An 82,379-nucleotide genomic window follows, 5' to 3' on the forward strand; every position below is an offset into this window, starting at 1 on the left:
GCCCAATCCCTTGCCAGAGCGCCGCCCATCCCCGAGTGAGGGGCGATGAGCGAGACCGCTGGCATCCTGCCCTGCCAATCCATCGAGGACCTGATCGCCCAGGGCGCGATCCACGCCGCCGATGGCGTTGGCGGCGATCAGGTGCAGCCGGCCAGCCTCGACCTGCGCCTGGGCGCGCGGGCCTGGCGCGTGCGCGCCTCCTTCCTGCCGGGACGCCACACGGTGCGCGAGCGGATCGCTGCGGTGGCGATGCACGAGGTGGACCTCACCCGCGGCGCGGTGCTGGAGCGCGGCTGTGTCTACATCGCCGAGCTGCAGGAGCGGCTGAAGCTGCCGGCCGGGGTGTCGGCGCGGGCCAATCCGAAGAGCTCGACGGGGCGGGTGGACGTGTTCGTGCGCCTGCTGACCGACCGGGGCAACGCCTTCGACGACGTGGACGCCGGCTACGAGGGGCGGATCTATATGGAGATCGCGCCGCAGACCTTTTCGGTGCTGGTGCGCACGGGGACGCGGCTGAACCAGCTGCGCCTGAAGACCGGCACGCCGGGGCGGCTGCGCACCGAGAGCGTCGGGGTCGACCTGACGGGCGAGATCGCCGGCTTCCGCGGGCGGCGGCACGCGGGCCTGGTCGACCTCGACAAGGAGGACGGGCACGACCCGCGCGACTTCTGGGAGCCCTTGCGGCCGAAGGACGGCCAGCTGCTGCTCGATCCCGGCGAGTTCTACATCTTAGCCTCCAAGGGCGCGGTGGAGATCCCGGTGATGGAGGCCGCCGAGATGACCCCGATCGACCCGTCGGTGGGGGAGTTCCGGGTGCACTACGCCGGCTTCTTCGATCCGGGGTTCGGGACGGACGAGGCGCACGGCAAGGGCTCGCGCGGGGTGCTCGAGGTGCGCAGCCACGAGACGCCGTTCATCCTGGAGGACGGCCAGACGGTGGCGCGGCTGGTCTACGAGCCGCTGACCGAGCGGCCGGACCGGCTCTATGGCGACCTCGGGTCGCATTACCAGCGGCAGGGTCTCAAGCTATCCAAGCATTTCCGGGTCTGGGGCGAGCAGGGGGGCTAAGTCGGCCTCCTCATCGGAGGGTCTGCCTTGATGTCCCTGATGCGTGTCCTGGCCCTGCTCGCGGGCTTCGTCGCCGGAATGCTGGGCATGGCGGCCCCGGTTGCGGCCTGGGCGGCGCCGGCCATGTGGCGCGTCACCGGCGCCGGATCGGAAGTCTATCTCTTCGGCACCCTGCATGCGCTTGCGCCCACGACCCAGTGGCGGACGCCCGCCTATGACGCCGCCTACGCCAAGGCGGCCAAGGTGTGGTTCGAGGCTGATCTCGGGACCGCCGACCCGGCCACCGTCGGCCTGATCGTCAGCCGCTACGGCGTCGATCCGGAGCGGGGCCTGTCGGAAAAGCTCGCCGCCGCCGACCTCTCCGAGCTGAAAGGCCTTTCCGAGCTAAAAGGGGGGGCGGACATGGACCGCATCGAGCACCTGCGCCCCTGGGCCGCGGCGCTGATGCTGTCGATGCAGCCGGTGCTGGCCAAGGGCGCCGCGGTCGAGACCGGCGCCGACATGACCGTGACCCGCGAGGCGCGCAGCGGCGGCAAGCAGATTTCTACATTTGAGACCCTGGAGGACCAGGCGCGGATGTTCGCGAGCCTGCCCGAGCCCGCCGAGCTGCAGTACCTGACCGACGTGATCCACGCGCGGCATCCGGCCCCGGCCAAACACCCGCGGCTCAGCCTCAATCCCGGCGCGTCGTCCCTGGAGCAGGAATGGCTGGCCGGCGACCTGGCGCGGCTGGGCCCCAGCTTGGTCAGGGATCTCGCCCACGACAATCCGGCGCTCTACGACGTGCTCTTGAAGCGCCGCAACCTCGCCTGGGCCGACAAGCTCACGGCCGAAATGGGCCTCAGCCCCGGCGTCGAACTGGTCAATGTCGGCGCCCTGCACATGGTCGGCCAGGACGGACTTCCCGCCCTCCTGGCGGCGCGCGGCTTCAAGGTCGAGCGGGTGCAGTAGGCGCTTCGCGTCGCGCATCGTGAAGGCAAAGGCGATCTGTCACGCGCGCGGCGGCTGTGACGGTATCCGACATATGATTTGCGTTTCACCACATTCGCGCGTCAGGCTGGTGGGTGGAAGACGCCAAACGCCTGCGAGAGAAAGCTGCGCAAGCCAGGCGCCTCGGCGCGGATGTGACGAACGCCGCGTACCGGGCCCAAATCCTGAAACTGGCCGACGAGTGGGAGCGCGAGGCCGTCGCCTTCGAAGCCACGCAGGCCCGCTATAGGAACCTGGGCGACGGCTGATCCCGCGTCGGCCCAGAACACCCGCTCCGGGAAAGGAAGGCATACTTTTTGTCATGGGTGCTTGACACGGTTTCGATGTCGTGTTTCCTTGTCATCAAGACAAGGAGACCAAGCACATGTCTGACGCTGCCCGCCCACGCCCGATCATCTTCAAGCCGTCCTGGCGCCGCTACATGCTGCGCTTCACCGCCGCCATGGCGAGCTATGTCGCCGTCCTGCTGGCCGTGGACTTCGCCGTGCGCGATGGCTTCGCGCCGCCCAAGCCCTGGCTCTATCTCGTGGCGCTGGCGCCCGCCCTGCCGGTCGCCGCCGTGGTCTTCGTCGTCCTGCGCTACCTGCAGGAGGAGGAGGACGAGTACATGCGGATGCTCAACATCCAGGCCTACGTCGCCGCCACCGGCCTGACGCTCACCGTCTGCACCGGCTGGGGCTTCCTGCAGGATTTCGCGGGCCTGCCGCGCATCGCGCTGACCCAGGTGTTCGTCATCTTCTGCGTCTGCCAGGGTCTGACGACCGGCTGGACGCGGCTGCGGCGCCGGTGAGGGCCCATGTGACGGGGGGTTGGCGATGAAGAACCGCCTGAAGGTGCTGCGCGCCGAGCGCGACTGGAGCCAGGCCGACCTGGCCATCCGCCTCGACGTCTCGCGCCAGAGCGTCAACGCCATCGAGACCGGTAAGTACGACCCGAGCTTGCCGCTGGCGTTCCGGATCGCCGCGTTATTCGGTATGCCGATCGAGGCGATCTTCGAGGAAACCGACGCATGACGTTTGCCGCAATCTCCGGATGGTTCGCCGCGCGGCCCTATGGGCTGGGGGGCGTGGCGTTGATCGTGCTCTTCCTGATCCAGTCGGAGGTGCGCTTTGGCGCCAAGGCGCGCTCCAGCCGGGCGGAGGGCACGGATCGGCGCAGTTCGGTCGTGCTCAGCGCGACGTCGCTGGTCCCGATCCTGGGCTTCGCGCTTTCGATGAAGCACGCACCCGAGACGGTCGCAGGGGCCCAGGGCTGGATGGCCTGGTGGCTGGGCGAGAGCCTGCCCGGCCTGCCGGCCAGCGCCTGGGCGGCGGCGGCCATCGGGCTGGCGGGACTGGGGCTCAGGCTCTGGGCCGTGCTGACCCTGCGCGAGCGCTACACCCGCACCCTGCTGACGCACGGCGACCACGCGGTCGAGCGCGACGGGCCCTACCGGGCGGTGCGCCACCCGGGCTACCTGGGCTCGCTCCTGTGCCTGAACGGGATCGCCTTCACGTCCGGCTCGGCGCCGGTGTTCGCCGCCTCGCTGGTGGCGACGATCGTCGGCTACGCCTACCGCATCCGCGTCGAGGATCGCATGCTGGTGGACGCGCTGGGCGAGCCCTATGCGCAGTATCGCCGCGAGGTTCGCGCGCTGCTGCCCATTCCGCGCTAGGCGGTCAGTCCTTCTTGTAGAGCGACTGCTTCGGCGTCTCGACCACGCGGCGCAGCATCGGCTCGAAGGCGTCCAGCGGCATGGTGTCGTAGGCCGGATCGAAGCTCGACTGGTCGTAGAGGTGGCAGAACTGGGCGCAGTATTCGAAGTGCGGATGGCCGCGGAACTGCTCGCGCATGTCGCGGTCCAGGCCGATGTAGTGGAAGAAATAGTAGCCCTGGAAGACGCCGTGCTTGTCCATCATCCAGTGGTTGGCCTCGGAGACGTAGGGCTTGAGGATGGTGGCGCCGAGCTCGGCGTGGTTGGCGGGCATCAGGATGTCGCCGATGTCGTGCATCAGGGCGCAGACCACATATTCCTCGTCGCGCCCGTCGCGGTGCGCCCGCGTGGCGGTCTGCAGCGAATGCTCCAGCCGGTCGACGGCGAAGCCGCCGTGGTCGTTGTCCAGCAGCTTCAGGTGCGCCAGCAGCCGGTCGGCCAGCTCGCCCCGGTGCGGGGCGGCGGCGCGCGTGATCGCCGCCCAGTCTTCCTGAGTCCCTTCGGTCATCGAGTGGAACTTGGCGCGGTCCTGCAGCATCTCGCCGTCGGCCATCGGAGCCTCCTGATCTGATCTGGCCTAGGGTGCGGCGTGCGCACGGCGCGGTCAATGTCGCGCAGATTTCAAACCGCCAAGGACGCCAAGAGCGCCAAGGCGTTTCGGGGACACAAAGACCACGAAGATCACGAAGGACACGAAGGGGCCTGCGCAGACCCTCGGCCTTCATTCATACGTCCTGACTGGAATCGGCGCGCGACGCGCGCCACGAAGTTCATTCACGGCCGTCGAGGCTTCGTGGTCTTCGTGTCCTTCGTGGCCTTCGTGTTCCCTGGAGCCCTTGGCGCTCTTGGCGCGCTTGGTGGTTTTCTCTGGCCTACGCCGGCTCGGTTTCCGGTTCCTCGACGAAGCCCTTCCAGGTCTGCATATATTTGACCATGGCCGGGCCCAGGCCCTCGGCGCGCAGGTGGTCGGCGGTGACCGGGGTCTTGATCGGGGTGAAGGCCGGGTCGGCGGCGAGCAGCTTGGGCCAATCGTGATGCAGGATGGCCGCGCGGCCCAGCAGCACGAAGTCCATGCCGCGCTCCAGGCAGGTCCGGGCGTCGGCCGGCGTCATGATCTTGCCCGCGCAGCCCAGGCGCACCTTTCCGCGCGGCAGGTCGGTGAACCAGGCCATCAGCGTGCGGTCCTGGTGTTCCTCCTCCACCGGCAGCTTGGCGTAGTCCCACAGCGACAGGTCGAGGTAGTCGATCTTTCCGTCGGCCAGCACGCGGCGCGCCAGTTCGCGGATCTCCATCAGCTTCAGCTCGAACCGCTCGGGCGACAGGCGCAGGCCCAGGCTGAAGTCGGGGCGGCAGCGGGCGCGGACGCCGTCGATGATCTCCAGGATCGGCCGGGCGCGGTTCTCGGGGCTGCCGCCATAGCGGTCGGTGCGGCGGTTCAGGCTCTCGCTGAGGAACTGGCAGAGGATGTAGCTGTGCGCCCCGTGGAGCTCGACGCCGTCGAACCCGGCCCGTTCCGAGCGCACGGCGGCGGCGACGAAGTCCTCGATCAGCTGCTCGACCTCGGCGGTGGAGAGCCCGCGCGCGCCCGTGCCCTCATCGTCCGACGGCGCCACCGGCGCCTCGCCGATCAGGTCCTTCGGCGAGCGCATGCCGGCGTGATGCAGCTGCACCACGGGAATCGAGCCATAGGCCCTGATCTGGGCGGCGAGCCGCGTCAGCCCCGGCAGGTGCTCGTCGCCGAACACGCCCAGCTGCCCCGGGAACCCCTGGCCGATCCGCTGCACGTGCGCCGCGCAGGTCATGGTCAGCGCGAACCCGCCCTTGGCCCGGTAGGTCAGCCACTTGAACTCGTCGTCCGAGAGCGTGCCGTCGGCATGGCTCTGCAGATTGGTCAGCGGCGCCAGCACGATGCGGTTCTTCAGCGCCGGGCCGTGGCTAAGGGTCAGGGGCTCGAAAAGGTCGGTCAAGGCGAGGGGTCCTCAAACAGTTGTTCGAGGTCTCTCTTAGCGGACCGGTGCGCTGCGCTGCAATGCAGCGGACCTGACAGCGGCTTGAGAGGCGCTGGCAGACCGGCTAAGGAACCGCACCTCCTAGCGATGCGGCCGTAGTTCAGAGGTAGAACGTCAGCTTCCCAAGCTGAATGTCGGGGGTTCGATTCCCCCCGGCCGCTCCAACCGCCCCGTAGAACTGCTTAGGTAACCGACCCGAATAGCGGCGCCTTAGGGCCTGGCTTAGCTTCCTGGTTAACGAGACCGGGAGACATCAGATGTCCATTGCCTTTACGCCGCCGCAGCCGATGCCCGCCGTGATCTCGCGGCCCGGCGCCCAGGCGTCCTACCTGTTGCTGTCCGACACCGGCGCCGCCGGTTGGACGAACGATCCAAAGCAGGCCACCGCCTTCCCCTCGATGCGCGAGGCGACCCGCATGGCGCTGCGCCTGCCGTCCTACCTGCGGGCCTACGGCCTGCCGCGCGGCGGCGAGCTGACCGCGCACTAGGTCACCTGCTGACAGGATGCTGTCAGCGGCCACGGCCTAGACCCCTCCCAGGAGACATCGAGGGAGCAGGGTCATGAGCACGAATTTGCGCCGCGCCGGGCTGTCAGGTCTGGCCGCCGTCGCGGCGGTTTTCTGGAATCCGGGCCTGTCGGCCGCCCAGCCGCCGGCGCCCGCCGCGGCGGCGCTGCACGACGGCGGCCACGACTTCGACTTCCTGATCGGCGACTGGAAGGCGCATGTGCGGCGCCTGCCCGACCGCCTGGTCGGCTCGAACAAGTGGGTCGAGTACGACGGCATTTCCAACCACCACAAGCTGCTGGACTCCAACGCCAACTTCGAGGAGTTCGAGGTCAGGAACGCCGCCGGCGACCACCTGAAGGGCCAGACGCTTCGGCTCTACAACGCCGAGACCCGCCAATGGTCGATCTGGCTGCTGGACGTGAACGCGGGCACGCTCTCGGGCCCGCCGCAGATCGGCGATTTCACCAGCACGCCCGATCGAAAGCGCGGGGAGTTCTACGCCGCGGACCTCTGGAAGGGCCGCCAGGTCGCGATCCGCTATCAGTGGTTCAACCTGACGCCCAAGTCGGCCCGGATGGAGCAGGCCTTCTCCGCCGACGGCGGCCGGACCTGGGAAGTGAACTGGATCTGCGAGCTGACGCGGTAGGGCGGATCGAAGCGTCGATGACAGCGAAGCGAATCCGAATGGTCCTCCTCCCCTTGTGGGAGGAGGAGCATGTAAGCGCCGCCCGCAATCGCGATGAATATCGATCCGCCTACACGCCGAACTGCGCCTTCCAGCCGGCCAGCTTCTCCAGGCTCGTCACCACCCCGCCGCAGGCCACGACGGCCACGCGGGCGTAGGGCTTGAGCGCCGGGTGGTCGTCGTAGGCGAGGCTGAGCGCGGCGCCGCAGGCGGGTTCCACCACCGTCTGATGGTCGTCGGCGAACCTGAGGCACGCGCGCACCGCGTCGGCGTCGGAGACCACCGCCGGGACCACGGTGCGCGTCTGGGTCCAGGCGAACGCTTGATCGGCCACGCGCCGGGCGGCGAGGCTGGAGGCGACGGTGTCGATGCGGTCCAGGGTGATCGGTTCGCCGGCCTCGATGGAGCGCGCCAGGGAGGCGGCGCCCTTGGTCTCCACCGCGACGATGGCGGTGTGCTTCAGGCCGTTGCGCTCCAGACCCTCGGCGACGCCGCACATCAGCCCGCCGCCGCCGACCGCGACCACGATGGCGTCGGGCGCGGGACCGGCCTGGGCGATCTCGTCCACCAGGCTCGCGTGGCCCTCCCACAGGTAGGGGTGGTTGAAGGGTGAGACATAGGCCGCCTCGCCGCGGCCGGCGATGGCCTGGGCGAGCGCGTCGGCGGCGTCCCAGACGTCGCCCTCGATCAGCACTTCGGCGCCCAGCGCCGCGATCCGCTCGCGCATGAAGTCAGGCGTCGTGGAGGGCAGCACCACGGTCATGGGCGCGCCGATCGCCCGCGCCGCATAGGCCGCCGCCAGGCCCGCGTTGCCGCCGGACGAACAGACGAACCGCTGCGCGCCCTCGACCTGCAGCCGCTGGCAGAGCAGGCCGATGCCGCGGATCTTGAACGAGCCGGTGGGCTGGTGGGCGTCCATCTTCACCCAGGTTTCGCGGCCCGTTGCGGGCAGGCCGCGATGCGGCCAGTAGGGCGTCACCAGGTGCAGCGGATCCACGCGTCCATCCCTTTGAAATCACAGAGCGGCCTTTTCGCCTTCTCCGCGCGTGAAGGCCAGTGTCAGATGGCGCCGCCATGCTCCGCGCGCTCGCCCTGCTGTTCGCCGCGCTCGCCGCCGCGCCGTTTCCGGCCGCGCAGCCGCCGGCGCGCAGCGAGGCGCCGATCCGCCAGCTGACGCTCAGCAACGGCGCCCTGCGCTACGCCGTGCCGGTGACGGTCGGCAGGACGGCGATGCTGGTCAGCCTCGACACCGGCTCCACGGGCCTGCGCATCCTGCCGGGTGCGCTCGTCCCGGGCGATGCGGCGGCGACCAAGGCGGAGGAGGTCTACGGCTACGCCTCCGGCTCCCGCTACGTGGGCGTGGTCGGGCAGGCGAAGGTAACCATCGGCGCCGCCAGCGGGACCGGCCGGGTGCACCTGATCCGCAGCATCGGCTGTTTCGACTACCTGCCGAACTGCCCGGCCTCGCGCACCACGCTCGACAAGTACGGCATCGCCAGCGACGGCCTGCCGGGCGAGGGGTTCCGCGCGATCCTCGGCATCGACATGGCCCAGGGCCAGGTCGGCAACCCGCTGCGGTTCCTGGGCGCGCGCCGCTGGATCGTCGAGCTGCCGAGGCCCGGCGAGGGCGACGGGCGGCTGATCCTCAATCCCACCGACGAGGAGGCCGCGGGCTATGCCTTCGCCCCCCTGTCGGCGCCCTACGCCCACGAACCGGGCGGCGGGCTGCACGACGCGGTGCCCGGCTGCCTGGTCAATTCGCGGACGCGCGCGCGGGTCTGCGGCCCGGTCCTGCTGGACACCGGCGCGCCGTGGCTGTCGGTGGTCAATGCGCGGGGCGCCGGCGAGCCCTGGCCGGACGGCTCGCCCGCGGCCCTGGAACTCTTCGACACCGTCGGCGCGATCACGGCGCGGGAGACCCTGGTGACCGGCGCGCGCGATCTCGGCACGCGGCTGACCTGGCGGCGCGAGACCCGCGTCTACGGCCCGGTGATCTATGCCGGCATCGCGCCCTATTTCGCCTGGTCGGTGCTCTACGATCCGGCTCATCAGCGGATTGGGCTGAAGCCCCGGCCGCCGGGCCCAGACCCCGCCAGCCCCAGGGCCGTCGCGATCGAGGCCGCGCGGTGAGCGGTTCTCCCAGGGGCGGAATCGCGGCTTAAGACCTGGTTAACAATCGAAGATTGGAGAATTTGGTTCTCCATGATTCCTCTGTGGAAGAACTTTCTTATCGCCGCGCGGAAATTCAGACTCCAACGCGACAATGATTTTCTCTCCGGCCGGCCGCATCATGCGGGCAAGCTCAAGCCACGGGGTCGCCAGCATGTTTCGCGCGTTCACAGATCACCCCGCCACGGTCGGCGAGAGCTACTTCGAGCACATGCAGGTGGCGTCGTGGTTCGGCTTCACCATGCTCATGGGCGCCCTGGCCTGCCTGGTGCACGCCGTCCTGCCGTTCGCGTTCGAGACCGCGGGCAGCCAGCGCATCAAACTGCTGCACGAGCGCATGGTCACGCACCGCCGCCGCACGCCAGTGACCCATGCCGACGGCGCCCAGGGCTTCCTGGGCTACGCCGAGGGGATCTAGAGCCGCCCTCATCCCTCCTCTTTAGGGGAGGGACAGATCGCGAAGCGATCAGGGTGGGGGACTCGCGTTCAAGCGTGGACGTCGGAGTCCTGGCCCACAAACCCCCACCCGTCCGCGGCTTCGCCGCGGCCACCCTCCCCTAAAGAGGAGGGAACGCTCGCTTGGCTCACTTCACCCAGATGTGCACCCGGTCGTCGGGCGCAACATAGAGCTTGTCGCCGGCCTTGACGCCGAAGGCGTCGTACCAGCCGGCGATGTTGCGGATGGTGCCGTTCACCCGATAGACCGCCGGCGAGTGCGGGTCGCTGACCAGCCGTTGGCGCAGCGCGTCCTCGCGGATCTTCTCGCGCCAGACCTGGGCCCAGCCGAGGAACACCCGCTGGTCGCCGGTCAGGCCGTCGATCACCGGCGCGGGCCGGCCGTGCAGATAGGTGTGGTAGGCGTCGAGCGCGAGCGACAGCCCGCCCATGTCGCCGATGTTCTCGCCCATGGTCAGGCCGCCCTGGACGTGGGCGCCGGGGAAGGGCTCGAAGGCGGAATACTGAGCGCCCAGCTTGTCGCGCTGCACGTTGAACTTGGCGGTGTCTTCCGGGGTCCACCAATCGGTGAGCACGCCCTTGCCGTCGGACTTGCGGCCCTGGTCGTCGAAGCCGTGGCTGGTCTCGTGGCCGATCACCCCGCCGATGCCGCCGTAGTTGATGGCGGGGTCCGCGTCAGGATCGAAGAACGGCGGGGCGAGGATCGCGGCCGGGAAGACGATCTCGTTGTTGGAGGGGTTGTAGTAGGCGTTGACCGTCTGAGGCGTCATGCCCCACTCGGCCTTGTCCACCGGCTTGTGCAGGCGGGCGACATCGCGGTTCCACTCGAAGGTCTGCGAGCGCTTGATGTTGCCGTAGAGGTCGTCGGGTTTGACGATCAGCTTGGAATAGTCGCGCCACTCGGTGGTGTAGCCGATCTTCACCGTGAACTGCGACAGCTTCTCAAGCGCCTTGGCCTTGGTAGGATCGCTCATCCAATCGAGCTTCTCGATGCGAGCCTTCAGCGCCGTCTGGATGTCCTTCACCAGGGCGTCCATCTTGGCCTTGGACTCCGGCGGGAAGTAGCGGGCCACATAGACCCGGCCCACGGACTCGCCAACGATCCCGTCGGTGAAGGCCACCGCGCGCTTCCAGCGCGGCCGCTGCTCGGGCTGGCCGTTCAGCTCCTTGTTGTGGAAGCCGAAGCTGGCGTCGACGAAGGGCTTCGAGAGATAGGGCGCCGCGCCGTCAGCGACGTGGAACGCCTGCCAGGCCTTGAGCGTGTCGAGCGGGGTGTCGGCGTAGATCTTGGCGACCTTGGGGAAGGCGGTGTTGGTGGTGACGATCACCCGGTCCACGCCCGGCAGGCCCGTGGCGGCGAGATAGCGGTTCCAGTCGAAGCCGGGCGTGAGCGCCGCCAGCTCCGCGGGGTTCATGGGGTTGTAGGTCTTGTCGCGGTCGCGGCGCTGGACGCGCGTCCATTGCACCTCGGCGAGCTTCGTCTCGAAGTCGACGATCGCCTTGGCGTTCTCTGCCGGTTTGGCCCAGCCGGCGAGGGTGAGCATCTGCTGCACATAGGCCAGGTACTTGGCCTTCTTCTCGGCGAAGGAGGGCTGCAGATAGTAGTCGCGGTCGGGGAGGCCCAGGCCCCCGGTCGCCGCCAGCACGGCGTATTTGGTCGGCGCCTTGGCGTCGATGGTGATCCCCACCGGCAGGATGGTGGTGAAGCCGGTGTGGTTGCCCTTGCCCATCAGGGCGGTGAAGTCGGCCTTGGTCTTCACCGCGCGGATCTGCGCCAGCTCCGGCGCGATGGGTTTGGCGCCCAGCTTGTCGGCGAGCGCCTCGTTCATGAACGAGGCATAGGCCGCGCCGATCTTGGCCCCGTCCTTGTCTGTGAGCTTGCCGGCGGCGGCGTCGATGTCGATGGCGTGGACGCGGTTCTCGGAGAGCACCGACAGCTTGTCGAAATTGCCGAACCGCACCCGGTCCGACGGGATCTCGGTGCGCGCCGCCCACTTGCCGTTGGCGTAGCCGAAGAAGTCGTCGCCGGGCTTTATCGTGGTGTCCATCCCGCTGACGTCGAAGCCCCAGGTCCCGTACTTCGGCGAGGCCAGGTCGGCGGCGGGAACCGGCGCCTCCGAGGCGGTGCGCTGCGTCGTGACCCGGTGGTGGGCCGGCGCCTTGGCGTCGGGCGCAGCGAGCGCCGCCCCCGCGCTAAGCGCGGCCACCGCGGCGGCGGTCAGCAGGATGTTTCGGCGTGCGGCGGTCATAGGCGTCTCTCTGATGCGCAAAGTTCGGGAATGGCAGGTTCAATCCTGCGTCGCGCGCCAAGAAACGGGGAAATTTCCGCTAGGGCAAGCCGCATCGGGTTTCGCGCCCGCAACACGTCCGCCGACGGCCGATCTAGCCCTCGGGCAGCAGGCGCTCGTAGGTGTGGCGGATGACGCCGTAGCACTCGCAGGCGAGCTGTTCGAGGACGCTGCGGTCGATGATGTCGACGACGCCGCGGCGATAGCGGATGGCGCCCTTGTCCTGCAGCGAGCGGGCGACCGCGGTCACCGTCGTGCGCTGCACGCCCAGCATGTCGGCCAGGAACTCCTGGGTGAGCGCGACGGTGTCGCTGGAGATCCGGTCGTGGCAGGTGAGCAGCCAGCGGCAGAAGCGCGCCTCCACCGAGTGCAGGGCGTTGCAGGCCACCGACTGGATGGCGTGGCCGTAGAGCGCCTCGGTATGGCGGTCGACCAGGTCGCGGATGCGCGGGCTCTTTTCCCAGGCCTCGTGCAGCACCGCCGCGTTCATCCGCGCCGCCCGCGTGGGAGTCTGGACGATGGCCCGCGACAGCGACTGGCGCGGCGCGACGGCGGCCATAAGGCCCAGCGCGCCCTCGCAACCGATGGTGGCGCTCTCGATCGCTGCGCCGTTCTCCATCAGCGTCATCAGCGAGATGACCCCATCGTGCGGGAAGTAGACGGTGTCGATCCGATCGCCTGGGTCGTAGAGCAGGCGGCCCCGTTCAAGGTCGATCTGAGCAAGATGCGGCGCCAGCAGTCCCTGGTCTTCGCTGGGCAACGAAGCGAGCAGTCTATTGTGCACCTTGGTGAGCAACCTTTGCATCGGGGAATCGAAACGTCGCGGTACGGCTTCGGTTTCAAGCTATCGATGCAATCGCGCAAAAACTGTCGAGTACTCGACACTCCTGGCAAGAGAAGTGACTATCCGCAGAAAAGTCTGTGCTTCCGCTGAGTTTTTCCCGAGCTTTCGGGGGTCCTGAGAATGTCGGATAGTCGACTCAACAATATCTGAGACGCGCTGGTCGCCGCCGGATCGCGCGTTGCCATCATTTGGCGCCGAGACTGACGGCGAATCACTTGCCGGGATCAGGCGAGGGCCGCGCCGAATCCTTCCGACGCCACGTCCTAGTGCAGGGTCGCGTGGCGCGGGACGCCGATGTCCAGACCCTGCGGACGCGCCCCGGGCCAGGCCAGTTCCCAGCTGAACTTGGTCAGGCCCACCCCGGACATCCAGACCTCGGCGTCGACGCAGTCCATGCACAGCATGGTCAGGTTCGGATCGTGCAGGCCTTCCGGCAGCCAGGCGGTGACCGTGGCGTTCCAGTAGCGCCCCATGCGCCGGCGGTCCTCGACCACCCGCAGGGCGCCGGCGACCGACGCCATCAAGTCGCCGTCCTGGAACACGAAGGCGCTGCAGCCGCCCTCGCCGATGCTGCGCACCAGGTCGGTGTCGCGGCGCGCGACGAACCACAGGCGGTTTTTCCGGCGCTCCACGAACGCCAGCATCGGCTGGGCGTGCAGGCCCGAGCGGGTCAACTCGAGCATGCCGACGCGTCGGCCCTCGATCGCGTCCCAGAGTTGCTGTTGCGTGGCGTCCCCGCCGTGCCCGCTGTTCGCCATGGCTTTCCCCCGAATGCCCTTCGCGCGGGTCGCGGCCTTAGAGGGCCACGTGACCGCTCTACGCCTGATTTAGTGCGTCTGTCGCCCGGGGCCTTGGCGTGTCGCGGAGTGGATTTTGCGCATGCCGGCCTCAGTCGTCAGAGTTAATTCGCATCCTCCTTAGACCCCCTAAGGCGCCGCTACAATTGAAGTCGCCCAGCAGGCGAGGAATCGGGATTCCGCTCCCCGGGCCGGCGAGCGGCGGCGGGCCTGGAACGGCCGCGGCCAGGGGCCTCATCCGGTCAACCAGCGCCTGGGATGGCGCCAGCCGAGCTCGCGCACCTCGCCGGGCGCGAGGCCCAGCGTCTTCATCTTGGCGAGCGTCAGCGGCCGGATCGCCTGCACCGGCTCCTGGCCGGCCTTGGGGCTTTCGGCGACGCGGCCCGCGCGGCCTGCCCAATCGACGGCGGTCCACTCCGACTTGCCCTGGTCCTCATGGCCGATGGCGAAGTAGTGGCGCAGCGGCGCGGGCTCGCCCGGAACCTCCAGCAGCACCCCGATCAGCCAGCCGCCCGCCATTATTGCCTGCTCCAAGGCGCCGCCTAAGAACGTGTCGCCGACCGCACGCTTATCGATCCTCGAAGGCCTCGGCCAGAATTCCGCAACGGCGCACGTTGAAAGCGTCGTGAACTGCCCATAGGCTAGCGCCTGGAGTTTAGGAGCACCCCATGGCTGACGAGACCACCGGCCCCCGCGCGAAGCCGAAGCAGAAGGACAAGGGCACGGTGGTGCACACCGCCTTTGGCCAGAAGATGGACGGCCACCTCTCCGACATCGCCGACGGCGACGATGCCCGGAACACCAAGGCCGCCAAGCCCGATGACGGCAAGGCCCACCCCGGCCAGAAGGACAAGGGCAAGGTCGTCACCAGCGCCTTCGGCGAAAAGATGGGCGGCCACCTCTCCGACATCGCCGACGGCGACGACTAGGGCCTAGCGTTTATCGTAGACCACCTGGCCGTCGACGACGGTCAGGACGGCATGGCCCTTGGGGATATCCGCCTCGGGGGCGGTCATCAGATCGACCGAGAAGCCGCTGAGGTCGGCGCGTTTGCCGACGCTGATCGTGCCCAGGTCGTTTTCGGCAAAGCGCGCGTAGGCCGCGGACGCTGTGAACAGCTTCAGCGCCTGCGCCCGCGTCAGCTTCTCCTCCGGATGCCAGTCGGCGTCGGAGAAGCCTTTCAGGTCCTTGCGCGCCACGGCGGCGTAGAACTCGATCAGCGGCGCGCCGCGCTCCACCGGCGCGTCGGAGCCGCCGACCACCACCGCGCCCGACTTCAACAGGCTCTGCCAGGCATAGGCGCCCTTCAGCCGCTCGGCGCCCAGGCGCGCCTTGGCGAAGTGGAAGTCGCCGATGGCGTGGCTGGGCTGCATCGAGGCGATGACGTGGTCGGCGTGGAAGCGCGGGATGTCGGCGGGCCGCAGGATCTGCGCGTGCTCGATCCGCCAGCGCCCGGCCGCGCCCTTCGCCGGATCGGCCTTGAAGGCCTCCTCGTAGAGGTCGAGGGCGGTCGCATTGCCTCGGTCGCCGATCGCGTGGGTCGAGACCTGGATGCCGGCCTTCAACGCCTTGGCGAGCGCCGCGCGCATAACCTCGGGCTGGGTGATCAGCGTGCCCTTGAGCGTCGGCGCATCGGCGTAGGGCGCGAACAGCGCCGCGCCACGGCTGCCCAGCGCGCCGTCCATGTAGAGCTTGACGCCCCGCGTGGTGATCCGTCCGTCCGGCGTGGCGCGCGGACCCGAGGCCAGCAGCGGGGCGGCGCCGGCGTAGTCGACCATGTTGTAGACCCGAAGCGTCGCCTCGCCGGCCTTGTCCATCTGTTCGAGCAGGGGCACGTCGGCCATGTCCACGCTCATGGAATGGACGCCCGTCCAGCCGTAGGCGGTCTCGACGCGGAACGCCGCCTTGAAGGCCGCCGTGCGGTCCACGCCGGTCCCGGGCCGCCGCTCGCTGCTCAGGAGCTGCATGGCGTTGTCGACCAGCATGCCGGTCAGCTTGCCGTCGGGCCCTTTGAGGATCTGGCCGCCGAACGGCGCGGGCGTGGTCTCGTCGATGTGGGCCGCCTTCAGGGCCGCGGTATTGGCCACCACCGCGTGGCCGTCGGCGCGGCGCAGCAGGACGGGCGTGTCCCCCGACACCGCGTCGATGTCGGAGCGGTTCAGGAAGCGGCCCTCCGGCCAGCCGGTCTCGATCCAGCCGCCGCCGACCACGGGGCCCTTGTGGTCGGCGATCCAGGCCTTCAGCCGCTGGGTGACCTCGGCGGCGGACTTGGAGCCCTCCAGATTGAGCGTCAGTTCGCGCTCGCCGATGCCGCGCAGGTGGGCGTGGCTGTCGGTGAAGCCGGGGAAGAGGGCGGCGCCCTTCAGGTCGATGACCTTGGTGGCCGGGCCGACCAGGGCCTGGGCCCCGGCCTTGCCGCCGGCGTAGGCGATGCGCCCGTGGCTCACGGCCACCGCCTCGACCTTCGGGTGCGCGTCCACCGCCGTGTAGATCGGCCCGCCCCAGATCACCAGGTCGGCGGGCGGCTTGAGGCTCGCCATCGAGGCGGCTTGCGACCCCGCGAGCGGGGCGAGGAGGGCGAGGCTGGCGGTCAGGCCAAGGAGCGCGGGGGGTACGGTGCGGGTCATGCGGCTTAGCTAGCCGCGCTCCGGTCCAAACGCCAATCCTCAGTGGGCCGCCGACCGCACGAAGGCCAGGATCGCCGGCATGACGCCGGGCGCCAGCGGGCGGTCGGGATCGGCGTAGGTGGCGATGTTGCCGGCCCGGTCGCGCGGCGCCTCCTTGAGGATGTGGTTCACGCCCGGAAGGATCACCAGCCTGGCGTCGGGCCGCGCGGCGTGCAGGCGCTGAGCGTCCTCGACCTGGACCTGCAGGTCGTTGTCGCCTTGCAGGATCAGCACCGGCGCCTTCACCGCCGCCAGGGCCTGGGTGGGATCGAGGGTCAGCTGCGAGATCAGATAGGGCTGCACGCTCGGCCGGAAGAAGGCTTCCAGGCCGGGGATGTTGGCGACGGGGCGGCCGTGCTCCAGCTCGGTGAGCGCCGCATTGGACTGTTCCCGCAGGCTGGCCGGCATCGGTCCCGCCGCCAGTTGTTCGCGCAGTACGACGCCCAGCGGACGCCCGATGCCGGAGACCTCGATCACCCCGCAGGTCGCGACCTTCTGCGCCGCCAGCGCCGCGATCAGGGCGCCTTCCGAATGGCCCAGGATGACGACGCAGGTGACCTGCGGCTGGGCCTTCAGGAAGCGCGCGAATGCGGCGGCGTCATCCACATAGGTCGTGAAGCGCAGGTCCGCCTCCTGCAGCATCGCCGGCGCGCTCTTGCCGAGCCCGCGCTTGTCGTAGCGCAGGCTGGTGACGCCGGCCGCGGCCAGGCCCTGGGCGATCAGCTTCAGGTTGGCGGGCTTCACGCTAGGCGCCGCCGAGTTGCCGTCGCGGTCGGTGGGGCCCGAGCCCGCGATCAGCAGCACCGCCGGTCCGGGCCGCGCGCCCGGCGGGCTGAGCAGCGCGCCGTAGAGCGGGGCGCGGCCGCCATCTACTGAGACTTCGCGGTCGGCCGCCGGCGTGGTCGCCTGCGCGTGGGCGGCGCTGGCCAGCACCATGGCCATCACCAACATTCCGATCGTCAGGCTCGCGATCCAGACCGTCAGTCTGCGCAGCATGCTCATCGCCCCCAAGACACCTGGTTCCCGCTAGCGCTTGCGCTTGGCGGCGTTGGCCGCGGCGCGGGCCACCGAGCGCCGGGCGGGCTGGTTGACCACCGAGGTCTCGGCGGCCGGCGCGCCGGGCTTGGCCTGGGCGCTCATCGCCGCCTGGGTCAGGCCCAGGAGGCCGCCGGGGTTCATGGAGTCGACCATGGCGGTCGGCATCAGGATGGTCGCGCCGCGCTCCTTGGTGGTCTCGTAGATGATGTTCATGGCGCGCAGCTGCAGGGCCGCGGGGCTGCGGGCGTAGATCTCCGCGGCCTCCACGAACTTCTCGGCCACCGAGAGCTCGGCCTGGCCCAGATGGATGCGGGCGGCGGCCTCGCGCTGCGCCTGGGCCTCGCGGCTCATGGCGTCCTGCAGGGCGTCGGGCACGCCGATGTCGCGGATCTCCACCGAGATGGCGGTGACCCCCCATTCGGCGGTCTTGCGGCCGATCTCCTCGCGCAGCATTTCGTCGCCGTGCTTGCGGTCCGCCAGCAGGGTCGAGAGCAGGGACGAGCCGACCATTTCGCGCAGCGAGGTCTGGGCCACCCGGCTGATCGCGGAGCGGTAGTCGGTGATCTCCAGCGCGGCGCGCTCGGGGTCGTGGATCTGCCAGAAGACCACGGCGTCGACGTCGACCGGCACGGTGTCCTTGGAGAGCGCCTGTTCGGCGTTGAACTCGGTGGTCTGGATTCGCTGGTCGAGCCAATAGACCACCTGGTCGATGACCGGCACGATCACGAACAGGCCGGGGCCGGAGATCGATTGCAGGCGCCCGAGGCGCAGCACCACCGCGCGCTCCCAGTGGTTGGCCATCTTCAGCGACGCCGGGGTCAGTATGCCGATCAGCGCCAGCAGGGCGGCGAGCCCGAACAGGGCGTAGGTCTCGGTGCGTGCGGCCTCTTCCGCCGCGAGGCCGGCCAGCGCCAGCAGGATCACGGCGATCAGGCCCGCGGTCGGATTGCCGCCACGGGCGCGCTGCCCGGGCAGGTTCATCGCAAAACCAGGCATGCTCATTTGATCTTCTCCTTAGCGGCAAGCACCGCGATGCGTTCGGACAGCGCCAGGGGATCGACGCCCAGGGCGGCGGCGGCGGCCAGGGTCTGGTGGGCCAGCCGGTCGGTCTCGGTCTCGTGTTCGTGGCCTTCCATGGCCGGCGGCGGCTCGGCGACGAAGGAGCCCCGCCCACGCACCAGGGTGACCGCGCCCAGCCGCTCCAGCTCGTCGTAGGCGCGGCGCACGGTGTTGAGGTCGACCTTCATCTCCACCGCCACCTGCCGCATGGTCGGCATCTGGTCGCCAGGGCTCATCAGGCCGGCGCCCATCGCCCGCAGGAACTGGTCGCGCAGCTGCACGTAGATCGGGACGCCCGTGTCGCCCAGCCGCAACGCGGCCAATATCTGCGCCTGTGTATGCATACACTCATACAATACACCCAGGCGATGGGGAGTCAAACACGGTGATCACCCCTCCCGGTGCGGGTCGGCGAAGCCGCAAAATTGTCCACGAACCACACGAACCACACGAACGGGTGGGCGCTTCCGAGCCTCCGCGGCAGCGGAGGCTCAGTCTTTGAACACCAAGACCTCAAAGATCACGAAGACCACGAAGACGCCCAGCCTGTCCCAGCGCAGCAGCTTCTGCGGCCCCTTCGTGGTCTTCGTGATCTTTGAGGTCTTCGTGTCGCCTTGGCGATCTTGGTGTTCTTGGTGGTTTGAAAAAGGGACTGCCCGCTTCGCGGTCCTCTCAGAACCAGGCGCGTTCGTGTGGTTCGTGGACAGATTCTTGAGGGCCGCTTACGCGACGGCCGAGAACCTGGGCTAAAGCTCCATCAAATCTCGACCGACGACCAGCCTGCCAGCGAAGTGCGGGCGCACGGCGGCGGCCCAGGTGTCGTCGTCGATGCCGGGACCGCCGGGGACGAAGTGCGACAGGACCAGCGTCTTCACCCCGGCCTGCGTCGCCACCTTGCCTACCTCCTCGGCGGTGGTGTGGGCGCTGAGCAGGTGTTCGCGGAGCGTCCTGGCGTTGGTCTCGCCGGCGGCCATCTGGTCCACCGCCGGCAGGTACATGACCTCGTGCACCAGGACGTCGGCGCCCTTGGCCAGCTTCACCAGGTTCTCCGAGGGCCGGGTGTCGCCGGAGAAGACGATCGACCGGTCGGGGCAGTCGAAACGGTAGGCCAGCGCCGGCTTCACCGCCCCGTGGTCCACCAGCGCGGCGGTCACCTTCACGTTGGCGTCGGCCATCACCGGGCCGCCCGCGGCGACCTCGTGGACGGAAATCAGGTCCTTCAGTGGCGGGCGGCCTTCGTCGGCGATCCTTGTGCGAATGTCGTAGGCGTTCATCCGCAGGAACAGCCGGGTCATCTGCTTGAGCGGCGGCGGACCATACGCATCCACGCGCTTCGCCAGATTGGCCGCCCAGCTCAGCAGCAGCAGGTTGCCGTAGTCGGCGTTGTGGTCGGAATGGTGGTGGGTGATGAAGACGCAGCGCAGCGCGTTCAGCGGCAGGCCGGCCAGCACCAGCTGGCGGGCGACCCCGTTGCCGCAGTCGATCACATAGACCTGGCCGTTCACGACGATGGCGTTGGCCGGCGCCGAGCGGTTGGGCTTGGGCGTCGGCCCGCCGCCGGTGCCGAGCAGGATCAGCCGCGACTTGGCCGGCTCTGCACGGGCCGCGAGCGGCAGGCCCGACAGGGCCGCAGCGGCGCATCCGAGAAAGTCTCTGCGGGTGGCCGGAAGGCTCATGCGCCTAGCCCTGCGGGAAGCTGAGGTTGCGCTGCGAAGTCCAGGGGTCGACCGCGCTGCGGGGCGCGGCGACGATCAGCTTGCCGCCCAGGCTGGAGCGGCCGATGCCCTCGGCCTCGTAGAGCGCCTCGAAGTTGTCGGCGCCGGCCGCGCCCTTGGCCAAGGCCTTCAGTGCGTCGGGGTTGGCCATGGCGTCGGCGGCCTCCTGCAGGCCGGTGTCGCGGGCGCCGGCGATGACCACGATGCGGTTGCCGGCCGGGCCCTTGAAGGCGGCGACATAGCCATAGTCGCGCCGGTTGACGTCGCCCTGGCTCGGGCCGCCGCCCTGGCTGACGAAATGGCGGTGGCTGACGTTGTCCTGCAGTTCGTCATAGGTCTCGCCGACCGAGAAGCGCGAGCCGGCGAACACCGGGTCGCGCAGCACGCCCAGGCCTGACAGGTAGCCGAGATAGATGATGTTGTTGCGCTTCAGCATCTCCGGCGTCAGGTCGGACGCCATCACCACGTGCAGGTTCTGGCCGTGGGCGGAGTCGCGCGCGATCACCGGCACGATGCTGCGCAGCGCGAAGGCCGCGCCGACCGGCAGGTAGTAGAGATCGAGGTCGCGGTAGCGGCCCATGGCCTTGGGATTGTCCATCAGCCAGTCGTCGAGGTCGGCCGCCGAGTTGATCGAATATTGTCGGATCAGCCGGTCGACGCCCGCCGGCTCGTCGATCTCGCCGAAGATGTAATAGTCGCCCAGCACCAGCAGCGTCGGGGGCTCGGACTGCAGGATCTGGCGCCAGGGCGCGGCGCCCTGGGCGCGCGCCACCGTCCGCTCGGTCCCATGCGTGGTCCAGAAGAGCGCCCAGGCCGCCAGGTTCAGGAGCGCCAGGACCGCGAGGGCCGCGATGGCGTAGGTCCGCCAGGGCCGCGCCACGGCGACGGCGGCGATCTCCAGCTCCGGCCTGGGCTCGGCCACCATGCGGTATTCGCCCTTGGGGATGGTCAGCCGCACCGGCTCGTCGCGGCCGGGGCCGGCGTAGAAGTCGTCGAGCTTGCGGCGCAGGCGGTGGACGGCGACCCGCACCGAGGCGTCCTGCGAGCCGTCGAAGGCCGAGGTGCGCCCGAACACCGCGGCGGCCACCTCGAACTCCTTGGGCCGCGCGCCCTCCGCCGCGCGCTCGGCCAGGTAGTCGAACAGGCGGTTCAGGCCCTCGGAACGGCCCAGCGCCTGGCGCGCGCGAAGGCGCTGCGCCAAGTCCCGGATCTGGCTGGTTTCCGCCTGCGCGGATCCCTCGGACAAGCGACCTGTAACCCCCTGTAACCCCTCGGAGACCGTATTTAACCGGACAGGCGCGCGAATGGCAAAGTATGGGTTGTTTCAATAAAATCGCCCGCAGACTCCTTGGGGACCCAGGACCTTGAAACGCCTTCTGACCTTCGCGGCCTGCGCCGCCCTGCCGCTCGCCATCTGGGGCTGCCAGCCGCAGAAGCCGGCCGCGCCCGCGTCGCTCGCCAAGTACAACACCGACGCCTTGGACATGAAGGAGTTCATGGGCCACGTGGTCGACCCGGCCTCGTTCGCCTACTGGAAGGGCTCGGGCACCGAGGAGACCGCCAAGGGGACCAAGGACCTGACGCCGACCTCCGACGAGGGCTGGGAGTCGATGGAAACGGCCGCCGCCGTGCTGATCGAGGCCGGCAATGCGCTGCAGCTCCCGGGCCGGCCGCGGGCGCCGGAGGCCGACTTCGACAAGTTCGCCCAGCAGCTCACCGCCGAGGCGATCCTGGCCAAGGCCGCGGCCGAAAAGCATGACAAGGCCGGCGTCTATGCCGAGGGCGCGAAGGTCTATCTGATCTGCACCGCCTGCCACAAAGAGTACGTGATCGACCCGGGCATCAAGGCCAACGGCCCCGCCCAGGGCAATCCGCTCCCCGACTGGCCGGCCGACATCAAGGCCAAGCAGCAGAAGTTCGACGCCGCCAAGCCGGCGACCTAGCCCGAACCCAGGACGACGGATGATCCAAACGACACGCCGCCCCGCGGCGCGAACCCTGCTGCTTGCCTGCGCGTCGGCCCTGGTGCTGGCGACGCCGCTGGCGGCCCACGCCGCCGACGAGGCGGATGGCGCCGACGCCGCGGCGGCGGCGTCCAAGACCGGCCAGGTCAGCGAGGTGGTGGTCACCGCCTCGCGCCAGGACCTGCTGGGAACGGCGGATACCGCCAGCCAAGGCTCCGTCACGCGCACGGAGGTCGAGCTGCGGCCGATCTTCCGCGTCGGCCAGCTGTACGAGACGGTGCCGGGCCTGGTGGTGACCATCCACTCCGGCGAGGGCAAGGCCAACCAGTACCTGCTGCGCGGCTTCAACCTCGACCACGGCACCGATTTCGCGAGCTTCGTGGATGGCATGCCGGTGAACCGGCCGACCAACGCCCACGGCCAGGGCTATTCCGACCAGAACTTCCTGATGCCGCAGGTGGTGGGCGGCCTCGACTACACCAAGGGGCCCTATTACGCCGAGGTCGGCGATTTCGGCGCTGTGGGCTCGACCCATGTGAAGCTGATCGACGACCTTCCGAACACGCTATCGGCCACCGTGGGCACCGAGCGCGACGAGGAGTTCTACGCCGGCGGCACGGCGCACTTCAGCGACGACATGCGCCTGTGGGTCGCCGGCGCCGCCTCGCACTTCGACGGGCCGTGGTCGCCGCCGGAGAACTTCAACAAGGTGGTCGGCGCCGCGCGGCTGAGCCAGGGCATCGCCGGCGACGGCTTCGCGCTCACCGCCATGTACTACAAGAGCGCCGGCGGCCTGCTCACCGACCAGCCGGCCCGCGCGATCGACGCCGGCGTGATCGGCCGGTTCGGGACCCTGGACCCCACCGACCGGAGCGAATCCGAACGCTTCAGCCTCTCCGGCCATTTCGCCCGCGGCGGCGACAACTGGACGCTGAACGTCGACGGCTACGCGATCCGCTCGCGGATGGTGTTGTGGAACGACTTCACCCACTTCCTGTTCGACCCGGTGAACGGCGACCAGGAGCAGCAGGACGAGGCGCGCACGACGCTGGGCCTGAACGCCGTCTACGCCCGCAGCGCCGACATCTCAGGCGTCGGCGTTGAAGGCAAGATCGGCTTCCAGGACCGATACGACGACGTGTTCATCGACCGGCGCCACACCCTGGCGCGCCAGGTCCTCGACTACTGCAATATCGCGATCCCTGCGTCGCCGACCGCGGGTCAGTTGCCGGCGCCGGCCGACGCCCACACCGACCCCGATCAGGCGGTGGCGTTCCGGGCGCTTGGCGGCGCCTGCACCTCGGACGCCGCGCGGCTGAACGACCTGGGCCTGTTCGGCGAGGTGACGATCCACTGGACCGACTGGCTGCGGATGACGGCCGGCCTACGCGAGGAGGTCTACTACGCCCACGACCACAGCCTGACGACGGCGTTCACCGGTTCGAGGTCTCAGACCTTGCTGCAGCCGAAGGGCAGCATCGCCATCGGCCCCTTCTACCAGACCGAGCTCTACGTCAGCGCCGGACGCGGCTTCCACTCCGAGGACGTGCGCGGCGCGTTCGGCACGGTGCCCGGCGAGGGCCAGCCCGGCCTGCTGGGCCCGACGCCCCTGCTGGGTCCGGCGGACGGTTTCGAGGTCGGGATGCGAACCGACCTGATCCCCAAGACCCAGGTGCAGCTGGCGGTGTTCCGCGAGGACTTCCAGTCCGAGCAGCGCTATGTGGCCGACGAGGGCGAGGACACCGCCAGCGCGCCCAGCCGCCGGCAGGGGATCGAGCTGTCTGCGCAGTACCGGCCGCTGCGGTGGCTGGAGCTCAACACCGACCTCGCCTGGTCGCAGGCCAACTACCGCGCCTCGGCGGCGACCTTGGCGCTGTTCCAGCTCGACGGGACGTCGATCGCCAATGCGCCCAGCTTCATCGGCTCGTTCGGCGTGCTGGTGAACAACGCCGGCCCCTGGTTCGGCGGGCTGCAGTGGCGCAAGCTCGGCGCCTATCCGATCAGCGACGGCGACGCGAACCCGAAGGACAAGGGCTACAGCGAGATCAACCTCAACGTCGGCTACACGATCAACGAACGGCTGAAGGCGGAGCTGCAGGTCTTCAACCTGGCCGACAGCCATGCGAACAGTTCGGCCTATTTCTACCAGACGCGCATCGCGCCGGGCGGCCCGACGCCGGCCTGTGACATCGCCAACGCCTCGACGTGCTATCAAGTCCACCCGGAGGAGCCGCGCTCGGCGCGCTTCACCCTGACCTACGGATTCTGACCCGGACAGCCGCCGTTCAGCTTCGAACGGCTAATCGACAGGACCAAGGAGCTTTCCATGCGCAACGCCATCATCGTCACCGCCGCCGTCGCCGCGCTCGCCATCGCCGGCCAGGCCAGCGCCCACGCCCGCCTGCTCTCCGGCACGCCGAAGAACGGCGCGACCGTCGCCGCGCCCAAGGCGATGACCCTGAAGTACAGCGAGGAGCTGGTTCCGGCGGCCTCCAATGTGAAGGTCGCCACCGCCGCCGGCGCCGCGGTCGCCACCGGCCCGATGGCGCTCGACAAGACCAAGAAGATCGTCACCGTGCCGTTCACCGGACCGCTCGCCGCCGGCGGCTACACCGTGACCTGGCACATGAAGACCGAGGACGGCCACGAGACCGACGGCGCCTTCGCTTTCAAGGTGAAGTAGCGCTCCAGTCGCCGGGGTCGCGATTTGGCCGGAGCCTTACGGCGACAGCGGAGTTACGGTCGGAACTTCAAGCTGGGGAACCCCATGGCCGATTCCGCCGACAGCCCTCCGCCCAACGCGCCCGACGATATCAAGCAGCCGGACCGGCCGAAGCTCCTGCAGGTGCTGGGCCCGGGCCTGATCACCGGCGCCTCGGACGACGACCCCTCGGGCATCGCCACCTACTCCCAGGCCGGCGCCCAGTTCGGCTTCGGGCTTTCCTGGGTGATGCTGTTCTCCTGGCCGCTGATGTGCGCGATCCAGGAGATCAGCGCGCGGATCGGCCGGGTCACCGGGCGCGGCGTCGCCGGCAATCTGAAGCGCCACTACCCGGCGCCGGTCGTCTATTCGATCGTCTTCCTGCTGGTCGTGGCCAACGTCATCAACATCGGCGCGGACCTGGGCGCCATGGGCGCGGGGCTGAAGCTGTTGGTCGGCGGGCCGCAGCTGGTCTACGTCGCCGCCTTCGGCCTGGTGACCGTGCTGCTGGAAGTCTTCTCCCGCTACTCGCGCTACGTCTCGATCCTGAAGTGGCTGACGCTGTCGCTGTTCGCCTATGTGGGCGTCGCCTTCGTGGTCCACATGCCCTGGCTGGCGGTCGCCAAGAGCCTGGTGATTCCGCAGATCAGCTTCACCCCGGCCTACATGACCGTGGTCGTGGCGATCCTGGGCACCACCATCAGCCCCTACCTGTTCTTCTGGCAGGCCGAGGAGGAGGTCGAGGAGGTCAAGGAGCGCGACGACGCCAAGCCCCTGGAACGCGCGCCGGAGCAGGCGGAGCCAGAGTTCCGGCGCATCCGGCTCGACACCTACATCGGCATGGCGTTCTCTAACCTGGTCGCGCTGTTCATCATCCTGACGACCGCGGCGACGCTGCACGCCCACGGCGTCACCGACATCCAGACCTCGTCCCAGGCGGCCGAGGCCCTGCGCCCCATCGCCGGGCCCTTCGCCTTCACCGTCTTCGCCATCGGCATCATCGGCACCGGCCTCCTGGCGCTGCCGGTTCTGGCCGGCTCCTCGGCCTATGCGGTGGGCGAGACCTTCGGCTGGCACGTGGGCCTGTCGCGCAAGCCCTACCGGGCCAAGGCATTCTACGGGACCATCGCGGCGGCGACCCTCCTGGGCGTGCTCCTGAACTACAGCCCGATCGATCCGATCAAGGCGCTGTTCTGGAGCGCGGTGATCAACGGCGTGGTCGCCGTGCCGGTGATGGCCCTGATGATGCACCTGTCCAGCAACAAGGCCGCCATGGGCGAGTTCCAGCTCGGCCGCGGCCTGAAGATCGTCGGCTGGCTCGCCACCGCCGTCATGGCCGCCGCCGCGGTGGGCCTCTTCGCGACCTGGGGGAAGTGAGCGCGCAGCGACTCATCCCGGCGAAGGCCGGGATCCATCGGGGCTACCGCTCCAGGTGCAGCCTTAGCGAGACCACGTCCACCGGCCCGCGGTCGCGGTTGTAGGCGGGGTTTGCGACCAGCTGATTGTCGAAGCTGAGCGTCACGCCCTTGGCCAGGCCCACGGCGTAGTAGGCCTCGAAGATGTGCTCGTCGCCAGGATGGGGCAGCCGCCCGTCGCCCACCAATATGCCCAGGCCGCCGGCGTTCAGGTAGCGCTGGCCGGCCGCCGAGATCTGGTTGACCACCACCGCGGCGCCTACCGTGTCGCCCTTGCGGCCCCAGCGCGCGCCGGAGACCGAGACGCCGGCCTGCGCCGTGCGGTCGACGTCGGTGTATTCGTAGGACTCCTGGCTGCCGTCGTCGAAGCCCAGCCGGCCGAACACGCCGACGCCGTCCGCCACCTCCTGCTCGACATTCAGATAGACGCCCGGGCGGCTGCGGTAGCGGCGCACGAGCGCAGTGTCCGCCGGACGGCCCGTCGCGATCGCCAGCCGCACGGCGTCGTCGTAGCTCCCCATGCCGCCGCGGGTCACGAACCCCGCCAGCCGCACCGCGCCCGGATGGCCCTCCCAGGTGAACCGCCGTTCGGCCTCGCCGACCACCTGGAACTGGCTGAAGTCGGAGGTCAGCACCGCGTTGTTCGGCACGATGGAGAGGTCGAAGACGCCCGCCCGCCAGGCCCAGTCGCCGCGGTACCACTCCGCCGCCGCCCCATAGGTGTAGCCCCAGGCGTCGGCGGCGTAGTCGAGGGTCCCGGCGGTGATCGCGCTCCAGTTCAGGAAGTCGCCGCGCGGGTCGTGGGCGTATTTGTTGGTGTCGAAGATGTCGGTGACGTTGAGCTTGCCGGCGGTCAGCACGACCCGATCCTTTGTCCGGCGCTCTCCGAGCGCATTGAGGTCGGCTTCCTGGTCGTCGGCCTCGCCGCCCAGGTCGAAGGTCTGGCGCACGAACAGCCGCGCGATGCGCGTGTAGGGGTGGGCGCGCCCCACCTTGGCGCCGTCGCCGTTCACATAGCCGGCCGCGCCCAGCGTATTGTTGGGGGCATAGCCCTGGTACATCTCCAGGTTCCCCCAGATCTCGCCGCCGGCCCAGGGTTTCACGCCCGCGTACAGGGTCGCGTCAAACGTGTTGCCGGTGGTCGCCTGCGGCTTGAAGCTGTTCTGGCCCTGGAAGGCTGAGTGGAACGGCGGGTAGTACTGCAGGATGTCGGTGGCCTGGACGTGCCAGGCCCAGGTCTCCGGGGTCACCGGCGTCTTCTCGTCGTCGGCGGCTTGCTGCTGTTGCGGCTGGGCGTCTTGCGCCAGCGCCGGCGCGGTGCCGGCCAGGACCAGGAGGGCGGCGATTCCGGCGGCGCCCAAGCGTTGAACAATGCGCATGATCGGTCTCCCCCACGATTGGGCGATCACTGAATTCAGTGACGCTTGGTTGGTTGCCGAGACGGCGGCTTGTCCGTGACAAGCTGATGAAGGCCGCATCCTCCCGGGGAGGATATGCGGCGCTTGACATATCCCCCCGGGGAGGATAGGTCAAGGCGCATGGTTCACGTCGTCCATGCGACCCACCCGGACATCATCAAGCGGCTCAAGCGGGCGGAGGGGCACCTGCGCAACGTCATCGGCATGATGCAGGCGGACCGCCCCTGCATGGACATCGTCCAGCAGCTGCACGCCGTCGAACGCGCGGTCGCTGCGGCCAAGAAGGCGCTGGTCCACGACCACATCGACCACTGCCTGACCCATGCCGTCGAGGACGACGCCAAGACGCCTCAGTCGGCGATCGAAGAGTTCAAAGAGATCACCAAGTACCTGTGAGGCCGCAAGTGACCCCCGACGCCGCCCGCCACGATCACGTCTTCCTTGGGGAGGCGCACGAGCGCAACGAACGGCGCGTCTGGTTCGTGATCGTCCTGTGCGGCGCGATGATGCTGCTCGAGATCGTCGGCGGCGCGATGTTCGGCTCCATCGCCCTGGTGGCGGACGGGCTGCACATGTCCACCCATGCCGGCGCGCTCCTGCTGGCGGCGCTGGCCTACACCTTCGCCCGCCGCTATGCGAGCGACCCGCGGTTCAGCTTCGGCACCGGCAAGCTCGGAGACCTGGCGGGTTTCTCAAGCGCCATCGTGCTCGCGATGATCGCACTCCTGATCGGCTACGAAGCGGTCTCGAGGATATTCTCGCCGGTTCCAATCCATTTCCGGCAAGCCATTCCGATCGCGGTTCTGGGCCTGGGGGTCAATCTCGTCAGCGCCTGGCTGTTGGGCGCCGGGGGCCACGATCATGGCCATCATCACGGCCACGGCCACGGACACAGCCACGGTCACGGGGACGATCACGCCCACGACGACGGCCACGATCTCCCGTTCGGAGACGGCTTCCTGCGCCTGGAGGTGTTCGAGGACGGCGTCCCGCCGGTCTTCCGCCTGCATCCCCAAGGCGCCGCCCTGCCGGACGAGGCGACGGTCGAGACCGTCCGCCCCGACGGCGCACGCCAGACCTTCGTTCTCGCCCGCCGCGGCGACGTCCTGGAGAGTCCCGACGAGATTCCGGAGCCGCACGCCTTCACGGCCGAGGTGCGCCTCGGGGCGGCCGGCGCGGCGCAGCAGACCCGGTCGGTCCGCTTCGAGGAGCACGAGCACGCCGGACACGGCGCCCATCACCGGGACAACAACATGCGCGCCGCCGTGGTCCACGTCATGGCCGACGCCGCCGTCTCGGTGCTGGTGATCATCGGCCTCATCCTGGCGCGGTCGTTCGGATGGCTTTGGATGGACCCGCTGGCCGGGATCGTCGGCGCGCTGGTCATCGCCAGCTGGTCCTTCGGCCTGATCCGCGACACCGGTGCGATCCTGCTGGACATGAACCCCGACCGGCGCCTCGGCCAGAAAATGCGCGAGGTGATCGAGGCCGGCGGCGACCAGGTCGCCGACCTGCATCTGTGGCGCCTTGGCCCCGGCCACCTGGGCGCGATCGTGACGGTCGCGACGGACCGCGCGCGGTCCTGCGACTATTACCGAAGCCGCCTGGCCGGATTTCCGTCGCTCTCCCACCTGACCGTCGAGGTCACCGCGGCCTAGCCGCTCTCGGCGGCGATCAGGCTTGCGAGGGCAGGCGGGCTGGGGGCTCGATGCAGGCGGCGCAGCCGCCCCCGTGAAACTCTCGTGACGGTCGGACAAACGCCTTGACAGCCCGCGCCGACAGGCTCATTTCGCGGCCTGTTGAATATCCTCCCCCGGAGGATGGTTCAATGGAACGGAACTCAAGCCAGATGCCCAGCGACAGTCCCAGTCGATCTAACGCGCCGCGGAGGGCGTCCGGCAGGGCTTGAGGCTCGACCCGTGACGCCCGCACGCGGCGTTCCACGAGGTGAGCGATGGTATTTCTCTCCGGAGACCGGCCTGGATCGCGTCCGCTCGCGCGGTTCCTGCGCGTGGGCGTCGCGCCGTCCTGGGCGGACCTGATCGCCTTCCTGCTGCTGGCCGCCACGGCCGTGCTGATCGTGCGGGGCGCGGGCGAGATGAGCGAGCCCCTGGCCCAGCTTCGCACCACGCCGGTCACCCTCGACCCGGCCCGCCTGCCGGAATACGCGCTGCTCACGACATTGCGGATGTTCGCCGCGCTCGGCGCCTCGCTCATCTTCACCTTCACGGTCGCCACGCTGGCGGCCAAGAACCGCAAGGCCGAACTGCTCATCGTCCCGGCGCTCGACATCCTGCAGTCGGTGCCGATCCTGGGATTCCTGACCTTCACGGTCACCTTCTTCATGGGGCTGTTCCCGGGCCGCCAGCTGGGCGTCGAGTGCGCCGCGATCTTCGCGATCTTCACCAGCCAGGCCTGGAACATGGCCTTCAGCTTCTACCAGTCGCTGCGCACCATCCCGAACGACCTGGACGAGGTCTCGCGCCAGTTCGGCTTCTCCGCCTGGCGCCGTTTCGTGCGGCTGGAGCTGCCCTTCGCCACGCCGGGCCTGGTCTGGAACGTGATGATGTCCATGTCCGGCGGCTGGTTCTTCGTGGTGGCGTCGGAAGCCATCACCGTCGGCAAGACCACCATCGCCTTGCCGGGCATCGGCTCCTGGCTGGCGCTGGCCATCGAGCGCCAGGACATGAAGGCCGTCGCCATCGGCGTCGGCGCCATGGCCGTGGTGATCCTGCTCTACGACCAGCTGATCTTCCGCCCCATCGTCGCCTGGGCGGACAAGTTCCGCTTCGAACAGACCGCCTCGCAGGACCGTCCGGGCTCCTGGGTCTATGACCTGGTGCGCCGCGTGCGGTGGCTGCGGATGGCGGTGGCGCCGCTCTCCTGGCCCGCCCGCGCGCTCACCGCCATCGACTGGCCGATCCCCAAACTTCGCCTGCAGCCCGTGCGGCTGGGGCCCCAGACGTCCCGCGTTCTCGACGGGCTGTGGCTGGCGATTGTCGCGGTCGCGGCCATCGCGGCCGTCTGGTTCCTCTGGACCTTCCTCGCCCGCAGCCTGAACTGGCGCGACGCCTATGTGGCCTTCGGCTACGGCCTGGCGACCCTCATCCGCGTGGTGGTGCTGATCGCGCTGACCAGCCTCATCTGGGTGCCGATCGGGGTCTGGATCGGGCTTCGCCCCGCCTGGGCCGAGCGGCTGCAACCCATCGCCCAGTTCCTGGCGGCCTTCCCGGCCAATGTGCTCTTTCCCTTTGTCGTGGTGGTCATCGTCGCCCTGCACGCCGACCCCAACATCTGGCTCTCGCCGCTGATGGTGCTGGGGACCCAGTGGTACATCCTGTTCAATGTCATCGCCGGCGCCAGCGCCATTCCGAGCGACCTCAAGGAGGCCGCCGGCATCTTCGGGGTGCGCGGCTGGCAGTGGTGGCGCCAGGTCGCCCTGCCGGGGATATTCCCCTACTACGTGACCGGCGCTATCACCGCCTCAGGCGGGTCGTGGAACGCCAGCATCGTCGCCGAGGCGGTGACCTGGGGCGACAAGCATCTGGAGGCCGCGGGCCTGGGGTCCTACATCGCCAAGGCCACCGCCGCCGGCGACTACGGCCGCGTGGCGCTGGGCGTCGCGGTCATGTCCATCTTCGTCATCGCCTTCAACCGCATGCTCTGGCGGCCGATGTACCGGTTCGCCGAGCGCCGTCTTCGCCTGGACTAGGGGAGGTCCCCATGACCGCCATCGACGATCATCGCCTGCTGGACGTCCGCAACGTCCGCCACCTTTACGGCAAGCCCGGCGGCGGCGGCCAGCTGGTGCTCGACGACGTGGACCTGGCGCTGTTCAACAACGAGATCGTGGGCCTGCTGGGCCGCTCGGGCTCAGGCAAGTCGACGCTTCTGCGCTCGATCGCCGGCCTGATCCAGCCTACCAGCGGGGAGATCACCTTTCCGGAAGGCAGCGCCGCGTCGCCCACCCGCGTCAGCATGGTCTTCCAGAGCTTCGCCCTGTTCCCCTGGCTCACCGTGCAGGAGAACGTCGAGGTGGGTCTGGAGGCCCAGCGGGTCGCGCCCGAGGAGCGCCGCCGCAAGGCGCTCGCCGCCATCGACCTCATCGGCCTCGACGGTTTCGAGAACGCCTACCCCAAGGAGCTCTCCGGCGGCATGCGCCAGCGGGTGGGTCTCGCGCGGGCTCTCGTCGTGGACCCGACCATCCTGCTGATGGATGAGCCCTTTTCGGCGCTGGACGTGCTGACCGCCGAGACCCTGCGCACGGACCTTCTCGACCTCTGGTGCGAAGGCCGCATGGGAATCCAGTCGATCCTGATGGTCACCCACAACATCGAGGAGGCGGTCTTGATGTGCGACCGCATCCTGGTCTTCTCGTCCAACCCGGGCCGCATCGTCGCCGAGATCAAGGTCGACATGCCCCAGCCGCGCAACCGGCAGAACCCTGCCTTTCGCCGGCTGGTGGACAGCATCTATGCGCGCATGACCCAGCGCGGCGCGGGGGACGAGCGGCAGAACGACGGCCTGTTCCCGGGCCTGGGCATCGGCATGGTCCTGCCGCGGGTCTCCACCAACACCATGGCCGGCCTGATCGAGGCGGTCAGCGCCCAGCCGTTCGGCGGCAAGGCCGATCTCCCCGACCTGGCGGAAGCCCTGCACTTTGAGGCTGACGAACTGTTCGCCATCGCCGAGACCCTGCAGCTCCTGCGTTTCGCCGAACTGGAGGGTGGCGACATCCGCCTCACCCCCGACGCGCGCCGCTACGCCGAGGCCGACGTCGACGCCCGCAAGCAACTCTTCGCCCAGCACCTGATCACCTATGTGCCGCTGGCCGGCCACATCCGCCGGGTGCTGGACGAGCGCGCCTCGCACCACGCGCCGGGCCACCGCTTCCGCGACGAGCTGGAGGACCTGATGTCGGAGGAGGACGCCGCCCAGACCCTGAAGGCCGTGACCAACTGGGCCCGCTACGCCGAGGCCTTCGCCTACGATGAGAGCGCCGACCTCTTCACCCTGGACGACCCGGCCTGAAGCGCGGCCCTGTTTCTTTGGGTCGGCCTATTTCTTCGGGTCGGCCTATTTCTTCGGGTCGGTGAGCGCCGCGTAGGTCAGCCTGGGCGTGATCACCCGCACGTTCGGCGTCGGGCCGGTCGGGACCGAGCCGTTGAGGTTCTGGATCATGCCCACGAAGATCACGTCGTTGGTCGGGTCGATCCAGAACCAGGTCCCGAAGGCGCCGCCCCAGTAGAAGGTGTCCTTGCCCTGCGGCGTTGGCACCTTCGAGGGGTCCTCGATCACCGCGAAGTCGAGGCCGAAGCCGACGCCCGGCTGGTCGGGGCCGTAGAGGTCGACCATGACGCCCGGCTGCAGCACCGACTTGCGCATCAGCCTGACGGTGTCGGCCTTGAGGTAGCGCCGCCCGCCGCTGATCCCGCCATTGCCGACCATCTGGGCGAACTTCCAGTAGTCCTCGGTGGTGGAGAGCAGGCCGCCGGAGCCCGACAGGTAGGTGGGTTTCTTCGACGGGTCGCGGCCGCCGCCGCCCTGCGCCGGGACGATCTTGCCGTCCTTGTAGGTGTTGATCCGCGCCACGCGGCCGACCTTTTCCGGCGCGACCCAGAAGCCGGTGTCGGCCATGCCGAGCGGCCCGAACAGGTGCTCGCGCATGAAGACGTCCAGGGGTTGGCCCGACAGCTTCTGGACGATGTAGCCCTGGATATCGACGGCCGGCCCATAGGCCCAGTCCGTGCCGGGCTGGCTGTAGAGCGGCAGCCTGGAAAGCTTGTCGATCATCCCCTGCAGGTCGCCCTCGCCGAAGCGCTGATCGGTGTAGTCGTTGTTCACCCCGAAGCCCGCGGTATGGCTCATGATCTGGGCCATGGTGGCGGGCGTCTTCACCTCCTGCAGCGAGCCGTCCTTGGCCTTGACCTTCAGGCCCTTGAACTCCGGGATGTGCTCATCGAGGCGGTCGGTCAGCTTCCACTTGCCCTGTTCCCACAGCATCATCATGGCCACGCCGATGGTCGGCTTGGTCATCGAGGCGATGCGGAAGATGGTGTCCTTCTGCATCGGCGCGCCGCTCTCGAGGTCGCGTTTCCCATAGGCGTCGAAGTGCACCACCTTGCCGTGCCGCGCGACCAGCGTCGTGACCCCGGCCAGCTTCTGGCCGTCCACCAGGGCGTGCATGGTGCTGTTCAAGGCCGCCAGTCCGGCGCTCGAAAAACCGACGCTCTCCGGCGGCGCCAGCGCGATGTCCGCGAAGGCCGATCGGCCCAGGAGCGTCCCGCCCGCCATGGCGGCGGAGGCGGCGAGCAGGCGCCTGCGATCGAATTCCATCTTTGTCTCCCCCGTTTTTATGCAACCTTGCCCGCAACTATCCGCCAACCGTCGCGGCTTGGCCAGGGCGGCCCGGCGTGCGCCTAGCCGGTCTTGGACTGCGTCCAGCAGTGGTCGCCCGGCTGGCCCACGAAGCCATCCATCTGCTTGCGGTCGGCGTCGCTGGGGAGCGCGCCCACCGTGGCGGCGCGTTCGAGGAATTGCTTGGCGAGCAGCGCGCTCGACCAGTTGCGCCGTTCCGCCCGCCCGACCGCGGCCAGCATCCGGCCCCGCATCCCGTCCGCGAGGCTGAGATCGCGGCCCAGCAGGCCAAGCTCGGCGGCGTCGTCCTGGCCGGCGGCGTCCCGCTCCACGAACCGCGGCAGAAAGGCGTAGGCGCTGGCGAAGGCGTTCATTTCGCCGGGCGGCATGTGCGTCAGCGTCCCGCTCGCGAGCGCGGTGCTCCAGACCGAGCTGTCCCAGGACCAGAACAGGGCGTCGTAGCCCACCGGCCGGCCCTTCCACGCCGGCCCGCTCTTCAGCAGCTGGGCGCGCAGATCTTCCAGCGACCGGGCGTTGCACTTGAAGATCACCCGGTAGGCGTAGGCCGAGCCCGCGCTGTCGGTCAGCTCGTTGCGCATGGCCTGGCGCGCCTCGGACACCTGATGGCGCCAGCTGAGCATCTGAACCCCCTGCTCGGCGGCGAGCGCGATCAGCACGCCCAGCACGATCGTCCCGATCTCGCTGATCAGGTCGCCCCAGCTGTGAACCGGCTTTGGCTTGCGGACTTCCACCATGCGGCGACGCTATTTCGGCGGCTTCACGCCGGCGTCCTTCAGGTCCTTGTCGATGTCGTGCGTGTAGAGGCTGTCCTTGGGCCGGACGATGTAGCGGCCGTGGCAGCCGTAGCAGGCGTCGTACATGGCGCTGCCGGCGTCGTTGGTCTTGTCGTGGTTCTTGGCCTGGGCCGCGGTCATGCCGGCCAGGCCCGCGTTGGTCAGCTGCACCGCGTACTTCATCCAGGGCCCGTTGGGGTCGCGGGCGCGGCCTTCCATCTGCAGCAGGTTGCCGGCCTCGACGAGCTGGGCGGCGCTGTCCAGCGTGATCTTCCAGTTCTCGTCGTCCTTGGAGACGCGGTCGTGGGCGCCGCCCTCGTCGTCCACCTCGCCGCTGCGGGCCCAGAAGGCCTCGGCGGCCGGATTGACGATGTGGCGCATCACATCCTTGGTCCCCAGCAGCACGCGGCCCGGGGCCAGGATCGGCGGGATCGGGTTGGCCATGGGCGGCGCGGGCTTGGGCGCCGGCGGGATCGCCGGGTCGGAGCCGGGCGGGGTCTGGGCGAGCGCGGGGAGCGCGCAGGCGGCGATCACGACGGCGATTGTGAGCAGGCGACGCATGACTTCTCCCCGGGGACTCTTTGCGCGCCACCTTAGCGGCCCGGCGGCCATAGGAAAGGCCTCCCCTCGCTGTGGAGGAGAGGCCTTCCTTGAGGTCCGGCTAGGCGCGGCGCCTAGTACCCGTGGATCACCAGGTCGGCGATCAGGCCGGTGGCGACGGCCATCAGCACGAAGTTGCCGTCGGCGTAGATCCAGCGGTAGCCGGGGGGCGGCGGACGCAGGCCGTAGTAGCCCCAGTCCTGCACGTAGTACCCACGATAACCGACCGGGACGTAGGCCCCGCGCCGCCAGCCGTAGTGGCTGATCGGGCGGTAGCCGTAGCCGGGCGCGAACCAGAAGCCCGGGCGCACGCCGCGGAAGTCGCGCCACTCGGCCCGGTCGCGCCAGCTGTCGGCGCGGGCGCGGTCATAGCGCAGGTCGCGGCGGTCCTGGTTGATCTCGCGGTGGTCGCGGTTCAGCTCGGCGCGCTCGCCGGGGCCGACGCGGCCGTCGCGCTCGGCGGCGCGGCGGTCGTGGTTCAGGTCGCGGCGGTCTTCATTCAGTTCGCGCCGGTCGTCCTGCCGTTCGCTGGGCTGGGCGGACGCCGCCATCGGGGCGGCCACGCAGGCCAGCGCCACGGCGGCGTAGAGCAGTTGTTTCATCGTCGGGTTCCTCCTCGGGGTTTCGAGGAAGCCAGAATGTCGCAGGCGCTCTGAACCCGTCCTGAACTCCGCTGTTCAGGTGGCGTTTAGGCTGGCGGCGGGCCTGAGCCGATCAGCAGGAAGAGCGTGAGCAGCCCGCCCACGCCCACCGCCGCGGCGCCGATCAGGGGCGTCAAGCGGCGGTCTCGGCCCCGGTTCCGGCGACGTTGCCGGCGTGCGGGCGGCTGCGGCCGGCGCGCGGCCTCCCCGACGTCAGGCGCCGCGATCCCCAGGCCCAGCACGGTGCGCGCCCTCGCGAGCCGCAGCGGCGCCTGCGGCATCGCCGGCCAGGCGCGCTCGCGGGCGAACGGGTTCTCCTGGTCGTTGCGGAAGGGGGTCATCTCAGCCGGCGCCCCGCCTCACCACACAAACGGGATCAGCCGCTTGGTGCGGGCCATGTAGGCCCGGTAGGGCTCGCCGATGCCGTCGGCCAGCGCCTTCTCCTCCACCGCGATGCGGATCAGGTAGCTCGCCAGCATGCCGCCGCCGACGATCGCAGGCGCCAGGCCGTAGCCCATGGCCAGGCCGATGCCGACGCCCTCAAGTGTGCCGCCGGTGTAGGACGGATGGCGCAGCCAGCGGTAGGGGCCGGTCTGCACCACCTTCTGGTCGGGGCTCACATGCACGACGTAGGTGAAATATTGCCCCAGCGTATGGACCGCCCAGACGCGCAAGCCTGCGCCCAGAATGGCGACCGCGGGCGCCGCCCAGAGCGCCCAGACGCCGAGTCTTGGCGGCGGCGCATGGCCCGCGCCCCACAGCCAGAAGGCCGTGGCGAACGCCGCGATCTGCAGCACATAGATGACGTAGAGCGTGCCGTTGTCGCGCCGCTCGGCCGCGGTGCGCGTGCGACGCCCGGCATAGGCCTCCACGGCCATCATCAGGCCGACCAGAAAGAGCGGCATATTGTGGGCGAGACCCATCGCCGGTCGCGCCTCGGCTCTAGGGCTTCGGCGGCGTGTAGAGTTCGATCGCGTTCCCTTCCGGGTCGGCGATGAAATAGGCGGCGTTCGGGATCACCGTGCGCGCTTCGACGCCCTGGGTCTTCAGCCAGTCGGCCAGCGCCTTGGCGTTGGGGACGCCCAGGATGATGCGGCCCATGGCGTTGGGCCCGGGCTGGCGCTGGGGCGACTTCAGAAGCGCCACGATCGCCGCGTCGGGCCCGCCGCCATAGCCCATGATGTATTCGCGGGGGCTGCCGTCCGCCGCCTTGATGGTGTTGGTCAGCGTCATGCCGAGCTTGGCCGAGTACCAGGCCTTCTGAGCCTCCAGGTCCATGACGTTCAGGCCGGCCCCATCCACCTTGTGCGGCTTCAGTTCGGGCGGCGGCCCTTCGGCGAAGGCCGCGCCCGCGCTGAGCGCCAGGCTCGCGGCCATCGCCGCCATCATCCAGGACTTCATCTGCGCCTCCCCGTTTCCCGGGCGCCATCCTGGCGGGTTCTGGGGTCCTGGCAAGCCGAACGCTGATTTGCAGTCGTTCTAGCGCCTTTCCAAAGCTTCACTTTGGCCGCGCCGGCACCCGTGCCAGCCTCTGTGGCAGGAGGGACCCGCCATGCTGAAATCCGCGCTCGTCGCGCTCGCCCTGTTCGCCGCCGCCCCGGCCTTGGCCCAGGCGCCTGCTGCGGCCCCGACGGTTCAGGCCGTCAAGATCCTCACCGTCGACAGCACGCTGCGCGAGCTGGTGGTCGACCCGCGCACCCGCCCGGTGATCGAGCGCCATTTGCCGGGGTTCGCCGCCCGCCTGGAAAGCGACCGGGACGCCGAGGGGATGTTCGCCGACGTCAGCCTCGCCGGCCTGGAGCACGATCCGCACATCCAGGGCATGACCCCCGCGGCCCTGGCCAAGATCGGCGCCGAACTCGCCGAGGCGCAGAAGGCGCCGCCGAAGACCTAGCCGCTAGCTGTCCAGCCGCTCGTCGGCGGCGTTCATGATGTGCTTGTAGACCACGGTGGCCATGCCGCGGACGTTGCGCGACGCGGTCATCAGGGCGGCGCCGCCCACCAGGGTCGCGCCCTGGGCCGCCATTTCGTCCAGCTCGTCGGCGATCTCGGTGAGCTTCTGATAGACGGCGATGTCGGTCGTGTGGGCCATCGGGCGTCATCCCTACAGAGCAAACATTGCTGTGGGCAAGCGCGGAATGTTTGCAGGCGGGCGCGAATGAAACCCTGGGTTGGCGCCGCTTCAGCCCTCGCTAACCACATAAATTCACTGTGAATTGAGAGGCCGCGCCGTACTGACGGCGGCGTGAAAGACCGCGAACCTCAGATCCTGGCGATCGCCGCCGCGCCGTTTCGGATGATGCGGCTGGTTTCGGCCCTGGTCGTGCTGACCTGCGCCGTGGTGCTGGTCGCGCCGCTGTCGATGCGCGCCGCCATGATCTCCGACAAGCCGTTCGTCGATGTGCTGGCCTTCTATGGCGCGACCTGCGGCGCCTATGGCGTGCTGCCCTTCGTCCGCCGGGGCGACATCTTCATGGTCGCCATGTGGGTGGTGCTGGGCGTCGGCGTCGCGCCCTGCTTCTCCGGCCAGGAGCTGTCGCCGCCCCACATGTTCGGCGGCATGGCCGGGGTGCTGATGGCGGCCGGACCGATCTACCTCGCCCGCTTCCGCCAGGTCGCCCAGGGCGACATCCGCCTCTACCGCCGCCGCGAGACCGAAGCCGGGGCTTGACGCTCCGCTAGTCCAGTCCCTGCAGCCAGCGGATCACAGCCGCCTCCAGGGCGATGCGCTTGTCCGAATAGCTGTGGTCGGTGGTGAGGTGCAGGTTGGTGACCCGCCCGCCGTCCGCCTTCACCGCCGCGGCCAGCTTGTCGTCCATCGCCGCCAGCCCGTCGTCGGAGGTGACGATCAGCACGGGCTTCTTCGACAGCCCCTTGGCCACGTCGGCGTTGAACGAGAGCCTGGGCGAAAAGCCGATGATCTCGTCGGCCATCTTCTCCGGCGAGGTGTTGGCCAGAGTCTCCATGTCGGTCGCCATGGACTTGGCGATCATCGGCTTGGCGGCCGGTACTGCGCCGCGCCCGCCCATGTCCGCCGCCGAAATCATCACCGCGCCCGCGAGGGCCTCGTCGCCCGCCGCGGTCAGTCCGGTCACCCAGCCCCCCATGGAATGGCCCGCGATCACCAGCTTGCCGGTGTCGACGCCGAGGAATTTCGCGTGCTCGGGCGCGCGCACATAGGCCAGCACCGCCTTGGCGTCGGCGAGGTTGCCCTCGAAGCTGAAGCTCCCCGGGCTGCCCCAGGACCCGCGGTAGTTGAAGGTGATGACGTTCCAGCCGGCGCGGCGGATCGCCTGGGCGAGGTCGAGGTTCTTCTCGTTGCCCGGCAGGCCGTGCAGCAGGACCACGGTCGGATGGACGCCGGCGCCGCCGGCCAGGTAGGCGACGCCGTTGATCTCCACCCCGCCGGACGGGATGTGCAGCACCTCCATCCGCGCAGGATGAGCCTTGTCGGCCGGCGGGTCGGTGAAGATCGCGGCCGGGATCGCCGGATGTCCGCTCGCCTTGGCCTGCGCCGCGAAGGGCAGGGCACCCATCGCCAGGGCCGCCACCAGTCCCGTCACGATCAAGCGCCGCATGCCGTTCTCCGTCTTTATATTTACGATGTATATTAAGCCGTCTCCGGCGAGTTTGGCAATGGCTTGCGGCGCCCCGCAGCCTTCAACAGAGCCCAGCGCCGCGCGGCTGTCGACAACCCTCATGGCTTCCGCCAGGCTTTCGTTGTCCGGCGCCTCAGCCTGCGGGAGGAACCGTCATGCCCACCTTCAGCCGCCCGATGATCAACCTCTACGCCCGCGACCTGCCGCGGGCGCTCGCCTTCTACGCATCGCTCGGGTTCGCCGAGACCTTCCGCACGCCCAAGACCGGCGAGCCGTCGCATGTGGAGCTGACCCTCGACGGCTTCACGCTCGGCGTCGCCACCGTGGACGCCGCCCGGGACCACCATGGCCTCAATCCGCGGGGCGAGGGGCGGTGGATCGAGATCGTGCTTTGGACCGACGACGTCGACGCCGCGATTGAGGCCATGGCCGCGCGCGGCGCGCCGGTGGTCACCCCGCCGCACGACTTCCTGGACGGGGCGCTGCGGGCGGCCTGGACCACCGACCCCGAAGGCAACCCGATCCAACTCGTCCAACGGCGCTGACCTCAGCGATCACCGCCCCGCCGCCGCGCGGACCGCCTCCTCATGCCGGGCGCCGGCCAGGACGTTGGGGAGCGAATAGTTCCCCTCGTGGCAGGCGTGCTCGTACATCGGCTTGCTCGTCCGGTACCACGAGAACTCGGCCATCCAGGGGGCGGTGAACACCTTCGGGTCGATCACCGTGAACTGGTAGAGCAGCTCCCGGTCGGAGACCGGCGTGAACCGCTCGACCACGGTCGCCTCGCCGGAGACGATCAGGAAGGGCGCAAACCGGAACCGGTCGTCGTCGGGTTGGCCCACCGTCTCGACGACCAGTGTGTCGCCCTCCCAGCGGCCGATGCTGTCGCCCATCTTGCCCCAGAGCGCCTTGGGCCCGTGCTGGTCGGTGATCGGCACCACGCGCACCTCGTCGCCGTATTCCGTGTGGATCGCCACCTCATTGCCGCTACGGACGATCTGCAGGGCATTCTCGAAGTTGAAGCTCGAGATCGGCGGCTGGCCGAGCCCCGCCAGGCAGCGCTCGGCGTTGGGACGCTGTTCGGGATTGTCCCGCATCTCCGGCGGCGCCTCGGTGGAGTCGATCTCCTTCCGCGCGGCCGGCGTGTAGGGCAGCTTTCCCCCGGCGGGCCGGATCAGCGCGCGGGTGCGGAACTGGCCGCGCACGACCGGCAGGCCCTCCACCTTGGCCATCAGCTCCGGCACCTCGGGATCGAGGTCCATGGAGAAGAAGTCCGACATGGCCTTCTCCTCGGCGGCCGCGACCAGCTTGGCCTGGCTCGCCGAGACGACCAGGTCCGGGACCTTGTCCGGCGCCTCCATGACCAGCACGAAGTTGGCCGTCCACGTGCCCTCCAGCGTCGCGCGCGGACCCTTGGGCGCGGGGCCGGCGGCGGCCGCCCATGCGGCGAAGGCCGCGCACAGCGCCACGCCGGCTGAAATCCTCGTCCTCATGGCTCGCCCCCAAAGCGCCCGGGCGTCAGTAGCCCGTGGGCGAACAACGTTCGCGCGGCGCCCGCCCCATCCCTAGCGCGTCTCGCGGCGCAGCGAAGCTGAACATTTTTGACTCGCCCGGGCTCGCGAAGGCGCTTCCTACGCCACCTCCCGCCTGGCCCCGGACGCCAAGTGATTCAGCAGCGCCCGCAGGCGCGCCGGGTGCAGGGGCTTGTGGATGATCGGCACCCGGGCGGCGTCGGCGGCGGCCAGGACCTCGGCGGCCATGTCGCCGGTGACCAGGCAGAAGGCGCGGGGCGGGTTGGGCAGGGCGGCGAGCGTGGCGATCACGCTCAGGCCATCGCGGTCGCCAGGCAGGCGGTAGTCGGCGAGGCAGATGTCGAACGGGGGGTTGTCGCGGACCAGGGCTTCCGCCGGCGCCAGGTCCTCGGCCAGCGCCACCTCGACGCCCCACTGGCGCAGCAGGAGGCTCGCGCCTTCGCGCACCATGGCGTCGTCGTCGACCAGCAGGACCCTTAAGCCCCGCATCAGGTCGGGCGCGGCCAGGGTCTTGGCGGGCTTGGCGGGCAGGGCGGCGGGCAGCGCGAAGGAAAACCGCGAGCCGCGCCCCTCGATCGAGGCGATCTCGATCCGGCTCCCCAGGATCGCGGCCAGCCGTTGTGCGATGGCCAGACCCAGGCCCAGGCCCTTGCCGCGGTCGCGCTCGGGATTTCCGATTTGCACGAACTCGTCGAAGATCCGCGCCTGGTCGGCGCGGGCGATGCCGATGCCGGTGTCGGAGACCTCGATGGAGATGCGCTGCCCCCGCTTGCGCGCCGCCACCAGCACCCCGCCGGTCCGCGTATAGCGCAGGGCGTTGGTGACCAGGTTGACGCAGATCTGCTCGGTCAGCGCGGGGTCCGCGTCGACCCACAGCGTCGTGTCGCGGAAGCGCAGGTCCAGGCCCTGCCGCTCGGCCATGGGATCGAAATAGCCGGCCAGCCGGTCGAACAGGTCCCGGCAGCTCATCGGCTCGCGGTGGCTCTGCACCACGCCGGCCTCCAGGCGGGAGATGTCCAGGAGGCCGTTGAACAGCTTCTCCATGGCCGCCACGTTCGACTGGATGCGGCTCGCCACATCCTTGGCCTCCTCGTCCAGCGCCAGCGACTGCAGCGAACCTGAGAACAGGCTGAGCGCATGCAGGGGCTGGCGCAGGTCGTGGCTGGCGGCGGCCAGCAGCTGGGACTTGGCGAGGTTCGCCTTCTCCGCCCGGGCGCGCGCCGCCTCGGCCTCGGCCTTCTCCACCTCCAGCGCGGCGAGCAGGCGGCGGTTCTCAAAGCGGATCGCGAAGCCTTCCTTCAGCTCGCGGTTCTGCACCCGGCAGAAGCCGAACAGGATCGCCGAATAGCCGATCGAGGCAAGGCCCAGCACATCGTAGGCGTACTGGCCGATCAGCAGGAAGCGGATCATCACCAGGCCGAAGATCGCGCCCACGAAGGCGTAGAGGCCGCTGGGGTTATAGGCGTTGCCCGGCACGCTGCCGCCGGAGATGCCGTAGAGGCCGCAAAGGGTGAGCGCCACGGTGATCGGCTGGCGGGTCTCCATGAACAGGAAGGCGGTCGAACCCCAAACCAGGCCCGCGATCAGCATGTAGAGGGTGTTGAGCCGCGCCGCGCGCTCCAGCCGCGTCCCGTCGTCGTCGGCCGGGATCTTCCGGTAGCGGGCGACCAGCCAGAGCCGGAAGACCTGGGTCGCCAGCTGCACCGCGAGCCAGCCGGCGATCTCCCGCCACGGCTGGAAGGGCGCCTGGGTGGCGCACATGTAGATGGTCACGACGCCGGCGGCGGCGAAGCTGTTGCGGATCTGCTGGAAGAGGGTGCGGATGCATTCGGCCCGCACCGGATCGATGGTGAGACCGCCGTCGGGACCGGCGGTCGCGGCGGCCTCCGCCGTCACCCGATCAGGCCCAGCTGGCGCGCCTTCAGGATGGCCTGCACCCGGCCGTCCACCTCCAGCAGGTGGAAGATCTCGGTCAGGTGGGCGCGCACCGTGCGCGGCGCGATGTTCATCCGCCGCTCGATCGCCTTGTTGGAATGGCCGTCGGCCAGCAGGGACAGCACCTCGAGCTGGCGCACCGTGATGCCCTCGACCGCGTGGGCGTCGGCATGCGCCTCGAACGCCACCCCGCCGGCCAGCACCTCGTCCAGCATCTCGACGATCCGCTCCGGCGCCCAGGTCTTGGAGATGAAGCCCGACGCGCCGCAGTCGCGGCTGCGCAGCCGCGCCGCGCCGTCCTCCCGGCCGGAGATCATCACCCGGCTGACCAGCGGCGCCCGTTCGGCGATGGCGCGGGCCGCGTCAAAGCCGTCCACGTCAGGCAGCAGGATGTCTATGATCGCCAGGTCCGGGTGGCTGTGCTCCAGCGCGTCCAGCGCCTCGGCCGCGGAATTGGCGGTGCGCAGCGTCCAGTCCGGCCGATGGCGCCGCAGCATCGAGGCGAAGCCGTCCCGGAACAGCGGGTGGTCGTCGACCAGAAGCGCCGTCACCATGCCCGACCCTCACCTGCCTGAACACGCTCAGCGAGGGTTCCGCGATCGGCCTAAATAGGCAATGGCCTAAATAGGCATGTTCGGCGACCGGGATTCGCTTCAGAAGCGATTTATTGAGCAAAATCAATATCAATATGCCTAAATAGGCAATATCTTTGCGCCCGGACCCAGCCCTAGGTTGCGAGGCTAGCGTATTGCCGCGTCGGCCCGACGTGCTGGAGGATCGCTATGAAGAGGCTGTTACTCGTCGGCCCCGTGTTGGGCGCCCTGATCTGCGTGGCCGGTTCGGCTTCCGCATCGATCATTACAGTCGACTTCAACGTCGCCGGCGGCTGGTTCCAAACCGGCAACACCGACACGCCCTTCGGCCTGTCGAACAATCCCAACCTGAACGGCAGCGTGCAGCTGGATACGACGAAGACCGGCGTCGACACCTTCGTTTCCATCGACTGGGTGACCGGCACGAGAACCTGGACGCTCGCGGACCTTGATCCGTCCTCGGCGGGCGCGGATTTCACAGGCGGCGGATTGCTGGACTTCTCCATGGATTTCACGGCGCCCGGCAACTACGTCGACAGCAACAACACCGCGCAGATTTACGACGGCACAGGCGGCATCGCCTGCAACAACTGCGTAACGGTGACCAACAACCCGGGCGGCGGCCCAGGCGTGCCGGAGCCGGCGGGTTGGGCGCTGATGATCGCGGGCTTCGGCCTGGCCGGCGCGGCGCTGCGGCGCCGTCGGACCGGCCTGGCCTAGATATCCAGCCGGTAGGTCCTCGTCGCTGTCCCGCTGAACAGCGCCGTCTTCTCGTCCGCCGAATAGCCCTTGGCGACGTGCTTGAAGGCGTTCCACAGGGTGGCGTAGTCGCAGGCGCCCATGTCGACCGGGAAGTTCGACTCGAACATGCAGCGCTCCGGCCCGAAGGCCTCGATGCAGGTCTCGATATAGGGGCCCCATTCGGCGGCGAGCTGGGTCGACGGCGCGCGGGGTTCGCTGAGAAACGAGGGGAAGTTGCAGAAGGCCATGGCCAGGCCGCCCAGCTTCACCACCACCTTGGGCGACTTGGCGAGCTCGCGGATGTTGTCGCGCCAGATCGGGAACCGCTCAGGCAGCTTGCCCTCATAGGACCCGCGCCCCAGCGGCGTGCCGACGTGGTCGAGGACGATGGTCTGGTCGGGAAAGGCCCGGGCCAGGTCGATCACGTCGGGCAGCTGCGGCTCCAGCAGCCAGGCGTCGAAGGTCAGCCCCATGGGCGCCAGATGCCTGAAGCCCTCGCGGAACTTGGCCTCGCGGTAGAGCCCGGCCTCGACGCGGTTCAGCGGCCCCAGCACCGCCTTGTCCGCGTCGAAGGAGGCGGAGTTGCGGATGCCGCGGAACCGCCCGCCGCCGGCGCGCACATGCGCCTCCAGCACCGGCTTGACGCCGTCGCCCAGCAGCAGGTCGGCCTTGCTGACGATGCCGGCGCAGGCGCGGAAATCGCCGTAGGTCCCGCTGGCGGTCATGGCGGCGACGCCGTTCACGAACTCGGTCTCGCCGATGGGCCGCATCTCCACCGGCCCGTCGGCCTTGTAGAAGGCGCCGCACTCCACGAAGACCGTGGCGACCACCTTGTGGGCGCCGGTGTCGGCGATCAGCTCATCCAGCAGGTAGCGCCGCGCGTCGGCGATGGCGGTGATGAACGGATGCTCCGGCGGATCACCGGGGCCCGGCGGCGGGGCGTAGGCGCGGCGGTCCCACAGGTGATGGTGCGGGTCCACGATCGGCAGATCGGGGTCCAGAATGGCCTCAGCCATGGGGCGCCTCCTCGCATGGCTCTCAGGCGGCCAGCGTTGGGCGATCCTCGCCTATCTGCGGGCGCGACGGCAAACCAAAACGCCGTCCGCCAAACAAGCCGGATGAGCCTTCGTCAGGACTCGGCGGGCAGGGCGTAGGCCCGCATCGTGCTCGGCAGGCGCATGGCCTCCCGGGTCGCGTCGCGGAACGTCTGGAAGCGGTCGGCGCGGTCGGCGGTCGCCGCCCATTCCGCCCGGCCCTTGTTGTTGTGGACGAGATACTCCATCCCCTGCGGGCTGGTACGCGCGACAACTGCGGCAAAGGCCATTGGTGTCTCCAGCGTTAACGGAGCCGACTGTTCTGTTACGGCTCACCGCGGAGAATTGTTTCAAGAGCTGTGCCGAACGGCGTTCAGCGGGGCGGACCGGCCAGTTTCGCCAGCGCGGCCGAGCCTTCAGCGGTGATGTCCCAGCCCTCGCGGCTGCGTTCCGCCAGGCCCAGTTCGACGAGCGCCCGGGCCGCGGAAATGTTGATGAACGGCGTCTCCGCGCCACCCTTCTTCTTCGCCAGGTTCTGCAGGGCGTTGAGTTGCGCGTCGGTCAGGTCGGCCATGGCGCGACCCTACACGGTTCCGCTTCGAAAGGCTCAGCCTCTCGAGCCGACGATCTTCAGCACCAGGCCCAGAACCGCCATGGCGATAAACACCCACATGGCCAGCGAGAACCCCACGGCCGCCAACAGGCCCAGGATCCGGCTCGACCGCCTGGCCGGCCGGTGTTCCCCGCCTATGGGCTGATCCCGGGTCTCGCCCCGCGATTGGCCAGGAGGTGGTTCCATCGATCCCCCGCTCACGCCACCTGGCCCCGCGCGCGCTCCGAAATGCGCGAAAGGTCCGGTGACTCGCGCCTGACAGCGTCTGCGAATAAGGGGCCACGTCCGCGCGCGCCGCGCAAGGGTTCACCGTTACGCATGGTAACTCAACGATTTCCGGCCGGTACGGCTCAGGGCTGCTTGGGTGGCGCGATCGAGACCAGCTCGACATCGAAGATCAGCGTCGCCTGGGGTGGGATGCCGCGTTTCTGGATCGCCTGGCCCGCCGCGCCGGCGGGCGCGGGGGTGTTGAACGGCCGGCCCGGGCCATAGGCCAGATAGGGCGGCATGGTGATCCGCCAATGGTCGCCCGGCCGCATCAGCTGCAGCGCCGCGCTCATCCCGGGGATCACGCCATTGACCGCGAAGGTCGAGACGCCGGTCCCATCGCCCGGCGAGGTCGAGAAGATCTCGCCGCCCTCCAGGCGCCCGATGTAGCGCATGGTCACGCTGTCGGCCCGGGTCGGGTGCGCGCCCGTGGCCGGGCCCGCGGCCAGCACGGAATAGCGGATGCCCGGCAGCGAGACCGTCTCTCCCGACTGGTCGGGGGCCTGCGCCCCGGCGGCCGACGTCACGCCCCAGGCGGCGGCCAGAGCGAAGGCGAAGGCGGCGAGGCGGCGAGTCATGGCCCGACTATAGTCCGTGCGCGCGGCATCTCCACAGCCGCGCCGCTCTAGATTACCGTGTCCGCGGTGAGTCCGGCGCTGAATCGCAGACCGGACCGCAACAGGGAGGCTTCTGACATGAAACTCAAGACATTCGGCCTGGCGCTGGTGGCCACGGCCTTCATGGCGAGCGCCACGCTCGCCCAGCCGGGCACGATGGCGCCCATTCCGAACCCGCCGGAAAAGGCCAAGGTCCACCACAAGAAAAAGGCCAAGCCGGCCGCCGACGCCGCCAAGGCGGACGCGAAGGACGCCAAGGCCGATGCGAAGGCCGACGCCAAGGCTGACAAGAAGAAATAGCCCCGGCGGAGCGCGCGGTTTCGCTCCAACGGCGGGACCGCGGCGCCGCTGCACGGTGTGTAAAGCCTGATCGTGCCATCCTGCCGCCGTGAGCCGGCAGGATCCCAACGGCTACTATCGCCTCCTAGGCCTGGCGCCGGACTGCGCGCAGGACGAGATCGCGCGCGCCTTCCGCACGCTGGCCAAGGCCTGCCATCCCGACCGCAATCCCGACCCCGCCGCCGCGGCGCGCTTCAAGCTGCTCAGCGAGGCCTACGCGACGCTCTCCACCGCCCAGGGCCGCGCCGCCTACGACCGAGATCCCTTCGCGCGCACGGAAGCCACCGCCTCGCCCCGCGCCCGGATGATGGGCCAGATCGCGCTCGGCGTCGCCGCCCCGGTGATCGCGGTCGGCATCTGGTTCCAGGGCCAGTCGGTCGGCGCGCTGAACGCCGCCCGCCCGCCGCCGCCCGGCGCCTCGCCCGCGGCGTCCGAGGCCCAGGCCCAGCCCGAGGCGCCGGCCGCGCCCACGGCGGTCCGCGCGATCCCCGCCGCGGCGCTCTGCGCCCATCCGCCCGCCGACGGGGCGCTGATCGAGGGCGCGGTGGCGCAAAGCGCCTTCGGCCACCACCTGGAGATCACCAACGGCTCGGAGGGCGCCTCGATCATCAAGCTGCGCGACGCCCATTCCGGCCGCGCGCGCCTGGCCTTCTTCGTCAGCAAGGGCGGCCACGCCAAGGTCGGCCCGCTGCCGGACGGCGACTATCACATCCAGTACGCCATCGGCGCGGACCTGGCGGAGGACTGCCGCTCGTTCGTGGCCATCGACCGCGCCGCCGAATTCCCCGACCCGGACCGGCTGCAGACCCAGTACCGCGACGGCGGCGTGGTCACCCAGACGCTGAGCTATGTCCTCTACAACGCACCCAGCGGCAACGTCCGCGCCCAGACCATCGACCCCCAAAAATTCCTGACGGAGTGAGCGCCTAGTGCGGCGCCTGGCCCATGTCCGGCGCCGCGGCGCAGGCCCCGAAACCATCGCGCGCCGAGGCGAGCTCGGCGGCCTTCTCGGCCGACGACAGCTGAAGGCCCAGCGCCTTGCCTCGCTGGATCAGCAGCCAGCCGCCCAGGTCCATGTCGGTCAGCAGCTCGCGCGCCCGCACCAGGGCGCCATACAGCCGGTCGCGCTCCGCCGGCTGCAGCCGGCCGGCGTTCAGCGTCAGCGTGTTGATCTCGCTCAGCGCCGCCCGCTCCTGCGGCTGCGTCGCGTGCAGGACCTCGGCGAAGAAATAGGCCTGTGACCAGGCGGACAGCCGCGCGGTCGGCATGTGGCCGGTGATCTGCAGGGCGCGCGCGCTGTCCCAGGCGTCGCTCTGCCAGGGCCGCCGGGGGCGTCTGTAGGGCGCGATCGCCGCCACCGGCGTTCCCCGATCGCGCGAGGCGGCCAGCGCGCGCTCGATCCCGTCGAGCTGCGCCACCGCGCAGGGCCGGATCGCCAATCGGTAGTAGGCGTCGCGCTCGCCGTGCCTCAGCTCGACGCGCATGGCGTCCTCGGCGTCGGCCACCCGGTGCGCCCAGTGCAGGGCCTCCACCGCCTGCTCGGCGCCGAGCGCGATCAGCACGCCGACCACGATGATCGCGATCTCCTTGGCCAGTTCCCGCAGGCCGTGGATCGCCTTTGGCCGGTGAATTTCCATGACACGCGCTCCCCCCGTTCGCGCCCGACATAGCATTCAGGCGCTTGGGCGGCCCGCGCTTCCGCGCGGTGCTGGCGCGAACATCATCGCCAGCCGCGCCGCCAGCAGGCGCAGAATGAGCTGCGGCGGAAATCCCGGGTAGGCCGGGATGTCGGCGGGGAGCGTCACGCCGGCCGGCAGGCTCGCGGTCTTGTTGCGGAACGCCACCGGCGGCGGATCGTCGGCCACCCGGGCGCGGTAGACCGAGGTCCACCAGCCGGGGCCGTGCTTCAGGTACATCCCGGAATTGCAGCAGGTGGCCACATAGCGCGTGGTCGGCGCGTCCGGGGCGAGCTTGATCGCCTCCAGCGCCTCCTCCCCCGCCACGCAGGCGAAGCGGTCGTTGCGGTAGATCAGATAGGGCGTCGCGCCATAGGCGTCGCGGATCGGCGCGGCGTGCGGCCTGGATTCGATCAGCCGCCCGCCCGCCTGGCAGTCGCTGCAGCAGCACGCTGCGCTGAGGATCGGCGCGCCGGAAAGCCGCAGCCGGACCCGGCCGCAAACGCAGGCGGCGGTTCGCGCGATCATAGGGGTCCTCCCGGCGGCCAGGGCGCCGAGAGGGACCATAGCCTTCGCCGCCCATCCCGCCAAAGCCGGGATGGGCGGAGGAGAGACAGCCTCTACTGCGGGGTGACCTTGGTGGTCGTGGTCACCTGGTCCGAGGACGGGGCCACGGCGCCGGTCGTCGTCGTGGTCGTATGGTGCGTCACCGTGGTGTGGGTGACTTTGTGGGCCGGACGCTTGGTGGTCGTGGTGGTGGTCTCGACCACAGGCGCGGGCGGCGGCGTCTGGGCGGCCAGCGCCGCGGCGTTGCGGGCGGCGGCCGCGTCAGCCGCGGAGGCGGCGGCGGACTGCTCGGCGTTTTCGGCGCGCGCATTGGCTTCCGCCGCCTGGCGCTGGGAGTCGATCGCCTGCTGCTGGGCCGCTGCGGCCTGCTGCTGGGCGTCGCGCGCCTGGTCCTGGGCGCCCGCGGCGCGTTCATGCTCGGCGTTGAGCTGGGCGCGGGCCGCTTCGGCGGTCTCCCGCTGGGCGTCGCGCGCCTGGGCGACGGCCTCGGACTTGTGGTGCTGGGCCATGCCGATCGCGGTGTCGGCGAGCGCCTGGGCGCGGATCGCCTCGCGCAGCGCAGGCTCGCGGTCGCCGCGCTTGAAGTCTTCCCGGGCGTCGGCGAGCGCGGCGCGCGCATCGGCGGTGTCGCGGGGCGCGTCGGTCGAGGCGCCCATGGATTCGGCGGTCTGCAGCTTGGCCTCTGCCGCGGCGATGGCTTCGCGCGCCCGGTCCGAGGTGCTGGCCGCCGAGGCGGGCGCCGCGAGCGCCAGGGTCATGGCGCTTGAGACGAGGAGGGACGCGAGGATGGTCTTACGAAACATGATGGTCTCCTGCCGATGGGGAAGGCTGTCGCCACTGCGGCGACGGTCCATGGGCGATGGCCCCCGTAACGGCTGGCGGCTGGATATGTTGCGTGGCGGCGGGCGCTAAGCCTTGGCGCCGCTCAGCCCCGCCACCCCGACGCCGCCGGGCGGTAGATCTTCGGCGTCAGCCGCCCGATCCGTCCCTCGATGGCCGCGATTTCGGCGTTGGCCTCTGCAATGTTGAAGGCGATGCCCAGGTCGATCGACCGGTCGATGACCATGTCGCGCTCGCACCACAGCCCGACCTCGCGGCGGCGGCAGGCTTCGATGTACGCCGCCTTGAACGCCGGGAATTTCCGCAGCCACGTGTAGACCGCCTTGGACGAGGGCATCCCCGGCCGCCGCACCACGGCGCTCAGCGCCGCCCCGTCCTCGACCGCCGCGCACACCGCCTCGCCCCACGCCGGCGTGTAGCTGCTCCTGCGCCCCGAAACCCAGGTCCGCACGCGCTTGCCCGCCGCCAGCCGCGCCCGGTCCCGCGCCTGCGCCTTCACCCGCCGCAGCTCAGCCCGTTCCTGCTGCTCCACCTCGGCCAGCACCGCGCGCACCCGCCGATAGGCCTCCCCGAACCCGGGCACGACCTTCACCCAGTGGAACACGGTGCAATAGGCCGGCATCCGCGGATCGGCGGTGATCGCCCGGATGGTCTCCCGGTCCGCCATCCGCTGCAGGATCAAACGCCCCATCGCCCACGTGAAGGCCGACGGCTTGTCCCCGCTCTCATGATCCATCGGCGGGATCGGCCAGGATTTGGCGGGACCGGAGGGACGGGCGGCGAAGGTTCGCTCTGACGGCATCCCGGCAGTCTAGGCCGAAACGCCGTCAGACGTGAACAAAAAGAGAACTATCCTGCGCTCCGTCAGTTGGCGGGGACGAGCTTCAGGCGGGTTTGCGCGGGGAACTTCGCCGCCGGCCGCGGTTGGGGTTGCTTCGCGGGGGCCTGGCCTGGCGGCTGCGAGGGGGCGGTTGGTGCTTGGGGCGGTGGTGGCGGCGCCGTCGGAGTCTGTCCCTTGGCGACTTCATCGAGGTTTTTGAACGCCAGGCCTGGGTCGGCCACCAGTCCCTTGTCGACGAAGGCCTGCAGTTGGGTTTGCAGGGACTTGGCTTTCGACTGCAGCGTCTTGGCTTTCTTCGTGTCGTCGGCGGTCGGGGTCGGCGGCGTTTTGGGGGCTGGGGCGCCGCCGGGCGCCGCGCCCCCGGGCGTCGCGCCGGCGGCCGGGGTCGGCGCCCCGCCGCCGGTGTTGTCCGTCTTGTTTCCGGTGTCGAACTTGTCCGAGATCGGCGGCGTTGCCGGCGCGGCCGTCACGGCGTTGTTCGCGATCGCATCCGTCATGTCGGAGATGATCACATAGGGCGTGCATTTGGCCTGGATGTCGCGGATGTCCTGCACGGCGAAGCCGAAGGTGTAGTCGGTTATGTCCTTGTTGCGGACACCGTCCCAGAGCGCCTGAATGTTCGTGCGCACCATCTTCTGCGCCGACCAGGCGAAGGTCGCGCCGAACGTCAGGTGCTTGTGATAGATGTCGGTGGAGGCGGTGACCGTCGAAAAGCCGATGGCGGCGGCGCTGACCGTCCGTGCCGTGGCCCGCGACGCCGAGAGCACCGCCGACCCCAACCCGCTGCCCACCGTCAGCGCGTCCTTGCCGAACAGCAGGTAGGTTTCCTCCTCGCCGTTCGACGCGAAGTAGTTGTCGCAGTTCTGCGTGATCAGCGGCACGGCGGCGGCCACCATCGCCAGCGCCTTCAGGTTTTCATCGGTCGGCGGCTGCGGGGGAGGGGCGTCGCCGGTCGACGCGTCGTTCGACTTGGTCGGCGGGGGAGGCGGCGTGATGTCGGCGGCGCTCGTCTTCGGGACCTTGGCGGCCGCGGCGCTGGCCAGCCTTGAAGCCTCATATGCGTCCCTGAAGGCTTGCAGGACGGGGTCATCGGGATACGGCGTGGTTCTGCCGTCTTCGCGCGGAACAACCGGTCCCTGATTGTTGACCACAGGACTCGCGCCCTTGAACGTCGCGCAGCCGCTGGTGAACAGGCACAGCGCCGCCGTGGCGCAGACGAGCGCCGGCTTGGCGGCGCGGCGCGAGAGCCGCGGCGCGGCCGCGCCATAGACAGTGACCTCGCCGCCGCGCGCAACGACCGGCGACCTTGATTCATGGACCATGGTTCCCCCCAGGATGAAATGCGCCCGCGCACGGGCGAAAGAGTTTTGCGAATGACGACAATGGGTTGTCGCGTGGAGGCGACGGCCTCTCAGCGCGGAACCCAGGCCACTGACTCTACGCGCACGGACGAGCCCTCCTTCGCCGCCGAGGCGACGATGAACGCTCTAGATTGTACTTTGGAAAATTACGCGCCCCGACTGATCGCGCAAAAGCTGCGTTTTGAATGCGGAGTCGTCAAGGTAGAAATATCGGCGGTCCGCAAGTTTGTCCGCCGATGGTCAGGATAGCGGCGCCCGGCGGCGGAGCACGTCTCCGGGCCTGGGCCGCCTCAAGCCCTCGGCCCGCCGCCGGTCCCGATAGGCCATCTCCAGGCGGCGTCTCCATGGTTGCCGGCCTGCCCCTCTCCCAGGCGCGGCAGCGCCGTGGGAGAGGCGGGGAGAGGGCGGCTCCGCCGAGGGAATTCGGCGCCGACATTGGCTCAAGGGCCAGCGGGTCCAACGGCCGGGCCGATCCCGCCGCCCGCGCCGCCCTCTTCCAACCTCTCCCGCGACGCTGCCGCGTCCGGGAGAGGCGCGGGGAAAGCGCAAACACCCCACCCCTTAAACCCCATGGTGGAACGTGTGCCCTGGCGTCGGACTTGGTCAAGGACGCGCCAAGGGCGCGCCGCGCCGCGGCGAGGGCTTGAGCCCTCGTCCTTGACGAAGCCCGGCGCCAGAGCGGCAATCTGGGCATGGGGTTTGGGGAGAGATCGATCCAAGAGAGAGCGTCTCCAGCCTTGACCCCTTCGAAGCTAGAGCTTCAGTTCAACCCGATGGTCGAACCGGAGGTTCAGTGACAGATCAACGGAGACGGCTGCTCGCGTTCGTGGGGCTTGTTGCTGGTGGCGTGCTCTACGCGGCCTTCCAGCATGGCAACGTCGGCCTAGTGGGTACGCTGCTTTCGGCCTCGTCACTGATGCTGCTTGGGCCGGACGTTGAGGGTTTTATCGTCAGCCGACGGAGTTCGAAACAAACCCTCTCGGCTGTTGTCGTCGTCTTGGCGATTGGGGCTGCCTTTCCCGTGCTGTTGCTCCTGGCAGGCTTCTCGGCCGCCTCGAATTCCGATCTCTGGAAGGTCTTTTCGGCGCTACTGTTGGCGGATGGAATATTGGGCAAGTTCGCGATTCAACGGCTGATCGCGCCACTACCCAAGGCGTAGAGACACCCACAGAAAAGCCCCGCCAGCGTCACCGCCAGCGGGGCTTCACTAACTCACAGCCAGCCGCCGGCGCGGCCCAGGCCCTAGTACCCCTGGATCCGCGCGTAGCGGTCCCGATGGAACGCCTGGTTCCCGAACGCCGCTTCGGCCGCGCGGGCGCGCTTCAGGTAGAAGCCCGCGTCGTGGGCGTCGGTCATGCCGATGCCGCCGTGCATCTGGACCATCTCGTTGGAGACCAGGTGGAAGGTGTCGCCCATCTTGGCCTTCGCCAACGACACCAGCTCCGGCACGTCGGGGCTGTCGGAGTCGATGGCGGCCAACGCGGCCTCGACCGCTGACCTCGAAAGTTCCAGGTCGGTGAACATCTTGGCCGCGCGGTGCTGCAGGGCCTGGAAGGAGCCGATCACCTGGCCGAACTGCACGCGGACCTTGAGGTAGTCGAGCGTGGTCTCGAAGGCCTGCAGGGCGCTTCCCAGCATCTCGGCGGCGACGCCGGCGCGGGCGCGGTCCAGCACCTTGTCGATCAACTCCGCGCCGCCCGAGAGCGGCTCGGCGGCCGCGCCCTTGAACTCGATGTTGGCGGCGCCGCGGCTGTCGGCCAGGTGCAGGCGGGTGCGGCTGACGCCGGCGTCATCGGCCTTGACGACGAAGAGGCCGACGCCGTCCGGGCCCTTGGCCGAGACGATCAGCACATTGGCCGCCATGCCTTCCAGCACGAAGGTCTTCTTGCCGGTGAGCTTGCCGCCGCTGACGGTGGCCTCGACCTTGGACGGGTTGTGGTGCGGGCCCTCGTCGATGGCGAGCGCGCCGACCGCGGTCCCCTCGGCGATCTTCGGCAGCCATTCCGACTTCTGCGCGTCCGAGCCGCCCAGGATCAGCGCCGACGCGGCGGCGAGGCCCGACGACAGCAGCGGGGAGGCGGTGAGCGTGCGGCCGAGCTCCTCCAGGATCAGGCCGAGCGACAGGTAGCCGAAGTTGGAGCCGCCGTATTCCTCCGGGATGATCACCCCGGCCCAGCCCATCTCCGCCATCTCGTTCCAGGCGGCGGCGTCGTAGCCGAGCTCGGCCCCGCTATCGCGCATCTTGCGGAAGGCGGTGACCGGGGACTTTTCCTGCACCCAGCTCTTGGCGGCGTCGCGCAGCATGCTCTGTTCTTCGCTCAGAACGGCCATTTCAATTTCCTCTCAAAATCTCAGTTTTTTTAATGGTTTTGGGTCAGGTCGGGCAGGCCCAGGATGCGCTTGGAGACGATGTTCGACTGCACCTCCTGGGAGCCGCCGAAGATCGTGAAGGCCTTGCCGAACAGCCAGCCGCGCACGGCGGCCAGTTCGTCGGCGGTGAAGTCGTCGCCCTCCCAGCCCAGGCCCTGGTGGCCCATGATCTCCAGCGTCATTTCCTGACGCTCCTGGATCAGCTGGGTGCCGGCGTTCTTCATGATCGAGGTGGCGGACGACGGCCCGGCGTTGCCCTTGCTCTCGACCATGGCGCGGATGGCGGTCTGCTGGAAGGCGCGCCAGTTGATGGCGTTGTTGACCAGGCGCGTGCGCAGGTCCGCGTCGGCGATCCGGCCTTGAGCGTCGACCCCGACATATTGCTTGGCGAGCTCTTCCAGCGGCTTGCCGCCGGAGCCGAGGCCCCCGCCGGCGCCGGTCAGGCCCGAACGCTCGTGCTGCAGCAGGCGCTTGGCGATGGTCCAGCCGCCGTTCAGCGGCCCCACCAGGTCCTTCTTCTCGGCCCGCGCATTGGTGAAGAAGGTCTCGCAGAAAGGTGAAGAGCCGGCGATCAAAGGAATCGGACGGACTTCAACGCCCGGCTGATGCATCGTGAACAGGACGAACGAGATGCCTTCATGTTTCTTTGAAGTATCCGTCCGCACAAGACAGAAGCACCAATCGGCCCATTGCGCGCCGCTTGTCCAGATTTTCGAGCCGTTGATCTCGAAGTGGTCGCCTTTATCTTCAGCCTTGGTAGAAAGACTTGCGAGGTCGGAGCCCGCGCCCGGTTCGGAGAAGCCCTGACACCAGGCGATCTCGCCGCCCACGATCGGCGGGATGTGCTCCTGCTTCTGCGCCTCGGTGCCGTATTCCAGCAGCGTGGGGCCGAACATCATCACGCCCATGCCGCCGATCGGGTTGTAGGCGCCGGCGCGGGCGATCTCCTGCTGCACGATGCGGCCCTCGGCCGGCGACAGCCCGCCGCCGCCATAGGCCGCCGGCCAGGTCGGCACGCCCCAGCCCTTGGCGCCCATCGCCTTGCGCCAGACTTCCTGGTCGGCGTTGGGCTTCATCCGCTCCTCGACCGCCATCGGGCTCGGCTTGCCCTTCAGCGACGCCGGGAAATTGGCCTCGATCCACGCCCGCGCCTCCGCCCGGAAGGCCTCCAGGTCCGTCGCGCCAAAATCAGCCATCGCCAAAAATCTCCATCAATATTCCGCTCATCCCGGCGAAAGCCGGGACCCAAGCCGAGCCCGGGGAAATTCCCGGCGCGTCCGCCTGGTCAAAGCCCCGCTTGGATCCCGGCTTTCGCCGGGAAGAGCGGAGTTATGTTATCGCCGATACCCTATCTCGCCTGCGTCACCTCGGGCAAACCCAGGATGCGCTTGGAGATGATGTTGTTCTGGATCTCCTGCGACCCGCCGGCGATGGTCCCGGACTTGCTGCGCAGCATGGCGCGCATCGTCCCGATCTCGTCGCGGCTGAAGCCCTCGCCGTCCCAGCCCAGGCCCCGGGCGCCCAGGATCTCCACGGCCAGTTCGGCGCGCTGCTGGCGCACCTGGCTGCCGACGTTCTTCAGCACCGACGACACCGCCGACGGGCCCGAGTTGGACCGCGTCTCAGCCGCCGCGCGCAGGCCGGTGAGCTGGAAGGCCTGAGCCTCCATCAGGTGGTCGGTTAGCCGGCGGCGCAGGTCCTGGTCGGCCAGCACGCCGGCCTCGTCCAGGCCCACATAGTCGCGCGCCAGGATGTTGAGCGGCGGGCCGGGCGTTGCGCCCGCCTGCGCGCCGGACGTCAGTTGCCCCGCGCCGCTGATCCCCTGCCGCTCGTGCTGCAGCAGGCGCTTGGCGATGGTCCAGCCGCCGTTCAGCGGCCCCATCAGGTTTTCCTTGGGCACCTTCACGTCGGTGAAGAAGGTCTCGCAGAAGGGGGTGGTGCCGTTGATCAGCAGGATCGGCCGCGCCTCGACGCCCGGGCTCTTCATGTCGATCAGCAGGAAGCTGATGCCCTCATGCTTTTTGCTCTGGTCGGTCCGCACCAGGCAGAAGCACCAGTCGGCGAGGTGCGCGCCGCTTGTCCAGATCTTGCTGCCGGAGACCAGGTAGTGGTCGCCCATGTCGACGGCCTTGGTCTGCAAGGAGGCCAGGTCCGATCCGGCGCCCGGCTCCGAGAACCCCTGGCACCAGCGCAGCTCGCCTTTGACGATCGGCGGGATGTGGGTCCGAAGCTGATCCTCATTGCCGTATTCCAGGAGCGTCGGGCCGAACATGATCACGCCCATGCCGCCGATCGGATTGGGCGCGCCGATCGCCGCCATCTCCTCGGCCAGCACCCGGGCCTCGGCCCGCGAAAGCCCGCCGCCGCCCAAGTGCTTGGGCCAGGTGGGCGTGCCCCAGCCCTTTTCGCCCATGCGCTGTTTCCACAGCGCCGCGTCGCCCTCGAGCCGCGCGCCGCTGGCCTCGGCCTCGGTCACCGCGCTGGCGTCGCGCCGCAGGGAGGCCGGGAAGTTCTCTTCGAGCCACGCGTGCGCTTCGGCGCGGAAGGCGTCGAGATCGGTGCTGCCAAAATCGGCCATCTAAGCTCCTCCGATTTCGCCCAACCCCAGGTGTCATCCCGGTTTTCGCTTTGGCGAAAGACCGGGACCCATACGCGCCAGCGGTTCGGGATCGGCCGGAGAGCTTGGCGTCTATGGGTCCCGGACAAGCCGTCTTCGCGGCTTTCCGGGATGACCCCTGGATGGGGTCAGTTATCCGTTCTGCGTCGTGTCCGGCAGGCCCAGGATCCGCTTGGACACGATGTTCGACTGGATCTCCTGGCTGCCGCCGAAGATCGTGGTGGCCTTGCCGGAGAGCCAGGTGCGCACCGCCTCGCGCTCGTCGCGGGAATATTCGTCGCCCTCCCAGCCCAGGCCCTGGCTGCCCATGATCTCGACGGTCAGCTCGGCCTTTTCCTGACCGATCCAGGTGCCGGAGTTCTTCATCACCTAGGTGGTGGCGCTGGGGTTCTGATTGCCCTTCGCCTCGTCCGCCGCGCGCTGCAGGGTCAGGCTGTGGGCGCGGGCGTCCATCATGTGCTTGGCGACGCGAGTGCGCAGGTCCGGGTCGGCGATGCGGCCCTTGTCGTCGAGGCCCACGTACTTCTTGGCCAGCGACACCACGTCCTGGCCGGCCATCATCCGCCCGCCGCCCTGGCCCGAGCGCTCGTGCTGCAACAGCCGCTTGCCCACCGTCCAGCCGCCGTTCAGCGGCCCGACCATGTCGTCCTTTTCGGCGCGCGCGTCGGTGAAGAAGGTCTCGCAGAAGGGTGAGTTGCCGGCGATCAGCTTGATCGGGCGAGTTTCCACGCCCGGCTGATGCATGTTGATCAGCACAAAGCTTATGCCCTCGTGCTTTTTCGTGGTATCTGTTCTGACGAGGCAGAAGCACCAGTCGGCATATTGCGCCCCACTGGTCCAGATCTTCTGGCCGTTGATCTTCCAGTGGTCTCCGGCGTCCTCGCACTTCGTCTGAAGGCTCGCGAGATCGGAGCCCGCACCGGGCTCGGAATAGCCCTGACACCAGCGCAGCTCACCGCGCACGATCGGCGGGATGTGGCGCTTCTTCTGCGCCTCGGTGCCGTATTCCAAGAGCGTCGGGCCGAACATCGAGGTGCCCATGCCGGCCACCGGATTGTCGGCGCCGATGCGGTTCATCTCCTGCTGCAGCACGCGCGCTTGGGCGCCGGTCAGGCCGCCGCCGCCATATTCGGTCGGCCAGGTCGGCGCGCCCCAGCCCTTGTCGGCCATCCGCTGTTTCCACAGCTTGCCGTCGGCGCTCAGGCCCTCGGCGCCCGGGATCATCTGCACTGGCTGGTTCGCCAGCGACTTGGGGAAGTTGGCCTCGAGCCACTCGCGCGCCTCGGCGCGGAAGGCGTCCTGGTCGGAGCCACCGAAGTCGGCCATCTGAAATTCTCCCTAATATCTTATATATTCAATACTTTAGATAAATCGTAGCACGGAAATGCGATGGTTTGGAGTCTCGTGTCTTCGTTCAATTCTTCTGGGGATCGGGCAGGCCCAGGACGCGCTTGGCCACGATGTTCAGGTTGATCTCCGAGGTGCCGCCCTCGATCGAGTTGGCCTTGGACCGCAGCCACGACCGCACGGCCGCCAGCTGCTGCTCCGAAAAGCCCGCGCCGTCCCAGCCCAGGCCCTCCAGGCCGAAGGCCTCGATCATCAGCTCGTTGCGCTCGTGAGCGATCTTGGCGCCGGCGTATTTCATGATCGCCGCGGTGTTCGAGGGCCCGTTGGAGGCCCGTGCATCGTCGGCCGCCCGCTTCATGGTCTGCTGGAACGCCCGGTTCTCCATCAGGTGGTCGGTGATCCGCCGGCGCAGGTCCGGATCGCTGAGCCGGCCGTCCTCGTCGACGCCCAGCGCCGCCTTCGCGGCCTCCGGGATCGTCGGCATGGCGACCGTCTGGCCGATATTGCCCGAGCCCAGCGAGCCCGCGATCGAGTCCCGCTCGAACTGCATCAGCCGCTTGGCCACCGTCCAACCGCCGTTCAGCGGCCCGAACAGCTGGTCCTTCGGAACCTTCACGTCGGTGAAGAAGGTCTCGCAGAAGGGCGAGACGCCATTGATCAACAGGATCGGCCGCACCTCGACGCCCGGCGTCTTCATTTCGATCAGCAGGAAGCTGATGCCTTCATGCTTCTTGGCCTTGTCGGTGCGCACGAGACAGTAGCACATGTCGGCGTTCTGTGCGCCAGAAGTCCATATTTTTGAACCATTTACGAGGAAGTGGTCGCCCTTGTCCTCTGCGAAGGTCTGCAGGGAGGCCAAGTCCGATCCTGAGCCGGGTTCCGAGTAGCCCTGGCACCACCAGACGTCGCCGTTCACGATGCCCGGGAAGTGCTGCTTCTTCAGCGCCTCGGAGCCATATTCCAAGAGCGTCGGGCCGAAGAACGAGATGCCCATGCCGCCGATCGGATTGCGCGCGCCGATGGCGGCCATCTCCTCGGCCAGCACCTTGGCCTCGGCGCGGGAGAGGCCGCCGCCGCCGACCTCCTTGGGCCAGGTCGGCGCGCCCCAGCCCTTGGCGCCCAAGGCGTGGCGCCAGGCCTTGACCTCGGGGCTCTCGGGCTTGGCCTGCAGCTTGGCGAGCTGCGCCATCGGGTCCTTCGCCAGGGCCTTCGGAAAGTTCGCGTCCAGCCAGGCCCGGGCCTCGGCCCGGAAGGCCCCCAAAGAGGCTTCGGTGTCGCCGCCAAAATCCGCCATCGAAATCTAGTCCTAAAAATCAGCTCTCGGGTCCGCTCGAAATAGAACGGGCCGTTTTCGTCTATTTCGGGTCGGGCAAGCCGAGCACGCGCTTGGAGATCACGTTCAGATTGACCTCCGAGGTGCCGCCCTCGATGGAGTTGGCCTTGGTGCGCAGCCAGCCGTGCACCGCCGCGGTCTCGGTGGGCGTGAAGCCTTCGCCGTCCCAGCCGAGGCCGAGGCCCCCCATGGCCTCCACCACCAGCTCGGCGCGCTCCTTGGCGAACTCGGCCGCCGCATATTTGATGATCGAGGTGGCGGCCGACGGGCCGTTGGACGCCCGGCTTTCCGCGGCGATCCGGCCGATGGTCTGGCGGAGCGTCTGGGAGTTCATCTTGCTCTGGGTGACCCGGCGGCGCAGCTCCAGGTTGGCGAGCCTGCCGTCCTCAAGGCCGACGTAGGTCTTAGCGATCTCCGCCAGGTCCGCCGCCGAGCCGCCGCCCACGCCGCCGCCCTCGCCGAAGCCGGCGGAGATGTTCTGGCGCTCGTATTGCAAGAGCCGCTTGGCGATCTCCCAGCCGCCGTTGATCTTGCCGACCAGATTGCCCTTGGGGATCTTCACGCCGGTGAAGAAGGTCTCGCAGAACGGGCTCTCGCCGCTGATCAGCTTGATCGGCCGCGTCTCGACGCCGGGCGAGGCCATATCGATCAGCACGAAAGAGATGCCCTCGTGCTTCTTCGTGGCGTCGGTGCGCACCAGGCAGAAGCACCAGTCGGCCTTGTCGGCGTAGCTCGTCCACACCTTCTGGCCGTCGATCTGCCAGTGGTCGCCCATGTCGACGCACTTGGTGGCGAGGCTCGCGAGGTCGGACCCGGCGCCGGGCTCCGAGTAGCCCTGGCACCAGCGGATCTCGCCGCGGGTGATCCTGGGCATGTGTTCGGCCTTCTGGGCCTCGTTGCCGTATTCCAGCAGGACCGGCCCCAGCATCCAGATGCCGAATGACAGCAGCGGCGGGCGATAGCGGCCCCGCGCGATCTCCTGGTCGACGACGCGGGCCTGGGCCGCGGTCAGCCCGCCTCCGCCGTAGTCCTTCGGCCAGGTCGGGGCGGTGAAGCCGTGCTCGGCGCAGCGCCGCATCCAGACGCTCTGCGGGTCGTCCGAGCCCGCGAAGGCGCGGCCGCCCCAGACGGCCTCGGGATCGGTCTTGGCGTCAGCGTCGCGCAACTCGGCCGGATACTCAGCCTCCAGCCAGGCGCGGACCTCCGCGCGGAAGGTGTCGAGGTCGGCGGCGCCGAAATCAGCCATGGCGGTCTGCAGCACTCTTCAGAAGGCGGAAGCGTGGTTCACCTTAGCGCCGGCGTTTGCGCAACGAAACAGCCGTTTGAGACGCTCAATCCTCACAAATCGGCTATAGATCGTCCACTCTGAAACGGACCGACGGGGCTGGATGCAATTCTTGAGGGACCTTCGCCCGGCGGCGTTTGCGCTGGCGCCCTGGACGGCCGCGATCCTGACCGCGGCGGCGGGCGTCATGCTGCTGGTGTCGGGCGCCACGCCGTCCGAGCCCGTGCGCTTCATGCGGCTGATCCAGATCACCCCAGTCTATCTCATCGAGGCGGCGCACTTCCTCTCCAGTATCCTGGGCCTGGCGCTGGTGCTGCTGTCGTTCGGCCTGCGGGCCCGGCTGGACGCGGCCTGGTACGCGACGCTGGGCGCGCTCCTGCTGGGCGCGACGCTGGCCCTGCTGAAGGGTTTCAACTGGGAGGAGACCGCCGCGCTCGTGGTCCTGGCCGCGGCGCTCGCACCCTTCCACGGCGCCTTCCCGCGCACCTCGCGGCTCACCCGGATGGAGATCACGCCTGGCTGGCTGTTCAGCGCAGCCTGCGCCGTGGTTGGGACCGGCCTGCTGGGCCTGTGGACCTTCCAGCATTCCGACTACGCCGACCGGCCCTGGTGGCGGGTGATGGCCGACGCCGACGCCGAGCGGGCAGTGCGCGCCTGGGCCGGCGCGGCGCTGGTGCTGTTCGCGTTCGGGGTCTGGCGTCTGTTCGTCTCGGCCGCGACCCCGCCGGTGGTCGGCGAGCATGACCCGGACTACGAGCGGGTGCGCGCGATCCTGGCCAAGGCCGAGGTCGCCGAGCCGGGCTCCAACCTGGCGCTGCTGGGCGACAAGCGGTTCCTGTTCTCGGCGTCGGGCGAGAGCTTCCTGATGTTCGGCGTGCGCGGGCGGTCCTGGGTCGCGCTGGGCGCGCCGGTGGGCCGCCGCGACGAGCGCCAGGAACTGCTCTGGCGGTTCCGTGAGCTGGCCGACAGCCACGCGGCGCGGCCGGGCGTGCATGGCCTCAACGCCGAGGACCTGCCGGAAATCGTCGAGCTGGGCTTCGCCATTCAGAAGGTCGGCGAGACCGCCGCCGTGCCCCTGGAGAGCTTCTCCATGGACGGCCGCAAGCGCGGCACGGCCAGGCGCGCCTGGCGCAAGCTCGGCGAGGCGGGCGCGACCTTCGAGGTCCTGCAGGGCGAGGCGGTGACCGCCATGTTGCCGACCCTGCAGGCGATCTCCGACGAATGGCTGTCGCATCACGCAGGCGGCGAGAAGGGGTTTTCCATGGGCGGCTTCTGGCCGGGCTATGTGCAGGAGTTTCCGGTCGCCCTGGTGCGATTCGAGGGCAAGCCCGTGGCCTTCGCGACGCTCTGGACCACGGCCAGCCGTTCGGCCTTTTCCATGGACCTGATGCGGTACGCTGACGAAGCGCCCAACAACATCATGGACTATCTGTTCGTCGAGCTGATCGCCTGGGGCCGTGAGCAGGGCTACGAAGCCTTCGAGTTCGGTATCGCGCCGCTGGCCGGTCTCGACGACCGGCCGCTGGCCCCGATCATGTCGCGCGTCGGACGCCTGCTCTTCGAGCGCGGCGAGGAAATCTACAATTTCCAGGGCGTGCGCCGGTACAAGGACAAGTACGACCCGCTCTGGCAGCCTCGCTATTGCGCGGCCCCGCACAAGTGGTCGATCCCCTGGCTGATGGCCGATGTCGGCCTGCTGTCGTCCGGCGGCGTCTCCGGCCTCTCCAAGCGGCCCAAGAAGACCGAAGAGCCGCGGGGCGAGCCGGCGCCAGACGCCGCCGCCGCATAAGCGTCCCCTTGCTGTGATCTCCCCTTGCCGTGGTGTTCGGGCCTGCCTAGCTGATCGGTGAACTCCGGAGACCCGCCATGACGCCCGACGAACGCAGCATCCTGCAGAGCTTTCTCGCTGACCTCGGCCGCACGCCGAATGTGACCAAGGACCCCGAGGCCGAGGCGATGATCGCCGACGCCGTGCGCGCCAATCCGGACGCCGCCTATCTGCTGGTGCAACACGCTATCCTCGCCGACCAGGCGCTGCACGCCGCCCAGGCCCAACTCGCCGGTCAGGCGGCGCCCAGCTCGTTCCTCGCCCCCGCGGCGCCTGCGCGGGCCGTGCCGAACGTCGCGCCGGCAGACGCGCCGGCCATGGCGCCGGTCTGGGGTGACCGGGGCGGCGCGGCTGGGTCGGGCGATGCGCCCTACGCCGGCCAGGGCTACGGCGGACCCTGGGCCGGACAGGGCGGTGCGCCGATCCAGTCGAGCCCGTTCGCGGCCAACAGCGGCCTGGGTGGCTTCCTGCGCGGCGCGGGCCAGATGGCCGTCGGCGTCGCGGCCGGCGACTTCCTGTTCCAGGGCATCGAGAACATCTTCTCGCCCCGCTGGTAGTCGCCCGCGCTGGCCAAGAATCGACCTCGTCGGCGCAAAAGCTGAGCGCGACTTGAGCAGGCGCCGCCTGAACCGCGCTTCGCTGCAAATTCTGGTTGCGATCGCCGAAAGCCCGTCCGCACCCTGCTTTTCGTGATTTGCGCCCGCGATGGCTGGGCTGACGCCCGCGCGGCGACGAAAGAGGGAAATCAGGCGATGAGTGAAGTCCACACCGAGAGCGAAACGGCTACCGATCAACCGCTGATGGGCCGCCGCTCATTTCTGTTCGCCACCGCGGTGGCGACCGCGATCCCGATTCTCGGCGAGGCCGAAATGGCCCACGCCAAGCTGGCCTCTCAAATGCTGGGCGTCCTGCCGCCGGACGCGGTGATCATCAACGCCAACGAAAATCCGCTCGGCCCCTGCAAGGCGGCCTGTGAGGCGATCACCAAGATCCTGCCGTTGGGCGGCCGCTACGACCGGATGGGCGAACTCACCGCGCTGACGAACGAATACGCCGCCAAGCACGGGTTGAAGCCGGAGAACATCGCCTTCTACGCCGGCTCCTCGGAGCCGCTGCACTACACGACGCTGGCTTTCACCGGGCCGGGCAAGGGCCTGGTCATGGCCGACCCGTCCTACGAGTCGGCCAACATGGCCGCGCAGATCTCCAAGGCGCCGGTCCACAAGGTGCCGCTGACGTCGACCTACTCGCACGACGTCAAGAAGATGGTCTCCGTCGATCCGAACGCCGGCCTGATCTACATCGTCAACCCGAACAACCCGACCGGCACCATCACGCCGCGCGAGGAAATCCTCTGGGCGCTGGAGAACAAGCCGAAGGGCTCGATCCTGCTGGTCGACGAGGCCTATATCCACCTGTCCGACGAGCACGACGTGCTGGACCAGGTGGCGGCGGGCAAGGACATCATCGTGCTCCGCACCTTCTCCAAGATCTACGGCATGGCCGGCATCCGCTGCGGCGTGGCGATCGCCCGCCCGGACCTCCTGGACAAGCTGACGCCCTACTACCAGAACGCCATGCCGGTGACCGCGCTGGTCGCCGCGCGCGCCTCGCTCGCCGACGCCGACCTGATCCCCACCCGCAAGAAGTGGATCGCCGACAGCCGCGTCGAGACCCTCGCCTGGCTGAAGTCCAATGGCTACAAGCCGGTCGGAACCTCGGTCTCCAACTGCTTCATGATCGACACCGGCCGTCCGGCGCACACGGTGATCGCCGGGATGCAGAAGGAGAAGGTCTATATCGGCCGCATCTGGCCGGTGTGGCCCAACGCCGTGCGCATCTCGGTGGGCTCGCCGCAGGACATGGCGGCCTTCCGCACGGCCTTCAAGAAGGTGATGGACGCCCCGATGGTCGCCTCGGCCGCGGATATGAAGGATCCGGCGAAGATCACCGGCACGGGCGGCAAGGCGTTCCTGTCCTAGGCGCGCCGCCCGGGCGGCGGGGCCGGCCCGCCGCCTAGCCCCTGACGTTGCGGTCGATCAGCCGGTCGAGATCGTTATTGTCGCTGTGGCGGTGGTATTCGCCGTCGCGCGTCGTCGCGCGGAACTCGCCGACCACCAAAGGCCCTGCCGCCGGGCCCTTGGCCACATAGCCCACGGCGCTATAGCCGGACGCGGCCTTCCGGTCGCTGGCCAGCACATAGACCAGTGAGGCGTTCGTGCGCCCGACGTCATCGACGATCACCTCGGCGCCGTCATGGCTGGCATGCACGACGGTGTGGGCGCCGCCCAGATGGGTCTGCACGTTGGCGTTGTCGCCGTCCGAGTGGATTTTGATCCCGAAGATCCTAACGTCGGCGTGGTCGCCAACGGTGTGCACGTGGAAGAACGGCAGGTCGACGTTGGCGTGTTCGCCGGGCTCGTCACGGCTGACCGCCGGCACATAGGGCGTGGAGACCGGCAGCAGGGCGCGCAGCTCGGCCTGAGACGGGGCCAGGACTTCGGCGGCCGAGCGCCCGTCGAGCGCCACCAGCTTCAGCCGCACCATCTCGCCCACCGGCCCTTCGTAGTCGCAGGTCCGTCCATCCGCGGACCGGCTGGTGCGCGTCAAGACGCCCTGGGTATCGGGGCAATCCAGCGCCGCGACCGCCCTCAGCGGCGAGCCGCCGACCTGGGAGACCTCGTAGCCATCGTAGTCGACGCGCGTCACGCAGGCCGACAGGGCCAACGCCGAGACGCACAGGGCGCCGATGGTAAGTGTTCGCATTATCCAGACCCCAATACCCGCATCGCTCTCGCCCGCAACGGTCGAGCTTGGCCGGGGTGAAGTCCAATGAATTCCCGGTAAGGCGCTGAGGCCCCGGGGGCTCCCGCCTAGTCCTGCCCGCCCGACACCAGGAGATGGACGGCGTGGCCGAGCACGAACAGGAGGACCGCGCCCGACAGCAGCATGATGAACCGCCAGGGCATCAGACGGGGGCCCTTGTGCGGATTGGGCGGCCGCGCGCCGCGCCATCCGGCGAAGACCGCGACCGCGAAAAAGCCCGCCGCGACCTCCAAAGTGAGCGTCAGATCCATGTGCGACGCCGTATCGCAGTTGAACCCGTCAAACGGAAGCCGCCGCCCCGCCAAGGATCGATCTGTCCACAGCTCAAGCCTGCCTGCCACTACATCTAGCGTTAGGCTTTCGTTTACACCCCAAGAGACGGTGCTAGCGTAACCCCGTCCAGGAGGGGCGATTCGATGACGGCGGCGGCGCCCTGGAGCGTCAAGGGGATCGATCCCAAGGCCCGCGAGGTCGCCAAGGAGCTTGCCCGGCGTTCCGGCATGACTCTGGGAGAATGGCTTAACCGAGTTATTCTAGAAGATGACATGCCGGAGGACGTCACCTCCGAGGAGCATTTCAGCGCGCGGCCGCTCCGGGCCGCGGTCGAACCCGCGAAGTCTTTCATGCCGTCGCCGACGTTCAATGCGAGATCAGACGAGTTGGGGCGGATCGCGTTCGCCCTGGACCGCCTGACCGATCGCATCGAGGCGTCGGAGACCCGCACCGGCCTGGCGATCTCCGGCGTCGAGCACTCCGTGCGCCACGCCATGGCCCGCATCGAGACCGCCGAGCGCGAGCACCTGGCCGTCGCCACCCGCTTCGACGCCGCCGCCGAACAGCTGGCCGCCGAGCAGGCGCGGGCGTCGGACCGCATGCGCCGGATGGAGACCGAGCTCTCCGGGCCGCGCTCCACCGAAGCCCTGAAGATCATCGAAGACCAGGTCACGCGGGTCAGCAGCCAGATCGCCGACGGCGAAGCGCGCAGCCGCGCCAGCCTAGCCGAGCTCGAAGCCCGCCTGGCCAACGCCGAGGCCGGCGAGGATCCGGCCCGGCTGATCGACCAGGTGGTCTCGCAACTGGGCCAACGGCTGGCCGACGCCGAGGCCCGCACGGGCGAGGCGCTGGAGAGCCTGCGTGACAGTCTCGCCCAGCTCGATCAGCGCATGTACGCCGCCGACGGCAGCGTGCGCAGCGACATGGACAGCCGGCTGACCTCGCTGGCCGACCAGCTCAGCCGCCGCGTCGAGGACGCCCGCACCGAGATCGCCGAGCGGCTGGCCGCCACCGGCGGCGCCCAGGTCGAGGCGCGGCTCGGCGAAATGGCTGAGCAGATCGCCGCCGCTGACCAGCGCTCGGCCCGGGCGATCGAGCACATGGGCCGCGAAGTCCTGACCATGGCCGAGACCCTGAACCGCCGGGTCCAGAGCACCGAGCAGCGCAGCGCCGAGGCCATCGAGCAGGTGGGCGGCGAGATCGCGCGCATCGCCGGCGCCGTCGAAAACCGCCTGGGCCGCACCGATCAGCTGCACGCTGAGGCGCTGGAGCGGCTGGGCGCGGAGATCGGCGCGATCACCGAGCGGCTCACCGACCGCATCATCCAGTCCGAGCGCCGCGCGGCCCAGGCCATCGACGACGTGGGCGAGCAGGTGGCCAAGGTCACCGAGCGGATCGAGCAGCGCCACGAGCGGGCGGCCAGCGACCTGGCCGAACGCATCCGCCAGAGCGAGGAACGCACCGCCAAGCTGCTGGCCGAGGCGAGCGCACGGCTGGACGCCGATCCGCTGGTCGGCGCGGCGCACGAGGCGCCCGCGCCGCCGCGGGTGGAGGACGCCGAGAACGAGCTGCCGGCCGCCCCGTTGGTGTTCGGCGCGGAGCTGTTCTCGCGCGCCGAGCCGGTCAGCCAGCCGGCGCTCGATCCCAGCAATCCGGCGTTCAGCGAGGAAGACTTCGCCCACGTCGACGCCTTCGCCCCCAATGCGCTCGCCCCCGATGCGTTCGCGCCGCTGGCCGAGCGGGACGAGGAGGACCAGCTGGAGGTCGCGGCGCCCACCGCCGAGGCCTCGGTCGAGGAACCGCCGCCGGTCGAGGTCTCGCCGCAACTTTCCACCCGCGAGGTGATCGAGCAGGCGCGCGCCGCCGCCCGGGCCGCCGCGGCCGCGCCGAAGCCCAGGATCCTGCACGCGCCGGACCGCCGCTCGCGCGGCCTGCGCGCCGGCGGCCTGTTCCGCACGCTGAAGGCCCGGCCGCCCTCGACCTGGCAGACCGCCCTGATGGTGGCCGGCGGGGCCGCGTTCCTCAGTGTCGGCGCCGCCGGCGTGGTGCTGATGGAAGGCCCGACCGGCGCGCGCGTGCTGCAGCCGTTCGAGGCGAGCCCGCGCGCGGCGCTGGCGCTCACACCCGACGCGGCGGGCCCATCGCCGATCGCGGGCCCGGAGAGCCGGTCGATCCCGGCGGCGCCCGCCGCCGACGCCACCGCTGCCCAGGCTTCCTCGATCGAGGCCGACTACGCCAGGACCGCCGCCGCCGTGGATCAGAAGCAGCCGGGCGCGCTCGCCAGGCTGAAGGGGATCGCCGACGGCGGCTATGCGCCGGCGCAGATGTTCCTCGCCCACCTCTACGAGACCGGCCAGGCGGGGGTGACCATCAATCTCGGGGAGGCCCGCCGCTGGGCGCTGCGCGCCGCCGAGGGTGGCGACCCGACCGCCATGCACAACGTGGCGCTCTACTATTTCCGCGGCGAAGGCGGCCCGGCCGATACGGCGGCCGCGGGGCGGTGGTTCAAGAGCGCCGCCGAGCATGGCGTGGTGGATTCGCAGTACAATCTGGGCCTGCTCTATCAGTCGGGCTCCGGCGTGCCGCGCGACCTCGCCCAGGCCTACAAGTGGTTCACCATCGCGGCCAACTCCGGCGACGCGGGCGCACGCGCCAGCGCGATGGATATCGAGGGCAAACTGTCCGCGGCCCAGCTTGCCCAGGCCGAACACCAGGCCGACGCCTTCGAGCCCGCCGGCGCCGCCCCGACGGCGCAGGCGCTGGCCTACGCCCCCTCCTTGGTCTCGGCGCAGAAGATTCTGGGCCGGCTCGGCTACTACAAGGGCCGCCCCGACGGGGCCAATTCGCGCGACCTGAAGCTTGCGGTCACCGCCTATCAGCGCGATCAGGGTCTGGCCGCCACCGGCACACTCGATCCCGTCACCGTTTCCCGGCTCTCCGTCTTCAACCGTTGAGCCGAGTTCGGCCCGGCCTACCGGGGCTCTGAAACTTGGACATCTATCTGCCCATCGCCGAGGTGTCGGTGAATGCGCCGCTCTTGATCGCGCTGGGCGCCCTGGTGGGTTTCATCTCCGGCCTGTTCGGCATCGGCGGCGGCTTCCTGATGACGCCGGTCCTGGTGTTCCTCGGCATCCCGCCGGCGGTGGCGGTGGCCAGCATGTCGAACCATGTGGCGGCGTCGTCGATGTCGAGCGTGCTGTCCTATGGCCGCAAGCGGGCGGTGGATTTCCGCATGGGCGGCGTGCTGGCGGCGGGCGGCGCTGTGGGCTCGGTGGCCGGCGTCGAGCTGTTCCGCTGGCTGCGCCTCTTGGGCCAGGCCGACCTGGTGGTGTCGCTCTCCTACCTGATCTTCCTGGGCATCATCGGCGGGCTGATGTTCTGGGAGTCGGCCGGCGCGATCCTGCGGCGGCGGCGAAATCTGCCGGCGCCGCCGCGCCGCGACCGCCGCCCGCCCTGGCTCTACGGCCTGCCGCTGAAGCTGCGCTTCCCGCGGTCGCGGCTCTACATCAGCGTCATCCCGCCGATCGCGCTGGGCGCCTTCGTGGGCGTGCTTTCGGCGATCATGGGGGTCGGCGGCGGCTTCGTGCTGGTGCCGGCCATGGTCTACATCCTGCGCATGCCGGCCAGCGTGGTGGTCGGCACCAGCCTGTTCCAGATCATCATCACCACCGCGCTCACCGGCGTGCTGCAGGCGGGCCGCAACCAGACGGTGGACATCCTGCTGGCGACGCTGCTGCTGGTGGGCGGCGTCCTGGGGGCCCAGCTCGGCGCGCGGGCGTCGTCGCGGTTCCGGGCGGAGGAGCTGCGCGCCCTGCTGGCGCTGATCGTGCTGATGGTCGGCCTGCGCATGGGGCTTGGCCTGTTCTTCACGCCGCACGAGCCCTTCGTGCTGATGTCGGGGAACGGCTGATGGCGCTGATCCTGCCGACGCCGCTTCCACCGCCGCACGCCGGCCGCGCCGTGATCTCGGCGGCGCTCACCGAGACCAATGTGCGGGTCAATTCCGACTTCCGCGGCGACCAGATCGTGCTCTACGGCGCGGTCTTCGATCCGGCGTCCCGGCCCAGCGACGTGATCGTCATCGTGCGCGGCCCCGACCAGCCGGTGCGGATCGCCCGGAAGTCGAAGATCGCGGGCCTGTGGATCAACAGCCGCCCGGTGGTCTTCCAAGGGGCTCCGGGCTTCTACATCGCCGCCTCCACGCGGCCGCTGGACGACATCGCCCGGTTCGGGGAGTTGCGCCGCCTGGGCGCCGGGGTCGACCACCTGGCGATGAATGCGCCGGCCGAGCAGAAGATCGAGACCCGCTATGGCGTGCGCGACGTGGTGGTCTCCAGCCTGGGCGCCGACTACCTCGACTGGGAGCGCGCCGTGGTGCGGCTGAAGACGGCCGACCACCTCTATGACGTGGACGAGCACGGGGTCCGCTTCGTGGACAGGGGCCTGTTCCGCGCCGAGATCCCGCTGCCGGCCGAGGCGCCCATCGGCCGGTACGATGTGCGCATCCTGCTGTTCCAGGACCACCAGCTGGTGGCCGAGAAGGATCGCAGCCTCACCGTCGAAAAGGTCGGCGTCGAGCGCGGCCTTTACCTTTGGGCCCATCGCAGGCCATGGTCCTACGGTCTGGCGGCGATGGCGTTCGCGCTTTGCGCGGGCTGGGCGGCGTCTTCGGCGTTTCGGAGAGACTGATCGGTGACGGACCAGCCGCACGCTTCAGCCCCCCGTCCTTCAGGAACCTATGGCGCCATCCCGCCGGCGCTCTGGATCATCACGCTGACCACCTTGGCGCCGTTTCCGGCCGCCGCGATCGCCTACGGCTGGGGCGCGCCGGATGTCGCAAGGCCGGCGCTCACCGTCATTCTCAACTGGTCGGGGTGCGTGCTGGCCTTCCTGGGCGGCGTCCGCTGGGGCCTGGAGAGCGGGCGGGCTGAGCCGCGTCCGCTCCGCCTGATCATCTCGGTCCTGTCGCCAGTGGTGGCCTGGGCGATCCTGTTCTCGCGGCACCGGATCCCGGACGGCTGGGTGATCGGCGGCTGCATCGCCGCCTTCCTGGCCCAGTGGCTGTTCGACCACCAGGCGCCCGACGTGCCCGCCCGCTACCCGAGGCTCTCGACCACCATCACCGCGGCCGCCTGCATCTCGCTGGCCGTCTGCCTCGACCAGGCGCTGAAGACCGGCCACGTCTGATATCTCTAACCGCGGAGATCGCGGAGATACGCGGAGGGCGCACGGCATGGGATCAGAGGCCGTTAGCCAGACGGCAGATGCCGTCCTTGAGCATTTTGACATTGAAATTCAGCAGGTAGCCTAGCCGGTAGTTGCCGAGTTTCAGGTAGCTGAGCAGTTGGGCTCTGTGGAGATCGGTCAGAGCAGTGATCGCCTTCACCTCGACGACCACCTTGTCCTCCACCAGGATGTCGAGCCGATATCCCAGATCGACCCTCATCCCATCGTATTGGATCGGCAGCGCCAGTTGGCGTTGGTGAACGATGCCGGACTTCGATAATTCATGGCAAAGGCACGCCTCGTAGGCGTTCTCCAATAGGCCGGGGCCGAGAGCCCTATGCACCTTCAGCGCACAGCCCAGAAGTCGCTCACCAAGCCCGTTATCGTCCACCGTCGCCTCCGCGTATCTCCGCGATCTCCGCGGTTCGAAATAGCGGCTTCGCCGCGCATGGGGCGGGAAGACCTCAAGCGCCGCTCTAGCGTCGCGGGGGCCCGGTGGCGCGGCGGGCGGCTAGCACCTGGGCGACGTTGGAGGCGGGACTTCGCAGCGGAGGCGCGGGGGCGGCGCCGGAGCCGGTGCGCCGGGACCTCAGACTTTGAGCTGGGCTTGGCGCGGCCTTCGCGTGGGCGATCAGTTCGCGCAGGGTGAGGAGCTCCGCGGGCTCGGCGCCCGGCAGCGTCTCCGCGTCGGCGGCGACGCCCTCCAGGGTGCGCAGCAGGATCGGCAGGCTGGCGCGTTCGGTCTCGCGGTCCCGGTCGCGCTCGTCATAGCCGCGATCGCGATCCTCAGCTTCGGGTGGATCGGCACGCTCCATCAGGTCCTCGCGGTCCGTGGCCGCCTCGTGCGGACCAGCCGGCGTCCGGTCCAGACGCAGCTGCAGCGCGGTTGCGACCCGCACGGCGAAGAAGCAGCGGTCGAATGCGTTGAAGTAGGCGAGCCAGCCGTCCGTGCCCTGCGCCTTCTCGGTCGCCGCACCGAACGCCATCCCCAGCCGATAGGCGCACTCGGCCATCTCGGAGAGCTGTCTGCTGCGGGGGTCGGCGGAGGTCATGGTTGAGAACAAACGTAGAACATAGAAGATCCGGAGTCAAGGCCGAAGGTCGAAATCCATCGATGTCCGCTTGTCGGCGGGGCGTTGAGTGGCCGCTTCCGACAGCGCCTCGGCGCGATCCTTGGTGACCCGCGAGCCGTCCATGGCTTGAGCTTAGCAAACGCTATGGCGCGACCAACCGCTTTGGCGGCTGATGGGTGGTTGGGCTGCAACCCCCTCCGTCTCGTCGCTGCGCGCGAGACACCTCCCCCTCAATCGCGCTTCGCGCTGGGGGAGGATCTTGGAGGTCCCCTCAGTCTCCCGCCAGCGAGCGCCAGCCCACCGCGTGCACGCGGTCCCGGCCCAGGGCGCCGACGATGGGGGCGCGTATGAAGAAGCCCGCGAAGGCCTGGTCGCGGACGTTTAGGCCGCCGGCGTAGGCGCCGAAGGCGGGCAGGATCAGGCGTTCGGCGTCGGTGATGAAGCAGCGGCGGCGGACGCTGCCGCGGGTGGCCTTCACGCGGGCGGCGGGGTGCAGATGGCCGCTGACCTCGCCGGGCTGCAGGCCGGGCCGCGGCTCGTGGCGCAGGGTGAGGCCGCAGAGGCTGAGCTCGTCCGCCGTCTCGCCGGGGAGCGCTCGGGGGCCGTCGGCGTCGTGGTTGCCGACCACCCAGATGAGCGTGCGGCCCCGCGCCAGTTCGCGCACGGTCTCCGCGTCATCGGCCGCCAGGCGGTCCTCGGAACGGCGGTCGTGGAAGGTGTCGCCGAGCAGGATCACGGTCGCGGGTGTTAGCGCGGCCACCTCGGCGCCAAGCCGGCGCAGGGTCTCGCGCGTGTCGTAGGGCGGCAGCATCTGGCCGCGCGCGGCGTAGGAGCTGCCCTTCTCCAGGTGCAGGTCGGCGACCACCAGGGTCCGCTCGGCGGCCAGCCACAGCGCGCCGGAACAGCGCAACAGGGCGTCCGCCCCGCCGATCCGCGTGCGCAGGCCGCCGCAGTCGCCGTTGGCGTAGTCGTAGATGAAAGCCGTCTCGGCAAGCGCGTTCACTGCAGGGCCTCGGCGATCAGGTCTTCTTCGGCTTCCTTCAGGATCATGGTCTCGCCGCTGTGGCCCGGACTGCGTTCCTTGCCGATCTCCAGCAGGATCGGCACCGAAAACGGCGAAAGATGTTCAAGCGGCGAATGCCGGATGCGCCCCTTGATCCGCGCCAGCATCGCGCCCAGGCGGGCCACGTCCACGAGGCCTGTCGCCGCATCGTCGCGGGCGCAGCGCAGCAGGAGGTGGTCCGGCTGGTGGCGGCGCAGGGTGTCGTAGATCAGGTCGGTGGAGAAGGTGATCTGGCGTCCCGTCTTCTGCTGCTGGCCGGGGAAGCGGCGCTCGATCAGGCCGGCGATGATCGCGCAGCCCTTGAAGGCCCGCTTCATCATGAAGCTGTCGGCGAGCCAGGCCTCCAGGTCGTCGCCCAGCATGTCCTCGGCGAAGAGCTCGGCGAAGTCGACCTGATCCAGCGGCTTGATGGCCCAGACCGCCAGCGCATAATCGTTGCAGACGAAGCCCAGCGGCCCGCGCCCCATCCGCTCCAGCCGGCGGGTCAGCAGCATGGCCAGCGTGGTGTGCGCCAGGCGCCCCTCGAAGGGATAGCAGACCAGGAACTGGCGGTGACCGCGGGCGAAGGTCTCCAGCAGCATCTCGTCTTCTTCGGGGATCAGGGACCGGTCGCGCTGCGCTTCCAGCCATTCCCGCACGTCGGCGGGCAGCACCTGCCAGTGCGCCTGGTCGTACATCAGCTGGCGGACCCGCTTGGCGAGGTAGGTGGAGAGTGCGAACTTCGAGCCGCCCCAGGACGGCATCTTGGGGTCGGCGCCGGGCGCGGCCTGCACCAGGACGTCGAGGTTGGTCACCGCCACGAGGCGCCAGACCTGGCCCGCGAAGACGAAGGTCTCGCCGGGCTCCAGCATCTCGACCATGCCCTCCTCGATCTCGCCGATCTTGCGGCCGCCCGCGCCGCGCCGGGTGGCGACGCGCACGGCCAGCATGGCGGGGCTGACGATCGCGCCGACGTTCAGGCGATGGCGCTGCGCGGTCTCCAGGTTGCGCACGCGCCAGAGCCCGTCCTGGCCCTTCACGATGCGGCGGAACCGGTCGTAGGTCTTGAGCGCATAGCCGCCGGTCGAGACGAAATCGACGACCTGCTCGAAGTCCTCCCAGGGCAGGTTGCGGTAGGGGCCGGCGCTGACAACCTCGTCGTAGAGCTTCAGCAGGTCGAAGGGCTCGGAACAGGCGCAGCCCATGACGTGCTGGGCGAGTACGTCGAGCGCGCCGACGCGCGGCGGGTCGCCGTCCAGCTTGTTCTCGGCGATGGCTTCGCGGGCCGCCTGGCACTCCAGCATCTCGAAGCGGTTGGCGGGGACGAAGAGGGCGCGGCTGGGTTCGTCCAGGCGGTGGTTGGCGCGGCCGATCCGCTGCACCATGCGGCTCGCGCCTTTCGGCGAGGCGAGCTGGATGACCAGGTCCACGTCGCCCCAGTCGATGCCGAGGTCCAGCGTCGAGGTGCAGACGACCGCGCGAAGTTCGCCGCGCGCCATGGCCGCCTCGACCTTGCGGCGCTGCTCGGCGGCGAGGCTGCCGTGATGGAGCGCGATCGGCAGCGCGTCCTCATTCAGCCGCCAGAGCTCCTGGAAGGCGAACTCGGCCTGGAAGCGGGTGTTGACGAAGATCAGCGCGGTCTTCGACCGGGTGATGACGTCATAGACCTCCTGCATGGCGTGCTGGGCGGTGTGGCCGGCCCAGGGCACCTTGCCCTCCGAGAGCAGGACCTCGACGATCGGCTCGGCGCCGGCGGGGCCGCGCACGAGGTCGATTGAGGCGGCGCCGCACGATTTCTCAACCGCGGAGGTCGCAGAGATGCGCGGAGAAGCTGCGGTTTCCTCTGTCGCTCTGCGAAACTCCGCGGTCTCGGCGGTTATCTTTGGGGCGCCTGCGGCGTCGCGAGGGCCGACGAGGTCCACTGGCCGGTGACACGCCATCCAGGCCTTAATGACCTCCGGATCGTCGACGGTCGCCGACAGGCCGACACGGCGCATGCGGGGCGCGAACTGGGCGACGCGGGCGAGGTCCAGCGCCAGCAGGTCGCCGCGTTTCGAGGCGTGCAGGGTGTGGATCTCGTCGAGGATCACGCACTGCAGGTTCTCGAAATAGAGCCGGGCGCCCTCCCAGGCGCAGAGCAGGGCGAGCTGTTCGGGCGTGGTCAGCAGGATCTCCGGCGGTTTCACCCGCTGGCGCTGGCGGCGCGAGAGGCCGGTGTCGCCGGTGCGGCTCTCGGCGACGATGGGGAGGCCCATCTGGGCGATCGGGGCGCCGAGGTTCCGCTCCACGTCCACGGCCAGCGCCTTCAGCGGCGAGATGTAGAGTGTGTGCAGACTGGAGGGGCCGTTGGGCGGCGGCCGGGTCGACAGGTCGATCAGGCTCGGCAGGAAGCCCGCCAGCGTCTTGCCGCCGCCGGTCGGCGCGATCAGCAGGGCGTCGCGGCCGGCCCGGGCGCGCTCGATCATCGCCAGCTGATGGGCGCGCGGGCTCCAGCCCCGCTGGGCGAACCAGTCGGCGAACCGCGGCGGCAGGAGATCGGCGGGCAGGCCCGCGCTGTCGGCCATCCTTCGCCTATAGCATGTTCCTGTTATGTTTCGAGGGGCGCTTAGCGCCGCCGCAGCACCGCGTCGCGGATCAGCGGCATCCGGTCGTTGCCGAAGTACATGTCGTCGCGGCCGACGAAGACGGTGGGCGAGCCGAAGCCGCCGCGGGCGATGAGTTCTTCGGTGTTGGCGCGGAGCTGGTCCTTGATGGCAGGGTCCGCGATGGCCTCGAAGACCGTGGCGGGGTCCACGCCGGCCCGCGCGCAGACCTGCGCCAGGACCTCGTCCTGCGAGATGTCGAGGTCGTCGCTCCAGTAGGCCTCGAAGGTCGCGGCGGCGAAGTCGACGAGCTTGCCCTGCGGCTGCAGCGCGATGCAGGCGCGCATGGCCTTGACGCTGTTCACCGGGAAGACGGTGGGCGGGAACTTGATGCGAAGGCCCGCGTGCCGCGCCCAGTCGGCGAGGTCCTTGCGCATATAGCGGGCCTTGGCCGGGACCGGGTCGGCGCGCTGGGCGTAGACGCTGGGGTTGACGGTGTTGAAGACCCCGCCGACCAGGATCGGCCGCCACTCGATCTCGACGGCGAGTTCGGCGGCGAGCGCGCGCAGGTTCGCGAAGGCCAGGTAGGTCCAGGGGCTGGAGCAGTCGAAGAAGACCTCGATCATGCGGACGATCATGGCCAAGGCGGGCGCCGAAGGATAGGCGCGACGCTGCGTCAGGATGGTATGGAGCCGTCCCAAACCCAGCCCGGAAAGGTCCCGCCATGAACCCCAACGCCGAATATGACGTCATCGTCTATGGGGCCACCGGCTACACCGGCCGCCTGGTCGCGGAATATCTGGCGCAGCGCTATGGCGTGGGCGGCGACGTGAAATGGGCCATGGCCGGGCGCAGCGCGGCGAAGCTGGCGCAGGTGCGCGACGAGATGGGCCTGCCTGCGGAAACGCCGCTGATCGTCGCCGACGCCGACGATCCGGCCTCGCTCGACGCCATGGTCCGCCGCGGCAAGGCGATCGTCACCACGGTGGGCCCCTATCAGCTCTATGGCGACAGCCTCGTGGCGGCCTGCGTGGCGGCCGGGACCGACTGCCTGGACCTGTCGGGCGAGCCCAACTGGATGGCCAAGGTGATCGGCGAGTACGACGCCGCGGCCAAGGCGTCCGGCGCGCGGATCGTCCATTCCTGCGGCTTCGACTCCATCCCCTTCGAGCTCGGCGTCTATTTCGCCGAGGAGACCGCCAAGGCGAGGCTCGGCGCCTATGTGCCGCGCGTGAAGGGCCGCATCCGCGGCATGCAGGGCGGGCTTTCCGGCGGCACGGCGGCCAGCGGGGCGGCGACCATGGCGGCGATCCAGAAGGATCCGAGCCTCGGCATGCTGATGATGAACCCGTTCGCGCTGACGCCCGGCTTCCAGGGGCCGGAGCAGCCGGCCGGGATGACGGTGGAGCATGACGCCGACGTCGGCGCGGACGTGGGCCCGTTCATGATGGCGGTGATCAACACCAAGAACGTCCACCGCTCCAACGCTCTGCAGGGCCACCCCTGGGGGACGGACTTCAAATATGACGAGATGTCGATCGTGGTCCCCGGCGCGCCGACCGAGTTCACCGGCATGGGTCCCGGCGGTCCCAAGCCCGGCGAAGGCCCGTCAAAGGCGGAGCGCGAGGCGGGCTTCTACGACATCGTCTTCATCGGCATCGCCGAGGACGGCCGCAAGGTGAAGGTGAGCGTGAAGGGCGACCGCGACCCGGGCTACGGCTCGACGTCGAAGATGCTGGCCGAGGCCGCGATCTGCCTGGTGCGCGACGCAAAAACCGCGCCCGGCGGCGTGTGGACGCCGGGCGCGGTCATGGGGTCCAGGCTGATCGAACGCCTCGAGGCGAACGCCGGCCTGACCTTTGCGGTGGAGGGCTAGGCGCTCTCCGCCGATTTGGGGTTAGCAGGGGTAGGCCTCACGGACCGGCACGCGGCGGCCGTAGTAGGGGTCCCACACCCAGCGGGTGGTGTAGCAGGTCCCGTAGTAGCCGGGGCCGTAGCCATAGGCGTAGGGGCCGGGGCCGTAGTAGCCGCCGTAGTAGCGCGGATGGTCGGACGCGATGGCCGCGCCGAGCGCCAGGCCGGCGATGCCCGCCACGGCCAGGCCGGCGCCGTTGCCGCGGTGACCGTAGTAGTGACCGCCGTAATAGGGACGCGCTTCGGCGCTGGTCACAGCCGTGGCGCTGACCGCGCCGCCGAGGGTCAGGGCCGCCAGAGCGGCCGTCAGAGCTTTTCTCATAGTGGCCTCCTTGTGAGTGCATAACGGCGGGGCAGCCGAAACGTTCATGAAATAAGCCTATGAATTTTAAGCTGAACGCTGGCTGAACGAGGCGGTTAGGAAGCCGGTGGGTTAGGGGCGCGGGCGGCCTGCGCCGCCCTCACGGCTTCAGCCCAAGCGCGCGATCCAGCTCCGGATCGCCAACCCTCGCGGCAAGGTCGCGGGCGGATTCGCCTGCCCGGTTGCGGCGATCGAGGCTCGCGCCGTGGCGGCGCAGGAGGATGGCGGCGGCGGGATGGTCGGCCCGCACGCTCTTCATCAGCGCCGTATCCCCCGCCTCGTCCGGAAGGTCGACCGCCGCTCCCTTGGCCAGCAAGGCCGCCACCTCGTCGGCCTGACCGGCTTCGGCCGCGAGGCGCAACTGCTCCGCTTTCTCGTCGCGGGGCGATTGCCGCTTCTCAGCGGTGACGACCATCTCGCTGACCGTCGAGTTGGCGGCGGCGGCGGGCGCCACGGCGCGCGCGGCCGCGGGCGGCCTCGGCTCTTCGATCCGGTGCTCCACCGGCGGCACGGGGAGCGGCGGCGGCGCAGGGGGCGGCGGGGCCGGCGCGGCGGGGGCCTGTTCCGGAGCGGGCGTCGGCGCAGCCGCCTTGGCGGCGCCGGAGGCCGACGGCGGCGCGCGGGACGCGGGCGGGGTCACGGGCGCCAGGACGGCGGGAGCCTGGGCCTTCGGGGCCGGACCCGCGGCCGCAGGCGCAGGCGAGGCCGGAGGCGCGACCGAAAGCGGCGCGGGCGGCTGCACGCCCGGAGCCGGCGAGCGGATCTGCTGCGCCACCAGCACGCTGAGGCCGGCGACGCTGGCGGCGATCAGCCAGCCGCCGCGGCCCCAGGCGGCGCGCGGCCGCGCGGGCGGCGTCTCGGCCTCCACCGAGTCGGCCGCCACGGCGGCCAGCACTCGGGCGCGGCGCGCCGCCCGCGCCTGGGCGTCATCCAGCATGGCCTCGGCCTGGGCATAGGCCCGATCCATCGGATCGGGGACGCTCTCGTCATGCCCTGGGGTGTCGTGATCAGACATGCGCCGACCTTTCCCCCACGAGCGCCTGGCGAAGTTTCGCCCGGGCGTAGCGCAGCCGGCTCTTCACCGTCTCCACGGTCGCGCCCGACGCCTCGGCGATCTCCGCCAGCGACAGGCCGGCCTGGGCGAACAGGACGAAGGCGCCGCGCTGCTCCAGCGGCAGGGCCTCGACGGCGGTGACGATCTCCTGCGCCAACTCGCGCGACTGCACCTGGTCCAGGGGCGACTGGCCGGGATCGGCGACCATCATCGCCGCATCGTCCTGCGCCTGGGCCACGACGGCGACCTTCTGGCGGCGGAAATGATCGAACGCCTTGCGCCGAGCGATCGTGAACAGCCAGGCGGCGAAGCTCGCCCGGCTGGGATCGAAAGTCGCCGCGTTGTTCGAGACCGCAATCCAGGTCTCCTGGTGCAGATCCTCGGCGGCGTCGGCGTGAGCCGCGCCCAACAGGCGCCGGATGAACCGAAACAGGGCGGGGTCATATCGGTCATAGAGCCGCCCGAACGCGTGCGGGTCGCCGGCGCCGTGGGCGCGCAATAGCTCAGCGTCATCCGCAGCGTCCGGCTCCATCAAGGCCAAGCCTAGCTCCGGCACAGGGCGGCGCGCAAAGCCTAACGGCCGCCTGGCGGGTCGGGCACGTAGCCGCCGGAGTTGGGGAAGGCTCGCGGAATGCGGCCCGGTTCGCCGCGCGGCCGGATGACGCCTAGCGCGACCAGGTTGTCGTAGCTGTCGTACTCGATCCGCTGGATCAACTGCGGCCAGGCGGTCGCGCGTTCGAACGGCACGTTGGTCACCGCCGACCATTCACGGGCCCCATGACCGGTCCCCAGCTTCTCGGCCTTGCGTTCGGCGAGCAGGGGCTGCGACGGGCTCGCCGCGGATGCCGGGGGTCTCGGCTCCTCGATCCGGTGCTCCACCGGCGGGACCGCCAGCGGCGGCGGCGAAGGCGCGGCGCGCGACACGCGGCGCTCGGGGGTGACCACCATCTCGCTGACCTCATTCGAGGGCGCGGCGCTCGCCACGCCGGCCGGCGTCGCGGCCGGCGGCGGCCGCTCGCTGAAGGCGGCGATGCCGATGACGCCGATGTCCATCGGCCGGCCGGTGCGGGCGGCGTAGGAATTGGCCTGCGGCGTGAAGGTGAAGGCCGCGACCTCGGTGTCGGACTTGCGCCAGCCGCTGACGTCGTAGGCTTCGTAGGGGCGGAACACATAGCCGGTCTGGCCGTAGCCGGCGGTCTGGCCGGTGATCACATTGACGCCGTCGACCGACATCACCACCAGCACCCGGCCGGCGGTGTGGTTGGTGACGCGCAGGCTGTAGCGGCCGCCCGGCTGGCCGGCGACGAACAGCCGTCCGTCGTGCCGCCACACCTGCAGCGCCTGCCCGGTCTCGCGATCGACCACCTTGAGGTCGACGAGGTCACCGACCCTCGGGTCGACGAGGTCGGCGCGCGCCGTTCCCGCCAGGCCCAGCACCGAGACCGCCATGGCCAGCAAGGTCCGCCGTTTCAGCATCGTTCTGTCCGCCGTCATGTTCGCCTCCCTTGGCTTTCATGACGAACTACGCAGGCGGCGGACAAACGGGGTTAGCCACCGGGCGATTTTTTCATAAGGACGCCCGCCCGTTCCATAGCGTGACGCACCGCGGTTCTGAGACCCTAGGCCGTCTGCGGCTGGTCGAGCCCTTCGTGATGCAGGGCGAGCTTGACGGCTGGTCGGGCCTTCATGCGGGTGACGAAGGCCGGGAGCGGGTCGGGGAGGGGGACGCCGTTCTTCTCGGCCCAGAGGCACATGACGAAGAGATAGCAGTCGGCCACCGTCAGGTTCGCCCCTAACAGGTAGTCGCCCTTCATGCGCCCGGCCAGATAGCCGAAGCGCTTGGCCAGCAGTTCGCGCGCGGCCGCCTTCTCGGCGTCCGTCGAGTCCGGTTTGAAGAAGGGTTTGAAGCCCTTGTGAATCTCGGTGGAGATGAAGGCCAGGGTCTCCAGCAGGCGGAAATGGCCCAGCCGTCCTTGCGGCGTCAGCTTCGGCGCCATGTCGGCCACGACGCTGAGGATGGCGATGTTCTCGGTCAGCACCTCGCCGTCGTCGAACTCCAGCGCGGGCACATAGCCCTTGGGGTTGATCTGGTTGTAGTCGCGGCCGTCCTCGGTCCGCTTGGCTTTCAGATCGACCTTGATGCGGTCGAACTCCAGGCCCGCCTCGTGCATCGCGATGTGGTCGGCCAGGCTGCAGGCGCCGGGGGAATAGTAGAGTTTCATGGCGGGCCTCCGTTGGGATGGGGAGCGTCTGCAAGAACCCCCGCGCCGCGCCCGTCGTTCCGCAGGGTCATGGTGGACGCCCGCCGGGCGCCGGGCCAAGCTCGCCTCAAAGACAAGAGGGAAACGACATGAAGGATTTCGCGGGGCGGTTCGCGGTGGTGACCGGCGGCGGCACGGGCATGGGGCGCGAGCTCGCCCGCCAGCTGATCGCCGAGGGCTGCAGCGTGGCCATGTGCGACGTCTCGGCGAAGAACATGGCCGAAACGATCGCGCTCTGCGAGGCGGATGGCGTGCCCCAGGGCGCGCGGGTCACGGCCCACATCGCCGACGTCTCCGACGAGAGCCAGCTGATCCGCTTCCGCGAGGAGGCCAAGGCGCAGCACGACACGGAAAAGCTGAACCTGCTGTTCAACAACGCCGGCATCGGCGGCGGCGGCTCGATCGTGGGCGACAGCCGCGAGGAGTGGGAGCGGACCTTCAACGTCTGCTGGGGCGGGGTCTACCTGGGGGTGCGGACCTTCCTGCCCATGCTGCAGGCGGCCGACGAGGCGCACATCGTCAACACCTCCAGCGTCAACGGCTTCTGGGCGAGCCT

89 protein-coding genes and 1 tRNA gene are annotated in these 82,379 nt (G+C 69.5%); 35 read left to right on the top strand and 55 right to left on the bottom strand.

Translation table 11 applies throughout. From position 1 onward, the window contains the following. Positions 1–45: 45 nt before the first annotated feature. The 5 genes from VKQ35_RS11175 to VKQ35_RS11195 all read left to right on the top strand — a co-directional run bounded on the left by VKQ35_RS11175 (position 46) and on the right by VKQ35_RS11195 (position 3,712). Positions 46–1,068: a 2'-deoxycytidine 5'-triphosphate deaminase gene (locus tag VKQ35_RS11175; protein ID WP_324361557.1), complete on the top strand. Its 1,023-nt coding sequence runs from the start codon at positions 46–48 to the stop codon at positions 1,066–1,068. Positions 1,069–1,098: 30 nt separating this feature from the next. Then, the gene (locus tag VKQ35_RS11180; RefSeq protein WP_324361559.1) at positions 1,099–2,019 is read left to right on the top strand and encodes a TraB/GumN family protein; all 921 of its coding nucleotides are present in this window, start codon (positions 1,099–1,101) and stop codon (positions 2,017–2,019) included. 403 nt (positions 2,020–2,422) lie between these two features. After that, positions 2,423–2,848, top strand: a complete 426-nt coding sequence (locus tag VKQ35_RS11185; protein ID WP_324361561.1) for a hypothetical protein — start codon at positions 2,423–2,425, stop codon at positions 2,846–2,848. Between the two features lie 25 nt (positions 2,849–2,873). After that, positions 2,874–3,071: a helix-turn-helix transcriptional regulator gene (locus VKQ35_RS11190; RefSeq protein WP_324361564.1), complete on the top strand. Its 198-nt coding sequence runs from the start codon at positions 2,874–2,876 to the stop codon at positions 3,069–3,071. Then, positions 3,068–3,712 (top strand): isoprenylcysteine carboxylmethyltransferase family protein, encoded by a 645-nt coding sequence (locus VKQ35_RS11195; protein WP_324361566.1) that lies wholly within the window; start codon positions 3,068–3,070, stop codon positions 3,710–3,712. The genes VKQ35_RS11190 and VKQ35_RS11195 overlap by 4 nt, the downstream gene beginning before the upstream one ends. Before the next feature lie 4 nt (positions 3,713–3,716). Here the strand turns inward: VKQ35_RS11195 and VKQ35_RS11200 are convergent, their stop codons facing one another. Continuing rightward, positions 3,717–4,304, bottom strand: a complete 588-nt coding sequence (locus tag VKQ35_RS11200) for an HD domain-containing protein (RefSeq protein ID WP_324361568.1) — start codon at positions 4,302–4,304, stop codon at positions 3,717–3,719. 319 nt (positions 4,305–4,623) lie between these two features. After that, entirely contained in the window at positions 4,624–5,718 is a 1,095-nt protein-coding gene (locus VKQ35_RS11205; protein WP_324361570.1) for an NADH:flavin oxidoreductase, read from the bottom strand. A gap of 131 nt (positions 5,719–5,849) precedes the next feature. Here VKQ35_RS11205 and VKQ35_RS11210 point away from each other — a divergent pair. From VKQ35_RS11210 to VKQ35_RS11220, 3 genes are all read left to right on the top strand, one after another. Beyond that, positions 5,850–5,924, top strand: a tRNA-Gly gene (locus VKQ35_RS11210). Positions 5,925–6,017: 93 nt separating this feature from the next. After that, complete coding sequence (locus tag VKQ35_RS11215) at positions 6,018–6,248, top strand: hypothetical protein (protein ID WP_324361572.1); 231 nt, start codon at positions 6,018–6,020, stop codon at positions 6,246–6,248. 73 nt (positions 6,249–6,321) lie between these two features. Further along, on the top strand, positions 6,322–6,915 hold the full coding sequence (locus VKQ35_RS11220) for a hypothetical protein (RefSeq protein ID WP_324361573.1): 594 nt from the start codon (positions 6,322–6,324) through the stop codon (positions 6,913–6,915). Positions 6,916–7,024: 109 nt separating this feature from the next. Here VKQ35_RS11220 and VKQ35_RS11225 read toward each other — a convergent pair whose 3' ends face one another. Beyond that, the gene (locus tag VKQ35_RS11225) at positions 7,025–7,951 is read right to left on the bottom strand and encodes a pyridoxal-phosphate dependent enzyme (RefSeq protein ID WP_324361575.1); all 927 of its coding nucleotides are present in this window, start codon (positions 7,949–7,951) and stop codon (positions 7,025–7,027) included. 77 nt (positions 7,952–8,028) lie between these two features. On the opposite strand from VKQ35_RS11225, the gene VKQ35_RS11230 reads away from it, so the two are divergent. Then, positions 8,029–9,084 carry a hypothetical protein gene (locus VKQ35_RS11230; protein ID WP_324361577.1) on the top strand — a complete coding sequence of 352 codons (1,056 nt, stop codon included), beginning with the start codon at positions 8,029–8,031 and terminating at the stop codon, positions 9,082–9,084. A gap of 193 nt (positions 9,085–9,277) precedes the next feature. Further along, entirely contained in the window at positions 9,278–9,541 is a 264-nt protein-coding gene (locus VKQ35_RS11235) for a DUF6356 family protein (RefSeq protein WP_324361579.1), read from the top strand. A gap of 166 nt (positions 9,542–9,707) precedes the next feature. On the opposite strand, the gene VKQ35_RS11240 is transcribed toward VKQ35_RS11235, so the two are convergent. The 4 genes from VKQ35_RS11240 to VKQ35_RS11255 all read right to left on the bottom strand — a co-directional run bounded on the left by VKQ35_RS11240 (position 9,708) and on the right by VKQ35_RS11255 (position 14,027). After that, on the bottom strand, positions 9,708–11,828 hold the full coding sequence (locus tag VKQ35_RS11240; RefSeq protein WP_324361581.1) for a M13 family metallopeptidase: 2,121 nt from the start codon (positions 11,826–11,828) through the stop codon (positions 9,708–9,710). A gap of 133 nt (positions 11,829–11,961) precedes the next feature. Next, positions 11,962–12,672, bottom strand: coding sequence for a Crp/Fnr family transcriptional regulator (locus tag VKQ35_RS11245; protein WP_324361583.1), 711 nt, complete (start codon positions 12,670–12,672; stop codon positions 11,962–11,964). A gap of 302 nt (positions 12,673–12,974) precedes the next feature. Then, on the bottom strand, positions 12,975–13,469 hold the full coding sequence (locus tag VKQ35_RS11250) for a pyridoxamine 5'-phosphate oxidase family protein (RefSeq protein WP_324361585.1): 495 nt from the start codon (positions 13,467–13,469) through the stop codon (positions 12,975–12,977). 273 nt (positions 13,470–13,742) lie between these two features. Then, positions 13,743–14,027 (bottom strand): hypothetical protein, encoded by a 285-nt coding sequence (locus VKQ35_RS11255; RefSeq protein WP_324361587.1) that lies wholly within the window; start codon positions 14,025–14,027, stop codon positions 13,743–13,745. Between the two features lie 149 nt (positions 14,028–14,176). On the opposite strand from VKQ35_RS11255, the gene VKQ35_RS11260 reads away from it, so the two are divergent. Next, complete coding sequence (locus VKQ35_RS11260) at positions 14,177–14,437, top strand: hypothetical protein (RefSeq protein WP_324361589.1); 261 nt, start codon at positions 14,177–14,179, stop codon at positions 14,435–14,437. Positions 14,438–14,440: 3 nt separating this feature from the next. On the opposite strand, the gene VKQ35_RS11265 is transcribed toward VKQ35_RS11260, so the two are convergent. The 6 genes from VKQ35_RS11265 to VKQ35_RS11290 form a co-directional block, all read right to left on the bottom strand. Further along, the gene (locus VKQ35_RS11265) at positions 14,441–16,135 is read right to left on the bottom strand and encodes an amidohydrolase (RefSeq protein WP_324361591.1); all 1,695 of its coding nucleotides are present in this window, start codon (positions 16,133–16,135) and stop codon (positions 14,441–14,443) included. Positions 16,136–16,174: 39 nt separating this feature from the next. After that, positions 16,175–17,170, bottom strand: coding sequence for an alpha/beta hydrolase (locus tag VKQ35_RS11270; protein ID WP_324361593.1), 996 nt, complete (start codon positions 17,168–17,170; stop codon positions 16,175–16,177). Between the two features lie 30 nt (positions 17,171–17,200). Further along, the gene (locus VKQ35_RS11275) at positions 17,201–18,214 is read right to left on the bottom strand and encodes a slipin family protein (protein ID WP_324361595.1); all 1,014 of its coding nucleotides are present in this window, start codon (positions 18,212–18,214) and stop codon (positions 17,201–17,203) included. After that, a complete protein-coding gene (locus VKQ35_RS11280; protein ID WP_324361597.1) occupies positions 18,211–18,594 on the bottom strand; it encodes a GntR family transcriptional regulator in 384 nt (127 codons plus the stop codon). Before VKQ35_RS11280 ends, VKQ35_RS11275 begins: the two co-directional genes overlap by 4 nt. A gap of 423 nt (positions 18,595–19,017) precedes the next feature. Next, positions 19,018–19,947, bottom strand: a complete 930-nt coding sequence (locus VKQ35_RS11285) for an MBL fold metallo-hydrolase (protein WP_324361598.1) — start codon at positions 19,945–19,947, stop codon at positions 19,018–19,020. A 4-nt stretch (positions 19,948–19,951) separates the two neighbouring features. Then, complete coding sequence (locus VKQ35_RS11290) at positions 19,952–21,187, bottom strand: helix-turn-helix domain-containing protein (RefSeq protein ID WP_324361600.1); 1,236 nt, start codon at positions 21,185–21,187, stop codon at positions 19,952–19,954. Between the two features lie 163 nt (positions 21,188–21,350). On the opposite strand from VKQ35_RS11290, the gene VKQ35_RS11295 reads away from it, so the two are divergent. The 4 genes from VKQ35_RS11295 to VKQ35_RS11310 all read left to right on the top strand — a co-directional run bounded on the left by VKQ35_RS11295 (position 21,351) and on the right by VKQ35_RS11310 (position 26,028). Beyond that, positions 21,351–21,929 (top strand): hypothetical protein, encoded by a 579-nt coding sequence (locus VKQ35_RS11295; RefSeq protein ID WP_324361602.1) that lies wholly within the window; start codon positions 21,351–21,353, stop codon positions 21,927–21,929. Between the two features lie 19 nt (positions 21,930–21,948). After that, positions 21,949–24,219, top strand: coding sequence for a TonB-dependent receptor (locus VKQ35_RS11300; protein WP_324361604.1), 2,271 nt, complete (start codon positions 21,949–21,951; stop codon positions 24,217–24,219). Positions 24,220–24,276: 57 nt separating this feature from the next. Continuing rightward, a complete protein-coding gene (copC, locus tag VKQ35_RS11305) occupies positions 24,277–24,633 on the top strand; it encodes a copper homeostasis periplasmic binding protein CopC (protein WP_324361606.1) in 357 nt (118 codons plus the stop codon). 84 nt (positions 24,634–24,717) lie between these two features. Next, positions 24,718–26,028 carry a divalent metal cation transporter gene (locus VKQ35_RS11310; protein WP_324361608.1) on the top strand — a complete coding sequence of 437 codons (1,311 nt, stop codon included), beginning with the start codon at positions 24,718–24,720 and terminating at the stop codon, positions 26,026–26,028. A gap of 43 nt (positions 26,029–26,071) precedes the next feature. Here the strand turns inward: VKQ35_RS11310 and VKQ35_RS11315 are convergent, their stop codons facing one another. Continuing rightward, on the bottom strand, positions 26,072–27,445 hold the full coding sequence (locus VKQ35_RS11315; RefSeq protein ID WP_324361610.1) for a carbohydrate porin: 1,374 nt from the start codon (positions 27,443–27,445) through the stop codon (positions 26,072–26,074). A gap of 159 nt (positions 27,446–27,604) precedes the next feature. Here VKQ35_RS11315 and VKQ35_RS11320 point away from each other — a divergent pair, with 159 nt between their 5' ends. From VKQ35_RS11320 to VKQ35_RS11335, 4 genes are all read left to right on the top strand, one after another. Beyond that, positions 27,605–27,880 (top strand): metal-sensing transcriptional repressor, encoded by a 276-nt coding sequence (locus VKQ35_RS11320; protein WP_324361612.1) that lies wholly within the window; start codon positions 27,605–27,607, stop codon positions 27,878–27,880. Between the two features lie 8 nt (positions 27,881–27,888). Continuing rightward, on the top strand, positions 27,889–29,142 hold the full coding sequence (gene dmeF, locus VKQ35_RS11325) for a CDF family Co(II)/Ni(II) efflux transporter DmeF (protein WP_324361613.1): 1,254 nt from the start codon (positions 27,889–27,891) through the stop codon (positions 29,140–29,142). Positions 29,143–29,438: 296 nt separating this feature from the next. Further along, a complete protein-coding gene (locus VKQ35_RS11330) occupies positions 29,439–31,196 on the top strand; it encodes an ABC transporter permease subunit (protein ID WP_324361615.1) in 1,758 nt (585 codons plus the stop codon). A gap of 11 nt (positions 31,197–31,207) precedes the next feature. After that, a complete protein-coding gene (locus VKQ35_RS11335) occupies positions 31,208–32,515 on the top strand; it encodes a nitrate/sulfonate/bicarbonate ABC transporter ATP-binding protein (protein ID WP_324361617.1) in 1,308 nt (435 codons plus the stop codon). Positions 32,516–32,560: 45 nt separating this feature from the next. Here VKQ35_RS11335 and VKQ35_RS11340 read toward each other — a convergent pair whose 3' ends face one another. From VKQ35_RS11340 to VKQ35_RS11370, 7 genes are all read right to left on the bottom strand, one after another. Next, positions 32,561–33,820, bottom strand: a complete 1,260-nt coding sequence (locus tag VKQ35_RS11340) for a serine hydrolase domain-containing protein (RefSeq protein WP_324361619.1) — start codon at positions 33,818–33,820, stop codon at positions 32,561–32,563. Between the two features lie 83 nt (positions 33,821–33,903). Further along, positions 33,904–34,596 (bottom strand): hypothetical protein, encoded by a 693-nt coding sequence (locus VKQ35_RS11345; RefSeq protein ID WP_324361621.1) that lies wholly within the window; start codon positions 34,594–34,596, stop codon positions 33,904–33,906. Positions 34,597–34,605: 9 nt separating this feature from the next. Then, positions 34,606–35,196 carry a hypothetical protein gene (locus VKQ35_RS11350; protein WP_324361622.1) on the bottom strand — a complete coding sequence of 197 codons (591 nt, stop codon included), beginning with the start codon at positions 35,194–35,196 and terminating at the stop codon, positions 34,606–34,608. Positions 35,197–35,309: 113 nt separating this feature from the next. After that, the gene (locus VKQ35_RS11355) at positions 35,310–35,837 is read right to left on the bottom strand and encodes an RcnB family protein (RefSeq protein WP_324361625.1); all 528 of its coding nucleotides are present in this window, start codon (positions 35,835–35,837) and stop codon (positions 35,310–35,312) included. Between the two features lie 86 nt (positions 35,838–35,923). Next, the gene (locus VKQ35_RS11360) at positions 35,924–36,217 is read right to left on the bottom strand and encodes a hypothetical protein (RefSeq protein WP_324361627.1); all 294 of its coding nucleotides are present in this window, start codon (positions 36,215–36,217) and stop codon (positions 35,924–35,926) included. A gap of 18 nt (positions 36,218–36,235) precedes the next feature. Continuing rightward, complete coding sequence (locus VKQ35_RS11365) at positions 36,236–36,781, bottom strand: isoprenylcysteine carboxylmethyltransferase family protein (protein WP_324361628.1); 546 nt, start codon at positions 36,779–36,781, stop codon at positions 36,236–36,238. 37 nt (positions 36,782–36,818) lie between these two features. Continuing rightward, complete coding sequence (locus VKQ35_RS11370; RefSeq protein WP_324361630.1) at positions 36,819–37,277, bottom strand: VOC family protein; 459 nt, start codon at positions 37,275–37,277, stop codon at positions 36,819–36,821. Positions 37,278–37,428: 151 nt separating this feature from the next. On the opposite strand from VKQ35_RS11370, the gene VKQ35_RS11375 reads away from it, so the two are divergent. Continuing rightward, positions 37,429–37,770, top strand: coding sequence for a hypothetical protein (locus tag VKQ35_RS11375; protein WP_324361632.1), 342 nt, complete (start codon positions 37,429–37,431; stop codon positions 37,768–37,770). Positions 37,771–37,773: 3 nt separating this feature from the next. Here VKQ35_RS11375 and VKQ35_RS11380 read toward each other — a convergent pair whose 3' ends face one another. Continuing rightward, positions 37,774–37,968: a hypothetical protein gene (locus VKQ35_RS11380; RefSeq protein WP_324361634.1), complete on the bottom strand. Its 195-nt coding sequence runs from the start codon at positions 37,966–37,968 to the stop codon at positions 37,774–37,776. Between the two features lie 153 nt (positions 37,969–38,121). Between VKQ35_RS11380 and VKQ35_RS11385 the strand changes: the two genes are divergently transcribed. Beyond that, positions 38,122–38,547, top strand: coding sequence for a hypothetical protein (locus tag VKQ35_RS11385; RefSeq protein WP_324361635.1), 426 nt, complete (start codon positions 38,122–38,124; stop codon positions 38,545–38,547). A 7-nt stretch (positions 38,548–38,554) separates the two neighbouring features. Here the strand turns inward: VKQ35_RS11385 and VKQ35_RS11390 are convergent, their stop codons facing one another. Next, on the bottom strand, positions 38,555–39,454 hold the full coding sequence (locus VKQ35_RS11390) for an alpha/beta hydrolase family protein (RefSeq protein ID WP_324361637.1): 900 nt from the start codon (positions 39,452–39,454) through the stop codon (positions 38,555–38,557). Between the two features lie 176 nt (positions 39,455–39,630). Here VKQ35_RS11390 and VKQ35_RS11395 point away from each other — a divergent pair, with 176 nt between their 5' ends. Continuing rightward, positions 39,631–40,020 (top strand): VOC family protein, encoded by a 390-nt coding sequence (locus VKQ35_RS11395; RefSeq protein WP_324361639.1) that lies wholly within the window; start codon positions 39,631–39,633, stop codon positions 40,018–40,020. Between the two features lie 9 nt (positions 40,021–40,029). Here VKQ35_RS11395 and VKQ35_RS11400 read toward each other — a convergent pair whose 3' ends face one another. From VKQ35_RS11400 to VKQ35_RS11410, 3 genes are all read right to left on the bottom strand, one after another. Beyond that, positions 40,030–40,968, bottom strand: a complete 939-nt coding sequence (locus tag VKQ35_RS11400; protein ID WP_324361641.1) for a hypothetical protein — start codon at positions 40,966–40,968, stop codon at positions 40,030–40,032. A gap of 138 nt (positions 40,969–41,106) precedes the next feature. Beyond that, positions 41,107–42,903, bottom strand: a complete 1,797-nt coding sequence (locus tag VKQ35_RS11405) for an ATP-binding response regulator (RefSeq protein WP_324361643.1) — start codon at positions 42,901–42,903, stop codon at positions 41,107–41,109. Beyond that, complete coding sequence (locus tag VKQ35_RS11410) at positions 42,900–43,496, bottom strand: response regulator transcription factor (protein WP_324361645.1); 597 nt, start codon at positions 43,494–43,496, stop codon at positions 42,900–42,902. The genes VKQ35_RS11405 and VKQ35_RS11410 overlap by 4 nt, the downstream gene beginning before the upstream one ends. Before the next feature lie 228 nt (positions 43,497–43,724). Here VKQ35_RS11410 and VKQ35_RS11415 point away from each other — a divergent pair, with 228 nt between their 5' ends. Then, positions 43,725–44,255 carry a PEPxxWA-CTERM sorting domain-containing protein gene (locus tag VKQ35_RS11415; RefSeq protein ID WP_324361647.1) on the top strand — a complete coding sequence of 177 codons (531 nt, stop codon included), beginning with the start codon at positions 43,725–43,727 and terminating at the stop codon, positions 44,253–44,255. Here the strand turns inward: VKQ35_RS11415 and VKQ35_RS11420 are convergent. From VKQ35_RS11420 to VKQ35_RS11440, 5 genes are all read right to left on the bottom strand, one after another. Next, the gene (locus tag VKQ35_RS11420; RefSeq protein WP_324361649.1) at positions 44,252–45,292 is read right to left on the bottom strand and encodes an amidohydrolase family protein; all 1,041 of its coding nucleotides are present in this window, start codon (positions 45,290–45,292) and stop codon (positions 44,252–44,254) included. The genes VKQ35_RS11415 and VKQ35_RS11420 overlap by 4 nt on opposite strands. 113 nt (positions 45,293–45,405) lie before the next feature. Continuing rightward, the gene (locus VKQ35_RS11425; protein WP_324361651.1) at positions 45,406–45,600 is read right to left on the bottom strand and encodes a hypothetical protein; all 195 of its coding nucleotides are present in this window, start codon (positions 45,598–45,600) and stop codon (positions 45,406–45,408) included. Positions 45,601–45,683: 83 nt separating this feature from the next. Continuing rightward, complete coding sequence (locus VKQ35_RS11430; RefSeq protein ID WP_324361653.1) at positions 45,684–45,884, bottom strand: hypothetical protein; 201 nt, start codon at positions 45,882–45,884, stop codon at positions 45,684–45,686. Positions 45,885–45,917: 33 nt separating this feature from the next. Continuing rightward, positions 45,918–46,109 carry a hypothetical protein gene (locus VKQ35_RS11435; protein WP_324361655.1) on the bottom strand — a complete coding sequence of 64 codons (192 nt, stop codon included), beginning with the start codon at positions 46,107–46,109 and terminating at the stop codon, positions 45,918–45,920. Between the two features lie 164 nt (positions 46,110–46,273). Beyond that, entirely contained in the window at positions 46,274–46,768 is a 495-nt protein-coding gene (locus VKQ35_RS11440) for an FKBP-type peptidyl-prolyl cis-trans isomerase (RefSeq protein WP_324361657.1), read from the bottom strand. 117 nt (positions 46,769–46,885) lie between these two features. Here VKQ35_RS11440 and VKQ35_RS11445 point away from each other — a divergent pair, with 117 nt between their 5' ends. Together VKQ35_RS11445 and VKQ35_RS11450 are read left to right on the top strand one after the other, a co-directional pair. Further along, positions 46,886–47,107, top strand: coding sequence for a hypothetical protein (locus VKQ35_RS11445; protein WP_324361659.1), 222 nt, complete (start codon positions 46,886–46,888; stop codon positions 47,105–47,107). 88 nt (positions 47,108–47,195) lie between these two features. Next, complete coding sequence (locus tag VKQ35_RS11450; protein ID WP_324361661.1) at positions 47,196–48,068, top strand: J domain-containing protein; 873 nt, start codon at positions 47,196–47,198, stop codon at positions 48,066–48,068. Between the two features lie 4 nt (positions 48,069–48,072). On the opposite strand, the gene VKQ35_RS11455 is transcribed toward VKQ35_RS11450, so the two are convergent. The 5 genes from VKQ35_RS11455 to VKQ35_RS11475 all read right to left on the bottom strand — a co-directional run bounded on the left by VKQ35_RS11455 (position 48,073) and on the right by VKQ35_RS11475 (position 52,392). Then, positions 48,073–48,783: a hypothetical protein gene (locus VKQ35_RS11455; protein WP_324361662.1), complete on the bottom strand. Its 711-nt coding sequence runs from the start codon at positions 48,781–48,783 to the stop codon at positions 48,073–48,075. Positions 48,784–48,819: 36 nt separating this feature from the next. Next, the gene (locus VKQ35_RS11460; protein ID WP_324361664.1) at positions 48,820–49,350 is read right to left on the bottom strand and encodes a hypothetical protein; all 531 of its coding nucleotides are present in this window, start codon (positions 49,348–49,350) and stop codon (positions 48,820–48,822) included. Between the two features lie 92 nt (positions 49,351–49,442). Then, positions 49,443–50,192 (bottom strand): hypothetical protein, encoded by a 750-nt coding sequence (locus tag VKQ35_RS11465; protein ID WP_324361666.1) that lies wholly within the window; start codon positions 50,190–50,192, stop codon positions 49,443–49,445. Between the two features lie 122 nt (positions 50,193–50,314). Further along, the gene (locus VKQ35_RS11470) at positions 50,315–51,031 is read right to left on the bottom strand and encodes a hypothetical protein (protein ID WP_324361668.1); all 717 of its coding nucleotides are present in this window, start codon (positions 51,029–51,031) and stop codon (positions 50,315–50,317) included. Positions 51,032–51,093: 62 nt separating this feature from the next. Continuing rightward, on the bottom strand, positions 51,094–52,392 hold the full coding sequence (locus tag VKQ35_RS11475) for a hypothetical protein (RefSeq protein WP_324361670.1): 1,299 nt from the start codon (positions 52,390–52,392) through the stop codon (positions 51,094–51,096). Positions 52,393–53,224: 832 nt separating this feature from the next. Here VKQ35_RS11475 and VKQ35_RS11480 point away from each other — a divergent pair. Beyond that, on the top strand, positions 53,225–53,590 hold the full coding sequence (locus VKQ35_RS11480; protein ID WP_324361671.1) for a hypothetical protein: 366 nt from the start codon (positions 53,225–53,227) through the stop codon (positions 53,588–53,590). 83 nt (positions 53,591–53,673) lie between these two features. On the opposite strand, the gene VKQ35_RS11485 is transcribed toward VKQ35_RS11480, so the two are convergent. From VKQ35_RS11485 to VKQ35_RS11515, 7 genes are all read right to left on the bottom strand, one after another. Continuing rightward, the gene (locus VKQ35_RS11485; RefSeq protein ID WP_324361673.1) at positions 53,674–54,762 is read right to left on the bottom strand and encodes an acyl-CoA dehydrogenase family protein; all 1,089 of its coding nucleotides are present in this window, start codon (positions 54,760–54,762) and stop codon (positions 53,674–53,676) included. Between the two features lie 29 nt (positions 54,763–54,791). After that, positions 54,792–55,997, bottom strand: a complete 1,206-nt coding sequence (locus VKQ35_RS11490; RefSeq protein WP_324361675.1) for an acyl-CoA dehydrogenase family protein — start codon at positions 55,995–55,997, stop codon at positions 54,792–54,794. A gap of 152 nt (positions 55,998–56,149) precedes the next feature. Continuing rightward, on the bottom strand, positions 56,150–57,379 hold the full coding sequence (locus VKQ35_RS11495) for an acyl-CoA dehydrogenase family protein (RefSeq protein ID WP_324361677.1): 1,230 nt from the start codon (positions 57,377–57,379) through the stop codon (positions 56,150–56,152). 171 nt (positions 57,380–57,550) lie between these two features. Beyond that, positions 57,551–57,784: an acyl-CoA dehydrogenase family protein gene (locus VKQ35_RS11500; protein ID WP_324361713.1), complete on the bottom strand. Its 234-nt coding sequence runs from the start codon at positions 57,782–57,784 to the stop codon at positions 57,551–57,553. A gap of 3 nt (positions 57,785–57,787) precedes the next feature. After that, positions 57,788–58,744: an acyl-CoA dehydrogenase family protein gene (locus tag VKQ35_RS11505; RefSeq protein ID WP_324361679.1), complete on the bottom strand. Its 957-nt coding sequence runs from the start codon at positions 58,742–58,744 to the stop codon at positions 57,788–57,790. Positions 58,745–58,832: 88 nt separating this feature from the next. Continuing rightward, positions 58,833–60,059, bottom strand: coding sequence for an acyl-CoA dehydrogenase family protein (locus VKQ35_RS11510; protein ID WP_324361681.1), 1,227 nt, complete (start codon positions 60,057–60,059; stop codon positions 58,833–58,835). Between the two features lie 61 nt (positions 60,060–60,120). After that, complete coding sequence (locus tag VKQ35_RS11515) at positions 60,121–61,344, bottom strand: acyl-CoA dehydrogenase family protein (RefSeq protein WP_324361683.1); 1,224 nt, start codon at positions 61,342–61,344, stop codon at positions 60,121–60,123. Between the two features lie 142 nt (positions 61,345–61,486). Between VKQ35_RS11515 and VKQ35_RS11520 the strand changes: the two genes are divergently transcribed. The 3 genes from VKQ35_RS11520 to VKQ35_RS11530 all read left to right on the top strand — a co-directional run bounded on the left by VKQ35_RS11520 (position 61,487) and on the right by VKQ35_RS11530 (position 65,193). Next, positions 61,487–63,172 (top strand): bifunctional lysylphosphatidylglycerol flippase/synthetase MprF, encoded by a 1,686-nt coding sequence (locus VKQ35_RS11520; protein WP_324361685.1) that lies wholly within the window; start codon positions 61,487–61,489, stop codon positions 63,170–63,172. A gap of 77 nt (positions 63,173–63,249) precedes the next feature. Continuing rightward, entirely contained in the window at positions 63,250–63,768 is a 519-nt protein-coding gene (locus VKQ35_RS11525) for a DUF2076 family protein (protein ID WP_324361687.1), read from the top strand. 195 nt (positions 63,769–63,963) lie between these two features. Beyond that, the gene (locus tag VKQ35_RS11530) at positions 63,964–65,193 is read left to right on the top strand and encodes a pyridoxal phosphate-dependent aminotransferase (RefSeq protein ID WP_324361689.1); all 1,230 of its coding nucleotides are present in this window, start codon (positions 63,964–63,966) and stop codon (positions 65,191–65,193) included. Between the two features lie 34 nt (positions 65,194–65,227). Here VKQ35_RS11530 and VKQ35_RS11535 read toward each other — a convergent pair whose 3' ends face one another. Together VKQ35_RS11535 and VKQ35_RS11540 are read right to left on the bottom strand one after the other, a co-directional pair. Then, on the bottom strand, positions 65,228–65,977 hold the full coding sequence (locus VKQ35_RS11535; RefSeq protein WP_324361691.1) for a hypothetical protein: 750 nt from the start codon (positions 65,975–65,977) through the stop codon (positions 65,228–65,230). Between the two features lie 107 nt (positions 65,978–66,084). After that, complete coding sequence (locus VKQ35_RS11540; protein WP_324361693.1) at positions 66,085–66,288, bottom strand: hypothetical protein; 204 nt, start codon at positions 66,286–66,288, stop codon at positions 66,085–66,087. Positions 66,289–66,660: 372 nt separating this feature from the next. Here VKQ35_RS11540 and VKQ35_RS11545 point away from each other — a divergent pair, with 372 nt between their 5' ends. The 4 genes from VKQ35_RS11545 to VKQ35_RS11560 are packed head-to-tail and all read left to right on the top strand — an operon-like array spanning position 66,661 to position 71,497. Next, a complete protein-coding gene (locus tag VKQ35_RS11545) occupies positions 66,661–69,264 on the top strand; it encodes a peptidoglycan-binding protein (RefSeq protein WP_324361695.1) in 2,604 nt (867 codons plus the stop codon). Between the two features lie 35 nt (positions 69,265–69,299). After that, positions 69,300–70,220 carry a sulfite exporter TauE/SafE family protein gene (locus VKQ35_RS11550; protein WP_324361697.1) on the top strand — a complete coding sequence of 307 codons (921 nt, stop codon included), beginning with the start codon at positions 69,300–69,302 and terminating at the stop codon, positions 70,218–70,220. After that, entirely contained in the window at positions 70,220–70,999 is a 780-nt protein-coding gene (locus VKQ35_RS11555) for a TIGR02186 family protein (RefSeq protein WP_324361698.1), read from the top strand. The genes VKQ35_RS11550 and VKQ35_RS11555 overlap by 1 nt, the downstream gene beginning before the upstream one ends. Positions 71,000–71,002: 3 nt before the next feature. Beyond that, positions 71,003–71,497 carry a DUF3429 domain-containing protein gene (locus tag VKQ35_RS11560; protein WP_324361700.1) on the top strand — a complete coding sequence of 165 codons (495 nt, stop codon included), beginning with the start codon at positions 71,003–71,005 and terminating at the stop codon, positions 71,495–71,497. A gap of 52 nt (positions 71,498–71,549) precedes the next feature. Here VKQ35_RS11560 and VKQ35_RS11565 read toward each other — a convergent pair whose 3' ends face one another. The 5 genes from VKQ35_RS11565 to VKQ35_RS11585 all read right to left on the bottom strand — a co-directional run bounded on the left by VKQ35_RS11565 (position 71,550) and on the right by VKQ35_RS11585 (position 76,871). After that, positions 71,550–71,927 carry a GxxExxY protein gene (locus VKQ35_RS11565; protein ID WP_324361701.1) on the bottom strand — a complete coding sequence of 126 codons (378 nt, stop codon included), beginning with the start codon at positions 71,925–71,927 and terminating at the stop codon, positions 71,550–71,552. An 85-nt stretch (positions 71,928–72,012) separates the two neighbouring features. Beyond that, the gene (locus VKQ35_RS11570; protein WP_324361702.1) at positions 72,013–72,588 is read right to left on the bottom strand and encodes a hypothetical protein; all 576 of its coding nucleotides are present in this window, start codon (positions 72,586–72,588) and stop codon (positions 72,013–72,015) included. Between the two features lie 292 nt (positions 72,589–72,880). After that, entirely contained in the window at positions 72,881–73,585 is a 705-nt protein-coding gene (gene pdeM, locus VKQ35_RS11575) for a ligase-associated DNA damage response endonuclease PdeM (RefSeq protein WP_414692333.1), read from the bottom strand. A 23-nt stretch (positions 73,586–73,608) separates the two neighbouring features. Beyond that, a complete protein-coding gene (locus tag VKQ35_RS11580) occupies positions 73,609–76,215 on the bottom strand; it encodes a ligase-associated DNA damage response DEXH box helicase (RefSeq protein WP_324361705.1) in 2,607 nt (868 codons plus the stop codon). Positions 76,216–76,256: 41 nt separating this feature from the next. After that, complete coding sequence (locus tag VKQ35_RS11585; protein WP_324361714.1) at positions 76,257–76,871, bottom strand: 2-hydroxychromene-2-carboxylate isomerase; 615 nt, start codon at positions 76,869–76,871, stop codon at positions 76,257–76,259. 86 nt (positions 76,872–76,957) lie between these two features. Between VKQ35_RS11585 and VKQ35_RS11590 the strand changes: the two genes are divergently transcribed. Continuing rightward, positions 76,958–78,109, top strand: a complete 1,152-nt coding sequence (locus VKQ35_RS11590; RefSeq protein WP_324361706.1) for a saccharopine dehydrogenase family protein — start codon at positions 76,958–76,960, stop codon at positions 78,107–78,109. Between the two features lie 21 nt (positions 78,110–78,130). Here the strand turns inward: VKQ35_RS11590 and VKQ35_RS11595 are convergent, their stop codons facing one another. From VKQ35_RS11595 to VKQ35_RS11615, 5 genes are all read right to left on the bottom strand, one after another. Next, a complete protein-coding gene (locus VKQ35_RS11595; RefSeq protein ID WP_324361707.1) occupies positions 78,131–78,469 on the bottom strand; it encodes a hypothetical protein in 339 nt (112 codons plus the stop codon). A 139-nt stretch (positions 78,470–78,608) separates the two neighbouring features. Next, positions 78,609–79,523: an ankyrin repeat domain-containing protein gene (locus VKQ35_RS11600; protein WP_324361708.1), complete on the bottom strand. Its 915-nt coding sequence runs from the start codon at positions 79,521–79,523 to the stop codon at positions 78,609–78,611. After that, a complete protein-coding gene (locus tag VKQ35_RS11605; protein ID WP_324361716.1) occupies positions 79,516–80,094 on the bottom strand; it encodes an RNA polymerase sigma factor in 579 nt (192 codons plus the stop codon). The genes VKQ35_RS11600 and VKQ35_RS11605 overlap by 8 nt, the downstream gene beginning before the upstream one ends. A gap of 41 nt (positions 80,095–80,135) precedes the next feature. After that, positions 80,136–81,056: a hypothetical protein gene (locus tag VKQ35_RS11610; protein WP_324361709.1), complete on the bottom strand. Its 921-nt coding sequence runs from the start codon at positions 81,054–81,056 to the stop codon at positions 80,136–80,138. A gap of 125 nt (positions 81,057–81,181) precedes the next feature. After that, positions 81,182–81,784 (bottom strand): glutathione binding-like protein, encoded by a 603-nt coding sequence (locus tag VKQ35_RS11615; protein ID WP_324361710.1) that lies wholly within the window; start codon positions 81,782–81,784, stop codon positions 81,182–81,184. A gap of 128 nt (positions 81,785–81,912) precedes the next feature. On the opposite strand from VKQ35_RS11615, the gene VKQ35_RS11620 reads away from it, so the two are divergent. Continuing rightward, on the top strand, positions 81,913–82,379 hold a 467-nt coding region (locus VKQ35_RS11620; protein WP_324361711.1), incomplete at its 3' end, for an SDR family NAD(P)-dependent oxidoreductase.

The organism is Phenylobacterium sp. (assembly GCF_035309685.1).
Lineage (GTDB): Bacteria > Pseudomonadota > Alphaproteobacteria > Caulobacterales > Caulobacteraceae > Phenylobacterium.

Bases quoted from the DNA above. Each gene is read 5' to 3' on its own strand.
- VKQ35_RS11330 (WP_324361615.1), top strand. From the start codon at position 29,439: ATGGTATTTCTCTCCGGAGACCGGCCTGGATCGCGTCCGCTCGCGCGG.
- VKQ35_RS11260 (WP_324361589.1), top strand. From the start codon at position 14,177: ATGGCTGACGAGACCACCGGCCCCCGCGCGAAGCCGAAGCAGAAGGAC.
- VKQ35_RS11505 (WP_324361679.1), bottom strand. From the start codon at position 58,744: ATGGCCGACTTCGGTGGCTCCGACCAGGACGCCTTCCGCGCCGAGGCG.
- VKQ35_RS11245 (WP_324361583.1), bottom strand. From the start codon at position 12,672: ATGCAAAGGTTGCTCACCAAGGTGCACAATAGACTGCTCGCTTCGTTG.
- VKQ35_RS11610 (WP_324361709.1), bottom strand. From the start codon at position 81,056: ATGACGGCGGACAGAACGATGCTGAAACGGCGGACCTTGCTGGCCATG.
- VKQ35_RS11310 (WP_324361608.1), top strand. From the start codon at position 24,718: ATGGCCGATTCCGCCGACAGCCCTCCGCCCAACGCGCCCGACGATATC.
- VKQ35_RS11285 (WP_324361598.1), bottom strand. From the start codon at position 19,947: ATGAGCCTTCCGGCCACCCGCAGAGACTTTCTCGGATGCGCCGCTGCG.
- VKQ35_RS11455 (WP_324361662.1), bottom strand. From the start codon at position 48,783: ATGGAAATTCACCGGCCAAAGGCGATCCACGGCCTGCGGGAACTGGCC.
- VKQ35_RS11180 (WP_324361559.1), top strand. From the start codon at position 1,099: ATGTCCCTGATGCGTGTCCTGGCCCTGCTCGCGGGCTTCGTCGCCGGA.
- VKQ35_RS11370 (WP_324361630.1), bottom strand. From the start codon at position 37,277: ATGAAGTCCTGGATGATGGCGGCGATGGCCGCGAGCCTGGCGCTCAGC.
- VKQ35_RS11605 (WP_324361716.1), bottom strand. From the start codon at position 80,094: ATGGAGCCGGACGCTGCGGATGACGCTGAGCTATTGCGCGCCCACGGC.
- VKQ35_RS11340 (WP_324361619.1), bottom strand. From the start codon at position 33,820: ATGGAATTCGATCGCAGGCGCCTGCTCGCCGCCTCCGCCGCCATGGCG.
- VKQ35_RS11460 (WP_324361664.1), bottom strand. From the start codon at position 49,350: ATGATCGCGCGAACCGCCGCCTGCGTTTGCGGCCGGGTCCGGCTGCGG.
- VKQ35_RS11530 (WP_324361689.1), top strand. From the start codon at position 63,964: ATGAGTGAAGTCCACACCGAGAGCGAAACGGCTACCGATCAACCGCTG.
- VKQ35_RS11525 (WP_324361687.1), top strand. From the start codon at position 63,250: ATGACGCCCGACGAACGCAGCATCCTGCAGAGCTTTCTCGCTGACCTC.
- VKQ35_RS11320 (WP_324361612.1), top strand. From the start codon at position 27,605: ATGGTTCACGTCGTCCATGCGACCCACCCGGACATCATCAAGCGGCTC.
- VKQ35_RS11545 (WP_324361695.1), top strand. From the start codon at position 66,661: ATGCCGTCGCCGACGTTCAATGCGAGATCAGACGAGTTGGGGCGGATC.
- VKQ35_RS11465 (WP_324361666.1), bottom strand. From the start codon at position 50,192: ATGTTTCGTAAGACCATCCTCGCGTCCCTCCTCGTCTCAAGCGCCATG.
- VKQ35_RS11425 (WP_324361651.1), bottom strand. From the start codon at position 45,600: ATGGCCTTTGCCGCAGTTGTCGCGCGTACCAGCCCGCAGGGGATGGAG.
- VKQ35_RS11235 (WP_324361579.1), top strand. From the start codon at position 9,278: ATGTTTCGCGCGTTCACAGATCACCCCGCCACGGTCGGCGAGAGCTAC.
- VKQ35_RS11355 (WP_324361625.1), bottom strand. From the start codon at position 35,837: ATGAAACAACTGCTCTACGCCGCCGTGGCGCTGGCCTGCGTGGCCGCC.
- VKQ35_RS11520 (WP_324361685.1), top strand. From the start codon at position 61,487: ATGCAATTCTTGAGGGACCTTCGCCCGGCGGCGTTTGCGCTGGCGCCC.
- VKQ35_RS11470 (WP_324361668.1), bottom strand. From the start codon at position 51,031: ATGCCGTCAGAGCGAACCTTCGCCGCCCGTCCCTCCGGTCCCGCCAAA.
- VKQ35_RS11515 (WP_324361683.1), bottom strand. From the start codon at position 61,344: ATGGCTGATTTCGGCGCCGCCGACCTCGACACCTTCCGCGCGGAGGTC.
- VKQ35_RS11445 (WP_324361659.1), top strand. From the start codon at position 46,886: ATGAAACTCAAGACATTCGGCCTGGCGCTGGTGGCCACGGCCTTCATG.
- VKQ35_RS11420 (WP_324361649.1), bottom strand. From the start codon at position 45,292: ATGGCTGAGGCCATTCTGGACCCCGATCTGCCGATCGTGGACCCGCAC.
- VKQ35_RS11500 (WP_324361713.1), bottom strand. From the start codon at position 57,784: ATGAAGAACTCCGGCACCTGGATCGGTCAGGAAAAGGCCGAGCTGACC.
- VKQ35_RS11365 (WP_324361628.1), bottom strand. From the start codon at position 36,781: ATGCCGCTCTTTCTGGTCGGCCTGATGATGGCCGTGGAGGCCTATGCC.
- VKQ35_RS11535 (WP_324361691.1), bottom strand. From the start codon at position 65,977: ATGCGAACACTTACCATCGGCGCCCTGTGCGTCTCGGCGTTGGCCCTG.
- VKQ35_RS11390 (WP_324361637.1), bottom strand. From the start codon at position 39,454: ATGCGGCGCTTGATCGTGACGGGACTGGTGGCGGCCCTGGCGATGGGT.
- VKQ35_RS11195 (WP_324361566.1), top strand. From the start codon at position 3,068: ATGACGTTTGCCGCAATCTCCGGATGGTTCGCCGCGCGGCCCTATGGG.
- VKQ35_RS11380 (WP_324361634.1), bottom strand. From the start codon at position 37,968: ATGGCCCACACGACCGACATCGCCGTCTATCAGAAGCTCACCGAGATC.
- VKQ35_RS11590 (WP_324361706.1), top strand. From the start codon at position 76,958: ATGAACCCCAACGCCGAATATGACGTCATCGTCTATGGGGCCACCGGC.
- VKQ35_RS11475 (WP_324361670.1), bottom strand. From the start codon at position 52,392: ATGGTCCATGAATCAAGGTCGCCGGTCGTTGCGCGCGGCGGCGAGGTC.
- VKQ35_RS11345 (WP_324361621.1), bottom strand. From the start codon at position 34,596: ATGGTGGAAGTCCGCAAGCCAAAGCCGGTTCACAGCTGGGGCGACCTG.
- VKQ35_RS11275 (WP_324361595.1), bottom strand. From the start codon at position 18,214: ATGAGCATGCCTGGTTTTGCGATGAACCTGCCCGGGCAGCGCGCCCGT.
- VKQ35_RS11585 (WP_324361714.1), bottom strand. From the start codon at position 76,871: ATGATCGTCCGCATGATCGAGGTCTTCTTCGACTGCTCCAGCCCCTGG.
- VKQ35_RS11185 (WP_324361561.1), top strand. From the start codon at position 2,423: ATGTCTGACGCTGCCCGCCCACGCCCGATCATCTTCAAGCCGTCCTGG.
- VKQ35_RS11300 (WP_324361604.1), top strand. From the start codon at position 21,949: ATGATCCAAACGACACGCCGCCCCGCGGCGCGAACCCTGCTGCTTGCC.
- VKQ35_RS11250 (WP_324361585.1), bottom strand. From the start codon at position 13,469: ATGGCGAACAGCGGGCACGGCGGGGACGCCACGCAACAGCAACTCTGG.
- VKQ35_RS11495 (WP_324361677.1), bottom strand. From the start codon at position 57,379: ATGGCCGATTTTGGCAGCACCGATCTCGACGCCTTCCGCGCCGAAGCG.
- VKQ35_RS11230 (WP_324361577.1), top strand. From the start codon at position 8,029: ATGCTCCGCGCGCTCGCCCTGCTGTTCGCCGCGCTCGCCGCCGCGCCG.
- VKQ35_RS11415 (WP_324361647.1), top strand. From the start codon at position 43,725: ATGAAGAGGCTGTTACTCGTCGGCCCCGTGTTGGGCGCCCTGATCTGC.
- VKQ35_RS11570 (WP_324361702.1), bottom strand. From the start codon at position 72,588: ATGACCTCCGCCGACCCCCGCAGCAGACAGCTCTCCGAGATGGCCGAG.
- VKQ35_RS11315 (WP_324361610.1), bottom strand. From the start codon at position 27,445: ATGCGCATTGTTCAACGCTTGGGCGCCGCCGGAATCGCCGCCCTCCTG.
- VKQ35_RS11360 (WP_324361627.1), bottom strand. From the start codon at position 36,217: ATGACCCCCTTCCGCAACGACCAGGAGAACCCGTTCGCCCGCGAGCGC.
- VKQ35_RS11485 (WP_324361673.1), bottom strand. From the start codon at position 54,762: ATGGCCGTTCTGAGCGAAGAACAGAGCATGCTGCGCGACGCCGCCAAG.
- VKQ35_RS11335 (WP_324361617.1), top strand. From the start codon at position 31,208: ATGACCGCCATCGACGATCATCGCCTGCTGGACGTCCGCAACGTCCGC.
- VKQ35_RS11200 (WP_324361568.1), bottom strand. From the start codon at position 4,304: ATGGCCGACGGCGAGATGCTGCAGGACCGCGCCAAGTTCCACTCGATG.
- VKQ35_RS11190 (WP_324361564.1), top strand. From the start codon at position 2,874: ATGAAGAACCGCCTGAAGGTGCTGCGCGCCGAGCGCGACTGGAGCCAG.
- VKQ35_RS11540 (WP_324361693.1), bottom strand. From the start codon at position 66,288: ATGGATCTGACGCTCACTTTGGAGGTCGCGGCGGGCTTTTTCGCGGTC.
- VKQ35_RS11215 (WP_324361572.1), top strand. From the start codon at position 6,018: ATGTCCATTGCCTTTACGCCGCCGCAGCCGATGCCCGCCGTGATCTCG.
- VKQ35_RS11400 (WP_324361641.1), bottom strand. From the start codon at position 40,968: ATGAGGACGAGGATTTCAGCCGGCGTGGCGCTGTGCGCGGCCTTCGCC.
- VKQ35_RS11175 (WP_324361557.1), top strand. From the start codon at position 46: ATGAGCGAGACCGCTGGCATCCTGCCCTGCCAATCCATCGAGGACCTG.
- VKQ35_RS11615 (WP_324361710.1), bottom strand. From the start codon at position 81,784: ATGAAACTCTACTATTCCCCCGGCGCCTGCAGCCTGGCCGACCACATC.
- VKQ35_RS11510 (WP_324361681.1), bottom strand. From the start codon at position 60,059: ATGGCGGATTTTGGCGGCGACACCGAAGCCTCTTTGGGGGCCTTCCGG.
- VKQ35_RS11600 (WP_324361708.1), bottom strand. From the start codon at position 79,523: ATGTCTGATCACGACACCCCAGGGCATGACGAGAGCGTCCCCGATCCG.
- VKQ35_RS11350 (WP_324361622.1), bottom strand. From the start codon at position 35,196: ATGCGTCGCCTGCTCACAATCGCCGTCGTGATCGCCGCCTGCGCGCTC.
- VKQ35_RS11595 (WP_324361707.1), bottom strand. From the start codon at position 78,469: ATGAGAAAAGCTCTGACGGCCGCTCTGGCGGCCCTGACCCTCGGCGGC.
- VKQ35_RS11430 (WP_324361653.1), bottom strand. From the start codon at position 45,884: ATGGCCGACCTGACCGACGCGCAACTCAACGCCCTGCAGAACCTGGCG.
- VKQ35_RS11265 (WP_324361591.1), bottom strand. From the start codon at position 16,135: ATGACCCGCACCGTACCCCCCGCGCTCCTTGGCCTGACCGCCAGCCTC.
- VKQ35_RS11490 (WP_324361675.1), bottom strand. From the start codon at position 55,997: ATGGCTGATTTTGGCGCGACGGACCTGGAGGCCTTCCGGGCGGAGGCG.
- VKQ35_RS11375 (WP_324361632.1), top strand. From the start codon at position 37,429: ATGCTGAAATCCGCGCTCGTCGCGCTCGCCCTGTTCGCCGCCGCCCCG.
- VKQ35_RS11410 (WP_324361645.1), bottom strand. From the start codon at position 43,496: ATGGTGACGGCGCTTCTGGTCGACGACCACCCGCTGTTCCGGGACGGC.
- VKQ35_RS11435 (WP_324361655.1), bottom strand. From the start codon at position 46,109: ATGGAACCACCTCCTGGCCAATCGCGGGGCGAGACCCGGGATCAGCCC.
- VKQ35_RS11240 (WP_324361581.1), bottom strand. From the start codon at position 11,828: ATGACCGCCGCACGCCGAAACATCCTGCTGACCGCCGCCGCGGTGGCC.
- VKQ35_RS11270 (WP_324361593.1), bottom strand. From the start codon at position 17,170: ATGCTGCGCAGACTGACGGTCTGGATCGCGAGCCTGACGATCGGAATG.
- VKQ35_RS11440 (WP_324361657.1), bottom strand. From the start codon at position 46,768: ATGACTCGCCGCCTCGCCGCCTTCGCCTTCGCTCTGGCCGCCGCCTGG.
- copC (WP_324361606.1), top strand. From the start codon at position 24,277: ATGCGCAACGCCATCATCGTCACCGCCGCCGTCGCCGCGCTCGCCATC.
- VKQ35_RS11395 (WP_324361639.1), top strand. From the start codon at position 39,631: ATGCCCACCTTCAGCCGCCCGATGATCAACCTCTACGCCCGCGACCTG.
- VKQ35_RS11580 (WP_324361705.1), bottom strand. From the start codon at position 76,215: ATGGCCGACAGCGCGGGCCTGCCCGCCGATCTCCTGCCGCCGCGGTTC.
- VKQ35_RS11555 (WP_324361698.1), top strand. From the start codon at position 70,220: ATGGCGCTGATCCTGCCGACGCCGCTTCCACCGCCGCACGCCGGCCGC.
- VKQ35_RS11255 (WP_324361587.1), bottom strand. From the start codon at position 14,027: ATGGCGGGCGGCTGGCTGATCGGGGTGCTGCTGGAGGTTCCGGGCGAG.
- VKQ35_RS11220 (WP_324361573.1), top strand. From the start codon at position 6,322: ATGAGCACGAATTTGCGCCGCGCCGGGCTGTCAGGTCTGGCCGCCGTC.